The sequence below is a fragment of the Enterobacter cloacae complex sp. IR5459 genome, from assembly GCF_049238005.1.
In the GTDB taxonomy this organism is placed as follows: Bacteria; Pseudomonadota; Gammaproteobacteria; order Enterobacterales; family Enterobacteriaceae; genus Enterobacter; species Enterobacter hormaechei_C.
On record NZ_JBMKIG010000006.1, the window covers coordinates 112,560 to 227,902 of the forward strand.

Consider the following 115,343-nt stretch of genomic DNA (forward strand, 5'->3'; position numbering starts at 1 on the left):
TCCCCGTATTCCTCGGCCATGGCCGAACAGCGTCATCAGGAGTGGCTTCGTTTTGTGGAGTTGCTCCGCCAGTCTTACGACAAAGATCTGCACTTACCGTTGCTACAGCTGATGCTGACGCCCGATGAACGCGAAGCGCTGGGCACGCGGGTACGCATTATTGAGGAACTGCTGCGCGGCGAAATGAGCCAGCGCGAGCTGAAAAACGAGCTGGGCGCGGGCATCGCGACCATTACCCGTGGTTCAAACAGCCTGAAGTCGGCGCCGGTTGAACTGCGTCAGTGGCTGGAAGCGGTATTGCTGAAAAACGCCGGATGACGGCTTCGCCTTATCCGGCCTACAGACTTAACGATAAATCGCGTTATGGAACGGACTTAACGCCAGAATAACGGCCTGGTGGTAAACGCTCGAACGGGTGAGCTTGCCTGCGGTAAAGACGCCAATCGCCCCCTCTTTACGACCAATCTCATCAATGCCGGTGTAGTGCGACATTACCGGACCCAGCGCCTCACCCGCGCGGACTTTCTCCAGTATGACCTCCGGCAGCGGCAGCGTGGCAGAACGCGCTTCGCCGCGCTGCTCGCGGCTTTCGATGACAACCCAGCTGAAGGTCGCTCCTTCGTCGATACCAGCTTCAATCGCGACCCAGAAGTCAGCGTCTGGCGCGGCGGCTTTTGCATTCGCCACGCGATTTCGTGCGCCAGCGCGTGTTTCCTCGCTGCCAAACGGCTGTTCCGGCACACCGCTCTCGACGCCGACGGCGTCAATATGGCAGGATCCTTCGCCAAAGATCTCTTCAAATGCCCTTAGAATTGCCTGAATTTTGGCAGGATTGGTGGTAGCAGAGACAACATGGTGCATAATTAAGCTCGATTTAAAAAATTCATCGCAGTATAACGGAAAAAAAGCATGTTACAGGTATACCTTGTTCGCCACGGTGAAACGCAGTGGAACGCCGAGCGACGTATTCAAGGCCAGTCAGACAGTCCTCTCACCGACAAAGGTGTGCAGCAAGCGTGGCAGGTGGCGGAGCGCGCCAGAACGCTGGGCATCACTCACGTCATCTCCAGTGATTTAGGCCGCACACAGCAGACGGCACGCATCATCGCCGATGCCTGTGGCTGCGACGTGACCCTCGAACCGCGTCTGCGCGAGCTGGATATGGGCGTGCTGGAAAAACGTCCTATCGATACGCTGACGGAAACCGAAGAAGGCTGGCGCCGCACGCTGGTGAACGGCACTGAAGATGGTCGCATCCCTGAGGGTGAATCCATGCAGGAGCTGAGCGTGCGCATGCATGCCGCGCTGGCCGAGTGCCTGAAACTCCCGGCAGGTAGCCGACCGCTGCTGGTGAGCCACGGTATCGCGCTGGGTTGTCTGGTGAGCACCATTCTGGGACTGCCGGCTTACGCCGAACGCCGTTTGCGTCTGCGCAACTGCTCCATTTCCCGTATCGACTATCAGGAAAGTGCCTGGCTGGCATCGGGGTGGGTGGTTGAGATGGCAGGGGACATTTCGCATCTTGATGCCCCTGCACTGGACGAATTGCAGCGTTAACGACGTACCGGAATCAGGAATTCCATACGCAGATTGATAGGGCCTTCTTCCGGTTTAGCATCTTGCGCCGGATAGTAGCGCTCAATGTCCTGACCTTTACGGCGATTCAGATTCAGCATCGGCATGCAGGTCCCGTAAACGGTCAGGATGAACTCCTGAACGCCCGTTCCTAAACCTTCGTATGAGAACATCACATACTCGCCGCCTTCCAGCACGACAGGTTTCGAGCCATGAATGTAACCGTTCGCCATGTCAGGCGTCAGCGCCGTGGTATAGAACACCTCCTGCTCGTCATCTTTTTCCTGGCTTGGATGCGTTTCGTTCAAACCATACAGAATCGGCGGGATCGCCGGAGCGTGGCTTAAAAATTCGCGCCAGAACTGAACGCGCATCTGATGGCGGAACTCGGAGATCTGCTCAAGGGAACAGGAGTAGCTCTGCGTGGTGCCGACCAGGTGCGTTTCTGGCAGGGTGATGATTTCATATTTTGGCATCGCAAACTCGCCCAGACGCAGCGGCGGACGCATACCAAAGGAGCTCCAGTCCGGCGAGCGGCGATAAAGCGCTGGCGTTAACGAGAACTGCTTTTTAAAGGCGCGGGTGAAAGTTTGCTGTGAATCGAAACGATATTGCAGGGCAATATCAAGGATTGGTCGCGCGGTCAGGCGCAACGCAACAGCAGACTTTGATAAACGACGTGCGCGAATATAGGCACCGATAGCATGACCGGTGACATCCTTGAACATCCTTTGCAGATGCCACTTGGAATAGCCTGCTTTTGCCGCCACATTATCCAGTGACAATGGCTGGTCGAGATGACCTTCCAGCCAGGTGAGCAGGTCGCGAATAATTCCAGCCTGATCCATATACTATCCTCATCCTTAAAACTGCCGCAGGTGCCTGTTTACAGGTTAGCGGATAATAGCATTTTTTGACGTTTTAGCATTCAGTGTTTTTTTTGCGCATAAATGCTTTTTATGGTGATTTATGTGCGGATATATTCTAATCCTGTGATCTTGCTACATTTTTATCTAACCTGTTGAATAATCGCTCAGCGTAATTTTTTATGAATGGTAACAATATGAAATACAAGGTTTTAGTCTTTGCAGCACTGGCGCTGATGGCAGGGCGCCTGGCGCAGGCGGAGCAAATTGGCTCCGTGGATACCGTGTTTAAAATGTTTGGGCCGGACCACAAAATTGTGGTGGAGGCGTTTGACGATCCGGACGTTAAAAACGTCACCTGCTATGTCAGCCGGGCGAAGACCGGCGGGATTAAAGGCGGCCTGGGGCTGGCTGAAGACACGTCTGACGCGGCCATCTCCTGCCAGCAGGTTGGACCGGTGGAATTGAGTGACAAAATTAAAAACGGCAAAGCGCAGGGCGACGTTGTATTCCAGAAACGGACCTCGCTGGTGTTCAAAAAGCTACAGGTGGTCCGTTTTTATGATGCGAAGCGTAACACCCTGGCTTATCTGGCCTACTCGGACAAAGTCGTGGAAGGCTCACCGAAAAACGCGGTTAGCGCGGTGCCGATTATGCCGTGGCATTGATAAAAAAAACGGCGCAAATGCGCCGTTTTTTACTGCGTGACGTGAGGATTACTCCTGGAGGTCACCGCAGAAACGATAGCCTTCACCATGGATCGTGGCGATGATTTCCGGCGTATCAGGCGTAGATTCGAAATGTTTACGAATACGACGGATGGTTACGTCAACGGTACGATCGTGTGGCTTCAACTCACGACCGGTCATTTTCTTCAGCAGTTCTGCACGAGACTGAATCTTGCCCGGGTTTTCGCAGAAGTGCAGCATCGCGCGGAATTCACTGCGCGGCAGTTTGTACTGCTCACCGTTCGGGCTAATCAGCGAACGGCTATTGATATCAAGTTCCCAGCCGTTGAATTTGTAGCTGTCGACGCTACGACGCTCTTCACTGACCGTACCCAGATTCATGGTGCGGGACAGCAGGTTGCGTGCACGAATGGTTAACTCGCGAGGGTTGAACGGCTTGGTGATGTAGTCATCCGCGCCGATTTCCAGACCAAGAATTTTATCAACCTCGTTGTCACGGCCTGTCAGGAACATCAACGCGACGTTCGCCTGTTCACGCAGTTCGCGCGCCAGAAGAAGCCCGTTTTTGCCCGGCAGGTTGATATCCATAATCACCAGGTTGATATCATTTTCAGAAAGGATCTGATGCATCTCTGCGCCATCGGTCGCTTCAAAGACATCGTAGCCTTCTGCTTCGAAAATGCTCTTTAACGTGTTGCGTGTTACCAACTCGTCTTCAACGATAAGAATGTGCGGGGTCTGCATGTTTGCTACCTAAATTGCCAACTAAATCGAAACAGGAAGTACAAAAGTCCCTGACCTGCCTGATGCATGTCGCAAATTAACATGATCGGCTTAACGTGACTAAAGTACGTAATTGCGTTCTTGATGCACTTTCCATCAACGTCAACAACATCATTAGCTTGGTCGTGGGTACTTTCCCTTTGGACCCGACAGTGTCAAAAACGGCTGTCATCCTAACCATTTTAACAGCAACATAACAGGCTAAGTGACACCGGACACCCAATAAAACTACGCTTCGTTGACATATATCAAGTTCAATTGTAGCACGTTAACAGTTTGATGAAATCATCGTAGCTGAATGCTAGCCTTTGTCACAATTTTTCAATAAACCAACTAGTTGCGGACATTGATTGATAAACGGTACGAATCCAATCACAAAAGAGTATTCATATGGTCATTATCATTACAAAACATAAGGATAATGGTCTTCTGTTAACATTCTAACTGATTGTTCAGCCACAAAATAGTTTAGCTTTTTTTAATTGTTATGAAACGCTATTTCGGTGATTTGTGTTGCAAAAATGTAAATTCGTGCTGCGTAATATGTTGAACTGAATCACATTTTTACCTGCTAACTGATTAAAAAGAGAGCGTAAATGCATCTGTCGATTGTGCTGGTGGCACCAGCAAGAGCTGAAAATATTGGCGCTGCGGCGCGTGCCATGAAGACTATGGGTTTTACCGATTTGCGTATTGTGGACAGCACGGCGCATCTGGAGCCTGCTGCGCGCTGGGTGGCGCACGGTTCGGGTGATATTCTCGATAATATAACCACTTACGCTACGCTTGCCGACGCACTCCACGATATTTCATTTACCGTCGCGACGACCGCGCGCAGCCGGGCGAAGTTTCACTATTACGCCACGCCTGCTGAACTGGTGCCGATGCTGGAAGAGAAAAGCCAGTGGCTGGAGAAAGCCGCGCTGGTGTTTGGGCGAGAAGATTCCGGGCTGACTAACGAAGAGCTGGCGCTGGCTGACGTGCTGACGGGCGCGCCGATGGTGGCGGATTATCCGTCACTCAATCTGGGGCAGGCGGTGATGGTCTATTGCTATCAATTAGCATCCTTAATACAAATTTCTCAGCCACCGGTGACAGTTTCGGATGAAAACCAGCTGGCGGCACTGCGTGTTCGTGCAGATAAGCTTCTTGCGCAGTTGGGCGTCGCTGACGATCAAAAAATGGTGGACTGGTTACAGCAGCGCCTGGGGCGTCTTGAACAGCGTGACACGGCAATGCTGCACCGATTGCTTCATGATATTGAAAAAAAATTAGCGGAGTAAAATAGTGCCATAGGTTTTTATTATGGCCGATCCTGCTGATGTCTGGGGTTGCAACTGGGGTATTCCGATGAAAATAAATCTGCCCGCAGCGGGACGTGAGAATGTCCCGAATTGTGATCGAATTAAAAATTCATTGACTTAAGGGGCTCGATCCTTTAACCCTAAAAGAATAGAGCACAGACAGATAATAATGACAGAGTACACAACATCCATGAAACGCATCAGCATCACCACCATTACTACAACCATCATCATTACCACAGGTAACGATGCGGGCTGACGCGTACAGGAAAAACAGAAAAAAGCCCGCACCTGAACAGTGCGGGCTTTTTTTTCGGCTAAAGGAAATGAGGTAGAACCATGCGAGTGTTGAAGTTCGGCGGTACGTCAGTGGCAAATGCAGAACGTTTTCTGCGTGTTGCCGATATCCTGGAAAGCAACGCCAGGCAGGGGCAGGTTGCCACCGTGCTCTCTGCCCCGGCCAAAATCACGAACCACCTGGTGGCGATGATTGAAAAAACCATCGGTGGTCAGGATGCACTGCCGAACATCAGCGACGCCGAGCGTATCTTCGCCGATCTGCTTCAGGGGCTGGCCGACGCCCAGCCTGGTTTCCCGCTGGCGCAGCTGAAAAGCACCGTTGAACTTGAATTTGCCCAGATTAAACACGTTCTTCACGGTATCAGCCTGCTTGGCCAGTGCCCGGACAGCATCAACGCGGCGCTGATTTGCCGGGGTGAAAAACTCTCTATCGCCATCATGGCAGGCGTGCTGGAAGCGCGCGGTCACCACGTGACGGTCATCGATCCGGTTGAAAAACTGCTGGCTGTGGGCCACTACCTCGAATCCACCGTCGACATTGCCGAGTCGACACGCCGTATTGCGGCGAGCAAAATCCCGTCTGACCATATGATCCTGATGGCAGGCTTTACCGCCGGTAACGAGAAGGGCGAACTGGTGGTGCTGGGGCGTAACGGCTCTGACTACTCCGCTGCGGTGCTGGCGGCCTGTTTACGCGCAGACTGTTGTGAGATCTGGACTGATGTCGACGGCGTTTATACCTGCGATCCGCGCCAGGTGCCGGATGCCAGGCTGCTGAAGTCGATGTCGTACCAGGAAGCAATGGAGCTTTCCTACTTCGGCGCTAAAGTTCTTCACCCGCGTACCATCTCCCCGATTGCCCAGTTCCAGATCCCTTGCCTGATTAAGAATACCGGTAATCCGCAGGCGCCGGGTACGCTGATTGGCGCCAGCGCGGATGAAGATGACCTGCCGGTGAAAGGCATTTCTAACCTCAATAACATGGCGATGTTCAGCGTCTCCGGCCCGGGGATGAAGGGCATGGTCGGCATGGCGGCACGCGTCTTTGCCGCTATGTCCCGCAACGGGATCTCCGTGGTGCTGATCACGCAGTCTTCTTCCGAATACAGCATCAGCTTCTGCGTTCCGCAGGGCGATTGCCTGCGCGCCCGTCGCGCGCTGGAAGAAGAGTTCTATCTGGAGCTGAAAGAAGAGCTGCTGGAGCCGCTTTCCATTCAGGAGCGTCTGGCGATTATCTCGGTGGTCGGCGACGGTATGCGCACCCTGCGCGGTATCTCCGCCAAATTCTTTGCCGCGCTGGCGCGGGCCAATATCAATATCGTGGCGATTGCCCAGGGCTCATCCGAGCGTTCCATTTCCGTTGTCGTGGATAACGATGACGCCACTACCGGCGTGCGCGTGGTGCATCAGATGCTGTTCAACACCGACCAGGTGATTGAGCTGTTCCTGGTGGGCGTCGGCGGCGTCGGCGGCGCGCTGCTGGAGCAGGTAAAGCGTCAGCAGGAGTGGCTTAAGAAGAAACATATCGATCTGCGCGTCTGCGGCATTGCGAACTCGAAAGCGTTGCTGACTAACGTCCACGGTCTGAACCTGGAAAACTGGCAGGCGGAGCTGGAAGAGGCGAAAGAGCCGTTTAACCTGGGCCGCCTGATCCGTCTGGTGAAAGAATATCACCTGCTTAACCCGGTGATCGTTGACTGTACCTCCAGCCAGGCGGTGGCCGATCAGTACGCGGATTTCCTGCGCGAAGGTTTCCACGTGGTGACGCCGAACAAAAAGGCCAACACCTCGTCGATGGATTACTATCACCAGCTGCGTCTGGCGGCGAGTAAGTCGCGCCGCAAGTTTCTGTATGACACCAACGTGGGCGCGGGCCTGCCGGTCATCGAGAACCTGCAAAACCTGCTGAACGCGGGCGACGAACTACAGCGTTTCTCCGGCATCCTCTCCGGCTCCCTGTCGTTTATCTTCGGCAAGCTGGACGAAGGGATGAGCCTGTCGGAAGCCACCCGCGCCGCGCGCGAGCTGGGTTACACCGAGCCGGATCCGCGGGACGACCTCTCCGGTATGGACGTGGCGCGTAAGCTGCTGATCCTGGTGCGCGAGACCGGCCGCGAGCTGGAGCTTTCGGATATCGTGATTGAGCCGGTGCTGCCAGCAGAATTTGATGACAGCGGTGACGTCAGCGCCTTTATGGCGAATTTACCTCAGCTTGACGATGCCTTTGCCGCACGCGTTGCGAAAGCCCGTGATGAAGGTAAGGTATTGCGCTATGTTGGCAACATTGAAGAAGACGGCGTCTGCCGGGTGAAGATTGCCGAAGTGGATGGCAACGATCCGCTGTACAAGGTGAAAAACGGCGAGAACGCTCTGGCGTTCTACAGCCATTATTATCAGCCACTGCCGCTGGTGCTTCGCGGCTATGGCGCAGGGAATGATGTGACGGCGGCAGGCGTGTTTGCCGATCTGCTGCGTACCCTGTCATGGAAGTTAGGAGTTTAAGATGGTTAAAGTATATGCCCCGGCTTCCAGCGCTAATATGAGCGTCGGATTTGACGTGCTGGGCGCGGCGGTAACGCCGGTGGACGGTTCGCTGCTGGGCGATACGGTTACGGTTGAGGCGGCAGAGCGCTTCAGCCTGAATAACATCGGCCGTTTCGCCAGTAAGCTGCCGTCTGAACCGCGCGAGAATATTGTTTATCAGTGCTGGGAACGCTTCTGTCAGGAGATTGGCAAAAACGTGCCGGTCGCCATGACGCTGGAAAAGAGCATGCCGATTGGTTCGGGGCTGGGCTCGAGCGCCTGCTCGGTGGTCGCCGCGCTGGTGGCGATGAATGAGCACTGCGGCAAGCCGCTGAACAACAGCCGTCTGCTGGCGCTGATGGGCGAGCTGGAAGGGCGCATCTCCGGCAGCATTCATTATGATAACGTGGCGCCGTGCTTCCTTGGCGGCATGCAACTGATGATTGAAGAAAATGGCATCATCAGCCAGCAGGTGCCAGGGTTTGATGAGTGGCTGTGGGTGCTGGCCTATCCGGGCATTAAAGTGTCTACTGCCGAAGCGCGTGCGATCCTGCCGGCGCAGTATCGTCGTCAGGACTGTATCGCCCACGGGCGTCATCTGGCGGGCTTTATTCATGCCTGCTACACCCGACAGCCGCAGCTGGCGGCGAAACTGATGAAAGACGTTATTGCCGAGCCGTATCGCACGAAGCTGCTGCCGGGCTTTAACGAAGCGCGACAGGCATCCATGGATATCGGCGCACAGGCGTGCGGCATCTCCGGCTCCGGCCCGACGCTGTTCGCCTTATGCGACAAGCCAGACACCGCGCAGCGCGTGGCGGACTGGCTCTCTAAACACTACCTGCAAAATCAGGAAGGCTTTGTTCATATTTGCCGTCTGGACACGGCTGGCGCACGAGTACTGGGATAACGAATGAAACTCTACAACCTTAAAGATCATAACGAGCAGGTCAGCTTTGCGCAGGCGGTAACGCAGGGGCTGGGCAAAAATCAGGGGCTGTTCTTCCCCCACGACCTGCCGGAATTTCAGCTGACCGAAATCGATGAACTGCTGAAGCAGGACTTTGTCACCCGCAGCACCAAAATTCTGTCTGCGTTTATCGGCGACGAAATCCCACAGGAGCTGCTGGAAGAGCGCGTGCGTGCGGCGTTTGCTTTCCCGGCGCCGGTGAAGCAGGTGGAGCCTGACGTTGGCTGTCTGGAGCTGTTCCACGGCCCGACGCTGGCGTTCAAAGATTTCGGCGGTCGCTTTATGGCGCAGATGCTGACCCACATCAGCGGCGACAAACCGGTGACCATTCTGACCGCGACTTCAGGCGATACCGGTGCGGCGGTGGCCCATGCGTTCTACGGCCTGAAAAACGTCCGCGTGGTGATCCTCTATCCGAAAGGCAAAATCAGCCCGCTTCAGGAAAAACTGTTCTGCACCCTTGGGGGCAACATTGAAACCGTGGCGATCGACGGCGATTTCGATGCCTGTCAGGCGCTGGTGAAGCAAGCCTTCGATGACGAAGAGCTGAAGGCGGCGCTGGGGCTGAACTCTGCCAACTCCATCAACATCAGCCGTCTGCTGGCGCAGATCTGCTACTACTTCGAAGCGGTGGCGCAGTTGCCGCAGGACGCGCGCAATCAGCTGGTGGTTTCCGTGCCAAGCGGGAACTTCGGCGACCTGACGGCAGGCCTGCTGGCGAAATCACTCGGCCTGCCGGTGAAGCGCTTTATCGCCGCCACCAACGCCAACGACACCGTGCCGCGTTTCCTGAAGGACGGAAAATGGGCGCCGAACGCGACTCAGGCCACGCTCTCCAATGCGATGGATGTGTCACAGCCTAACAACTGGCCGCGTGTGGAAGAGCTGTTCCGCCGTAAGGTCTGGCGTCTGGGCGATCTGGGTTACGCAGCGGTGACGGACGAAACCACGAAAGCCACCATGCGCGAGCTGAAAGCGGTGGGCTATACCTCTGAGCCGCACGCGGCGATTGCCTATCGTGCCCTGCGCGATCAGCTTCAACCGGGTGAGTATGGCCTGTTCCTCGGCACCGCCCATCCGGCCAAGTTCAAAGAGAGCGTGGAAGCGATCCTGGGGGAAACGCTGCCGCTGCCAAAAGAGCTGGCCGAGCGCGCCGACCTGCCGCTGCTGTCTCATGAGCTGCCCGCAGACTTTGCCGCGCTGCGTAAGCTGATGATGACCCGAGCGTGATTTTTGTCGGGTGGCGGGGGGGGGGGGGCCCCCCCCCCCCCGCCACCCGGCTTTTTTATGGAGAAATTAAGGAGAAATACAGCAGGAAAAAAGCAGAAATTCCCAATAAATGCGGTCACTTAGCGTTTAGGATTGCAGAGAATAACATCCCCCGTTCCCATCACGTACTCTCCTTACATCGGCCCACGTTGGGCAAGAAGAATAAGGAGTCACCTATGTCTACACTGAAACCTGCACTTATCGCGCTTTCACTGATGCTGGTCGCTCCGATGGCGGTGCAGGCAGCTGAAATCACCCTCGTGCCCGCGGTAAAACTGCAAATTGGCGATCGGGATAATAATGGGCACTACTGGGATGGCGGCCGCTGGCGCGACCATGACTGGTGGAAAGCGCACTATGACTGGCGCGATAACCACTGGCGTCCGCACGATGAACATCGCGATCGTGACGATCACCACCGTCATGACGATCGTCGCCCGGACCGGAAGCACCATTAACACAAACCCCGCCAGCTGGCGGGGTTGTCTTTTATTGCTCGTGACGCTTAAACACCAGCTCGTTTTTTCCTGACGATGCCTCGTCGAAGAAATACCCTTCACTGTTAAAGCCGGTGAGCTGCTCTGGCTTCGTCAGGCGGTTTTGAATGATGAAGCGGCTCATCAGACCGCGCGCTTTTTTGGCGTAGAAGCTGATTACTTTAAATTTGCCGTTTTTCTCGTCGAGGAATACCGGCTTGATAATGTCCGCATCCAGCTTTTTCGGTTTCACCGATTTGAAGTACTCATCGGAGGCCAGGTTGATCACCACGTTGTCCCCCTGGGCTTGCAGCGCCGCGTTAAGCTTGTCGGTAATGACATCGCCCCAGAACTGGTACAGATCTTTACCTTTAGCGTTTTCCAGGCGGATACCCATCTCCAGACGATACGGCTGCATCAGATCCAGCGGGCGCAGCACCCCGTACAGGCCGGATAACATGCGCAGATGCTGCTGGGCAAAATCGAAATCGGCTTCGCTAAACGTTTCTGCTTGCAGGCCAGTGTAGACGTCACCTTTGAAGGCCAACAGCGCCTGGCGGGCGTTGGCGGGCGTGAAGTCAGGCTGCCACTCATGAAAACGGGTGGCGTTCAGGTCGGCGAGTTTATCGCTGATGCTCATCAGCGAAGCGATTTGCGGAGCCGAAAGCTTACGTGCCTCGTGGATCAACTGTTGCGAGTAGTCCAGCAATTCCGGCTGGGTATAACGCTCAGTGGCGAGCGGGCTCTGGTAGTCGAGCGTTTTGGCAGGTGAAATCAGAATCAGCATATCCAGTCCTTGCAGGAAATTTAGAGCGACTTTAACAAAAAATCGCCCTGAATTGATCGATAGCTGTTATTGCCGCGGCAAATCATCCCAGGTGCCAGGGGCAATTTGTGACTCGATTTCGGGATAGCGTGAAGCGTCAAAGACGGGCTGTACGCCGAGCTTGCGCTGACGCAGATAATCGCGCGCGATCAGCGCTACAACCGGTGAAAGCAGCAAAATGGCCGTCAGGTTCGTGATGGCCATCAGCGCCATAATGACGTCCGCTATTTGCCAGACCAACGGCATGCTGAGCAGGGAGCCGACGAAAACCATTCCCAGCACACCCGCGCGAAGGACGTTGCGGGTCAGACGCGAATTGACTTTCAGGAAGATAAGGTTGTTTTCGGCATAGATATAGTTCACCGCAATGGAACTAAAGGCAAAAAGTCCCACGACAAGTGCGACAAGGCCCGCGCCCCAGCCGCCGACGAGGGAGACCAGCGCCTGTTGTACCCAATGAATGCCTGCCGTACTACCGGACGGTTGCTCAGCGGCACCGGCCAGCAGCATGATCATCGCGCTGGCGGAGCAGATAACAATAGTGTCTGTGAAGACGCCAATCATCTGTACAATGCCCTGCGCGGCGGGATGCGGGGGCCAGGATGCGGCCGCTGCGGCGGCATTCGGCGTGGAGCCCATTCCCGCTTCGTTGGAGAACATGCCTCGCTGAAAACCCGCAGTGAGAGCCTGGCTAAGGGTGTAACCCAACGCGCCTGAAGCCGCTTCGCGCCAGCCGAACGCGCTTTGGAAAATGGTGACGATGACGTTCGGCACCTCGTCAATATGTATCGCGCATACCATCAGGCTGGTTGACACCCACAGCAGCGCCATCAGCGGAACCAGCCACTGCATCAGGCGGGCAACCCCTTTTAGCCCGGTCACAATGGTCAGCAGGGTGAGAAGGGCAAGCGCGCCGCCCGTCAGCCACTCCGGACAATTAAAGGCAAAGCGCAGCGCGTGGGCGACGGAATTTGCCTGAACGGTATTGAAAATAAGGCCATAGGCAATCAGCAAAAAGATCGAGAACAGAACGCCCATCCAGCGCATTCCCAGTCCGCGAGCCATATACCAGGCGGGACCGCCGCGGAACTGACCTTTGCCGTCTTTTTCTTTGTAGAGCTGTGCAAGCGAGCATTCAGCAAAGGAGGTGGCCATACCGATAATCGCCGTCACCCACATCCAGAATACCGCGCCCGGACCGCCCGCGCCGATCGCCAGCGCGACACCGGCCAGGTTACCGCTGCCGACGCGCGCGGCAAGGCTAGTACAGAGCGCCTGAAACGAGGTCAGGCCGCCCGGCTGTGGGGTGACGCTGTTTTTCAGACTTCTGCCAAATTTGCGGATATAGCGAAACTGAATCAGACCGCTGCGCCACGTAAACCAGATACCTGCTCCTGAAAGCAGGTATATCATGATCGAACCCCAGAGGACTTCGTTAATAAAGAAAAAGAAATCAGGCACTAACGTCCCTCTTGTTGATGCCAAAGTGAATATGTAAGCGCTACCACTGAGTGTGCATGCTGTTACTTAGCAGCCTGTTAATATTCTGAGTTTATCATACTCTGCCTAAGCGCACTGTCTGCGGTTGCGCTGCCTCTCACTCGTGTTATCATCAGGGCAGACCGGTTACATCCCCCTAACAAGTAAACCTGTCATTTTTCCGCTGCTGGCAAGCTGTCGGTAGTGTGAATTATCCAGGGCACGTTAAAAGAGAAACACTATCATGACGGATAAATTGACCTCCCTTCGTCAGTTCACCACTGTCGTCGCTGACACCGGAGATATCGCGGCAATGAAGCTGTACCAGCCGCAGGATGCCACAACCAACCCTTCTCTGATCCTTAACGCCGCGCAGATCCCTGAGTATCGCAAACTTATCGACGAGGCGGTGACCTGGGCAAAAGCACAGAGCAATGACCGCGCGCAGCAGGTTGTGGATGCCACTGACAAACTGGCAGTGAACATCGGTCTGGAAATCCTGAAGCTCGTTCCTGGCCGTATCTCTACCGAAGTTGATGCTCGCCTGTCCTACGACACCGAAGCCTCTATCGCCAAAGCAAAACGCCTGATCAAACTGTACAACGATGCGGGCATCAGCAACGACCGTATCCTGATCAAATTGGCCTCTACCTGGCAGGGCATCCGCGCTGCTGAGCAGCTGGAAAAAGAAGGGATCAACTGTAACCTGACTCTGCTGTTCTCCTTCGCGCAGGCGCGTGCATGTGCCGAAGCTGGCGTATACCTGATTTCTCCGTTCGTGGGCCGTATTCTGGACTGGTACAAAGCCAACACCGACAAGAAAGAGTACGCGGCGTCTGAAGACCCAGGCGTGATTTCTGTGACTGAAATCTACGAATACTACAAACAGCACGGCTATGAGACCGTTGTTATGGGCGCAAGCTTCCGTAACGTCGGCGAAATCATCGAGCTGGCTGGCTGTGACCGCCTGACCATCGCCCCTGCGCTGCTGAAAGAGCTGGCAGAAAGCGAAGGTGCTATCGAGCGTAAACTGTCTTACACCGGCGAAGTGAAAGCGCGCCCTGAGCGTATCACCGAGTCCGAGTTCCTGTGGCAGCACAACCAGGATCCAATGGCCGTAGATAAACTGGCGGACGGTATCCGTAAGTTTGCTATTGACCAGGAAAAACTGGAAAAAATGATCGGCGACCTGCTGTAATCATTCTGCGTGACCGGGCTCCCGGTCACGCCTCTTTCCCCCGCCTCTGTCTGAATTTTCTCTCTGCGTGTATCATTCCCTTTAATCAGTACTTTTTGAATGGAATGGATATGAATACCTTACGCATCGGCTTAGTGTCGATTTCTGACCGCGCCTCCAGCGGTGTTTATCAGGATAAAGGCATCCCTGCTCTGGAAGCGTGGCTGGGCAGCGCGCTCACTACCCCGTTTGAGATCCAGACTCGCCTGATTCCGGACGAGCAGCCGATCATCGAGCAAACCCTGTGTGAGCTGGTGGATGAGATGAGCTGCCACCTTGTGCTGACGACGGGCGGCACCGGCCCCGCGCGCCGCGATGTGACACCGGACGCGACGCTGGCTATCGCCGATCGTGAAATGCCGGGCTTCGGTGAACAGATGCGCCAGATCAGTCTACACTTTGTCCCGACGGCCATTCTTTCCCGTCAGGTCGGGGTGATCCGCAAACAGGCGCTGATCCTGAACCTGCCGGGGCAGCCGAAGTCGATAAAAGAGACGCTGGAAGGGGTAAAAGCCGAGGACGGCAGCGTTATCGTCCACGGTATCTTTGCAAGTGTACCGTATTGTATACAACTGCTTGACGGTCCGTACGTGGAAACTGACGGCAACGTGGTAGCAGCATTTCGCCCTAAAAGCGCTCGCCGCGAAACAATCTCCTGAAAATGATTAAAATGTGACATAAGCGCCAGCCGCAGTAGCGTGTAAATGGATTTACGATATAGTAATTTTTTCTTTACGATTGCTGTAAAAAATAATCCACAACACATGCACAATGGTTCGCTATGTCACATAATACCCGACCTCTGAATCGACAGGACTACAAAACCCTCACGCTCGCTGCCCTGGGCGGCGCGCTGGAGTTTTACGATTTCATCATCTTTGTCTTCTTCGCCGCCGTTGTGGGGGCGCTGTTTTTCCCGGCGGATATACCGGAATGGCTGCGTCAGGTGCAAACCTTCGGCATTTTCGCTGCCGGGTATCTGGCGCGTCCGCTGGGCGGCATTGTCATGGCGCACTTTGGCGATCTGGTTGGGCGCAAGAAGATGTTTACCCTCAGCATCCTGCTAATGGCCGTGCCGACGCTGGCGATTGGCCTTTTGCCTACCTATGAGTCGATGGGCATTATCGCCCCGTTATTGCTGCTGCTGATGCGTATTCTCCAGGGTGCGGCCATCGGCGGGGAAGTGCCTGGCGCCTGGGTGTTTGTCGCTGAGCATGTCCCGGTGCGCCGCATCGGCATTGCGTGCGGAACGCTGACCGCAGGGCTGACGATCGGGATCCTGCTTGGCTCCGTGGTTGCAACCATCATCAATACCAGCATGACGCAACAGGCCGTTCATGACTGGGGCTGGCGTATCCCGTTCCTGCTGGGCGGGGCGTTCGGGCTGGTGGCAATGTACCTGCGACGCTGGTTGCAGGAGACGCCAATATTTCTGGAAATGCAGCAGCGGAAGGCGCTGGCGCAAGAACTGCCGGTGAAAACCGTGGTGGTGCGGCATAAAAAAGCGGTAGTCGTGTCGATGCTTCTGACCTGGCTGCTGTCTGCGGGTATCGTGGTGGTCATTTTGATGTCGCCGGTCTGGCTGCAAAAACAGTACGGTTTTGCGCCTGCCGTGACGTTACAGGCGAACAGTATCGCGACAATTATGCTCTGCTTTGGCTGTCTGGCCGCCGGGCTGGCGGCGGATCGTTTCGGCGCCAGCGTGACCTTTATTGTCGGCAGCCTGCTGCTGGCCGCGTCGAGCTGGGCATTCTATCATCTTGCGGGCACCCATCCTGAACAGCTGTTCCTGCTGTACGGTGTCGTCGGGCTGTGTGTGGGCGTCGTTGGCGCCGTACCGTACGTGATGGTCCGCGCCTTTCCGCCGGAGGTACGCTTCACCGGAATCTCTTTCTCTTATAACGTCTCGTATGCCATTTTCGGCGGGCTGACCCCGATTGTGGTGACGGTGTTGATGGGGCTGTCGCCCCTTGCACCTGCGTGGTACGTGCTGGCGTTATCGCTGATGGGGCTGGTATTGGGGATGTGGCTTCGCCAGTCAGAGGGGCGTCGTGCCCGCGACGCGGGCACGACAGAGGGATCAGTGTTTTTCACTAATCGGTAGAATGGTGCGGTCGAACTGCTCGTTCAGCACTTCACCCATGGCCAGGTAGATTGCGCTTGCGCCGCAAACCAGACCGACCCAGCCGGCAACGTGAACGATGCCTTCGTTATCCGCCAGGTGACCGATGGCCAGCAGGGCGAACAGGACGGTCAGGCTCAGGAAGACGAATTGCAGCGCGCGGTTCGCCTTGAGGGTGCCAAAGAACATGAACAGGGTGAACACGCCCCACAGTCCCAGGTACACGCCCAGGAAATGGGCGTTTGCCGCCTCCGCCAGGCCCATTTTAGGCATCAGCAGAATCGCGACCAGAGTCAGCCAGAAAGAACCGTAAGAGGTAAAGGCGGTTAAGCCGAAGGTGTTGCCTTTCTTATATTCCAGCAGGCCCGCAAAGATTTGTGCGATACCGCCGTAAAAAATGCCCATCGCCAGGATAATGCCGTCCATCGGGAACATCCCGATATTGTGCAGGTTCAGCAGAATGGTGGTCATGCCAAAACCCATCAGGCCCAGCGGAGCCGGATTAGCCAACTTAGTGTTGCCCATAAGTCCTCAAAAAATCATCATTAATATGGTGAAATGGTTAAACCCGCGCCAGTTCTCCCTGACGGGGCGCGGCATCATAATGGGCGGCATCGACGCCGTCTATGATCTCATCGGGGTGAAATTAAAAAATTTTTTATCCTTCCCCCTTGATGGATGCCGTTGTGACCCCATCTTGTAAGCAACCGCAGTGTGTGGACCTGAAAAAAATCAAATCTGGGCAGTTGAAAAAGCACGTTCTGCCCTTATTACAGGTACACAACCACATGTTGACTGAATTTTTAGTGGAGACGTTTAGATGGGTAAAATTATTGGTATCGACCTGGGTACTACCAACTCTTGTGTAGCGATTATGGATGGCACTACTGCACGTGTGCTGGAGAACGCCGAGGGCGATCGCACCACGCCTTCTATCATTGCTTATACCCAGGATGGTGAAACTCTGGTTGGTCAGCCGGCTAAACGTCAGGCAGTGACAAACCCGCAAAACACCCTGTTTGCGATCAAACGCCTGATTGGCCGCCGCTTCCAGGACGAAGAAGTTCAGCGTGACGTTTCCATCATGCCTTACAAAATCATCGCAGCCGATAACGGCGATGCATGGCTTGATGTGAAAGGCACCAAAACTGCACCTCCGCAGATCTCTGCTGAAGTGCTGAAGAAAATGAAGAAAACTGCGGAAGATTACCTGGGTGAACCGGTAACTGAAGCTGTTATCACCGTACCTGCTTACTTCAACGATGCTCAGCGTCAGGCAACCAAAGATGCTGGCCGTATCGCAGGCCTGGAAGTAAAACGTATCATCAACGAACCAACCGCAGCAGCACTGGCTTACGGTCTGGATAAAGAAGTTGGCAACCGTACTATCGCGGTTTACGACCTGGGTGGTGGTACCTTCGATATTTCTATTATCGAAATCGACGATGTTGACGGCGAAAAAACCTTCGAAGTTCTGGCAACCAACGGTGATACCCACCTGGGTGGTGAAGACTTCGATACCCGTCTGATCAACTACCTCGTTGACGAGTTCAAGAAAGATCAGGGCATTGACCTGCGTAACGACCCGCTGGCTATGCAGCGCCTGAAAGAAGCCGCTGAGAAAGCGAAGATCGAGCTGTCTTCCGCTCAGCAGACCGACGTGAACCTGCCTTACATCACTGCAGACGCGACCGGTCCAAAACACATGAACATCAAAGTGACCCGTGCGAAACTGGAAAGCCTGGTAGAAGACCTGGTGAACCGTTCTATCGAGCCACTGAAAGTTGCATTGCAGGACGCTGGCCTGTCCGTGTCTGACATTCAGGACGTTATCCTGGTAGGTGGTCAGACTCGTATGCCGATGGTTCAGAAGAAAGTGGCTGAATTCTTTGGTAAAGAGCCACGTAAAGACGTGAACCCGGACGAAGCGGTTGCTATCGGTGCTGCGGTTCAGGGTGGTGTACTGACCGGTGAAGTGAAAGACGTACTGCTGCTGGACGTTACCCCGCTGTCTCTGGGTATCGAAACCATGGGTGGCGTGATGACTCCGCTCATCAACAAAAACACCACTATCCCGACGAAACACAGCCAGGTGTTCTCTACCGCTGAAGACAACCAGTCTGCGGTAACCATCCATGTGATTCAGGGTGAGCGTAAGCGCGCGGCGGATAACAAATCTCTTGGTCAGTTCAACCTGGACGGTATTAACCCGGCACCACGCGGCATGCCACAGATCGAAGTCACCTTCGACATCGATGCTGACGGTATCCTGCACGTGTCTGCGAAAGACAAAAACAGCGGTAAAGAGCAGAAGATTACCATCAAGGCATCTTCTGGCCTGAACGAAGCGGAAATCGAAAAAATGGTTCGTGATGCCGAAGCTAACGCGGAATCCGACCGTAAGTTTGAAGAGCTGGTTCAGACCCGTAACCAGGGTGACCATCTGCTGCACAGCACCCGTAAGCAGGTTGAAGAAGCGGGCGATAAACTGCCAGCGGAAGACAAAACTGCAATCGAAACTGCACTGAGCGCGCTGGAAACGTCTCTAAAAGGCGAAGACAAAGCGGACATCGAAGCGAAGATGCAGGAGCTGGCACAGGTTTCTCAGAAGCTGATGGAAATCGCTCAGCAGCAGCACGCACAGCAGCAGGCGGGCGCTGATGCTTCGGCGAACAACGCGAAAGACGACGATGTTGTCGACGCTGAGTTCGAAGAAGTGAAAGACAAAAAATAATCGCCCTGATGCAGGGTAAGTAATCGGCACGGGCGTAGGAGAATTATTCTCCACGCCCGTGCTCGCATGTTAAGGGGCTTAAAAAAACCAATGGCAAAGCAAGACTATTACGAGATTTTAGGCGTTCCGAAAACTGCGGAAGAGCGTGAAATCAAAAAGGCGTATAAGCGCCTGGCCATGAAATTCCACCCTGACCGTAATCAGGGTGACAAAGAGGCTGAAGCCAAATTTAAAGAGATTAAAGAAGCCTACGAAGTCCTGACCGATGCACAAAAACGTGCGGCCTATGATCAGTACGGACACGCGGCCTTTGAACAGGGCGGCATGGGCGGCGGTGGATTTGGTGGCGGCGGCTTCGGCGGCGGCGCTGATTTCAGCGATATCTTTGGTGATGTATTTGGCGATATCTTCGGTGGCGGGCGTGGCCGTCAGCGCGCGGCGCGCGGCGCAGACCTGCGCTACAACATGGACCTGACGCTGGAAGAAGCGGTTCGCGGCGTCACCAAAGAGATCCGTATTCCGACGCTGGAAGAGTGTGACGTTTGCCACGGCAGCGGTGCGAAAGCGGGGACTCAGCCACAGACCTGCCCAACCTGTCACGGTTCCGGTCAGGTGCAGATGCGCCAGGGCTTCTTCGCGGTGCAGCAGGCCTGTCCGCACTGTCATGGTCGCGGTACGCTGATTAAAGATCCGTGCACCAAATGTCATGGTCACGGTCGCGTGGAGAAAACCAAAACGCTGTCCGTTAAGATCCCGGCAGGCGTCGATACGGGCGACCGCATCCGTCTGGCAGGTGAGGGTGAAGCCGGCGAGCACGGCGCACCGGCAGGCGATCTGTACGTTCAGGTTCAGGTGAAGCAGCACGCCATCTTCGAGCGTGAAGGTAACAACCTGTACTGTGAAGTGCCGATCAACTTTGCGATGGCGGCGCTGGGCGGCGAAATCGAAGTGCCGACGCTGGACGGTCGCGTTAACCTGAAAATCCCTGGCGAAACCCAGACCGGGAAACTGTTCCGCATGCGCGGCAAAGGCGTTAAATCCGTTCGCGGTGGCGCGCAGGGTGACCTGTTATGCCGCGTGGTCGTAGAAACGCCGGTCGGCCTGAACGATAAGCAGAAACAGCTGCTGAAAGAGCTTCAGGAAAGCTTTGGTGGCCCGACAGGTGAGAAAAACAGCCCGCGCTCCAAAAGCTTCTTCGATGGCGTCAAAAAATTCTTCGACGATTTAACCCGCTAACCCGCCAGCTGGTTACTATCATTTAAAGCCCGGAAGCGATTCCGGGCTTTTTGCTTTATAGCGTTATACCTCGGTTAAACTGAATCTATAACCAATATTAATCTGTTTTTACCGATCTGTTTGCGCTGATATTATGGTTTTACCGAGGTATTGTTGTAAAAGAGAGTTTAAACGTGAAATTACTACACCGTTTCTTTAGCAGTGAGGCATCCGGCGGCGTCATCCTGATTATTGCTGCAGCGGCTGCCATGCTGCTCGCCAATATGGGCATGACACGCGATCTCTATCACGCATTTCTGGAAACGCCCGTCGAGCTGAAGGTCGGGGCGCTGGAAATTAATAAGAACATGCTGCTGTGGATCAACGATGCGCTGATGGCGGTGTTCTTCCTGCTGGTGGGCCTGGAAGTTAAACGTGAGCTGGTGAGCGGTTCGCTTGCCAGCCGTCAGCGTGCGGCGTTTCCGGTGATCGCGGCTATTGGCGGGATGATCGTTCCGGCGTTGCTCTTTCTCGCATTTGCGTGGCAGGATCCGGTTGCTCGTGACGGCTGGGCGATCCCGGCCGCAACGGATATCGCGTTTGCGCTCGGGGTCTTAGCCTTGCTCGGTAGCCGCGTCCCGGTAGCACTGAAAATTTTCCTGATGGCGCTGGCGATTATCGATGATCTTGGCGCTATCGTGATTATCGCGCTGTTCTACACCAGCGATCTGTCCGTTCTGTCGCTGAGCGTGGCGGCCGTGGCTATTGCGGTGCTGGCGTTGCTGAACGTCTTCAACGTTCGACGCACGGGGATTTATATTCTGGTGGGGATGGTGCTGTGGACGGCGGTGCTGAAGTCTGGCGTGCATGCCACGCTGGCGGGCGTCATCGTTGGCTTCTTTATTCCGCTGAAGGAACAGGACGGCAAATCGCCTGCCAGACAGCTGGAGCATGTGCTTCATCCGTGGGTGGGTTTTATGATCCTGCCGCTGTTTGCGTTTGCCAACGCGGGTGTTTCCCTGGCCGGGGTTACCCTGGACGGACTCACCTCTGTGCTGCCGCTGGGTATCATCGCCGGTCTGTTTATTGGTAAGCCGCTGGGCATCAGCCTGTTCTGCTGGCTGGCGCTGAAGCTGAAGCTGGCGTCATTGCCAAACGGAACCACCTTTAGCCAGATTATGGCCGTTGGCGTGCTGTGCGGTATTGGATTCACCATGTCGATCTTTATCTCGACGCTGGCGTTTGGCGCAAGCGCGCCTGAGCTTATCGTCTGGGCGAAACTCGGCATTCTTATCGGGTCGTTCCTGGCCGCGGTTATGGGTTACACCTTGTTGAAGGTGAAGTTGTCCGGACAGGCTGTCCAGGCATAACAGGAAACCGGGAGAAGGGAAACCTTCTCCCGATAAACTATCAGGGAGTGAAAACGTGATGTCTCATTTGAACTATAACCATCTCTATTACTTCTGGCATGTCTACAAGCAGGGCTCGGTCGTGGGTGCCGCAGAGGCGCTCTACCTGACGCCACAGACTATCACCGGGCAAATCAAAGCCCTGGAAGAGCGCTTGCAGGGAAAGCTTTTTAAGCGGAAAGGGCGTGGCATTGAGCCGAGCGAGCTGGGTGAACTGGTATTCCGCTATGCGGACAAGATGTTCACCCTGAGCCAGGAGATGCTGGATATCGTTAACTATCGCAAAGAGTCGAACCTGCTCTTTGACGTGGGCGTGGCGGATGCGTTGTCCAAACGGCTGGTAAGCGGTGTGCTGGATGCGGCGGTGGTGGAAGATGAACAGATACATTTACGCTGCTTTGAGTCCACTCACGAGATGCTGCTGGAACAGCTGAGCCAGCATAAGCTGGATATGATTATTTCGGATTGTCCTATCGATTCCACGCAGCAGGAAGGCTTGTTCTCGGTGAAAATTGGCGAATGCGGTGTCAGTTTCTGGTGCATCAATCCACCGCCGGAAAAACCGTTTCCGGCTTGCCTGGAAGAGCGCCGCTTGCTGGTTCCGGGGAGGCGGTCCATGCTCGGACGTAAGCTGCTGAACTGGTTTAACTCGCAGGGGCTAAACGTAGAAATTCTCGGTGAGTTCGACGATGCGGCGCTGATGAAAGCCTTTGGCGAGGCGCACAACGCTATCTTCGTTGCCCCGACGCTGTATGCGCACGATCTCTATTCAGACGACAAGATTACCGAGATTGGCAGGGTGGATAACGTGATGGAAGAGTATCACGCCATATTCGCCGAAAGGATGATTCAGCATCCGGCGGTGCAGCGAATCTGCAACCGGGACTACTCGGCGCTGTTTACGCCGCCGGCAATCTGAAGGCATAAAAAAACCCGCGTTAAGCGGGTTCTTTCAAACAAGCAACAACAAGTGGCGATTAAGCCAGTTTGTTGATCTGCGCGGTCAGGTTTGCTTTATGACGCGCTGCTTTGTTTTTGTGGATCAGACCTTTAGCAGCCTGACGATCCACGATTGGTTGCATTTCGTTAAATGCGTTCTGCGCTGCAGCTTTGTCGCCAGCTTCGATTGCTGCGTATACTTTCTTGATGAAAGTACGCATCATAGAGCGACGGCTTGCATTGTGCTTACGAGCCTTTTCAGACTGAACGGCACGTTTCTTAGCTGATTTGATATTAGCCAAGGTCCAACTCCCAAATATGATCTATGTGGACAATTCAAAGGCCGAGGAATATGCCCTCTATACCTTCTTTTGTCAATGGATTTGTGCAAATAAGCGCCGTTAATGTGGCGACGCTACGTTACGTAGTGATGGCGCAGGATTCTACCAGCTTGTCGTTCGTGAATACAGCTTTTCGGCGTAAAAATCGCAGTTGGCGGGCAGATTTTTTTGCTGTGAAAGGTCAGCGTGATGAAATCATACGGCTTTCTGTTTAGCGTGAACAATCGCCGGTTAACCTTAACCGCTGTACAAGGTATACTTTGGCGATTTTCACTGTTTTGAGCCAGTCATGAAGCTGATACGCGGCATACATAATCTCAGTCAAGCCCCGCACGGGTGCGTGCTGACCATTGGTAATTTCGACGGCGTGCATCGTGGGCATCAGGCGCTGTTGCAGGGATTGCGTAAAGAAGGCGAGGCGCGAGGCCTGCCCGTCGTGGTGATGATTTTCGAGCCTCAGCCGCTGGAGCTGTTTGCAGGCGAGAAATCCCCCGCGCGGCTGACGCGTCTGCGTGAGAAGTTACGCTACCTGGCGGAGTCAGGGGTGGACTACGTCCTGTGTGTACGGTTCGACCGTCGTTTTGCCGCGCTGACCGCACAAAATTTTGTCAGCGACCTGTTGGTCAGGCAGCTTGGCGTGCAGTTTCTCGCCGTGGGCGATGATTTCCGCTTTGGCGCTGGTCGTCAGGGCGATTTCTTGTTATTACAGAAGGCTGGCCTGGAGTACGGGTTTGACGTCACCAGTACAATGACCTTCTGCGAGGGCGGCGTGCGCGTCAGCAGCACGGCGGTACGTCAGGCGCTGGCGAACGATGAACTGGACACGGCAGAAACGCTGCTGGGTCACCCGTTCACGATTTCAGGTCGCGTGGTCCATGGCGATGCGCTGGGCCGCACGATAGGTTTCCCGACGGCGAATATACCGCTGCGTCGTCAGGTCTCCCCGGTTAAAGGGGTCTATGCGGTGGAAGTGGCAGGACTGGGCGAGAAGCCTTTCTACGGCGTCGCCAACATTGGCACACGTCCAACGGTTGCCGGTGTGCGTCAACAGTTAGAAGTACACCTGCTGGACGTTGTAATGGACCTGTATGGTCGCCATATAGATGTGATACTGCGTAAAAAAATACGCAATGAACAGCGATTCGCTTCGCTGGATGAACTTAAGGCGCAAATCGCGCGAGATGAATTAACGGCCCGCGAGTTTTTTGGGCTTTAGAACCGGCTTAACTGCCTACGTGATAAATACGGAACCGAGAATCTGATGAGTGACTATAAATCAACCCTGAATTTGCCGGAAACAGGGTTCCCGATGCGCGGCGATCTCGCCAAGCGTGAACCGGGAATGCTGGCGCGTTGGACCGATGATGACCTGTACGGCATCATTCGTGCAGCCAAAAAAGGCAAAAAAACCTTCATTCTGCATGATGGCCCTCCATATGCGAATGGCAGCATTCATATTGGTCACTCTGTAAACAAGATTCTGAAAGACATTATCGTGAAGTCCAAAGGACTCGCGGGATATGACTCGCCTTACGTTCCGGGCTGGGACTGCCACGGCCTGCCAATCGAGCTGAAAGTTGAGCAGGAATTTGGCAAGCCTGGTGAAAAATTCACCGCCGCTGAGTTCCGTGCGAAGTGCCGCGAATACGCAGCCACCCAGGTTGACGGTCAGCGCGCTGACTTCATCCGTCTGGGCGTGCTGGGCGACTGGTCGCATCCGTACCTGACCATGGATTTCAAAACCGAAGCCAACATCATCCGTGCGCTGGGCAAAATCATCGGTAACGGCCACCTGCACAAAGGCGCGAAGCCGGTGCACTGGTGCGTGGACTGCCGTTCTGCGCTGGCCGAAGCGGAAGTAGAGTATTACGACAAAACCTCGCCTTCTATCGACGTGGCGTTCGAAGCGGTCGATCAGGATGCGATCAAAGCTAAATTTGGTCTGCCTGGGGTAAGCGGTCCAGTCTCGCTGGTTATCTGGACAACCACCCCGTGGACGCTGCCTGCTAACCGCGCGATCTCCCTCTCTGGCGAGTTTGAGTATGCGCTGGTGCAGATTGATGGCCGTGCGGTTATCCTGGCGAAAGACCTGGTCGAAAGCGTACTGAAACGCGCGAACATCACCGATTACACCGTGCTGGGCACCGTAAAAGGCGACGCGCTGGAACTGATGCGCTTCAAACACCCGTTCCTGGACTTCGACGTTCCGGCGATTCTGGGCGACCACGTAACGCTGGACGCGGGTACCGGTGCGGTACATACCGCCGGTGGCCACGGCCCTGACGACTACAACATCAGCCTGAAGTACGGTCTGGAAATCGCCAACCCGGTTGGGCCGGACGGCTCTTACCTGCCTGGCACCTACCCGGCGCTGGACGGCATCAACGTCTTCAAAGCGAACGACATTATTGTCGACATGCTGCGCACCAGCGGCGCGCTGCTGCACGTTGAAAAAATGCAGCACAGCTATCCGTGCTGCTGGCGTCACAAGACGCCAATCATCTTCCGTGCGACCCCGCAGTGGTTCGTCAGCATGGATCAGAAGGGCCTGCGCGAGCAGTCTCTGAAAGAGATCAAAGGCGTGCAGTGGATCCCGGACTGGGGCCAGGCGCGTATCGAATCCATGGTGGCTAACCGTCCTGACTGGTGTATCTCTCGTCAGCGTACCTGGGGCGTGCCGATGTCGCTGTTCGTGCATAAAGAGACGCATGAGCTGCACCCGAACACCCTGGAACTGATGGAAGAAGTGGCGAAGCGCGTCGAAGTTGACGGCATTCAGGCGTGGTGGGATCTCGACGCCCGCGACATCCTGGGCGCGGACGCGGACAACTATGAGAAAGTGCCAGACACCCTGGACGTGTGGTTCGACTCCGGATCTACTCACGCCTCCGTAGTTGACGTGCGCCCGGAGTTTGCCGGTCACGCTGCCGACATGTATCTGGAAGGTTCCGACCAACACCGCGGCTGGTTCATGTCATCCCTGATGATCTCCACCGCGATGAAAGGTAAAGCGCCTTACCGTCAGGTACTGACCCACGGCTTCACCGTGGATGGTCAGGGCCGTAAGATGTCTAAATCTATCGGCAACACCGTTTCGCCGCAGGACGTGATGAACAAGCTGGGCGCGGACATCCTGCGTCTGTGGGTAGCCTCAACCGACTACACTGGCGAAATGGCGGTGTCTGACGAGATCCTGAAGCGTGCTGCCGACAGCTATCGTCGTATCCGTAACACCGCGCGCTTCCTGCTGGCGAACCTGAACGGGTTCGATCCAGTGAAAGACATGGTGAAACCGGAAGAGATGGTCGTGCTGGACCGCTGGGCGGTAGGCTGCGCGAAAGCGGCGCAGGAAGATATCCTGAAAGCGTATGAGTCTTACGATTTCCACGAAGTGGTGCAGCGCCTGATGCGCTTCTGCTCCATCGAGATGGGCTCGTTCTACCTCGACATCATTAAAGACCGTCAGTACACCGCGAAAGCGGACAGCGTGGCGCGCCGCAGCTGTCAGTCTGCGCTGTACCACATCGCAGAAGCGCTGGTGCGCTGGATGGCGCCGATCATGTCCTTCACCGCGGATGAAATCTGGGGTTACCTGCCGGGCGACCGTGAGAAGTATGTCTTCACCGGCGAGTGGTATGAAGGTCTGTTCGATCTCTCCAGCACTGAAGCAATGAACGATGCCTATTGGGACGAGCTGCTGAAAGTGCGTGGCGAAGTGAACAAGGTTATCGAGCAGGCGCGCGCTGACAAGAAAGTCGGTGGCTCTCTGGAAGCGACGGTGACCGTGTACGCAGAGCCTGAGCTGGCCGCGAAGCTGACCGCGCTGGGCGATGAATTACGATTTGTCCTGTTGACCTCTGGTGCGAAAGTTGCGGATTATGCCGAGGCGTCTGCTGATGCTCAGCAGAGCGAACTGCTCAAAGGACTGAAGGTCGCGCTGAGCAAAGCCGACGGTGAAAAATGCCCGCGTTGCTGGCATTACACCACTGATGTCGGTCAGGTGGCGGAACACGCAGACATCTGCGGACGCTGTGTAAGCAACGTCGCCGGTGACGGCGAAAAACGTAAGTTTGCCTGATGAGTAAAACTCTCTGTTCAACAGGACTGCGCTGGCTGTGGCTGGTGGTGGTGGTGCTGATTATTGATTTGGGCAGCAAGTTCCTGATCCTCCAGAATTTCGCTCTGGGGGATACGGTCCCGCTGTTTCCGTCGCTTAACCTGCACTACGCCCGCAACTACGGTGCGGCGTTTAGTTTCCTTGCCGACAGCGGTGGCTGGCAGCGCTGGTTCTTCGCGGGTATCGCTATCGGTATCTGCGTCGTGCTGGCGGTGCTGATGTACCGCTCGAAGGCCACGCAAAAGCTGAATAACATCGCCTACGCGCTGATCATTGGCGGCGCGCTGGGTAACCTGTTTGACCGCCTGTGGCACGGCTTTGTGGTCGATATGATCGACTTCTACGTCGGCGACTGGCACTTCGCGACCTTTAACCTCGCCGATAGCGCAATATGCGTTGGTGCGGCGTTAATCGTGCTGGAAGGCTTCTTGCCTAAACCGGCTGCGAAAGAGCAGGCGTAACAAAACCAGCCGGGTGACGCGTAGCGATCCCGGCCTACAGAATTTGTGGCCCCCGTAGGCCCGGTAAGCGTAGCGCCACCGGGCAACAGGTGACCCAAAACAAGCGAGCAATTTGCATGTCTAAATCCGTACAGAGCAACAGCGCGGTTCTCGTTCACTTTACGCTGAAGCTGGATGACGGCTCTACGGCCGAATCCACCCGCAACAACGGCAAACCAGCCCTGTTTCGTCTTGGCGATACCTCCCTGTCTGAAGGTCTTGAGCAGCAGCTTCTCGGTCTGAAAGAGGGTGAGAAAAAAGCCTTTTCGCTGGAGCCGGATGCCGCGTTTGGCGTGCCAAGCCCGGATCTGATCCAGTACTTCTCCCGTCGTGAGTTTATGGACGCGGGTGAACCGGAGATCGGGGCAATTATGCTCTTTACCGCTATGGACGGCAGCGAAATGCCTGGCGTGATCCGCGAAATCAACGGCGACTCGATTACCGTTGACTTCAACCATCCGCTTGCCGGGCGCACTGTCCATTTTGATGTAGAAGTGCTGGAGATCGATCCGGCACTGGAGGCCTGAAATGCAGATCCTGTTGGCTAACCCGCGCGGTTTTTGCGCCGGTGTAGACCGCGCTATCAGCATTGTTGAAAACGCGCTGGAGATTTACGGCGCGCCGATTTACGTGCGTCACGAAGTGGTGCACAACCGCTACGTGGTCGACAGCCTGCGCGAGCGCGGTGCGATTTTTATCGAGCAGATTAGCGAAGTGCCGGACGGCGCAATTCTCATCTTCTCCGCGCATGGCGTCTCGCAGGCGGTACGCAACGAGGCGAAAAACCGCGATCTGACCGTTTTCGATGCCACCTGTCCGCTGGTGACCAAAGTGCATATGGAAGTGGCGCGCGCCAGCCGTCGCGGTGAAGAGTCAATTCTGATTGGTCACGCCGGTCACCCGGAAGTGGAAGGCACCATGGGCCAGTACAGCAACCCGGAAGGGGGCATGTATCTGGTTGAGTCACCGGAAGACGTCTTTACGCTGAATGTGAAAAACGAAGCCCGACTGTCGTTTATGACCCAGACGACGCTTTCCGTGGACGACACCTCAGACGTGATTGACGCCCTGCGCCAGCGCTTCCCGAAAATCGTCGGGCCGCGCAAAGATGATATCTGCTACGCAACCACCAACCGTCAGGAAGCCGTGCGCGCGCTGGCTGAACAGGCGGACGTGGTGCTGGTGGTCGGCTCGAAAAACTCCTCTAACTCTAACCGTCTGGCCGAACTGGCGCAGCGTATGGGGAAAGCGGCGTTTTTAATCGACGACGCAACGGACATTCAGGAAGCGTGGGTGAAAAACGCGGTCTGCGTCGGTGTTACCGCAGGCGCTTCAGCGCCGGATATTCTGGTGCAGAACGTCATTGCCCGCCTGCAAGAGCTGGGCGGTGGCGAAGCGGTGCCGCTGGAAGGCCGCGAAGAGAACATTGTCTTTGAAGTGCCGAAAGAGTTGCGTATTGACGCGCGAGAAGTGGAATAGTTCTTTATCTGATGAAAGGCCAGCACCTCCTGTGCTGGCCTTTTTTTTGCCCCAAACTTTATCGTGACGACAAAATCATGTCTTTTACTGATATTTAAGTCGGTTTCACGTTAAATTCTAATTATCGGTGTTTTCAGTTGGCAGGCTTTGCCAAGGCTGGTTAATCTGAAAACGGTTTACATCATTTTAACGTAAGAGAATAACTATGCATGATGCACAGATCCGCGTTGCTATTGCGGGCGCGGGTGGACGTATGGGTCGCCAGCTGATTCAGGCGGCACTACAGATGGATGGCGTGGCACTCGGCGCGGCGCTGGAGCGTGAGGGTTCATCCCTGCTGGGAGCCGATGCAGGCGAACTGGCGGGCGCGGGCAAGACAGGCGTAACCGTACAGAGCAGCCTTGAGGCAGTGAAAGAAGACTTTGATGTGTTCATCGACTTTACCCGTCCGGAAGGCACGCTGGCTCATCTGGCGTTTTGCCGTCAGCACGGTAAAGGGATGGTGATTGGTACCACTGGTTTCAATGATGCCGGTAAACAGGCCATTCAGGACGCAGCCACCGACATTGCGATTGTCTTCGCTGCGAACTTTAGCGTCGGCGTTAACGTCATGCTGAAACTGCTGGAAAAGGCAGCGAAGGTAATGGGCAATTATACCGACATTGAGATTGTTGAAGCACACCACCGCTATAAAGTTGATGCTCCATCAGGCACGGCGCTGGCGATGGGCGAAGCGATTGCTCATGCACTTGATAAAGATTTAAAAGAGTGCGCGGTCTATACCCGTGAAGGACATACCGGCGAACGCGTGCCCGGGACAATTGGTTTCGCAACCGTTCGTGCAGGCGATATCGTCGGTGAACATACGGCGATGTTCGCCGATATTGGCGAACGTGTTGAGATTACCCACAAAGCGTCAAGCCGCATGACGTTTGCGAATGGTGCAGTTCGCGCCGCTTTGTGGCTTAACGCGAAGGAAAAGGGTCTTTTTGATATGCGAGATGTGCTTGATCTCAATAATTTGTAAGCGATATTACCCATCGTGATGTGGTTATTGCAGTCGTAATTACTTGATTGCATGGGGCAATAATTTATTGCCCTCTTATTTTATCCGTTTTAGATTAAAAATAACGCTTAGGCGGTATAAAGCTTATTGATATGCCATTTTTCTGTGAAATATATGTAAATTTTGACCATATGGTCCACTTTTTGTCATCCACCTCCCTAAAATTCTAACAAACCTGCCGCGCAAGCGTTTTCCGGAATGATTTACCTGATCTTTTTGCCCATTAAATCCCATTCCAGATGCCAGGCTTGCAAAAGAATAAACAAAACTCCCGTTTTAAGTTGACTTTTACATGGCAAATCCCCAGAATGCCGCCGTTTGCCAAAAATCCGCTGGCAACACATTTGCATTGATCCATGACATGGTTATGAATTAATATGCAAATAAAGTGAGTGAATATTCTCTGGAGGGTGTTTTGATTAAGTCAGCGCTATTGGTTCTGGAAGACGGAACCCAGTTTATCGGTCGGGCCATAGGGGCAACGGGTTCGGCGGTTGGGGAAGTCGTTTTCAATACTTCAATGACCGGTTATCAAGAAATCCTCACTGATCCTTCCTATTCTCGCCAAATCGTTACTCTTACTTATCCTCATATCGGCAATGTCGGCACCAATGCGGCTGACGAAGAATCCTCTCAGGTACATGCGCAAGGCCTGGTCATTCGCGACCTGCCGCTGATTGCCAGCAACTTCCGCAACACCGAAGACCTCTCTTCTTACCTGAAGCGCCATAACATTGTGGCGATTGCCGATATCGATACCCGTAAGCTGACGCGTCTGCTGCGCGAGAAGGGCGCACAAAACGGTTGTATCATCGCAGGGGATAACCTCGATGCGACGCTGGCGCTGGAAAAAGCGAAAGCCTTCCCGGGTCTGAACGGTATGGACCTGGCGAAAGAAGTGACCACGGCGGAAGCCTACAGCTGGACGCAGGGTAGCTGGACGCTGGAAGGCGACCTGCCGGAAGCGAAACCGGAAAGCGAGCTGCCGTTCCACGTGGTGGCCTACGATTTTGGCGCCAAGCGCAACATCCTGCGTATGCTGGTTGACCGTGGCTGCCGCCTGACGGTCGTCCCGGCACAAACGTCTGCGGAAGATGTTCTGAAGATGAACCCGGACGGCATCTTCCTCTCTAACGGTCCTGGCGACCCGGCGCCGTGCGACTACGCTATCGACGCCATCAAGTCCTTCCTTGAAACCGATATCCCGGTATTCGGCATCTGTCTCGGCCATCAGCTGCTGGCGCTGGCGAGCGGAGCGAACACCGTCAAGATGAAGTTCGGCCACCACGGTGGTAACCACCCGGTGAAAGATATCGACAACAACACGGTGATGATCACCGCGCAGAACCACGGCTTCGCTGTGGATGAAGCGACGATGCCGGCTAACCTGCGCGTGACGCACAAATCACTGTTCGATGGTACCTTGCAGGGTATCCATCGTACCGATAAGCCTGCGTTCAGCTTCCAGGGCCACCCTGAAGCCAGCCCGGGCCCACACGATGCCGCACCGCTGTTCGATCACTTCATCGAACTTATTGAGCAATACCGTAAGATCGCTAAATAATCAGGAGCTGAGAAGACCATGCCAAAACGTACAGACATAAAAAGCATCCTGATCCTTGGCGCTGGCCCGATTGTCATCGGCCAGGCCTGTGAATTTGACTACTCTGGCGCGCAGGCGTGTAAAGCCCTGCGTGAAGAGGGTTACCGCGTCATTCTGGTGAACTCTAACCCGGCCACCATCATGACCGACCCGGAAATGGCGGATGCGACCTACATCGAGCCAATTCACTGGGAAGTGGTACGCAAAATTATCGAGAAAGAGCGTCCGGACGCGGTGCTGCCGACCATGGGCGGCCAGACGGCGCTGAACTGTGCGCTGGAGCTGGAGCGTCAGGGCGTGCTGGAAGAGTTCGGCGTGACCATGATCGGTGCGACCGCCGACGCGATTGATAAAGCAGAAGACCGTCGCCGCTTCGACGTGGCAATGAAAAAAATTGGCCTTGATACCGCGCGTTCCGGTATCGCGCACAATATGGAAGAAGCGCTGGCCGTTGCGGCTGAAGTGGGCTATCCGTGCATCATCCGTCCATCGTTCACCATGGGCGGCACCGGCGGCGGCATTGCCTACAACCGCGAAGAGTTTGAAGAGATTTGTGAGCGCGGCCTGGATCTCTCCCCAACCAAAGAGCTGCTGATTGATGAATCGCTGATTGGCTGGAAAGAGTACGAGATGGAAGTGGTGCGTGATAAAAACGACAACTGCATCATCGTCTGCTCCATCGAAAACTTTGACGCGATGGGGATCCACACCGGCGACTCTATCACCGTTGCGCCAGCTCAGACGCTGACCGACAAAGAGTACCAAATCATGCGTAACGCCTCGATGGCGGTACTGCGTGAAATCGGCGTGGAAACCGGCGGCTCTAACGTGCAGTTCTCGGTGAACCCGAAAACCGGCCGTCTGATTGTTATCGAAATGAACCCGCGCGTGTCCCGTTCCTCCGCGCTGGCCTCCAAAGCCACCGGCTTCCCGATTGCGAAGGTGGCGGCGAAACTGGCGGTGGGTTACACCCTTGACGAGCTGATGAACGACATCACCGGTGGCCGCACCCCTGCGTCCTTCGAACCGTCCATCGACTACGTTGTGACTAAAATTCCTCGCTTTAACTTCGAGAAATTCGCCGGCGCCAACGACCGTCTGACCACCCAGATGAAATCCGTCGGTGAAGTGATGGCGATTGGCCGCACGCAGCAGGAATCCCTGCAGAAAGCGCTGCGCGGCCTCGAAGTGGGCGCGACCGGCTTTGACCCGAAAGTGAGCCTGGACGACCCTGAAGCGCTGACCAAAATCCGCCGCGAGCTGAAAGACGCGGGTGCGGAGCGCATCTGGTACATCGCCGACGCCTTCCGTGCCGGCCTGTCCGTCGACGGCGTGTTCAACCTGACCAACATCGACCGCTGGTTCCTGGTACAGATTGAAGAGCTGGTGCGTCTGGAAGAGAAAGTGGCGGAGCTGGGCATCAACGGCCTGGACGCTGACTTCCTGCGTATGCTGAAGCGTAAAGGCTTCGCCGATGCGCGTCTGGCTAAACTGGCGGGCGTGCGCGAAGCGGAGATCCGCAAGCTGCGCGACCAGTATGACCTGCATCCGGTTTACAAGCGCGTGGACACCTGTGCGGCAGAGTTCTCGACCGATACCGCGTACATGTACTCCACCTATGAAGACGAGTGCGAAGCGAATCCGTCAGTTGACCGCGACAAGATTATGGTGCTGGGCGGCGGTCCAAACCGTATCGGCCAGGGCATCGAGTTCGACTACTGCTGCGTACACGCCTCGCTGGCGCTGCGTGAAGACGGTTACGAGACCATCATGGTCAACTGTAACCCGGAAACCGTCTCCACCGACTACGACACCTCTGACCGCCTCTACTTCGAGCCGGTGACGCTGGAAGATGTGCTGGAAATCGTGCGCATCGAGAAGCCAAAAGGCGTGATCGTGCAGTACGGCGGCCAGACTCCGCTGAAGCTGGCGCGCGCGCTGGAAGCAGCAGGTGTACCGGTTATCGGCACCAGCCCGGATGCGATTGACCGTGCGGAAGACCGCGAGCGTTTCCAGCAGGCGGTTGACCGTCTCAAGCTGAAACAGCCGGCGAACGCCACCGTGACCGCGATTGAAATGGCCGTTGAGAAAGCGAAAGAGATCGGCTACCCGCTGGTGGTGCGTCCATCCTACGTACTGGGCGGCCGCGCGATGGAAATCGTCTACGACGAAGCGGACCTGCGTCGCTACTTCCAGACGGCGGTGAGCGTTTCCAACGATGCGCCAGTGCTGCTCGACCGCTTCCTCGACGACGCGGTTGAAGTCGACGTGGATGCCATCTGCGACGGCGAAATGGTGCTGATTGGCGGCATCATGGAGCACATCGAGCAGGCGGGCGTGCACTCGGGTGACTCCGCCTGTTCTCTGCCAGCGTATACCCTGAGCCAGGAGATTCAGGACGTGATGCGCCAGCAGGTGCAGAAGCTGGCCTTCGAGCTTCAGGTTCGCGGCCTGATGAACGTTCAGTTCGCGGTAAAAGACAACGAAGTCTATCTGATTGAAGTCAACCCGCGTGCGGCGCGTACCGTACCGTTTGTCTCTAAAGCGACCGGTATTCCGCTGGCGAAAGTGGCGGCGCGCGTGATGGCTGGCCAGACGCTGGCTCAGCAGGGCGTCACGAAAGAAATCATCCCGCCGTACTACTCGGTGAAAGAGGTAGTGCTGCCGTTCAACAAATTCCCGGGCGTTGACCCGCTGTTAGGGCCAGAGATGCGCTCTACCGGGGAAGTAATGGGCGTAGGCCGCACCTTCGCAGAAGCGTTTGCCAAGGCGCAGCTGGGCAGCAGCTCTACCATGAGAAAATCTGGCCGTGCGCTGCTCTCCGTTCGCGAAGGCGATAAAGAGCGCGTGGTTGACCTGGCCGCCAAGCTGCTGAAACAGGGCTTCGAGCTGGACGCCACTCACGGTACGGCGATTGTGTTGGGTGAAGCGGGTATCAACCCGCGTCTGGTGAACAAAGTGCATGAAGGTCGTCCGCACATTCAGGATCGTATCAAGAATGGCGAATATACCTACATCATCAACACCACCGCAGGACGCCAGGCGATTGAAGACTCCAAGCTGATTCGCCGCAGCGCGCTGCAATACAAAGTGCACTACGACACCACCCTGAACGGCGGTTTCGCAACAGCGATGGCGCTGAATGCGGATGCCACCGAGAAGGTGATTTCGGTGCAGGAAATGCACGCGCAGATTAGCAAGTAACCCCCATTGCCCGGTACCGTTCGGTTACCGGGCAATTTTCCCATCTTAAGAACCTTCTGGTTTTTCATCCGCTTTCAGTCAGTTAGCCTAAAATAGTTAGGTCGATAACGAAAATTCAACTGAGAGCAGGGGAAAACACCATGCAAAATAAACTACTGATCGCTTCCGTTCTGGCTGCCACCGCAATGTTCACCGTGGCGGGCTGTTCGTCCAATCAGGCCGTAAAAACCACCGATGGCAAAACGATTGTTACTGACGGGAAACCGCAGGTGGATGACGATACCGGTCTGGTATCGTACAAAAACGCCGAAACCGGTCAAACTGAACAGATTAACCGTGACCAGGTTAAATCAATGGGTGAGCTGGATAACTAAAAAAAAGCAGTGGCACATGCCACTGCTTTTTTGCTTCAGAATGATCGATTACCAGCGATGGTTTAGCAAAATATGACCGCCGTATGCGGCATAGCTGTTTTCACCCCATTCGCCGCTGGCTCGCAGGGAGATTGTCGTGGTTTCGTTCAGGTTGCCGGTTACGCCCAGCTCTAACTGACCACGATCTTCCGGCGTATCGTTGCTGACGGTCTCGTCGTTGAATGCCAGATCGTTTTGACCAGCACCTTTCAACCAGTTGACCGCGACGTACGGCTGCCAGGCCTTGACGTCCTTCTGCTGGAAGTAGCTTGCTTTAACGCCGAGACGACCAAAGACGCTGTCGTTGTCCAGGGTAGTGACGCGTACGCCGTCGCGATCGGTATGATTTTCCTGATCGAGATAGCTGTATATCACCTGCGCCTGCGGCTCGATCTTCCAGGTACGTTCATTTTCTGACTGGATAACCCACGCGTGGCCGACTTCAACAGACGCGGCGAAACCTTCGCTATCGTAGTCTTCGTCGTTGCGGTTGCTGGTGACTTTGTTGTTGTACCAGCTGTATGCGGCCCAGGTATCAACGTAGCTGCCCAGACGTAATTTCTGATCTTCCTGCCAGGTGGCGTAAAGCCCAACATTGAAACCATCAACCTTACCCTGTGCGTCACGCACGTTGTGCTTCGCATCAGAGTGGGTCTTCGCCTGACCAGCACCGAACATCCCGCCAGCACGCAGGATACCGTTATCCATTGGTTTGCTCATGAAATCGCTGCCGACTTGCAGTACGGTCGTGGTGGTGTCATAGCTGACTTTATCGCCACCCGCATCGTTCTCGTGATAGCGACCCTTAACGTACATCCAGGTGTTCAGGTCGTCTTCATTGCGGAAGGTGATCTGGTCGCGATCGTCACGTTTATGCAGGAACATGCCCTGTGCGGCAAGGTAGTTGCCTAAGTAAGCACCCACTTCAGGCGCCATGACTTCCGGCGCATTGTTACCGCCGTTGTCAGTGCTACCGCCGTTGTCGGTGTTGCCGCCGTTGTCAGTGTTGCCGCCGTTGTCAGTGTTACCGCCGTTATCGGTGTTGCCGCCGTTGTCAGTGTTACCGCCGTTGTCGGTGTTACTGCCGTTATCGGTGTTACCGCCGTTATCGGTGTTGCCGTCGTTATCGGTGTTGCCGCCATCATCGGTATTTCCACCGTCATCGGTGTCGTCAGAAGGATCATCAGAAGGCGTCGCCTTTGATTCCAGATACCAGTTGCCGTCACTGTGCTGGTAGAGGTTATATTCCCAGGCGCCTGCGACGACCGGTTTTGCCAGCGTCAGTTGGGCTTCGGAACTGCCGCCGATGCTGACAATTTCCATACCGTTAATGGTTTGCGCGCCTGCGCCGCCAATGTTGGTAATGCTGACGCCGGACTGACCGAAGCTGCTGCCCGTAATAGTGAGGTGGTCAGTTGGTGAATTATCTTCACCCAGGGTGCTGTTCATCACAATCTGGCTACCGTCAGAGCCGGTGTAGTCGCCATTAATCGTAAAATTATTGCCAACGCTATTATCAGCCGCACTGAGTAACAGCGTACCACCATTAGTCACGTTGCCGTTGATGGTATCGACGCCGGAAGCGCTGAGCGTGGAGTTACCCTGGACGGCATTCCATGCCGCCAGCGTACCGCCGCTAAGAACCGCGATGTTGTTGTTCACTTCGCCTGCGGTGGCAAAGGTCGCGCCATTTTTAACGGTAACGGTGGCATTACTGCCCTTGACGCCGAGCGTTGCGCCGGTGGAGACCAGCGTGGTGCCGCCGTGCAGAACCGTATCCCCTGTGTAGCTATTTTTGCCCGTCAGGGTCAGGGTATTGGAGTCTACTTTTTCGACGTTACCGCTACCGGTCATGTCGGTGGCGAAAGTGAAATCGCTACCCTGATTAAAAATGACGGTACCGTTGTTAGTGAGCCCACCGCTGAGCGTCGCAGTTTTTTCGCCATCGCCCAGTTGCAGAGAGGCGTCTTTGGCCACCCGTGTATTACCGGTGTTGGATACGTCGCCCGCCAGGGTTAACGCGCCAGTCTCTACCAGCAAGGAGTCGCCAGAGCCAATAATGTCAATATCGCCCGACAGTGCCCAGCTTTCGCCGTTCATTGTGACGCTGGCAAAACCGTCCCCTTCATTCAGGCCGATAAAGTTACTGTCTTCCGTGCCCGTGCCGATCAGTGTCAGGGTGTTTCCCTTGGAATTTGTTGAAAAAACGTCGCCGATGAGGGTGGAACCAGTGTCGAGCATTAGCGTGTTATTTTTATCGCTGGCAAACATAATAGCGTTTGTTTCACCACTAATCGTTCCGCTATTTTTGATATCTAATTTTGCTGTATCTTTTGCACTGATACCGTACTGGGTTCCCTGCACATTGCCACTGTTAGAAATCTTAGTGTTGCCATAATCTGCCGTAATAGCATCACCGTTTGTACCGATAATTTCGCCACTGTTATTAATGCCAATGCCAACGTGAGTACTAAGACCTGTTTTTCCTTTTATCGTTCCGGTGCTGGTATTGATAATACTTACTGCGGAGGAGTTTTCACTGACAAAAATGCCATTTTCCGAGCCAGTAATGTTTCCACTGTTATTAAAATCACCGAATACTGATTGAATATTCACCGCATTCGCGGTGGTGGAGGAAATGGTTGCGCCGAGGTCGTTATTAATTACTATACGCTGTACACCAGTATTAATATCCAGGCCATTTCGCACGCCAGAAATATTGCCATAATTAGTGGCGTTAGTGGTAGTAGATCCAGTGATAGATACCGCCGCTTCACTATCTTCAGAAGATATCGTCACGTCTTTATTAATAACATATTCAGCATCGGCTGAAAAATCTTGAGGGACAGAGGTTGATTGAGCAATGATTGCAGAAAACGCAACCGCTGGGGTGCATATTAACAAAGCAGGAAATATCTTCCCCAGAGTTTTGGTTGTATTATTTAATTTGAAGAATTTTTTGCTCATGTACACATCCATTTGAGTGAGAAGGAACATCAGATAACGTGTGTCAAACGTATATTGACTATCTTTAAGGTTGAGCTCAAAACAAAAAAGCATAAAATTATTATTTTTTCAATGAGTTATGTACAGGTTGATTTATTAAAATATGACTTAAGATAATCTAAAAATATTCGTTAAAAATATGAGTCTGCATAATCATTTTGCAGGGTTAATTCGTCGCTAGCGTGGTGCTCCTTCTTTCGCGTCAGTCGCGTTTGTATGGCGACAAAGGTTGCCAATCCTTGCGATTTACTTTGAAGCGGTCGTTAGCCTCTTTCAGTTGGGGGGGGAACTGTCTACACTCATTGCTACAAGAAAAGCAGAAGACAGGCATATTCATGGTTCTGATAATTTATGCGCACCCCTATCCGCAGCATTCGCATGCGAATAAGCGGATGCTTGAGCAGGCAAGGACGCTCGAAAACGTAGAGATACGTTCCCTCTATCAACTCTATCCTGATTTTAATATCGATGTCGCCGCCGAACAGGAGGCGCTCTCTCGTGCCGATTTGATCGTCTGGCAGCATCCGATGCAGTGGTACAGCACCCCTCCGCTGCTGAAATTGTGGATCGACAAAGTTTTCTCCCACGGTTGGGCATACGGACACAACGGCAACGCGCTTCATGGCAAAAGCCTGATGTGGGCTGTTACCACCGGCGGGGGGGAAAGCCATTTTGAGATTGGCGCCTTCCCCGGATTTGACGTGCTGGCGCAGCCGCTCCAGGCTACTGCCCTTTACTGCGGTCTGAACTGGCTTCCGCCTTTTGCGATGCACTGTACCTTTGTCTGCGACGATGAAACCTTGCAGGCGCAGGCTCGTCACTACAAACAACGCTTACTTGAGTGGCAGGAGACGCACAATGGATAGCCATACGCTGATACAGGCGCTGATTTATCTTGGCGCGGCGGCATTAATTGTGCCCGTGGCGGTTCGTCTGGGGCTGGGCTCGGTGCTCGGCTATCTGATTGCCGGGTGTGTAATTGGCCCCTGGGGTTTTCGGCTGGTGACGGATGCCGAGTCGATCCTGCATTTTGCGGAGATCGGCGTGGTGCTTATGCTGTTCGTGATTGGCCTGGAGCTGGATCCGCAGCGGCTGTGGAAACTGCGCGCCTCGGTGTTTGGCGGAGGCGCTCTGCAAATGCTGGCCTGCGGTCTGCTGTTGGGCGGGTTCTGCATTCTGCTCGGGATGGAGTGGAAAGTCGCGGAGTTGATCGGCATGACGCTGGCGCTCTCCTCGACGGCTATTGCCATGCAGGCTATGAACGAGCGTAACCTGACGGTGTCGCAAATGGGGCGCAGTACCTTCTCCGTACTGTTGTTCCAGGATATTGCTGCCATCCCGCTGGTGGCGATGATCCCGCTGCTGGCAACCAGCGGCGCATCAACGACGCTGGGGGCATTTGCCTTATCAGCGCTGAAGGTTGTTGGTGCGCTGGCGCTGGTTGTTCTGCTTGGTCGCTACGTAACGCGTCCGCTGCTGCGCTTTGTTGCTCGCTCTGGCCTGCGCGAAGTATTCAGCGCCGTTGCGTTATTCCTGGTGTTTGGTTTTGGATTGCTGCTTGAAGAGGCCGGGCTGTCGATGGCAATGGGCGCCTTCCTCGCGGGGGTCTTACTGGCTAGCTCCGAATACCGTCACGCGCTGGAAAGCGATATCGAGCCGTTTAAAGGATTGCTGCTGGGGCTGTTTTTCATCGGCGTCGGGATGTCTATCGACTTCGGGACGCTGGTGACCCATCCGCTGCGCATCATCATTCTGCTGGTGGGTTTCCTGGTCATTAAAATGGCGATGCTGTGGCTGATCGCCCGCCCGTTAAACGTGCCAAAACCGCAGCGCCGCTGGTTTGCCGTGCTGCTGGGGCAGGGGAGTGAGTTTGCTTTCGTGGTCTTTGGCGCAGCGCAGATGGCAAATGTACTCGATCCGGAATGGGCAAAAGCGCTGACGCTGGCGGTTGCGCTGTCGATGGCCGCAACGCCGATCCTGCTGGTGTTGCTGACGCGTCTGGAAAAAACGGGAAGCGAACAGGAACGAGAAGCCGATGAGATCGACGAGGAGCAGCCGCGGGTGATCATCGCCGGATTTGGCCGCTTCGGGCAGATTACCGGCCGTTTACTGCTCTCCAGCGGAGTCAAGATGGTTATCCTCGATCACGATCCTGACCATGTGGATACGCTGCGTAAATTCGATATGAAAGTATTTTACGGTGATGCGACCCGGGTTGATCTGCTGGAATCCGCCGGCGCGGCGAAGGCCGAGGTACTGATTAACGCCATCGACGATCCAGAGACCAGTATGCAGATGGTTGAGCTGGTCAAAGAGCATTTTCCGCATCTGACCATTATCTCTCGTGCGCGCGATGTGGATCATTACATCCAGCTCCGTCAGGCGGGTGTGGCAGCCCCTGAACGTGAAACCTTCGAAGGGGCGCTCAAATCTGGCCGCATGGCGCTGGAAAGCCTGGGACTTGGCGCGTATGAAGCGCGTGAGCGTGCCGATTTATTCCGCCGTTTTAACCATGAGATGGTGGAAGAGATGGTGGCGATGGCGAGCAGTACGGCAACCGAACGCGCTGCGGTGTTTAAACGCACCAGCACCATGCTGACGGAGATCATCAACGAGGATCGTAATCACCTGTCGCTGGTTCAGCGCCACGGCTGGCAAGGAACGGAAGAGGGCAAGCATACCGGTGATCCTGAGGATGAACCGGAGAGTAAACCCTCTGCGTGAAGTGGAGTTGCCAGCAATATTAAAAAATTTCTAATTCTTTACCCTGCCGCCAGTCGACGAAAGATTAAGCTTTCCGTATAGTGGCGGCAATTTTTTGCATCCGGGAAATTTTCAATGATCAGTCTGATTGCAGCGCTGGCGGTAGACCGCGTTATCGGCATGGAAAACGCCATGCCGTGGAACCTGCCTGCCGATCTCGCATGGTTTAAACGTACTACGTTAAACAAGCCGGTAGTGATGGGCCGCCTGACCTGGGAGTCGATTGGTCGTCCATTGCCGGGTCGTAAGAATATTGTGATCAGTAGCCAGCCGGGCACTGACGATCGCGTGCAGTGGGTTAAGTCCGTTGATGAAGCCATTGCCGCCTGCGGCGATGCCGAAGAGATCATGGTGATCGGCGGCGGGCGTGTGTATGAGCAGTTCCTGCCAAAAGCGCAGAAACTGTATCTGACGCACATTGATGCGGAAGTGGAAGGGGATACCCATTTCCCGGATTACGATCCGGACGAGTGGGAGTCTGTATTCAGTGAGTTTCACGATGCGGATGCGCAAAACTCGCACAGCTACTGCTTCGAAATTCTGGAACGTCGTTAACGGTTTTATCCTCTCCTCGAAGGGAGAGGATAAACATCTTCAGGAGGCGACCGCCTCACCTTCGCCTAAGTCCAGCTGTCGGTTGGATGGCTGCACAAAGTAAGTTTTATCTTCCCAGCGTAAGCAGGTTAAATCCCCGCCCCAGCAGCATCCGGTATCCAGCGCGTAGATATTTTCCGGGGTGCCTTTTCCTTCCAGCGATGCCCAGTGCCCAAATACCACGCTGTATTCGTTTGTCACGGGGCCCGGAATGGCAAACCACGGCTTAAGCGGCGCAGGCGCATTTTCCGGCGTATCTTTGCAATACATATCCAGCTGCCCGTTCGGGAAGCAGTAGCGCATGCGCGTAAAGGCATTGGTGATAAAACGCAGTCGCGCCAGGCCGCTGAGATCATCACTCCAGTTATTTGGCATGTCGCCGTACATCGCATCAAGGAAGAACGGGTAGGAGTCGCTCGCCAGCACCGCTTCGGCGTCGCGCGCGCAGGTTTTTGCCGTCTCAAGATCCCACTGAGGCGTGATGCCGGCATGCGCCATCACCAGTTTTTTCTCTTCGTCAATCTGTAGCAGCGGCTGGCGACGCAGCCAGTTGAGCAACTCATCGGCATCCGGCGCTTCCAGCAGGGGGGTAATGCGATCTTTCGGCTTATTACGGCTGATCCCGGCGTATACGGCCAGCAGATGCAGATCGTGGTTGCCCAGCACCATGCGCACGCTGTCGCCCAGCGATTTGACATAGCGGAGGACGTCCAGAGAACCGGGACCGCGCGCCACTAAGTCGCCCGTCAGCCAGAGCGTATCCTGCCCGGGGGTGAAGTCGACCTGTTTTAATAATGCGATCAGTTCATCGTAGCAACCGTGAACGTCGCCAATCAGATATGTAGACATTAGATTAATGAATAAGTGTAGGTACGGCGAGACGGAATACGGGAATAGCAATGCGGAAAGCATTACCGTCGGCATCGACCATTTCGTAATGGCCCTGCATGGTACCCAGCGGCGTTTCAATTACCGCGCCGCTGGTGTACTGATACTCTTCGCCAGGGGCGATATGGGGTTGTTCACCGACCACACCTTCGCCCTGGACTTCAATTTCACGGCCATTGCCGTTGGTGATAAGCCAGTAGCGCCCGAGCAGTTGCACAGGCATCCGCCCCAGATTGCGAATGGTTACGGTATAAGCAAAGACAAAACGTTCTTCATCCGGTGTGGATTGGGACTCAATGTAGACGCTTTGAACCTGAACACAGACGCGGGGCGAATCAATCATGGCTTAGCTCTCCTTCGGCGGCGCATTGTCGCTGATGTAATTAGCCAGCTTGCAGTACTGCTCTACGGAAATATTTTCCGCACGCATTGCCGGGTCGATGCCCAACTCAGCTAATACGTCAACGGTAAACAGATTGCCAAGGCTGTTACGAATCGTTTTACGGCGCTGGTTAAAGGCTTCTGTCGTGATACGGCTCAGCACGCGCAGGTCTTTGACCGGGTACGGCATCGTTTTATGTGGCACCAGGCGCACAACCGCAGAATCTACCTTTGGCGGTGGCGTGAATGCGGAAGGCGGTACTTCTAATACCGGGATCACGTTGCAGTAATATTGCGCCATCACGCTTAAACGACCATACGCTTTACTGTTCGGCCCTGCAACCAGACGGTTAACGACCTCTTTTTGCAACATGAAGTGCATGTCGGCAATGGCATCAGTATAGCTAAACAGATGGAACATCAGCGGGGTGGAGATGTTGTACGGCAGGTTACCGAACACGCGCAGCGGCTGTCCCATTTTTTCTGACAGTTCGCCAAAGTTCATGGTCATCGCATCCTGCTGATAAATCGTCAGCTTCGGCCCGAGGAACGGGTGCGTTTGCAGACGCGCGGCCAGATCGCGGTCGAGTTCGATAACGGTCAGTTCGTCGAGGCGTTCGCCTACCGGCTCGGTCAGCGCGGCAAGTCCCGGGCCGATTTCGACCATGGCCTGACCTTTCTGCGGATTAATGGCAGAAACGATACTGTCGATCACAAACTGATCGTTGAGGAAGTTTTGCCCGAAGCGTTTACGGGCTAAGTGGCCCTGATGGACTCGATTAGTCATTGAGTATTAACAATCATTTTGATGGCGAGATTAAGCGCCGTAATAAAACTGCCGACATCCGCTTTTCCCTGGCCTGCCAGATCCAGCGCAGTACCGTGGTCAACGGACGTTCGAATAAAGGGTAAACCGAGGGTGATATTCACCCCGCGGCCAAAGCCCTGGTATTTTAGCACGGGCAGACCCTGATCGTGGTACATCGCGAGTACGGCGTCGGCATTATCCAGGTATTTGGGCTGGAAAAGGGTGTCGGCAGGCAGAGGCCCGCTGAGGTTCATCCCCTTCGCCCGCATCTCCTCAAGCACCGGAATGATGGTGTCGATCTCTTCGGTGCCCATATGTCCGCCCTCACCCGCGTGCGGATTCAGGCCGCAAACCAGCACATGCGGCTGCGGAATGCCGAATTTGGTTTGCAGATCGTGATGCAAAATGCCAATGATCTCACGCAGGAGTTCAGGCGTAATGGCATCCGGAATGGCTTTGATCGGCAGGTGCGTTGTTACCAGCGCAACGCGCATTGCTTCGGTTGCCAGCATCATCACCACTTTCGGGCTGTGCGAACGCTCTTCGAAAAATTCGGTATGCCCGGTAAACGGAATGCCCGCGTCATTGATCACGCCTTTATGCACCGGACCGGTGATCAGGGCGGCAAATTCGCCCTGAAGGCAACCGTCACAGGCGCGCGCCAGCGTCTCGACAACGTAGTGGCCGTTTTCGGTGTGTAACTCGCCGGGGACAACAGGCGCACGGAGCGGAACAGAAAGCAGGGTGAGAGTACCAGACTGCTGCGGTGCGGGCTGTTGGCCTTCAACGTAAGGGAGGAGCGTTAAAGGCAGACCGAGCAAAGCTGCCCGGTCTTGTAACAGTGTTGCATCTGCACAGACAACCAACTCTACCGGCCAGCTGCGCTGGGCGAGCTGAACCACCAGGTCAGGCCCAATCCCGGCGGGTTCGCCGGGGGTGATCACAACACGATGCGGTTTCATCAGTTGCTCAACACTTTCACGTAAGCGCTGGCGCGTTGTTCCTGCATCCAGGTTGCGGCTTCTTCAGAGAACTTACGGTTAAACAGCATGCGATACGCGCGGTCTTTCTGCGCCGCGTCGGTTTTATCCACGTTGCGCGTGTCCATCAGCTGGATCAGATGCCAGCCGAAGGAAGAGTGTACCGGCGCGCTCATCTGGCCTTTATTCAGCTTCATTAACGCATCGCGGAAAGCCGGATCGTAAATATCAGCGGCCGCCCAACCCAGGTCACCGCCCTGGTTTGCAGAGCCAGGATCCTGAGAGAACTCTTTTGCTGCTTTATCGAAGGTGGTTTTACCGCTCTTGATGTCTGCGGCGATCTGTTCCAGCTTCGCACGGGCCTGATCGTCAGTCATGATCGGAGACGGCTTAAGCAGGATATGACGCGCGTGAACTTCAGTAACCGAAATGTTCTGGCTCTGGCCGCGCAGGTCGTTCACTTTCAGAATGTGGAAGCCCACACCGGAACGGATTGGACCGACGATATCGCCTTTCTTCGCGGTGCTCAGCGCCTGGGCAAACAGGGATGGCAGCTCCTGAATACGCCCCCAGCCCATCTGGCCGCCTTTCAGCGCCTGCTGGTCAGCGGAATAGGTGATCGCCAGCTTGCCGAAGTCATCGCCATTACGCGCCTGCTCAACGATAGCGCGCGCCTGGCTTTCCGCCTCTGCCGCCTGATCGGAGGTTGGGTTTTCCGGCAGTGGGATCAGGATGTGGCTCAGGTTAAGCTCTGTGCTGGCATCATTCTGATTCCCCACCTGTTTTGCCAGGGCATCCACTTCCTGCGGCAGGATGGTGACGCGGCGACGGACTTCATTATTACGCACTTCTGAAATCAGCATCTCTTTACGGATCTGATTGCGGTAGGTGGCGTAGCTGATGCCGTCATAGGCGAGGCGGCTACGCATCTGGTCCGGGGTAATGTTGTTCTGCTTTGCAATGTTGGCGATCGCCTGATCGAGCTGCTCGTCAGAGATCTTCACACCCATTTTCTGGCCCATTTGCAGGACAATCTGATCCATGATCAGACGTTCCAGGATCTGGTGGCGCAGCGTAGCGTCATCCGGAAGTTGTTGACCTGCCTGGCCCGAGTTGAGCTTTACAGATTTCATCAAACCGTCAACGTCACTTTCAAGCACGACGCCGTTGTTAACCACAGCCGCGACTTTATCGACAACCTGTGGGGCCGCGAAGCTGGTATTCGCAACCATAGCGACACCGAGTAGCAGCGTTTTCCAGTTCTTCATACTTTTTCCATTTCAATTAACCGCAAAGCGGATTACGTTGTAAATCAAGCATATTACAATGAACTACGATACGGCAGAATGTTCGAGCGCAGCATCTGCTGCGTGCCCAGACCGTAGTTAGAACTCAGGCCGCGCAACTCGATATTAAAGCCAATCACGTTATCGTATTTACCCTGACTGTTTTGCGTATCCCAACCGTTAAGTTTGCGTTCGTAACCGACACGTATTGCGTAACAGCAGGAGTTATATTGCAGACCCAGCATCTGGTCAGCAGGTTTTTGGGCATTCGTGTCATAGTAGTAGGCCCCGACGACTGACCAACGATCGGCAATCGGCCAGCTCGCGGCGGTACCCACCTGTGAAATACCGTCTTTGTATTGGTCTGTATTCGCATAGTTTGGCAGTGTCGCCTGGATATACTCCGGGCTGGCGTAACGGTACGTTAACTGCAACATGCGGTCTTCATCACGACGATATTCGATGGCAGCGCTGCCCGTCGCGATATTGTCCAGTCGTGTATCGTATTGAACACCACCGCGCAGACCCCAACGATCCGTCATGCGCCAGTAGGTGTCGCCTGCCCATACCAGTGAGCCCGTTTTGTTGTCTTTCTCCCAGTTAATGTCGTCATCACCGGTGCGAGACTCGGTGAAATAGTAGATTTGACCAACAGAAACGTTAAAACGTTCAACGGCAGCATCATCATATACGCGCGTTGTGACGCCGGTCGTTAACTGGTTAGCAGAAGCAATACGGTCAAGGCCGCCGTAGGTACGGTCACGGAACAGGCCGCTGTAGTCTGATTGCAGGAAGGACGAGTCATAGTTTTGAATTTTGCTCTGATCGCGATAAGGCACATAAAGATACTGCATACGTGGCTCAAGCGTCTGAGTGTATCCATCGGCGAGAAGGCCCATATCACGTTCGAAGATCAGCTTCCCGTCCATTTTGAATTGCGGAAGCGTACGGTTTACCGATTCTTCAAGATCGGTGCCATAACGTTTGTTATACCAGTCCAGATTCTTCTGTTGGTAGTGGGTGGCCATCACTTTGGCTTCGGTATTCAGACTCGCCCAGTCGTTTGACCACGGCAGGTTGATCGTCGGCTCGATATGCAGACGCGTTGATTCCGGCATATCCGAGTTGGTGTTGACGAAATGGACCGCCTGAGCGTAAACGCGCGTGTCGAAAGGACCAACATCGTTCTGATACCAGTTCACGTCCAGCTGCGGCTCGGCACCATAGGTACTACGCGATTGCGTATCAAACACCTGGAACTGTTTGGTCGACACCGTCGCGTCAAAGTTCTCAATGGCGTAGCCCACGCTGAATTTCTGCGTGGCGTAACCGTCGGTACTGGAGCCGTATTTAGAATCAAAGTCGTTGAAGTAATACGGATCGCTGACTTTGGTGTAGTCGATGTTGAAGCGCCACACCTGATCCAATACCCCGGCGTGCTTCCAGTAGTACATCCAGCGGTGCTTATCACCTTCGCTTGGATGTTCGTCCTGGAAGACCTTATCTGATGGCAGATAATCAAATTCCATCAGACCCGCGCCCGCCTTGGTCAGATAGCGGAATTCGTTCTCCCACATGATGTTGCCGCGCTTATGGATATAGTGCGGCGTGATCGTGGCGTCCATGTTGGGCGCAATGTTCCAGTAGTACGGCAGGTAGAACTCAAAGTAGTTCGATGTGCTGTACTTGGCGTTCGGGATCAGGAAACCTGAACGACGTTTGTCACCCACGGGCAGTTGCAGGTAAGGACTATAGAAAATGGGCACCGGGCCGAGTTTAAAACGAGCGTTCCAGATCTCTGCAACCTGTTCTTCACGGTCGTGGATCACTTCACTGCCCACAACGCTCCAGGTATTTGACCCTGGCAAACAGGAGGTAAACGTGCCGTTTTCGAGAATGGTGTAGCGGTTTTCGCCGCGCTGCTTCATCAGGTCCGCGGTACCGCGCCCCTGACGACCGACCATCTGGTAATCACCTTCCCAGACGTTGGTGTCTTTGGTATTCAGATTCGACCAGGCTTTCGGACCTTTCAGGATGACCTGATTGTCGTCATAGTGCACATTACCCAGCGCATCCACCGTACGGACAGGCGCCTGAGCACCTTCCGGTTGCTTCTGGTGCAATTGCACTTCGTCAGCAAGCAGGCGACTATTGCCCTGGTTAATATCGACATTGCCCGTAAAGGTTGCATTGTCAGGATAATTACCTTTTGCGCTGTCGGCATTAATGGTGACGGGTAAGTCATTCGTATCGCCTTTCACCAGTGGGCGATTGTAACTTGGGACGCCAAGCATACACTGCGAGGCGAGATCGGCTGCGAGCCCCTGTTGGCTATACAGGGCGGTGCCAATCATTGTGGCCAGAAGGGTGGGGATACGTTTTTTCATACGTTGTATTTTATTGTTCCGTCATCAGTGGCTACGGCTTACAAACGCTCAGAGACTATCTTACTCATCAGCGCAGTACCAGCGTTAATCCTGCCCGTTTGCGCGCCAGAGTGTTAGGCTCGCTATCGAATGACGAGTATGATAATGCAAATTATAGGCGATGTCCCTCAATTGACCGTGGCGCGACCACTGTAATGATGGCGTTGCGTCGGCCAGGAACATGACCATTCGGGGAGTATATGCAGTATTGGGGTAAAATAATCGGCGTTGCGTTCGCAATTATTATGGGTGCCGGATTCTGGGGTGTCGTTCTTGGCCTCATTATCGGCCATATGTTTGATAAAGCACGCAGCCGCAAAATGGCCTGGTTTGCCAATCAGCGCGAGCGCCAGTCACTCTTCTTCTCCACCACCTTCGAGGTGATGGGGCACTTAACCAAATCAAAAGGGCGCGTAACGGAAGCCGATATTCAGGTGGCCAGCGTCTTTATGGATCGCATGAATCTGCACGGCGAATCCCGCATCGCGGCGCAGAATGCGTTCCGGATTGGTAAATCAGATAACTACCCGCTGCGTGAAAAAATGCGGCAGTTCCGTAGCATCTGTTTCGGGCGTTTTGATTTAATTCGGATGTTTCTGGAAATTCAAATCCAGGCCGCCTTCGCGGATGGTTCTCTGCATCCGAATGAACGGGACGTTTTATATGTGATTGCCGAAGAGCTGGGCATTTCCCGCATGCAGTTCGACCAGTTCCTGCGTATGATGCAGGGCGGCGCGCAGTTTGGCGGTGGTTATCAGCAACAGCACTCCTCCGGCGGCTGGCAGCAGGCGCAGCGTGGCCCTACGCTTGAAGATGCCTGCAACGTCCTCGGCGTGAAGCCGTCTGACGATGTCACGACCATCAAACGCGCCTATCGTAAGCTGATGAGCGAGCACCATCCGGATAAGCTGGTGGCGAAAGGCCTGCCGCCAGAGATGATGGAGATGGCGAAGCAAAAAGCGCAGGAAATTCAGAAAGCCTACGAGCTGATTAAAGAGCAGAAAGGTTTTAAATAAAAAATGGCCCGACAGTGTCGGGCCATTTTTTCAGAAGTCCACCGGGGCTTTGAACGTCATGGCGTTGCCGAAAGCAGGGTGGGTAAGGGTGAGCGTCTGCGCATGCAGTTGCAGGCGCGGCGCTAAGGCCAGCGCTTCTGGCGGCGCATAGAATCTGTCCCCCAGAATCGGGTGACCCATCGCAAGCATATGCACACGCAGCTGGTGGGAGCGCCCGGTAATCGGCTTTAGCAGGACGCGCGCGGTGTTATCAGGCGCGTACTCCAGCACTTCATACTCGGTTTGCGCGGCCTTGCCGGTTTCATAACACACCTTCTGCTTTGGCCGGTTCGGCCAGTCGCAAATCAGCGGTAAATCCACCAGCCCTTCCGCCTGCGCCGGATGACCCCAGACGCGCGCGACATACTGCTTCTTCGGCTCGCGCTCGCGGAACTGACGCTTCAGCTCGCGTTCTGCCGCTTTATTCAGAGCCACCACAATCACGCCGCTGGTCGCCATATCCAGACGATGGACAGACTCGGCCTGGGGATAATCACGCTGGATACGCGTCATCACGCTGTCTTTATGCTCTTCCAGACGCCCCGGCACGGATAACAAGCCGCTCGGCTTGTTAACCACCATAATGTGCTCATCCTGATACAGAATGACCAGCCACGGATCCATCGGGGGATTGTAGGGCTCCATTACCATCTTGCGCTCCGCTTACTGATGCGTCACAACGATAAGACGCAGGGCGTCGAGACGCCACCCCGCCTGATTCAGGCTTTCCAGCACCTGCTGGCGATTGCTCTCAATAGCGGCCAGCTCATCGTCACGAATGTTCGGGTTCACCGCTTTCAACGCTTCCAGGCGCGACAGCTCGGCAGAAAGCTTCTCATCGGCTTCGCTACGCGCCGCATCGATCAGTTCTCTGGCCGCTTTTTCGGCCTGGGCTTCACCCAGTTGCAGAATGGCATGCACGTCCTGCTGCACCGCATTCACCAGCTTGCTGCCGGTATGGCGGTTCACCGCGCTCAGCTGACGGTTGAAGCTTTCAAACTCCACCTGACCGGCCAGGTTCGTACCGTTTTTATCCAGCAGCAGACGCACCGGGGTTGGCGGCAGGAAGCGGTTAAGCTGAAGCTGTTTCGGCGCCTGCGCTTCCACAACGTAGATCAGCTCCACCAGCAACGTGCCCACAGGTAAGGCTTTGTTCTTCAACAGGGAGATGGTGCTGCTGCCGGTATCGCCTGAGAGGATCAGATCCAGGCCATTGCGGATGAGCGGGTGCTCCCAGGTGATGAACTGTGCATCTTCGCGGGACAGCGCCACATCACGCTCAAAGGTGATGGTGCAGCCGTCTTCCGGCAGGCCCGGGAAATCCGGCACCAGCATATGATCGGACGGGGTCAGCACGATCATGTTCTCGCCGCGATCGTCCTGGTTAATGCCGACGATGTCGAACAGGTTCATGGAGAAGCTAATCAGGCTGGTGTCATCGTCCTGTTCTTCAATACTTTCGGCCAGCTGCTGCGCTTTTTCACCGCCGTTGGAGTGGATCTCCAGCAGGCGATCGCGCCCCTGCTCCAGCTGGGCTTTCAGCGCGTCGTGCTTCTCTCGACAGGATTTGATCAGCTCATCAAAGCCCTCGGTGTTTTCCGGCGCCGCAAGGTAACCGATCAGGTCTGCATGCACCTGATCGTAAATGGTGCGGCCGGTCGGGCAGGTATGTTCAAACGCATCCAGGCCTTCGTGGTACCAGCGAACCAGAACGGACTGGGCGGTTTTCTCCAGATACGGAACGTGGATCTGGATATCGTGCGCCTGACCGATACGATCCAGACGGCCGATACGCTGCTCAAGCAGATCTGGGTTAAACGGCAGATCGAACATCACCAGATTGCTGGCGAACTGGAAGTTACGGCCTTCAGAACCGATTTCGGAGCACAGCAGAACCTGCGCGCCGCTGTCCTCTTCACTAAACCACGCCGCAGCGCGGTCGCGCTCGATAATAGACATGCCTTCATGGAACACGGCGGCGCGAATACCTTCGCGCTCGCGCAGCACTTGTTCAAGTTGCAGGGCGGTGGCTGCCTTGGCGCAGATCACCAGCACCTTCCGGGAACGGTGCGCGGTCAGATAACCCATCAACCACTCCACGCGCGGATCGAAGTTCCACCAGGTGCCAGTGTCGCCTTCAAATTCCTGATAAATCTGCTCCGGATAGAGCATGTCGCGCGCGCGATCTTCCGCAGATTTACGGGTGCCCATAATGCCGGAGACTTTGATCGCCGTCTGGTACTGGGTCGGCAGCGGCAATTTGATGGTGTGCAGTTCGCGTTTCGGGAAGCCTTTTACACCGTTACGGGTGTTACGGAACAGCACGCGGCTGGTGCCGTGGCGGTCCATCAGCATGTCGATCAGCTCTTTACGCGCAGATCCCGCATTATCGCTGTCGCTGTTCGCGGCCTGAAGCAGAGGCTCAATATCCTGCTCGCCGATAAGATCGCTGAGGGTGTTAAGTTCATCATTAGAGAGACGATTACCGGCCAGCAGCAGCGCGACGGCGTCCGCCACCGGACGATAGTTTTTCTGCTCTTCAACAAACTGCTCAAAATCGTGGAAACGGTTCGGATCGAGCAGGCGCAGACGGGCGAAGTGGCTCTCAAGACCCAGCTGCTCCGGGGTGGCGGTCAGAAGCAGAACGCCTGGTACGCGCTCGGCAAGCTGCTCAATCGCCATGTATTCGCGGCTTGGCGCGTCCTCGCTCCAGACGAGGTGGTGTGCTTCGTCGACGACCATCAGATCCCATTCAGCGTCGCACAGATGCTCCAGGCGTTGCTTGCTGCGGCGCACGAAGTCCAGGGAACAAATGACCAACTGTTCGGTTTCAAACGGGTTGTCCGCGTCGTGCTGGGCTTCGGCATAGCGCTCGTCGTCGAACAGGGAGAAGCGCAGGTTAAAGCGGCGCAGCATCTCGACCAGCCACTGGTGTTGCAGCGTTTCCGGCACCACAATCAGCACGCGCTCGGCAGCGCCAGAGAGCAGCTGCTGGTGCAGGATCATGCCTGCTTCGATGGTTTTACCCAGGCCCACTTCGTCAGCCAGCAGCACGCGAGGCGCATGGCGACGGCCCACGTCATGGGCGATATTCAGCTGATGGGGAATAAGGCTGGTACGCTGACCGCGCAGGCCGCTCCACGGCATGCGGTACTGTTCACTCTGGAACTTACACGCGCGGTAGCGCAGAGAGAAGCGATCCATTCGGTCGATTTGCCCGGCAAACAGACGGTCCTGCGGCTTGCTGAAAACCAGTTTGCTGTCGAGCAGCACTTCACGCAGGATAACATTCGTCTCGTCGGTATCAAGACGCGTACCGATGTAGGCGAGCAGTCCATTCTCTTCTTTTACGTCTTCAACCTTCAGCTGCCAGCCTTCGTGGCTGGTCACGGTGTCGCCCGGATTGAACATTACGCGGGTAACAGGGGAGTCATTGCGAGCGTACAGGCGGTTTTCACCGGTAGCAGGGAAAAGGAGGGTAACCATGCGCGCATCGACGGCAACGACGGTTCCTAATCCAAGTTCGCTTTCTGTATCGCTGATCCAGCGTTGACCAAGTGTAAAAGGCATAGTTGTTCGGCTCTAATCTTTAATTGCAGGCAATAGTTCGACCCCGTCAAAAAAGACGGTCATCGAAAAATGGGTCCGGGAATGGAAAGGGCGCTATGGTACTGGATGGCAACGGTTTCGTCACGCGTCAAAATAGCCCAAGTTGTCCTGTCACTAGTGTAGCAAAGTCGTCATTGATGAACGGTAAAATTCCCTCCGCAACCGGCTGAAGCTGGCGGGTCAGGTAGTGATCGTAATCAAGCGGAGACTGCTGGTAATCAACGGGTTCCGGGCCGTTAGTGGTCCAGACGTATTTGATCGTTCCCCGGTTCTGATACTGCGGCGCACGGCCCCGGCGAACGTTCTCTTCATCCGCCAGCCGCGCGGCGCGTACGTGGGGAGGAACGTTACGTTGATATTCGGCCAGCGGGCGGCGCAGGCGCTTGCGATACACCAGCTGGTCATCCAGTTCACCCGCCATCAGGCTGGCGATGGTGTCGCGCACATAATCCTGATAAGGCTCATTGCGGAACACCCGCAGGTAGAGCGTCTGCTGGAACTGCTGTGCCAGCGGCGTCCAGTCGGTGCGCACTGTCTCCAGCCCTTTAAACACCATCCGCTGCGTGTCACCTTCCTGAATCAGCCCGGCGTAGCGCTTCTTGCTGCCCTGGTCGGTTCCGCGAATGGTCGGCATTAAAAAGCGGGCAAAATGGGTTTCAAACTCCAGCTCTAACGCGCTGGTTAACCGCTCTTTTTGCAAACTTTCGCGCCACCAGTCGTTCACAAAGGCGACCAGATCTTTGCCGATTTGTGCGGCGTCGTCTTCCGAATGGGCGGCTTTCAGCCAGACAAAGGTGGAGTCTGTATCGCCATAAATCACATCATAGCCCCGGGATTCAATCAGCGCTTTGGTCTGGCGCATAATCTCGTGCCCGCGCATGGTGATGGACGACGCCAGACGGGGATCAAAGAAGCGGCAGGCACTGGTACCCAGCACGCCGTAAAAGGCGTTCATAATGATTTTCAGCGCCTGTGAGAGCGGCTTGTTGCCGTGGCGCTTGGCCTCATCGCGGCCGTGCCAGATGTTTCCCACAATTTCGGGCAGGCAGTGTTTTTCCCGCGAGAAGCGTGCTCCAAGAAAACCTTCGGTGCTGTGCGCATCGTCTGGCTGCGCCATCCCCTCCACCAGCCCCACCGGATCAATCAGAAACGTGCGGATAATGGACGGATACAGGCTTTTAAAATCCAGCACCAGCACCGAGTCATACAGCCCGGGCCGTGAATCCATCACGTAACCGCCGGGGCTGGCCTGCGGCGGCACGTCGCCGAGGTTAGGGGCGACATAGCCCGCCCGGTGCATCCGCGGGAAATAGAGGTGGCTGAAGGCCGCTACCGAGCCGCCGTGCCTGTCGACCGCAAGGCCGTTCACCGTCGCCCGCTCCAGCAGGAAGGGCATGATCTCGGTTTTGTGGAAGATCTGCGTCACCAGCTCGCAATCTTTCAGGTTATAGGTGGCGAGCGCGGGTTTATCTTCATTAAAGCGCCGGTCGATCTCGTCCATTCGGTCCCAGGGATTGTCGATGGATTTACCTTCGCCGAGCAGTTCCTGGGCGACCGCTTCCAGCGAGAAGGAAGAGAAGTTCCAGAAGGCGGATTTCAGCGCCTCGATGCCGTCGATAATCAGGCGACCGTTAGCCTGCGCGAAGAAAACACCGTTCTTAAAACCATGCTCACGCCACTCCAGCTCGCTGTTGCCGCGCCCCAGAATCAGCGGGATACGGTAACGCTCGGCATGTTTTTGCAGCACGCGCAGGTCAAACTGCACTACGTTCCAGCCGATCAGAACATCCGGATCGTGCTCGGCAAACCACTGGTTAAGCTTCTCCAGCAGTTGCGGGCGGCTGTTGACGTACTCCAGATTAAAATCCAGCGCGGACGCATCGCCGTTTGGCGGCCCGAGCATATAGACAACCCGCTGCCCACAGCCTTCCAGACCAATGCAGTACAGTTCGCCGTGGCGGGTGGTTTCGATATCCAGCGAGACCCACTTGAGCGGGGGGCGATAATTCGGGCTAGGCTTGAGGCGCGCGTTAACGATCCTGCCATTTTGCGCGGTGCCATCTACCCAGACGGGGGCGGTGATAAACCGCTCCATCAGAAAGCGTTCAGGCGGGCGAATGTCGGCCTCGTAAAGCGTCACGCCCGCTTCACGGAGCAGTTTTTCATAGCGCATTAACTGGCGATGGGCGCGGCAATAGAGGCCGTAAACCGGCTGGCGGTGGAAATCTTTCAGTTCAAGCGGGGTTATGCGCCAGCCGTTTTCGCCGCGCAGCATTTGTTTCACTTTCTCGACGTGAGCTTCAGGAATAAAGGCCACGGACTCCTGCGGCGGGAGCGTAACGTTTAGCGGGCCGTTGTCCGTTGCCAGCCAGAATTCAACCTCAGTACCCTGAGGGGTATCCCGCCAGTGTCTGGTCAGTAAAAAGCCTTCTTGCGCCTGCGTCACGGCGTTATCCCATAAAACAAAACCAGGCCTGATTATAGCCTGGTTGAGGGGTGTTTGCTGGGGTTTTATACAGTGCCTGTTCAGTCGGATGGCGCTGCGCTTATCCGGCCTAGAGGTTCCGCACTCACGGTAAGCGCAGCGCCACCGGGCAAAGGTTTACTGCCCGTAGTAGGCTTTCGCACCGTGCTTACGCAGGTAATGCTTATCCAGCAGGGTTTGCTGCATGTCCGGCAGCTGCGGTGCCATCTGGCGGCAGAAGATCCCCATATAGGCGACTTCCTCCAGCACGATCGCGTTGTGCACCGCGTCCTCCGCGTTTTTACCCCAGGCAAACGGGCCGTGGGAGTGCACCAGCACGCCGGGCATTTGCGCCGCGTCGATTCCCTGTTTTTCGAAGGTTTCGACGATCACGTTCCCGGTTTCCCATTCGTACTCACCGTTGATCTCCGCATCGGTCATCAGACGCGTGCAGGGAATGGTGCCGTAAAAGTAGTCCGCGTGGGTGGTGCCGGTCGCCGGAATAGGCTGGCCCGCCTGCGCCCAGATGGTCGCGTGACGCGAATGGGTATGCACAATCCCACCGATGGTCGGGAAGGCCTGATACAGCAGGCGGTGAGTGGGCGTATCGGAGGAGGGCTTTTTATTGCCTTCAACCACTTCACCCGTTTCGATGCTGACCACCACCATGTCTTCTGCGGTCATTACCGTGTAATCCACGCCGGAAGGCTTGATCACGAACACCCCTTTTTCCCGGTCAACGGCGCTGACGTTGCCCCAGGTCAGGGTCACCAGGTTATGTTTTGGCAGCGCCAGGTTGGCTTCGAGTACCTGACGTTTGAGATCTTCTAACATTGTCGTCTCCTGCCGGATGGCGCTTCGCTTATCCGGCCTACAGAACCGTAGGCCCGGTAAACGAAGTGCCACCGGGCATTCAGGGCTTAGCGTTTTGAACCGTAATAGACTTCGTTCCAGCGCAGCGCGTCTTTAAAGGCTGGCAGACGGGTATCGTTATCAATCACGGTCAGTTCGATGTCGTGCAGCTCGGCAAACTGACGCATATCGTTCAGGTCAAGCGCGTGGCTGAATACGGTGTGGTGCGCGCCGCCGGCCAGGATCCAGGCTTCCGAGGCGGTTGGCAGGTCAGGCTGTGCTTTCCACAAAGCGTTGGCGACCGGCAGTTTCGGCAGAGAATGCGGAGTTTCCACCGCATCGACGCAGTTCACCAGCAGGCGGAAACGGTCGCCGAGGTCGATCAGGCTGGCGTTAATGGCCGGGCCGGTACGGGTGTTGAAGATCAGACGGGCCGGATCCGCTTTGCCGCCAATGCCGAGGTACTGCACGTCGAGGATCGGTTTCTCTTCAACCGCGATGGATGGACACACTTCCAGCATGTGCGAGCCGAGCACCAGATCGTTGCCGTTCTCGAAGTGGTAGGTGTAGTCCTCCATAAAAGAGGTGCCGCCCTGTAGACCGGTTGACATCACCTTCATGATGCGAAGCAGAGCGGCAGTTTTCCAGTCGCCTTCGCCCGCAAAGCCGTAGCCCTGCTGCATCAGACGTTGTACCGCCAGACCCGGGAGCTGTTTCAGGCCGTGGAGATCTTCAAAGGTGGTGGTAAAAGCGTGGAAGCCGCCCTGTTCCAGGAAGCGCTTCATGCCCAGCTCGATGCGCGCCGCGTCCATCACATTCTGGCGCTTGTCGCCGTTGACCTGTGCCGCAGGCGTCAGACGGTAGCTGCTTTCGTACTCGTCCACCAGCGCGTTAACGTCGCCATCGCTGATGTCATTCACCACCTGCACCAGGTCGCCCACCGCCCAGGTGTTGACGGAAAAGCCAAATTTAATCTGCGCGGCCACTTTATCACCGTCGGTGACCGCCACTTCGCGCATGTTGTCGCCGAAACGCACCACCTTCAGGTGACGGGTATCCTGCTTAGATACCGCCTGACGCATCCAGGAGCCAATGCGTTTTTGTGCCTGGCCATCCTGCCAGTGGCCGGTCACCACGGCATGCTGTTGACGCATGCGCGCGCCGATGAAGCCGAACTCGCGGCCGCCGTGCGCGGTCTGGTTCAGGTTCATGAAGTCCATGTCGATGCTGTCCCACGGCAGGGAGGCGTTGAACTGCGTGTGGAATTGCAACAGCGGTTTGTTGAGGATAGCCAGGCCGTTGATCCACATTTTGGCTGGCGAGAAGGTGTGCAGCCACACCACCAGGCCAGCGCATTTGTCATCGTAATTGGCATCGCGGCAAATGTTGGTGATTTCGTCCGGGGTAGTCCCCAGCGGCTTCAGCACCAGTTTGCACGGCAGTTTGGCTTCCGCGTTCAGCGCATTCACAACGTGCTCCGCGTGTTTCGTCACCTGCTGCAACGCTTCCGGTCCGTACAAATGCTGGCTGCCAATCACAAACCACACTTCATAATTATTAAAAATGGTCATTATCGTGTCCTTAATGTGTCAGGGTTGCCGTAGTGTCCGCGGTGCTTTTGGCCGGGGCGGCGACAGGGAGATAGTGAAGTTCGGCGCTTTTTGCCCATTGCTGGTAGCGCTGATAAAGCTGTTCGAAGCGTTGTGCCTGCTGAGTCTGCGGATGGAGCGTATTTTCGACGGCGCTCGCCATATGCTGTTGCGCGGTCGGGATATCCGCATGGACGCCTGCGGCCACGGCAGCGAAAATCGCGGCACCCAGCGCACAGCACTGATCGGAGGCCACAATTTGCAGCGGCCGGTTCAGCACGTCGCAGCAGGCCTGCATAATCACCGGATTTTTACGGGCGATCCCGCCCAGCGCCATCACGTTGTTCACGTCAATGCCCTGGTCGATGAAGCACTCCATGATGGCGCGCGCGCCGAACGCGGTGGCGGCGATCAGGCCGCCAAACAGCGCGGGCGCGTCGGTCGCGAGGTTGAGATCGGTAATCACTCCTTTCAGACGCTGGTTGGCAAACGGCGTACGACGGCCGTTGAACCAGTCCAGCACCACCGGCAGGTGGTCGAGAGACGGATTTTTTGCCCAGGCGTCGGTGAGCTGCGGCAGGAGCTGTTTTTTGCTCGCCGTAATCTGCGTTTTCAGTTCAGGATGGGCGGCAGCCAGCTGATCCAGCGGCCAGCCGAGCACGCGGCCAAACCAGGCATAGATATCACCGAAGGCGGACTGGCCCGCTTCAAGGCCGATAAAATCAGGCACCACGCTGCCGTCAACCTGGCCGCAGATGCCTTTCACCGCGCGGTCGCCGACGCTGGCTTTATCTGCCGTCAGAATGTCACAGGTGGAGGTGCCGATAACTTTCACCAGCGTGTTGGGCTGCGCACCCGCGCCCACGGCCCCCATATGGCAGTCGAACGCGCCGCCGGAAATGGTCACGTTTTGCGGCAGACCGAGGCGTTTCGCCCACTCTTCGCAGAGCGTGCCGACCGGAATATCGGCGGTGAAGGTGTCGGTGAACAGCGGGTATGTCAGGTTTTTGTTGATGATCGGGTCGAGTTCATCGAAGAACGCTGCCGGAGGCAGACCACCCCAGCTGTCATGCCACAGCGATTTATGCCCGGCGCTGCAACGGCCGCGGCGAATATCCTGCGGACGCGTGGTGCCGGAGAGCAGGGCGGGAACCCAGTCGCACAGCTCAATCCATGACGCCGCTGCCTGTGCGACCGACGCGTCCGCGCGGGTAACGTGCAGGATCTTGGCCCAGAACCACTCGCTGGAGTAAATCCCGCCGATGTAGCGGGAGTAGTCAGTTTTGCCCGGCTGATGGCATAAGCGGGTGATGGCTTCCGCCTCTTCCACGGCGGTATGGTCTTTCCACAGCACAAACATGGCGTTCGGGTTGTCGGCAAACTCCGGTCGCAGCGCCAGTACGCGGCCTTCGGCATCGACAGGGGCAGGCGTTGAGCCGGTGCTGTCGACGCCAATCCCCACGACATCGGCCCGCTGGGCGTCGGTCAACTCCGCCAGAACGGTTTTGATCGCCGCTTCCATCGACTCGATGTAGTCCCGCGGGTGGTGACGGAACTGGTTGTTTGGCGCATCGCAGTAGCGCCCCTCTTGCCAGCGCGGATACCACTCAACGCTGGTTGCTATCTCCTGGCCAGTCGTACAGTCCACTGCCAGCGCGCGAACTGAGTCGCTGCCAAAATCGAGGCCAATTGCAATTGCCATGGTGTTGCTCCATCCAAAAAACAGGTATGGAAGAACATTAGAGACTAGGGACAAAAATCGTCAGGCAGGATCCGCTAATCTTATGGACTAAATTGCTGTAGCCACGCAAAGTGTGACGCCGTGCAAATATTCTATGTGGACATTTCTGCCGCACTTATAGACACTTTTGTTACTGCTTATCCGCCCGTGCTGGCGGAGAAATCAGGGGGAAAGGCTGAAACATGGCGGACGTAAAAGAGGCGTGATGCTTTTTGGATCTTTTCGCGGGCCATTTTTATACTGCTTTTATCGATATGGACAATTGGTTTCCTTCAGGACCCTTGGGAGAACTGAATCTATGGCCGAACCGCAAAACGATCCCTTACTGCCGGGCTACTCATTTAACGCCCATCTGGTGGCGGGACTGACGCCAATTGAGGCCGAGGGATATCTCGATTTTTACGTCGATCGCCCTCTTGGCATGAAGGGATATATCCTGAACCTGACCGTACGCGGAGAAGGCGTCGTCAAAAATGGGGATCAACAGTTTATCTGCCGCCCCGGTGATATGCTGCTGTTCCCGCCGGGGGAGATCCATCACTACGGGCGCCACCCGGATGCCAAAGAGTGGTATCACCAGTGGGTCTATTTCCGTCCGCGCGCCTACTGGCAGGAGTGGCTCTCGTGGCCGGCCATTTTCGCCCATACCGGTTTATATCGCCCGGATGAGGCGCATCTGGCGCAGTTCCGTGAGCTGTTCGCACAGATTATTGAGGCAGGGCAGGCGGGCGGGCGCTACGCCGAACTGCTGGCCATCAACCTGCTTGAACAGGTGCTGCTGCGCCGCATGGAGGCCATCAACGAGTCGCTTAATCCGCCGCTGGACAACCGCGTCCGCGACGCCTGCCAGTACATCAGCGACCACCTTGCCGACAGCCAGTTTGATATTGCCAGCGTCGCCCAGCATGTGTGCCTGTCGCCGTCACGGCTGTCGCATCTGTTCCGCCAGCAGCTTGGCGTGAGCGTACTCAGCTGGCGCGAGGATCAGCGCATCAGCCAGGCGAAACTGCTGCTCAGCACCACCCGAATGCCTATCGCCACCGTCGGGCGTAACGTCGGCTTTGAAGATCAGCTCTATTTCTCTCGCGTGTTTAAGAAGTGCACCGGTGCCAGCCCGAGCGAATTCCGTGCGGGATGTGAATAATCGGTAAACATTCAGGTGAACTTCAGGCGCATCTTGTAAACTATTCAGACAATTGATGCCTTGACGCGGTGCAGGGCGCTAAGCAGAATCGCTGATTCGTTTTCTGACCGGAATAGTTATGCAGGCATTGCTGGAACATTTTATTACCCAGTCCGTTATGTATTCGCTCATCGCCGTGGCGCTGGTGGCGTTTCTGGAGTCGCTGGCGCTGGTCGGGCTGATCCTGCCCGGCACCGTGATGATGGCGGGGCTTGGGGCGCTTATCGGCAGCGGCGAGGTCAATTTCTGGCAGGCGTGGATGGCCGGTATTATCGGCTGTTTGCTGGGGGACTGGATCTCCTTCTGGCTGGGCTGGCGCTTTAAGAAGCCGCTGCACCGCTGGTCGTTCATGAAAAAAAACAAAGCGCTGCTGGATAAAACCGAGCATGCGCTGCACCAGCACAGCATGTTCACCATCCTCGTGGGGCGCTTCGTTGGCCCAACGCGTCCGCTGGTGCCGATGGTGGCCGGGATGCTGGATCTGCCCGTCGCGAAGTTTGTGGTGCCGAATATCATCGGCTGCGTCTTCTGGCCGCCGTTCTACTTCCTGCCGGGTATCCTGGCGGGCGCGGCGATTGATATTCCTGACGGTATGCAAAGCGGTGAGTTTAAATGGCTGCTGCTGGGCACGGCGGTGCTGCTGTGGCTGGCGGTCTGGCTCTGCTGGCGCCTGTGGCGCAGCGCGAAAGCCAGTGTTGATCGTCTGACGCGCTATCTTCCGCGCACTCGCCTGCTCTGGCTGGCCCCGCTGACGCTGGGGGTGGCCGTGGTGGCGCTGATCGCGCTGATCCGCCACCCGCTGATGCCGGTGTACGGCGAGATCCTGTTAAAGGTGGTGAGCCGTTAAGGTGTTTTCCCTCTCCCTGTGGGCTGAGGGTTCCCCACAAAATAATGCCTGCACAGACGGCCCCCTCTCCCTTGAGGGAGAGGGCTGGGGTGAGGGGGAACATACGGCTCTGGTGGTCATTCCGTTCACTATATGTTCCTTGCTACTCTGTCACGACATGGCCGGTGAACGTGCCAGGGTGGCTCAGTCGCCACCACCCTGGCGACCCGGGCTCCCGGCGGAAAATCGCCGCTTCGCGGTACCTTCGGCTTATTCCTTCAGGCTATCGGGTCGGGCATGAGCCTGCATCCATGCAGGCCACGCCCTCTCGACGCATCCCTGCGCCTCGCCCCGGCCTACAGGAAACGCCTCAGCGATTTACAGCCGGACCAGGGCATCGCTGTAAGCCCTCAGTTATTCTGAAGGCAACGTTATCGCTTTTGCTTTCAAATTACTGGGGATCCCTCTCCCCTGTGGGAGAGGGCAAGGGTGAGGGCATCAGACCTCACGAATACCTAAAAGTGAAGATGCCCCCGCCTTACCACTCAGAAGTTCTTCTGTTTCCCCATCCCACAAAATACGTCCCTCCGCGATCACCACCGATCGCGGCGCGATGCGTGCGGCATCTTCGATGCTATGCGAAACCATCAGCATCGTCAGTTGTTCGCGCTCGCAAACCTCCTCAACCAGCGAGAGCATTTCCTGACGCAGAGCGGGGTCGAGCGCCGAAAAGGGTTCATCGAGCAGCAGCAGCGGCTGCTTGCGCACCAGGCAGCGCGCCAGCGCCACGCGCTGGCGCTGGCCGCCGGAAAGCTCACCCGGTAGTCTGTTGATAAACGCAGCCAGGCCCATTTGTTCGGCGATCGCCTCCAGCGTCTGACGCTGCGCAACATTGAGCTTCAACCCCGGATCCATACCCAGCGCGATGTTCTGCCACACCGTAAGATGATTGAACAGATTGTTTTCCTGGAACAGCATCGACACCGGGCGCTTAGCCGGCGGAGCGTAGGTATACTCGCCATTATCAATGACGATCGACCCGCTGGCAGGCTGTAAAAAACCGGCAATCAGATTGAGCAGGGTACTTTTTCCGGCCCCGCTGGGGCCAAGCACTGCGATTCGCTCTCCCTGACGAACGGAGAGGGTAAAACGCATTGGCAGGTGCTCATAAAGCCAGGTTACATCAGTCAGTTTTAACATCACGCCCCGGAAGTTTTTCGATAACGGTAAATAACGCAAAGCACAGCAGCAACAGGAGTAGCGCCGTGACGGCGCCGTCCTGGCTACGATAGGAGCCAATTTGCTGATAAAGCCAGAACGGCAGCGTGCGGAAATCCTCGTTGCCGAAGAGGGCCACAACGCCAAAATCGCCAATCGACAGCACGCAGGCAAACGCCAGCGCCTGGGCCAGCGGACGCTTTAGCGCGCGCAGTTCGACCACCTTCAGACGCTGCCAGCCCTGCATGCCCAGCGACTGACACAGCAAACTGTAGCGGCTGTTGACGTCGCGCATCGGGTTTTCCAGCACCTTGAGCGCGTAAGGGATGGCCATCAGTGCGTTGGTAAAAATGACGATGCCGTCGGCGCTTTCCGGCAGGCCGATGGTGCTGTTGAACAGTAAAAAGAATCCGGTCGCCAGCACAATGCCCGGCATCGCCAGGATCAGCATACCCGTCAGCTCCAGCGCGTGTGCGGCTTTACGGGCATGACGCGCGTACAGCTCGCGGCTGCTCCAGAGCAGCATCATGGTCAGGATCACGCACAGGATCCCGGCTGCCAGCGCGATGCGCAATGAGGTCCACGTCGCCTGCCACAGGACAGGCTGTTGCAGTACCGACAACACATTGCGATTCAGGCCACCAACAATAACGGCCAGCAGCGGGGGCAGCAGAAGCAGGAGTGCCAATGCGATTAGCATAAAATCCGCGACGCGGCTGTGCAGGCTGTCCTGCGGATCGCGCCAGCCTGTCAGGTTATTGCTACCTGTGGGGATCGCTTTACTTAGCCGCTGGCTGAGTAACACCAGCGCCAGGCAGCAGACCATCTGCACGATCGCCAGCAGCGCGGCGCGGCCCGGATCGTAGTCGTAACTTAAGGCCTGATAGATCGCCAGCTCAATGGTGGTGGCCTGCGGCCCGCCGCCGAGAGAAAGTACGGTCGCGAAGCTGGCGAAGCAGAGCATAAAGATTAGCGCGGCAACCGGAGCAATCTGGCGTCGCAGCCACGGCCATTCGACAAAGCGGAAGAACGACCAGCCGCGCATGCCAAGCTGGGCGGCAATCTGACGCTGCTCACCGGGAATGTTTTCCAGCGCCTGTAAAAAGAGGCGCGTCGCCATCGGCATATTGAAAAAAATATGCGCCAGCAGAATGCCTTTCAGGCCGTAAGGGGAGAAGGTCCATTCCAGACCAAGCAGGTTGAAGAGGGATGCCAGCCAGCCCTGCCGACCGTAGACGCTCAGAATGCCGAACACCGCCACCAGCACGGGCAGGATCAGCGTCATCGCGCACAGCCGCAGCAGGGCAAGCCTGCCGGGGAAACGTCTGCGATAGAGGGCGCGTGCAAGGAAAATGGCCGGGATCGCCGACAGCAGCGCGGAGAGAAACGCCTGCCAGAAGGAGAAGCGGATGACGTGCCAGAGATAGCTGTCGTGCCAGAGGGCGAGCAGATCGCTCTCTGGCGCGTTAAACCACAGCGCAAGGAATGCACCCAGGCTGACGACGACCATCAGTACGGCGGCGAGCAGCCCGGGAACTAACCAGCCGGGGATCAGCGGCTGACGGCGCGTTGCCATTCACTAATCCATGCGGCGCGCTGGGCGGCAACCTGCTGCGGCGTAAATTCCAGTGAGGTTTGCGGCTTGTTTAGCTGCTCAAAGCCTGCCGGCAGCGCAACGTCAGTGACCGGGTACATCCAGTTGCCGGTCGGAATAGCGTTCTGAAATGCCGGGGAGATCATAAATTTCAGGAATTTTTCGGCAAGCTCCGGCTGTTTGCTCGCGGCGGTGCGGGCGGCCACTTCCACCTGCAAATAATGCCCTTCAGCAAAGTTCGCGGCGGCGTAGTTGTCTTTCTTCTCGGCGATAATGTGGTAGGCCGGAGAGGTAGTGTAGCTCAGCACCAGGTCGCTTTCGCCTTTCAGGAACAGGCCATAGGCTTCGCTCCAGCCTTTGGTGACGGTAACGGTTTTCGCGGCCAGCTTCTGCCACGCTTCCGGCGTTTTATCCCCGTAAACTTTTTGCATCCACAGCAGCAGCCCCAGACCCGGCGTGCTGGTACGCGGATCTTCGTAAATCACGCGCCATTTCTGGTCACTTTCGACCAGCTCTTTCAGGCTTTTGGGCGGATTCTTCAGCTTGTTTTTATCGTAGACAAACGCAAAGTAACCGTAATCAAAGGGAACGAAGGTGTCGTTTTTCCAGCCGCCCGGTACGTTAACGGCATCTGCCGCCACGCCGCTTTTGGCGAACAGTCTGGTTTGGGTGGCGGCTTCCAGCAGGTTGTTATCCAGCCCGAGCACCACGTCGGCTTTGCTGTTTTTGCCTTCCATGCGCAGCCGGTTAAGCAGCGAGACGCCATCTTCCAGCGCCACGAATTTCAGCTCGCAGTTGCAGTCCGCTTCAAAGGCTTTTTTTACCACCGGGCCAGGGCCCCAGTCGGCGGAGAAGGAGTCGTAGGTGTAGACCGTCAGAACAGGCTTAGCAAAAACAGGCAGCGCAAACAGCGCCAGCAGAGGAAGAACGTTTTTTAACACTTTGCACCTCAGGGTTGAGTGGCAAAGGATTTTGAGAGACAGCCTCAAATCCCTTCGCCGGCGTTATCCGGATCAGGTTCGACGGGTATTATCTCAGCGCACATCAGTGATGCAGCACCCCGTTGAGAACGGCGCTATTGTAATGATTTGGTGAATATTACGAAAGCGTTATGGCTCCGGCGGCGCAAACCAGGCGGATTTAAAATCAAACCAGCCCAGGGTGTTCATCCGCAGGCCGCGCATGCTGCGCTGGCCCTGGATCAGCAGCCAGTGGTGAATCAACGGTACGATCGTCTGCCCGGCCAGTAATTCCTGACACCAGGCGGCCAGATCCATTTCTCCTGCCCGCCACCGTGCGGCGTCCTGCTGCCAGTCCCGGTTGATACAGTGCTGAATCAGGGGCACTTCGTACAGGTGAGAAAAGAGCGAGAAATCAAGCGGCAGCGTAAAGTTTGCGCTGTTGAGCCAGATATCGCTGATGACGTCTCCGCGATGCCATTCATCATAATCGACTTCCTGTATCGCCAGCGTCACGCCTTCGGCTGCCAGCAGCGTGCTCATGATCCTTGCGATAAACCTGTGCTCAATGTGATCGCGATAGTAGCTGAGGGTGATGGTCTCCAGTCCGGCAGGTTTTTCACTGCGCACTGGCTGCGCATGGTGCCAGCGCGGAAGCAGGCCATAGGCCGGGAACCACCAGGTCTGGTATTGCTCCTCTGCGTGATAAATCAGGTTAGCAGGGGCAAGAATATGGCTGATCCACCTGCGTACGTCGTGGTTTGCCCCGCGATGGCTGCGGCTATCAAAGAGCAGGTAGTAGCATCCCTCCTCCAGGCGGCTTTCGAACGCCTTTTCACCGGCTGTTGGCCCTTCCAGGGTCAGGCCTGCGCTCAGCTCTTCGTTGAGATCCGGTAACACCCAGACGTTCACTTCGTCGATCAACGCCCTGTAGCCAAAGTAATCATCAAAGGCGCGGATCTTCAGCTGATTACTGTTGTTTCGTGTAACGGAGTAGGGGCCCGTACCAATCGGCTGGCTGGAAAAATTGTTCAGGGAGCGCCACTCGGCAGGCAGGATCATTGAGGGGACGTAGCCCAGAAGCCACGGAAGCCATTTGTCCGGCTGCGATAGCTCAATATCCAGCGTCCAGGCCGTTGGGGAGTGGATCCGCGCGATATGCGAATAGAGCGGCAGCGTGCGGGCGCGCTCTAAGGAATCGATAACGTCGCGCATCTCCAGCTCGCGTCCATGGTGGAAATGAATGCCGGGGCGTAAGAAAAAGCGCCAGTGGCGCGGGGAAAGCTGTTGCCAGTGGTGCGCGATATCCGCCTCCAGTTCCCCGTTTTCCTCATTTATCCGCGTCAGGCCGCTGAATATCTGCCGGGCCATGTGGGTTTCAGAACGCCGTAACGCCGTGCCGGGCAACAGATTTTTCATCGGACGGTAGTAGAGCACCCGCAGAATGTGGCGTCCCTGACGAAAGCTGCGTCCCAGATGCGAGACCAGCATCTGGCGCACGGCGGCTTTGTCGCCCACCAGCTGGACCAGCTGATCGATGCGGTCCTGCTCCAGCAGATCCTCCGCCCGCTGTTGCTGTAGCGCCAGGCCGGTATAAAGGAAAGTCAGGCGCGAGCGCTTGCCGCGTCCGGCTTCAGCCTCCCAGTTTAGCCAGCCCTGCTGCTGCATGGTGTTGAGGAGGGTACGCATATGACGCCGGGAGCAGTTGAGGAGTTCAGCCAGCTCGTTCAGCGTGGTCTCCTGCGATTGCCCCTCGCAGCACTGCCAGAGGCGGATAAATTGTTGTTGCAGACGACCAGAAGGCATAAAAGGGGAACTCCTGACAAAAAATCAGCAATTTATTAATCCCTATATTAAGCCAATAATCCTTATCGATGAAGCGAGGAGGTAAATTATGAAGAGGTCTACCGCACGTCAGTTTTATCAGCACTATTTTTCAGCGACAAAGGGAGTGTCCTGGCTGGCCCGCCAGTGCGCAGAGCAGCGGCTGAGAATACTGGAAGATCTGATGCAGTGGGACGTTACGAAACCGACCTCTTCTCGCTAACTCGCCTCGATCATGTGTGACTGAGTATTGGTGCTAATCACCCGCCAGCAAAATGTTTTTTGCTGGCTTTTTTCGTTTACTATTTCACCCAATTTCGATTCGCTTTCATAAGGACTTGCGCATGCTCTGGTTGATGACGATGGGGCGACGCCTGAATGGCGTGTACGCCGCTTTTATGCTGGTGGCCTTCATGATGGGCGTAGCCGGCGCGCTACAGGCGCCGACGCTGAGCCTGTTTCTCAGCCGCGAGGTGGGGGCGCAGCCGTTTTGGGTGGGCCTGTTCTACACCGTCAACGCCATTGCCGGGATCCTCGTCAGCCTGTGGCTGGCGAAACGGTCCGACAGCCAGGGCGATCGCCGCAAGCTGATCCTCTTTTGTTGCGCAATGGCCGTGGGCAACGCGCTGCTGTTTGCCTTCAACCGCCATTACCTGACGCTCATTACCTGCGGCGTGCTGCTGGCCTCTCTGGCGAACACCGCCATGCCGCAGCTCTTCGCCCTGGCCCGGGAGTACGCCGACAACTCGGCGAGGGAAGTGGTGATGTTCAGCTCGGTGATGCGTGCGCAGCTCTCTCTCGCGTGGGTCATCGGTCCCCCGCTGGCGTTCATGCTGGCGCTGAACTACGGCTTCACCACCATGTTTTCCATCGCGGCGGGGATTTTTGTCATCAGCCTGGCGCTGATAGCCTTTGCGCTGCCATCGGTGGCGCGCGTAGAGCAGGTGACGGACAAGCCCATCACGCAGGTGAGCGGCTGGCAGGATAAAAACGTCCGCATGTTGTTTATCGCCTCCACGCTGATGTGGACCTGTAACACCATGTACATCATCGATATGCCGCTGTGGATCAGCAGCGATCTGGGCTTACCGGACAAGCTTGCGGGGATCTTAATGGGCACCGCTGCCGGGCTGGAAATTCCGGCGATGATTCTGGCGGGTTACTATATAAAACGTTTCGGTAAACGGAAAATGATGGTGGTTGCGGTTGCAGCCGGGGTGTTGTTTTATCTTGGGCTGATCTTATTCCATTCGCGCGAAGCGCTGCTGGCGCTTCAGCTGTTTAATGCTGTGTTTATTGGCATCGTTGCCGGGATCGGCATGCTCTGGTTCCAGGATTTAATGCCGCGCCGCGCCGGGTCGGCGACCACGCTTTTTACCAACAGCATTTCGACCGGAGTGATCCTGGCGGGGGTGATTCAGGGGGCGCTGGCGCAAAGTTACGGGCATGGCTCAGTTTACTGGGTGATTGCCGCGATTTCGGTGGTTACGCTTGGGCTGACTTGCCGGGTTAAGGATGTCTGATTCTGGAAGGCGGCTTTACGAAACAAATCAATGGCCCGCTTTTTGCGGGCCATTGTCTTTAGCCCATAAACGCAGGCTGTTTTTTCTCGTACGCGGAGATGGCGTCTTCGTGCTGGAGAGTTAAACCAATGCTGTCCAGACCGTTCAGCATGCAGTGGCGACGGAACGCATCAATGCTGAAGCTGTAGGTTTTATCCCCGGCTTTCACCACTTCCGCTTCCAGATCCACTTCAAACGAAATCCCCGGGTTTGCCTGCACCAGCGCAAACAGTTCATCGACCTGTTCGTCACTCAGCGTCACCGGCAGCAGCTGGTTGTTGAAGCTGTTGCCGTAGAAGATATCCGCGAAGCTTGGGGCGATAACCACCTTAAAGCCGTAGTCGGTCAATGCCCATGGCGCATGTTCACGCGACGATCCGCAGCCAAAGTTTTCCCGCGCCAGCAAAATGGAGGCGCCTTTGTATTCCGGAAAGTTCAGGACGAATTCCGGGTTTGGCACTTCGCCTTTATCGTCGAGGAAGCGCCAGTCGTTGAACAGATGCGCACCAAAACCCGTGCGCGTCACTTTCTGCAAAAACTGCTTAGGAATGATCGCGTCAGTATCGACGTTAGCGGCATCCAGCGGGACAACACGGCCCGTATGTTGGGTAAATTTCTCTGCCATGATTGTCTCCTTATTTCAGGCTGCGAATATCGGCGAAATGACCGGTGACTGCCGCAGCGGCGGCCATTGCCGGGCTGACCAGGTGGGTGCGCCCACCGCGGCCCTGACGGCCTTCAAAGTTACGGTTGCTGGTGGAGGCACATCGCTCGCCCGGATTCAGGCGGTCGTTGTTCATCGCCAGACACATGGAGCAGCCGGGCAGGCGCCATTCGAAGCCTGCTTCGATAAAGATCTTATCCAGACCCTCCGCTTCCGCCTGGGCTTTCACCGGACCGGAGCCCGGCACAACCAGCGCCTGCACGCCCGGCGCCACTTTGCGGCCTTTAGCAATTTCTGCCGCAGCGCGTAAATCTTCAATACGGGAGTTGGTACAGGAGCCGATGAACACTTTATCAATGCTCACGTCGGTCAGCGGTACGCCGGGTTTCAGCCCCATATAGGCCAGCGCCTTTTCTGCACTGGCGCGCTCGACCGGATCGGCGAAGGAAGCCGGGTCAGGAATGCTGTCGTTGACAGAAATCACCTGGCCCGGGTTGGTGCCCCAGGTGACCTGCGGGGCGATCTCTTCCGCCTGTAACGTCACAACGGTATCAAAAATTGCCCCCTCGTCCGTTTTCAGGGTTTTCCAGTACGCTACCGCGTCGTCAAAATTATGACCTTTCGGCGCATGCAGACGCCCCTTCACATAGTTGAAGGTGGTTTCGTCTGGGGCCACCAGTCCTGCTTTGGCGCCCATCTCAATGGCCATGTTGCACAGGGTCATACGACCTTCCATGCTCAGCGCCTGGATAGCATCTCCGCAGAACTCAACGACGTGACCGGTGCCGCCTGCACTGCCGGTTTTGCCGATAATCGCCAGCACGATATCTTTCGCGGTGATACCCGGCGCGGCTTTCCCCTTCACTTCAATCTTCATGGTTTTGGCGCGGCCCTGCTTCAGGGTCTGCGTCGCCAGAACGTGTTCAACTTCAGAGGTCCCAATCCCGAACGCCAGCGCGCCAAATGCGCCGTGGGTTGCGGTATGGGAGTCGCCGCAGACGATGGTCATGCCTGGCAGGGTAATCCCCTGCTCAGGCCCCATTACGTGGACGATACCCTGATAGGGGTGGTTCAGATCGTACAGCTCCACGCCAAACTCGTTACAGTTCTTAATCAGCTCCTGCATCTGGATACGCGCCATCTCGCCAGAAGCATTGATGTCTTTGGTCTGGGTGGAAACGTTGTGATCCATCGTGGCAAAGGTTTTACCCGGCTGACGCACCGGGCGCTTGTGCGCGCGCAGGCCGTCAAATGCCTGAGGAGAGGTCACTTCATGTACCAGATGACGGTCGATGTACAACAGTGGGGTTTCGTTTGGTGCTTCGTAGACCACGTGCGCATCAAACAACTTCTCATATAACGTCTTAGCCATGATTACACCCCTTCAGCGACATAGCGGGCAATGATGTCGCCCATTTCATCGGTACTGACTGCCGCCGTGCCGCGTGCTAAATCACCGGTACGGACACCTTCTTCTAACGCCCGGTTAATGGCGTTTTCAATTGCGGTTGCTGCATCGCCTGCATCCAGGCTATAGCGCAGCAGCAGAGCCAGGGAGAGGATCTGCGCAATCGGGTTGGCGATATTTTTGCCTGCGATATCCGGCGCGGAGCCGCCCGCCGGTTCGTACAGGCCAAAGCCTTCTTCGTTCAGGCTGGCCGAGGGCAGCATACCCATGGAGCCGGTGATCATGGCGCATTCATCCGAGAGAATATCGCCGAACAGGTTGGAGCACAGCAGCACGTCAAACTGAGACGGATCTTTGATCAGTTGCATCGTTGCGTTGTCGATATACATATGCGACAGCGCAACGTCCGGGTACTGCTTAGCGACTTCACTGACGATTTCGCGCCACAAAATAGACGACTGGAGCACGTTTGCTTTATCAATAGAGGTCACTTTACGGCGGCGTTTGCGCGCTGACTCAAACGCGATATGGGCGATACGTTCGATTTCAAAACGGTGATAGACCTCGGTATCAAACGCTTTCTCATGCTGACCGCTGCCTTCGCGACCTTTTGGCTGACCGAAGTAGATGCCGCCGGTCAACTCACGCACGCACAGGATGTCGAAACCGTTGGCCGCGATATCCGCGCGCAGCGGGCAAAACTCTTCCAGCCCCGGGTACAGTTTCGCCGGACGCAGGTTGCTAAACAGTTTGAAGTGCTTACGCAACGGCAGCAGCGCACCGCGCTCTGGCTGCTCTGCTGGCGGCAGGTGTTCCCATTTTGGGCCGCCCACGGAGCCAAAAAGAACGGCATCGGCATTTTCGCAGCCTTCTACAGTCCCTTTCGGCAGGGGAGTACCGTTATTATCAATCGCAATACCGCCCACGTCGTAGTGGCTGGTGGTAATTTTCATCGCAAAACGCGAACGAACAGCTTCCAGTACTTTCAGCGCCTGTGCCATCACTTCCGGGCCAATACCGTCACCCGGCAACACAGCAATATGGTAATTCTTCGACATCACACGGTTTCCTTGTTGTTCTCTTTATTCTGAGCTTTGCGTTGCAACTCTTTTTCGACTTCGGCGGCGCGCCAGATGTTGTTCAGGACATGCACCATCGCTTTCGCGGAGGATTCGACGATATCTGTCGCCAGACCCACACCGTGGAAGCGGCGACCGTTGTAGTTGACGACGATATCAACCTGGCCCAGGGCGTCTTTACCGTGCCCTTTTGCCGTCAGGTCGTATTTCACCAGCTCTACGTCGTACTCAGTGACGCGGTTAATCGCCTGGTAAATGGCATCCACAGGGCCGTTACCGTTGGCGGCTTCCGCTTTAATTTCATCGCCGCAGGCCAGCTTGACGGAGGCGGTAGCGATATCGCTTGAGCCTGACTGAACGGTGAAGTAGTCCAGACGGAAGTGTTCTGGCTCTTCCTGCTGTTTATTGATGAATGCCAGTGCTTCCAGGTCGTAATCGAAGACCTGGCCTTTCTTGTCAGCCAGCTTCAGGAATGCGTCGTACAGCTGATCCATGTTGTAATCGCTGTCCTTATAACCCATCTCTTCCATACGGTGTTTTACCGCCGCGCGGCCAGAGCGCGAGGTCAGGTTCAACTGAACCTGGTTCAGACCGATGGATTCCGGAGTCATGATTTCGTAGTTTTCACGGTTCTTCAGCACGCCATCCTGGTGAATACCGGAGGAGTGCGCGAAGGCACCCGTGCCGACGATCGCTTTGTTGGCCGGAATCGGCATGTTGCAAATCTGGCTGACGGTCTGGCTGGTGCGCCAGATCTCGTTGTGATTGATGCGGGTGTGCACATCCATGATGTCTTTGCGCACCTTGATCGCCATGATCACTTCTTCCAGCGAGCAGTTGCCCGCGCGTTCACCGATACCGTTCATCGCGCCTTCTACCTGACGCGCGCCGGCGTGGACGGCTGCGATGGCATTGCCCACGGCCAGACCCAAATCATCGTGGGTGTGGACGGAGATAATCGCTTTATCAATATTCGGTACGCGGTCATACAGGCCGGTGATGATATTGGCGAACTCAAACGGCATGGTGTAGCCGACGGTATCAGGGATGTTGATGGTTTTGGCGCCGGCATTGATGGCGGCTTCCACCACACGGGCCAAATCGTCAATCGGCGTGCGGCCTGCATCTTCACAGGAGAATTCGACGTCATCAGTGTAGTTACGCGCGCGTTTGACCATATACACCGCACGTTCAATCACTTCATCCAGCGTACTGCGCAGCTTGGTCGCAATGTGCATGGGGGAGGTGGCAATGAATGTATGGATACGGAAGGCTTCTGCAACTTTCAGGGATTCCGCGGCCACATCAATATCTTTCTCTACGCAGCGAGCCAGACCGCACACGCGGCTGTTTTTGATGGTGCGGGCGATGGTCTGCACTGACTCGAAATCACCTGGCGAGGAGACGGGAAAGCCGACTTCCATTACGTCTACACCCATGCGTTCGAGGGCCAGAGCAATTTGCAGTTTTTCTTTAACACTCAGGCTCGCCTGTAATGCCTGTTCACCGTCACGTAAAGTAGTATCGAAAATAACGACTTGCTGGCTCATGGGTTAGGTCCTTGTCAGTCTTAGGGCGCCTTGCTACGAGCATAAAAAAACCCGCGCAGTGGCGCGGGTTTTTAGTTTTACTGAAGACGATTCAACGCTGAATTTCGCCCGCCAGTCTACCGCGCACAGTGGATGCGTTTAGTAGTAGTAGACCGGTGAAACGAAGGGTGCGAATCATGAATCGTGCTCCAGGTGAATGCGATATGCTTTTAGTGGTACTGGATACGCCAACTCATGTCAACCCCTCTCAGGCAAAACGGCCACTTAGCACAGGATAAACACATTAGCTAATTGTGCTGGTTTTTGCATGTCTAACCGATTTTATTGTCTATTATTGGACTGGCGATTCATCTCTGGAATAATTTGAATATAATTGGTAGCAATTGAACATACTATTTTTACCAATGTGCTGTGAAATGGAAACTGTTTCATATCATTGATTTATAAATTACATGAATGATTTGCGGGTGAGTAAGTTATCAAAATTGATATCATTTTGTTAATGAAAATGCGATGTATGCCATTAATAGTTTAATAACACTTAAGTCATTATTAATGAGTGCGTTGATTGTGCATTTGTCTGATTTATGGTTTCATGCCCACATTAAAGTTTGAGATATCTTTTGAACGATTTTTAGCTCTTCATTTATGGGATGCGTAAAGTCGCTCGTTGAATGGGATTTCTTTATATATTCCGAATTTTAAATAATTTCCTTTCGCTTGTTGTATATGCATGGTAAATCATATTTTTCGAAGTTATTACTGTACCTTGGCAAAGGGAATTTAGCGTGACGGTGGAGTCAGAAATGCCAGAAAATAATATTAACCAACCACAGACTTATGATGGGGTTAAGCCTCAGTTGCGCACAGTGGATCTCAATCTGTTAACTGTATTTGATGCAGTTATGCAGGAGCAGAATATTACGCGAGCAGCGCAATCTCTGGGAATGTCTCAACCTGCCGTGAGTAATGCCGTAGCCAGACTTAAGGTGATGTTTAACGACGAGTTATTCGTCCGCTATGGAAGAGGTATCCAGCCCACGGCGCGTGCATTCCAGCTATTCGGTTCGATTCGTCAGGCGCTACAGCTGGTACAAAATGAGCTTCCCGGCTCGGGTTTTGAACCCTTAAGCAGTGAACGGGTTTTCCATCTCTGTGTTTGCAGTCCGTTAGACAATTATTTGACGTCTGTTATATATAATAAAGTTGAACAGATTGCTCCTAATATTCATCTCGTTTTTAAATCATCATTAAATCAAAATACTGAGCACCAGCTTCGTTATCAGGAAACGGAGTTCGTTCTGGGCTATGAAGAGTTTCGCCGTCCAGAGTTTGCCTGTGTTCCATTGTTTAAAGATGAAATGGTGTTAGTCGCCAGCAAAAAACATCCCCGTATGAATTCTCCGCTGCGTGAAAGCGATGTTTACAGCGAGCAGCATGCCGTGGTTGCTCTGGACAGATATGCCTCATTTAGCCTGCCGTGGTATGACACTGCCGATAAACAAGCCAGCGTGGCCTATCAGGGAATGGCGATGGTCAGCGTATTGAATGTCGTTTCTCAGACGCAGCTAGTCGCTATTGCACCGCGCTGGCTTGCTGAAGAGTTCTCCGATTCGCTGAGCCTGCAAATTTTACCTCTGCCGCTCAAGCTGAATAGCCGTACCTGTTATCTTTCCTGGCATGAAGCGGCGGGGCGGGATAAAGGGCATCAATGGATGGAAGAGCTGCTGGTCAATATTTGTCGTCGATAAGACAGGATGAATAAACCGCATGGTGCCATGCGGTTTATTCTGTGGTTTTTTATGCAAGCAATATTTTGTTCTGTGCGCATTTTTTCAGACACTCAGGGAGGCTTAAAAATAGATGATTTCCTGATCCATCCTCTTTTTAAGAGATGAATTATTAGCGTCTCCCCTCATAGCAGATGAATTCACCATATTCGTGTCTGACAGCTGTTTTTTCTGCTTTTATTGCCCATTCCCGCATTCCGTTTGCTAATTGCCTGGCTCATAACGAGCGGTTAAGGTATCCATCACTCTGCACTTTATAAGATGGGTTTACCCTGTCAGAAGACGGCGCGGAAATGAATTCTGTTGACCGTCTATAACAAAAGCCTGGAGGCAAAGCATGGAGATGTTGTCTGGCGCGGAAATGGTCGTCCGATCACTTATCGATCAGGGCGTGAAGCAAGTGTTCGGCTATCCCGGAGGCGCGGTTCTTGATATTTATGACGCGCTGCACACGGTAGGCGGTATTGATCATGTTCTGGTTCGTCATGAACAGGCTGCTGTGCATATGGCAGACGGCCTGGCCCGCGCCACGGGCGAGGTGGGTGTTGTGCTCGTCACTTCCGGACCGGGGGCGACCAATGCCATTACCGGCATTGCGACTGCGTATATGGACTCCATTCCCCTGGTCATTCTCTCCGGACAGGTGGCGACGTCACTGATTGGCTATGATGCGTTTCAGGAATGCGACATGGTGGGGATCTCACGCCCCGTGGTGAAGCACAGCTTTCTGGTTAAACAAACGGAAGACATCCCGGGCGTACTGAAAAAAGCCTTCTGGCTGGCCGCCAGCGGTCGTCCTGGGCCAGTGGTTGTCGATCTGCCAAAAGATATTCTCAATCCCGCGAATAAACTGCCTTACCTGTGGCCTGAGTCGGTGAGCATGCGTTCATATAATCCGACGACGCAGGGGCACAAAGGCCAGATTAAGCGTGCGCTGCAAACGCTGCTGGCTGCGAAAAAGCCCGTAGTCTATGTGGGGGGCGGCGCCGTCAATGCAGCCTGTGAAACGCAACTACGCGAACTGATTGAGAAGCTGAATCTTCCTGTCGCGTCATCGCTGATGGGGCTGGGGGCATTCCCGGCTACCCACCGTCAGGCGCTGGGCATGCTGGGTATGCACGGCACCTATGAAGCCAATATGACGATGCACCATTCTGATGTGATTTTTGCCGTCGGCGTGCGTTTTGACGATCGCACCACCAATAATCTGGCGAAATACTGTCCGCATGCGACGGTGCTGCACATTGATATCGATCCGACTTCAATCTCTAAAACGGTGCCGGCGGATGTGCCGATCGTGGGGGACGCACGACAGGTGCTGGATCAAATGTTGGATCTGCTGGCGCAGGAGACCGCGTCTCAACCGCTGGACGAGATCCGCGACTGGTGGCAGCAAATCGAACAGTGGCGTGGCCGTCAGTGCCTTAAGTACGACACACAGAGTGAGAACATCAAGCCGCAGGCGGTGATCGAGACGATCTGGCGTCTGACCAATGGCGATGCGTATGTCACTTCTGACGTGGGCCAACATCAGATGTTCGCTGCGCTGTATTACCCGTTTGATAAACCGCGTCGCTGGATCAACTCTGGCGGGCTCGGCACGATGGGCTTTGGTCTGCCCGCCGCGCTGGGGGTGAAGCTGGCGTTGCCAAACGAAACGGTGATCTGCGTGACGGGTGATGGCAGCATACAGATGAATATTCAGGAGCTTTCTACTGCGCTGCAATATGAGTTGCCAGTGCTGGTGCTGAACCTGAATAACGGTTACCTCGGTATGGTAAAGCAGTGGCAGGATATGATTTATTCTGGCCGTCACTCTCAGTCTTATATGAAGTCACTTCCGGACTTTGTCCGCCTGGCTGAAGCCTATGGTCATATTGGCATGCGGGTAACCGATCCGTCAGAGCTGGAAGCGAAGCTCGGCGAAGCGCTTGAGCACGTTAAAAACAATCGCCTCGTCTTCATGGACGTCATCGTCGACGGCACAGAGCACGTTTATCCGATGCATATCCGTGGCGGCGGTATGGATGAAATGTGGTTAAGCAAAACGGAGAGAACCTGATATGCGCCGGATATTATCTGTATTACTGGAAAATGAGTCGGGTGCACTGTCACGCGTCATTGGGCTTTTTGCGCAGCGCGGCTATAACATTGAAAGCCTGACCGTTGCGCCGACCGATGACCCGACGCTCTCCCGCATGACGATCCAGACTGTCGGCGATGCGAAAGTGCTTGAGCAGATCGAAAAACAGTTGCACAAACTGGTGGACGTACTGCGCGTCAGCGAGCTGGGGCAGGGGGCTTACGTCGAACGTGAAGTGATGCTGGTGAAAATTCAGGCCAGCGGTTACGGTCGTGAAGAGGTCAAGCGCAACACGGATATCTTCCGTGGGCAGATCATCGACGTCACGCCTTCTATATATACTGTGCAGCTTGCCGGAACGAGCGATAAGCTGGATGCGTTCCTGGCCTCCGTCAGGGATGTAGCAAAAATTGTTGAAGTTGCGCGCTCTGGCGTTGTTGGCCTCTCGCGCGGCGATAAAATCATGCGTTAGTTGCGCAAAAGGTTCGCCTCTTTCAGCCCGGTAGCCAAAGCCGGGCTTTTTTTTGCGTAATCCACCGACAACGCGGACAAAAGCGGTTGCCGTGAAAGCTATTCTGCGTTTAGATGTTAAAATATTTAACCATAACCTTGACAGGGCCATGGACTTTTTTCTTTTTTTGAGGGGCAATTGTGAAACTGGATGAAATCGCCCGGCTCGCCGGCGTGTCGAGAACCACGGCCAGCTATGTGATTAACGGTAAAGCAAAGCAGTATCGTGTCAGCGATAAGACCGTTGAGAAAGTGATGGCAGTCGTTCGTGAGCATAATTACCATCCGAATGCTGTCGCCGCAGGTTTACGTGCCGGGCGCACCCGCTCGATTGGCCTGGTGATCCCGGACCTGGAAAATACCAGCTATACCCGCATCGCCAACTATCTGGAACGTCAGGCTCGTCAGCGGGGCTATCAGCTGTTGATTGCCTGCTCCGAGGATCAGCCTGACAACGAGATGCGCTGCATTGAGCATCTGCTGCAACGTCAGGTTGACGCCATCATCGTGTCGACCTCTTTACCACCAGAGCATCCTTTCTATCAGCGCTGGGCAAACGATCCGTTCCCGATTGTGGCGCTGGATCGTGCGCTGGATCGTGAACATTTCACCAGTGTCGTAGGTGCCGATCAGGACGATGCAGAAATGCTGGCTGCCGAGCTGCGTACCTTCCCGGCTGAAACGGTGCTGTATCTTGGCGCTTTGCCTGAACTTTCCGTAAGCTTCCTGCGTGAACAAGGGTTCCGTACGGCATGGAAAGACGATCCGCGTGACGTTCATTATCTGTATGCCAACAGCTATGAGCGTGAAGCGGCTGCCCAGCTGTTCGAGAAATGGCTGGAAACGCACCCGATGCCGCAGGCGTTGTTTACCACCTCGTTTGCCCTGTTGCAGGGGGTGATGGATGTGACGTTACGTCGCGATGGCAAACTGCCATCCGATCTGGCGATTGCGACCTTCGGCGATAACGAACTGCTCGACTTCCTGCAATGTCCGGTGCTGGCCGTGGCCCAGCGTCACCGCGACGTCGCCGAGCGCGTGCTTGAGATTGTTCTGGCAAGCCTGGATGAACCCCGCAAACCGAAACCCGGGCTTACGCGTATCAAACGTAATCTCTATCGGCGCGGAATTTTGAGCCGCCATTAATATTTCCACAGGGGCGGTAAAACTGCCCCTTTTGAAGCGCATTTATTGCGGGAAATAATTCCCGGATAAAAATTAGGATTTATCTCTAAGATTCATAGCCTGCTATTATTCTGAATCCATTTTGACGTTAAAAAGTGCAATTATAATTTCTAACGGGCATTTCTTTGTATTGTTTTGTTACAAACAGGTGCCAGCCGATGAATATTCAGCCATTTTTTACTCCCCCCTTCAGACCTCAACGCACACGAACGAATCCATCTGGCTTTGAGGTTAATCTGGCGCTGTTATCCCCCGGCGATATGCCTTAAAATGCTGCCCGCGTCGCAAACTGACACTTTATATTTCCCTGCGATGATATTGAGTGAGTCTTAACGCTCGTGTGCATATTCTGTTTTTTTCTTACAAATATTCATAACGTTAATTTTGCCTCGCCAGTTGTGTAGTAATTAGCCAGGTCACGCTTGCTCTGTAAATACGGTGCTTTCGCGCCGGTATAGAGAGAGTCCTGGCTTGACAAGCTTTTCCCTCGCTCCGTAAACTCCTTCAGGTGGGAATTTGTGGGTTAAAGTGGTGAGGAGGGGTGAGACTGGCATGTTCCGTGGAGCAACGTTAGTCAATCTCGACAGCAAAGGGCGTTTATCGGTACCAACCCGATACCGCGACCAGCTGATTGAGAACGCTTCGGGTCAACTGGTTTGCACCATTGACATCAACTCCCCATGCCTGCTGCTTTACCCTTTGCCTGAATGGGAAATCATTGAGCAAAAGCTGTCGCGACTGTCGAGCATGAACCCGCAGGAACGCCGCGTACAGCGGCTGTTATTGGGACATGCCAGTGAATGTCAGATGGATAGCGCCGGGCGATTATTGATTGCGCCTGTGTTGCGGCAACATGCCGGTCTGACTAAAGAAGTGATGCTGGTCGGACAGTTCAACAAGTTTGAACTGTGGGACGAAACGACCTGGTATCAACAGGTCAAGGAAGATATCGACGCTGAGCAGTCTGATTCCGAAACATTATCGGAACGGCTGCGGGACTTGTCTCTATAAATATGATGGAAAATTATAAACATACAACGGTGCTGCTGGATGAGGCCGTTAACGGCCTGAATATTCGTCCAGACGGCATCTATATTGATGGCACTTTTGGTCGCGGTGGTCACTCGCGTTTGATCCTCTCTCAGCTTGGAGCGGAAGGACGCCTGCTGGCAATTGACCGCGATCCGCAGGCGATTGCCGTTGCGCAAACCATCGATGATCCTCGCTTTTCCATCGTGCATGGACCTTTCTCTGCGCTTGCGGATTATGTCGCTGAGCGCGGCCTGACCGGCAAGATCGACGGGATTCTCCTCGATCTTGGCGTCTCTTCACCACAGCTTGATGATGCAGAACGCGGTTTTTCCTTTATGCGTGATGGACCGCTGGATATGCGTATGGACCCTACTCGCGGCCAATCTGCCGCTGAATGGTTACAAACTGCTGACGAAGCGGATATTGCCTGGGTAATCAAAACCTTCGGCGAAGAACGCTTTGGCAAACGTATTGCCCGCGCCATCGTGGAGCGCAACCGCGTTGAGCCAATGACCCGTACCAAAGAACTGGCAGAAGTCATCGCGGCGGCAACGCCGGTGAAGGACAAGCACAAACATCCTGCGACCCGTACCTTCCAGGCGGTTCGTATCTGGGTAAACAGTGAACTGGAGGAAATAGAGCTGGCGCTAAAAAGCTCGCTCGACGTGCTGGCCCCGGGTGGGCGGTTATCCATCATCAGTTTCCATTCGCTGGAAGATCGCATCGTAAAACGCTTCATGCGTGAACAGAGCCGCGGTCCTCAGGTTCCGGCGGGGCTGCCGATGACGGAAGAACAACTCAGAAAGCTGGGCGGCCGTCAGTTGCGAGCATTAGGCAAGTTGATGCCGGGCGAAGAAGAGGTGGCAGAGAATCCACGTGCCCGTAGTTCAGTGCTGCGTATTGCAGAGAGGACGAACGCATGATCAGCAGAGTGACAGAGACCCTAAGCAAAGTTAAGGGATCGTTAGGAAGCAACGAGCGCCATGCCTTGCCTGGCGTGATCGGCGACGATCTTTTGCGGTTTGGGAAGCTGCCACTCTGCTTGTTCATTTGCATCATTGTGACGGCAGTCATGGTGGTCACCACCGCTCACCATACCCGTTTATTAACTGCGCAGCGCGAACAGATGGTACTGGAACGCGATGCGCTGGATATTGAATGGCGAAATCTGATCCTTGAAGAAAACGCGCTCGGCGATCACAGCCGGGTTGAACGGATCGCAACGGAAAAACTGCAATTACAGCATGTTGATCCTTCGCAGGAAAATATCGTAGTACAAAAATAAGGGAAAACGCGACGCATGAAAGCAGCGGCAAAAACGCTAAAACCAAAACGCCAGGAAGAACAGGCCAACTTTGTCAGTTGGCGTTTTGCGTTGCTTTGCGGCTGCATTTTACTGGCGCTGGGTTTCCTGCTGGGACGCGTGGCGTGGCTACAAATCATCGCGCCTGACATGCTGGTGCGCCAGGGTGATATGCGTTCTCTGCGCGTGCAGGAAGTTTCTACCTCTCGTGGGATGATCACCGACCGCTCCGGCCGCCCGCTGGCGGTGAGCGTGCCGGTGAAGGCGATCTGGGCCGATCCGAAAGAGCTGCACGACGCAGGCGGGATCACCCTTGATAACCGCTGGAAGGCGCTCTCAGACGCGTTGAAAATGCCGCTGGATCAGCTGGCGTCACGCGTTAACGCCAACCCGAAAGGGCGCTTCATCTATCTTGCTCGTCAGGTGAACCCTGACATGGCTGACTACATTAAGAAACTGAAGCTGCCGGGCATTCATCTGCGGGAAGAATCCCGCCGTTACTATCCTTCCGGCGAAGTCACCGCGCACCTGATTGGCTTTACCAACGTGGATAGCCAGGGGATTGAGGGCGTTGAAAAAAGCTTCGACAAGTGGCTTACCGGCCAGCCTGGCGAGCGAATCGTGCGTAAAGACCGCTATGGTCGCGTCATTGAAGACATTTCCTCGACAGACAGCCAGGCCGCGCACAACCTGGCCCTGAGTATTGATGAACGCTTGCAGGCGCTGGTCTATCGTGAGCTGAACAACGCCGTCGCGTTTAACAAGGCGGAATCGGGCAGCGCCGTGCTGGTGGATGTGGCGACAGGTGAAGTGCTGGCGATGGCCAGTAGCCCCTCATACAACCCGAATAATTTTGCCGGTACAGCAAAAGATGCAATGCGTAACCGCTCCATCACCGATGTGTTTGAACCCGGTTCGACCGTAAAACCCATGGTGGTGATGACGGCTCTACAGCGAGGCATCGTCAACGAAAATACCGTTCTGAATACGATCCCTTATCGAATTAACGGTCACGAAATCAAAGACGTGGCACGTTACAGCGAACTGACCCTGACCGGGGTCTTACAGAAGTCGAGTAACGTCGGTGTGTCAAAACTGGCGTTAGCGATGCCGTCCTCAGCGTTAGTAGATACTTACTCACGTTTTGGGCTGGGAAAGGCGACCAATTTGGGGTTGGTCGGAGAACGCAGTGGCTTATATCCTCAAAAACAACGGTGGTCTGACATAGAGAGGGCCACCTTCTCTTTCGGCTACGGGCTAATGGTAACTCCCTTACAGTTAGCGCGAGTCTACGCAACGATTGGCAGCTATGGCATTTATCGTCCGCTGTCGATCACCAAAGTTGATCCACCGGTTCCGGGGGAACGTGTTTTCCCGGAATCTATCGTTCGTACCGTCGTGCATATGATGGAAAGCGTCGCGTTACCTGGCGGTGGCGGCGTGAAGGCCGCAATTAAGGGCTATCGTATCGCCATTAAAACCGGTACAGCGAAAAAAGTGGGGCCGGACGGCCGCTATATCAACAAATACATTGCCTATACCGCAGGCGTAGCGCCTGCAAGCAATCCGCGTTTTGCACTGGTGGTCGTCATCAACGATCCGCAGGCGGGTAAATACTACGGCGGCGCCGTCTCCGCGCCTGTGTTCGGGGCTATTATGGGCGGCGTGTTGCGCACCATGAACATTGAACCGGATGCGCTGGCGACGGGCGAAAAAAGTGAATTTGTAATTAATCAAGGCGAGGGAACAGGTGGCAGATCGTAATTTGCGCGACCTTCTTGCTCCGTGGGTGCCTATGCTACCTGCGCGAGCACTGCGAGAGATGGTACTGGACAGCCGCGTAGCGGCTTCTGGCGATCTTTTTGTGGCAGTGGTGGGTCATCAGGCGGACGGGCGTCGTTATATCCCGCAGGCGATTGCGCAAGGTGTTGCTGCCATTATTGCTGAGGCCAAAGATGAGGCAACAGACGGTGAGATCCGTGAAATGCACGGCGTGCCGGTCATCTATCTCAGCCAGCTGAATGAGCGTCTCTCCGCGCTGGCAGGACGTTTTTACAACGAACCTTCCGACCAGTTACAGCTGGTTGGCGTGACAGGAACCAACGGAAAAACCACCACCACTCAGCTGATGGCGCAGTGGGCGCAGCTGCTGGGCGAAACCGGTGCCGTCATGGGCACGGTGGGGAACGGTCTTCTGGGCAAAGTAAGCCCGACGGAAAACACTACAGGCTCGGCGGTTGACGTGCAGCGTGTGCTGGCGGGCCTCGCTGAGCAGGGGGCGACCTTCGCTGCGATGGAAGTCTCTTCCCATGGTCTGGTACAACATCGCGTGGCGGCCCTGAAATTTGCTGCCTCTGTCTTTACTAACCTGAGCCGCGATCACCTTGATTATCATGGTGATATGGAGCACTACGAAGCGGCGAAATGGCTGCTTTATTCCACTCACCACCACGGGCAGGCGATCATTAACGCCGACGACGAAGTCGGTCGCCGCTGGCTGGAAAAACTGCCAGATGCGGTGGCGGTGTCGATGGAAGATCGCATTAATCCGAACTGCCGCGGCCGCTGGCTGAAGGCGGTCGAGGTGAACTACCACGATAGTGGGGCGACGATCCGCTTCGCTTCCATCTGGGGCGAAGGTGAAATTGAAAGCCGCCTGATGGGGGCCTTTAACGTCAGTAACCTGCTGCTGGCGCTGGCGACGCTGCTGGCGCTGGGTTACCCGATGGCGGATCTGCTGAAAACGGCTGAGCGTTTGCAACCGGTCTGTGGCCGCATGGAAGTGTTTAGCGCGCCGGGCAAGCCGACGGTGGTTGTGGATTACGCCCACACGCCGGATGCGCTGGAAAAAGCGCTGGAAGCGGCGCGTCTGCACTGCGCTGGCAAGCTCTGGTGCGTGTTTGGCTGCGGTGGCGATCGCGACAAGGGCAAACGTCCGCTGATGGGCGCCATCGCTGAGCAGTTCGCGGATATTCCCGTGGTAACCGATGACAACCCGCGTACCGAAGAGCCGCGGGCCATTATCAACGACATTCTGGCGGGCATGCTGGATGCGGGACGTGCGCGCGTGGTCGAAGGCCGTGCGGAGGCCGTGACTAACGCCATTATGCAGGCGCAGGAGAACGATGTGGTTCTGCTGGCCGGTAAAGGTCATGAAGATTATCAGATTGTCGGCAATCGTCGTCTGGATTACTCCGACCGCGTGACGGCAGCGCGTCTGCTGGGAGTGGTGGCATGATTAGCATTACGTTAAGCCAGGCCGCTGCGGTATTGCAGGGGATGCTGCATGGTCAGGATCTGACCATCGAGGCTGTAACCACCGACACCCGTAAGGTGACGGCGGGCTGCCTGTTTGTGGCGCTGAAGGGTGAACGTTTTGACGCCCACGATTTTGCGCAACAGGCTAAAGATAACGGCGCGGGCGCGCTGCTGGTCAGTCGTAAGCTCGATATCGATTTGCCGCAGATTGTGGTGAAAGATACGCGCCTGGCGTTTGGCGAGCTGGCGGCATGGGTTCGCCAGCAGGTGCCAACACGCGTCGTGGCACTGACGGGCTCGTCGGGCAAAACCTCCGTTAAAGAGATGACGGCGGCGATCCTTAGCCAGTGCGGTAACACGCTTTATACGGCGGGCAACCTTAATAATGACATCGGTGTGCCGATGACGCTGCTGCGCCTGACCCACGAGCATGAATATGCGGTGATTGAGTTAGGGGCTAACCATCAGGGCGAAATCGCCTGGACCGTGAGCCTGACCCGTCCGGAAGCGGCGCTGGTGAATAACCTGGCGGCGGCACATCTTGAAGGTTTTGGTTCTCTGGCCGGTGTGGCGAAAGCGAAAGGTGAAATTTATACCGGCCTGCCGGATGACGGCATCGCCATTATGAATGCCGATAACAACGACTGGCTGAACTGGCAGAGCATCATTGGTTCACGTAAAACCTGGCGCTTCTCACCGAATGCGGCAAACAGTGATTTTTCGGCGACCAACATTCATGTGACGTCACACGGTACCGAGTTCACCCTCACAACCCCAACGGGCGACATCGACGTGCTGCTGCCCCTGCCGGGTCGTCATAACATCGCCAATGCGCTTGCTGCGGCAGCGCTCTCAATGGCGGTAGGTGCCTCACACGCGGCGATTAAAGCAGGTCTGGCAAATTTAAAAGCCGTGCCGGGGCGTCTGTTCCCGATCCAGCTGGCTGAAAACAAGCTCCTGCTGGATGACTCCTACAACGCTAACGTTGGCTCAATGACGGCGGCCGTGCAGGTCTTGTCTGAAATGCCGGGCTATCGCGTGATGGTTGTGGGCGATATGGCCGAGCTGGGTGATGAAAGCGAAGCCTGCCATATTCAGGTGGGTGAAGCGGCGAAAGCCGCCGGGCTTGACCGCGTATTGAGCGCAGGCCCGCTGAGCAAGGCCATTTCCGATGCCAGTGAAGTTGGCGAACATTTTGCCGATAAATCTGCACTGATCGAACGCCTGAAGGCATTGATTACAGAAAAACAGATTGTGACTGTTTTAGTTAAAGGTTCACGTAGTGCCGCCATGGAAGAGGTTGTGCACGCATTACAGGAGAACGGGACATGTTAGTTTGGCTGGCCGAACATTTGGTCAAATATTACTCAGGCTTTAACGTCTTTTCCTATCTGACGTTTCGTGCCATCGTCAGCCTGCTGACTGCGCTGTTCATCTCGCTGTGGATGGGCCCGCGCATGATTGCCCGTCTGCAAAGACTCTCTTTCGGCCAGGTTGTGCGCAACGACGGTCCGGAATCGCACTTCAGCAAGCGGGGTACGCCGACCATGGGCGGGATCATGATCCTGACCGCGATTGTGGTGTCCGTGCTGCTGTGGGCGTATCCGTCTAACCCCTACGTCTGGTGCGTGCTGACCGTTCTGGTTGGCTACGGGATCATCGGTTTTGTTGATGACTACCGCAAAGTCGTACGCAAAGACACCAAAGGTTTGATCGCCCGCTGGAAGTATTTCTGGATGTCGGTGATTGCGCTGGGCGTGGCCTTTGCCCTTTACCTGGCAGGAAAAGACACCCCGGCTACCGAGCTGGTGGTGCCGTTCTTCAAAGACGTGATGCCGCAGCTGGGGCTGTTCTACATTTTGCTGGCTTACTTTGTGATCGTCGGTACCGGCAACGCCGTCAACCTGACCGATGGTCTGGATGGCCTGGCCATCATGCCAACCGTGTTTGTCGCGGGCGGTTTTGCGCTGGTAGCCTGGGCGACCGGTAACATGAACTTTGCAAATTACCTGCACATTCCGTACCTGCGACACGCGGGGGAACTGGTGATCGTCTGTACGGCGATTGTCGGGGCGGGGCTGGGCTTCCTGTGGTTCAACACCTATCCGGCGCAGGTCTTTATGGGCGACGTCGGTTCACTGGCGCTGGGCGGCGCACTGGGTATTATCGCCGTGCTGCTGCGTCAGGAGTTCCTGCTGGTAATCATGGGCGGTGTGTTTGTGGTTGAGACGCTGTCGGTGATTTTGCAGGTCGGTTCCTTCAAGCTGCGCGGTCAGCGCATCTTCCGTATGGCACCGATTCACCACCACTATGAACTGAAAGGCTGGCCGGAGCCGCGCGTCATTGTGCGCTTCTGGATTATTTCGCTGATGCTGGTGCTGATTGGCCTGGCAACGCTGAAGGTACGTTAATCATGGCAGATTACCAGGGCAAAAAAGTCGTTATCATCGGGTTGGGCCTCACCGGCCTCTCCTGCGTGGACTTTTTCCTTGCGCGTGGCGTGACGCCGCGCGTGATGGATACGCGCGTCTCTCCGCCGGGTCTGGACAAGCTGCCGGAGCAGGTTGAACGCCACCTGGGTGGTCTGAATGATGAGTGGCTGCTGGCCGCCGATCTGATTGTTGCCAGCCCCGGTATGGCGCTGGCGCATCCTTCCCTGAGCGCCGCCGCGGATGCAGGCGTTGAGATTGTCGGCGATATCGAACTGTTCTGCCGGGAGGCGCAGGCGCCGATCGTCGCCATTACCGGTTCGAACGGTAAAAGCACCGTCACCACGCTGGTGGGGGAAATGGCGAAGGCGGCGGGCAAAAATGTCGGCGTGGGCGGTAACATTGGTCTGCCCGCTCTGATGTTGCTTGATAAAGGGTGCGAGCTGTTCGTCCTTGAGCTTTCCAGCTTCCAGCTGGAAACCACTTCAAGCCTGCATGCGGCGGCGGCGACGATCTTAAACGTCACCGAAGATCATATGGACAGATACCCGTTCGGCTTGCAGCAATACCGTGCGGCCAAACTGCGCGTTTATGAAAATGCCAAAGTTTGCGTGGTGAATGCCGATGATGCACTCACCATGCCGGTGCGCGGCGCAGACGATCGCTGCATTAGCTTTGGTATTAATATGGGTGACTATCACCTTAACCGTCAGCAGGGCGAAACCTGGCTGCGGGTGAAAGGTGAGAAGGTGCTGAACGTGAAAGAGATGATGCTCTCCGGCCAGCATAACTACACCAATGCCCTGGCGGCGCTGGCGCTGGCGGATGCCGTTGGCCTGCCGCGATCTTCAAGCCTGAAGGCGCTGACCACCTTTACCGGCCTGGCGCACCGGTTCCAGCTTGCGCTGGAGCACAACGGCGTACGCTGGATTAACGATTCCAAAGCGACCAACGTGGGTAGCACCGAGGCGGCACTGAACGGTCTGCACGTTGATGGCACGCTGCACCTGCTGCTGGGCGGCGACGGTAAATCGGCTGACTTCTCCTCGCTGAAGCAGTACCTCAACGGTGATAACGTGCGCCTGTATTGCTTTGGCCGCGATGGTAGCGAGCTGGCGGCGTTGCGTCCTGAGGTCGCCGAGCAAACCGAGACCATGGAGCAGGCGATGCGTCTTATCGCCCCACGCGTGAAGCCCGGCGATATGGTGCTGCTCTCACCAGCCTGTGCCAGCCTCGATCAATTCAAGAATTTCGAACAGCGGGGTGATGTCTTTACCCGCCTGGCGAAGGAGTTAGGCTGATGCGTTTATCTCTCCCTCGCCTGAAAATGCCGCGCCTGCCAGGATTTGGTATCCTGGTATGGCTGTTTACGGCGCTGAAAGGCTGGGTGATGGCTTCACGGGATAAAGATTCCGACAGCCTGATCATGTACGACCGCACGCTGTTCTGGCTCACGCTGGGGCTGGCGGCGATCGGCTTTATTATGGTCACCTCGGCGTCAATGCCTGTCGGACAGCGTCTGGCAAACGACCCGTTCCTGTTTGCCAAGCGTGACGGGCTTTACATCATTCTCGCGTTCTGCCTGGCGCTGATCACCTTACGCCTGCCAATGTCGTTCTGGCAGCGGCACAGTACGGCCATGCTCATCGCCTCAATCATCATGCTGTTGATCGTTCTGGTTGTCGGGAGCTCCGTTAACGGGGCATCACGCTGGATTGCCTTTGGGCCACTGCGTATTCAGCCCGCGGAGTTCACCAAACTGTCGTTGTTCTGCTACCTGGCTAACTACCTGGTGCGTAAAGTTGACGAAGTTCGTAACAACCTTCGTGGCTTCTTAAAACCGATGGGCGTGATTCTGGTCCTCGCGATCCTGCTGCTGGCGCAGCCCGACCTCGGTACGGTAGTCGTACTGTTTGTCACTACGCTGGCGATGCTGTTCCTGGCGGGCGCAAAACTGTGGCAGTTCATTGCCATCATCGGGATGGGGATTTCGGCGGTGGTGCTGCTGATCCTCGCCGAACCCTACCGTATCCGCCGTGTGACCTCGTTCTGGAACCCATGGGAAGATCCGTTCGGCAGCGGTTACCAGCTGACGCAGTCGCTGATGGCGTTTGGCCGCGGCGAAGTCTGGGGCCAAGGCCTGGGCAACTCGGTGCAAAAACTGGAGTATTTACCGGAGGCGCACACCGACTTCATCTTCTCCATTATTGGGGAAGAACTGGGTTATATCGGTGTGGTATTGGCGCTATTAATGGTATTCTTCGTCGCTTTCCGCGCCATGTCGATTGGCCGGAAAGCGCTGGAGATCGATCACCGCTTCTCCGGTTTCCTGGCCTGCTCTATTGGTATCTGGTTTAGCTTCCAGGCACTGGTAAACGTTGGGGCGGCAGCGGGTATGTTGCCGACTAAAGGTCTGACGTTACCGTTGATCAGTTATGGTGGTTCGAGTCTGTTGATCATGTCGACGGCCATCATGTTTTTGTTACGCATAGATTATGAAACGCGTCTGGAGAAAGCTCAGGCGTTTACACGAGGTTCACGATGAATCAACCGAAGCGGTTAATGGTGATGGCAGGCGGTACCGGTGGACACGTGTTCCCGGGGCTGGCGGTTGCGCACCATTTAATGGAACAGGGCTGGCAGGTACGCTGGCTGGGAACCGCAGACCGCATGGAAGCCGACCTGGTACCTAAGCACGGTATCGAGATCGACTTTATTCGTATTTCCGGCCTTCGTGGCAAAGGGATCAAGGCGCTGCTGCTGGCGCCGGTGCGCATTTTCAATGCCTGGCGTCAGGCGCGCGCCATCATGAAGCGCTTTAAGCCTGACGTCGTTCTGGGCATGGGCGGTTACGTTTCCGGCCCTGGCGGACTGGCGGCGTGGTCATTAGGGATCCCCGTTGTTCTGCATGAGCAGAACGGTATTGCCGGTTTGACCAACAAATGGCTGGCAAAAATCGCCACCAAAGTTATGCAGGCCTTCCCCGGGGCATTCCCGAAAGCGGATGTCGTAGGGAATCCGGTACGTGTGGACGTGCTGGCGCTGCCGCTGCCAGATACGCGTCTGGCGGGTCGTGAAGGGCCGGTGCGGGTGCTGGTCGTCGGCGGTTCCCAGGGCGCGCGTATTTTAAACCAGACGATGCCGCAGGTTGCGGCAAAACTGGGTGATGCAGTGACCATCTGGCACCAGAGCGGGAAGGGCGCTCAGCAGACCGTTGAGCAGGCCTACGCGCAGGAAGGTCAGCCGCAGCATAAAGTAACTGAATTTATTGATGATATGGCCGCAGCCTATGCATGGGCCGATGTCGTGGTCTGTCGCTCGGGCGCGCTGACGGTGAGCGAAATCGCCGCCGCCGGTTTACCGGCGCTGTTTGTGCCGTTCCAGCACAAAGACCGACAGCAGTACTGGAATGCACTGCCGCTTGAAAAAGCGGGTGCCGCGAAGATTTTTGAGCAGCCACAATTTACCGCTGATGCGGTCGCCACTACCCTGGCGGGCTGGAACCGGGATGTATTACTGGAGATGGCGCAACGCGCACGCGCGACCGCTATCCCGGATGCAACGGAACGGGTGGCAAAAGAAGTGAGCCTGGCAGCCCAGGCATAATTCTCGCAGCGCGTGTTGCGCTGCACGATTTTTTTGAAGTAGTCGATGGCGTTTAGAGAATGAATACACAACAACTGGCAAAACTGCGTTCTATCGTGCCCGAGATGCGTCGCGTCCGGCACATTCACTTTGTCGGCATCGGTGGTGCTGGCATGGGCGGTATTGCCGAAGTGTTAGCTAACGAAGGCTATCAGATCAGCGGGTCTGACCTGGCGCCAAACCCTGTTACGCAGCAGCTGGCGTCGCTGGGGGCGACTATCTATTTCAATCATCGCCCGGAAAACGTGAGCGATGCGAGCGTGGTTGTGGTGTCCAGCGCTATCTCCGCGGATAACCCGGAAATCGTTGCGGCGCATGAGGCGCGCATTCCGGTGATCCGTCGCGCGGAAATGCTGGCGGAACTGATGCGTTTCCGTCACGGCATTGCGGTGGCCGGCACGCACGGTAAAACCACCACAACAGCGATGGTCTCCAGCATTTATGCGGAAGCGGGTCTCGACCCGACGTTCGTTAACGGTGGTCTGGTGAAAGCCGCTGGCGTGCATGCGCGTCTGGGCCATAGCCGTTATCTGATTGCGGAAGCGGATGAGAGCGACGCGTCGTTCCTGCATCTACAGCCGATGGTGGCGATCGTCACCAACATCGAAGCTGACCATATGGACACTTACCAGGGTGACTTCGAGAACTTAAAGCAGACCTTTATTAACTTCCTGCACAACCTGCCGTTCTATGGCCGTGCGGTGATGTGCGTGGACGATCCGGTTATTCGCGAACTGCTGCCGCGCGTCGGGCGTCAAATTACGACCTACGGCTTCAGCGAAGACGCGGATGTACGCGTAGAAGATTACAAGCAGATCGGTGCGCAGGGGCATTTCACCCTCGCGCGTCAGGATAAAGACCTGCTGCATGTCACCCTGAACGCGCCGGGACGTCACAACGCCCTGAATGCGGCGGCGGCGGTGGCTGTTGCGACAGAAGAAGGCATTGACGATGAAGCGATCCTGCGTGCACTGGAGAGCTTCCAGGGGACGGGCCGTCGTTTCGACTTCCTCGGTGAATTCCCACTGGAGCCGGTAAACGGTAAGCCAGGGTCTGCGATGCTGGTGGATGACTACGGTCACCATCCGACGGAAGTGGACGCAACCATCAAAGCGGCACGTGCGGGTTGGCCGGAAAAGAATCTGGTCATGATCTTCCAGCCGCACCGTTACACGCGTACCCGCGATCTGTATGACGATTTTGCCAACGTCCTTTCTCAGGTTGATACCCTGCTGATGCTGGATGTTTATGCTGCGGGTGAAACGCCGATTCCGGGTGCGGACAGTCGTTCTTTATGTCGTACCATCCGTGGACGCGGTAAAGTGGATCCTATTCTGGTTCCCGACCCGGCGCAGGTGGCTGAAATGCTTGCCCCGGTCCTGACGGGTAACGATCTGATCCTGATTCAGGGCGCGGGAAATATCGGCAAAATCGCCCGTACCTTAGCTGAAATCAAACTGAAGCCGCAAACTCAGGAGGACGAGCGTCATGGCTGATAAGATTGCTGTCCTGTTTGGCGGCACTTCCGCCGAACGCGAGGTTTCTCTGAATTCGGGCGCTGCCGTGCTGGCGGGCCTGCGTGAAGGTGGCGTGGACGCGCATCCGGTTGATCCGAAAGAGGTGGACGTCACGCAGCTGAAAGCGATGGGCTTCGATAAAGCCTTCATCGCGTTGCACGGCCGCGGTGGTGAAGACGGCACGTTGCAGGGGCTGCTGGAGCTGATCGGTATACCGTACACCGGCAGCGGCGTGATGGCATCCGCCATCTCCATGGATAAACTGCGCAGCAAACTGCTGTGGCAGGGCGCGGGCCTGCCCGTTGCGCCATGGGTTGCACTGACGCGTCGTGAATATGAATTGGGTCTGTCGGACAGCGTTAATACACGCATTGCGGCACTGGGCTTACCGGTTATTGTTAAGCCGAGCCGTGAAGGGTCGAGCGTGGGAATGTCCAAAGTTGATAAAGCTGTAGATTTGGCTGACGCTTTAGCACTGGCATTTCAACATGATGAAGAAGTTCTGATTGAAAAATGGCTTAGCGGGCCGGAATTTACCGTCGCGATGCTTGGCGAAGAAATTTTACCGTCAATTCGCATCCAACCCGCCGGAGTCTTCTATGATTATGAGGCGAAGTATCTCTCTGATGAGACGCAATATTTCTGCCCAGCGGGTCTTGAAGCAGAGCGTGAAGCCGAATTACAGTCTCTGGTGCTTAAAGCGTGGAATGTTCTGGGATGTCGTGGCTGGGGACGCATTGACGTAATGCTTGACGGTGACGGGCAATTTTATCTGCTGGAAGCAAACACGTCTCCGGGTATGACCAGCCATAGCCTTGTGCCGATGGCGGCGCGTCAGGCGGGAATGAGCTTCTCGCAATTAGTTGTACGTATTTTGGACCAGGCGGGCTGATATGTCTCAGGCTGCATTGAACACGCGCAACCGCGATGACGAAGAAGAATATTCCTCTTCGCGCCGGAGTAATGGAACGCGTCTTGCAGGGATCATCTTCCTGCTCGGGGTGCTGTGCACCGTGTTTATCAGCGGCTGGATGGTGCTGGGCTGGATGGAAGATGCGCAGCGGTTGCCGCTTTCAAAGCTGGTGGTGACCGGGGAGCGACACTACACGCGTAACGATGATATTCGCCAGTCGATTCTGGCGCTTGGGTCGCCTGGCACCTTTATGACGCAGGACGTCAACATTATTCAGAGTCAGATTGAACGTCTGCCGTGGATAAAACAGGCAAGTGTCAGAAAGCAATGGCCTGATGAATTGAAGATTCATCTGGTTGAATATGTGCCGATTGCGCGTTGGAATGATCAGCATATGGTTGATGTAGACGGAAATTCGTTCAGCGTCCCGAGCGATCGTGTCAACAAGCAGAATTTACCGATGTTGTATGGGCCGGAAGGCAGCGAAAACGAAGTATTGCAGGGTTTTCGTGAGATGGGGCAGGTGCTGGCTAAGGATCGCTTTACGTTAAAAGATGCTGCGATGACGGCGCGCCGTTCCTGGCAGTTGACCTTAACGAATGGCATCAAGCTCAACCTTGGCCGCGGCGATACAATGAAACGTCTGGCGCGTTTTGTAGAACTTTACCCGGTTTTACAGCAGCAGGCGCAGACGGATGGCAAACGGATAAGCTACGTTGATTTGCGCTATGACTCAGGCGCAGCAGTCGGTTGGGAGCCGGCTCCGGTCGAGGAACCTAATCAGCAACAAAATCAGGCACAGGTACAGGCAGAACAACAATGATCAAGTCGACGGACAGAAAATTGGTAGTAGGACTGGAGATTGGCACCGCGAAGGTTGCCGCTTTGGTAGGGGAAGTTCTGCCCGACGGTATGGTCAATATCATTGGCGTGGGCAGCTGCCCCTCCCGTGGTATGGATAAAGGTGGGGTAAACGACCTTGAGTCGGTGGTGAAATGCGTTCAGCGCGCCATCGACCAGGCTGAATTGATGGCAGATTGCCAAATTTCCTCTGTCTATCTGGCCCTTTCTGGTAAGCATATCAGCTGCCAGAATGAAATCGGTATGGTGCCGATTTCCGAAGAAGAAGTGACGCAGGAAGACGTTGAGAACGTTGTCCACACGGCGAAATCCGTGCGTGTTCGCGACGAGCACCGTGTGCTGCATGTGATCCCGCAGGAATACGCGATCGACTACCAGGAAGGCATCAAGAATCCGGTCGGTCTGTCGGGCGTGCGTATGCAGGCAAAAGTGCACCTGATCACATGTCACAACGATATGGCGAAGAACATTGTAAAAGCCGTTGAACGTTGTGGCCTGAAAGTTGACCAACTCATTTTCGCCGGACTTGCCGCGAGCTATTCCGTGCTGACCGAAGACGAACGTGAACTGGGCGTCTGTGTGGTCGATATTGGTGGTGGTACAATGGACATGGCTGTCTATACCGGCGGTGCGTTACGCCACACTAAAGTGATCCCGTACGCCGGGAATGTGGTTACCAGCGATATCGCTTACGCCTTTGGTACGCCACCGAGCGATGCAGAGGCGATTAAAGTGCGCCATGGTTGCGCGCTGGGCTCTATCGTCGGCAAAGACGAGAGCGTTGAAGTGCCGAGCGTAGGCGGTCGACCGCCGCGCAGCCTGCAACGCCAGACGCTGGCAGAGGTAATTGAGCCGCGTTATACCGAGCTGCTCAACCTGGTCAACGAAGAGATTTTGCAGTTACAGGAACAGCTTCGCCAGCAGGGTGTGAAACATCATCTCGCGGCGGGGATTGTATTAACCGGCGGGGCAGCGCAAATTGAAGGTCTTGCGGCCTGCGCTCAGCGCGTGTTCCATACGCAGGTGCGTATTGGTGCGCCGCTGAATATCACCGGTTTAACGGATTATGCCCAGGAGCCGTACTATTCAACGGCGGTGGGCCTGCTGCACTACGGGAAAGAGTCCCATTTAAGTGGTGAGGCAGAGGTGGAAAAACGCGTCTCGGTGGGGTCGTGGGTCAAACGACTTAACACCTGGCTGCGAAAAGAATTTTAATTTTTTTAAGAGACCGGAGAGAATTAGCGGTCTCGGGCGACAGGCACAACGGAGAGAGAGATTATGTTTGAACCTATGGAATTAACCAACGACGCGGTGATTAAAGTCATCGGCGTCGGTGGCGGCGGCGGTAACGCCGTAGAGCACATGGTGCGCGAGCGCATCGAAGGTGTTGAATTCTTCGCGGTGAACACCGATGCGCAGGCGCTGCGTAAAACGGCTGTTGGCCAGACGATTCAGATCGGTGGTGGCATCACCAAAGGTCTGGGAGCAGGGGCTAACCCGGAAGTGGGCCGCAACGCGGCTGAAGAAGATCGTGAAGCGCTGCGCGCTGCACTGGACGGTGCAGACATGGTCTTCATCGCAGCGGGTATGGGCGGCGGTACAGGTACCGGTGCAGCACCCGTTGTGGCGGAAGTCGCTAAAGATTTAGGTATTCTGACCGTTGCTGTCGTGACCAAGCCTTTCAACTTTGAAGGTAAGAAGCGTATGGCTTTCGCGGAGCAGGGTATCACCGAGCTGTCCAAGCACGTGGACTCTCTGATTACCATTCCGAACGACAAGCTGCTGAAAGTGCTGGGTCGCGGTATCTCTCTGCTGGACGCCTTTGGCGCGGCAAACGACGTGCTGAAAGGCGCGGTTCAGGGTATTGCTGAACTGATTACCCGTCCTGGCCTGATGAACGTCGACTTTGCAGACGTTCGTACCGTGATGTCCGAGATGGGCTACGCGATGATGGGCTCTGGCGTGGCGAGCGGCGAAGACCGTGCGGAAGAAGCTGCTGAAATGGCGATCTCCTCTCCACTGCTGGAAGATATCGATCTGTCTGGCGCGCGCGGCGTGCTGGTCAACATTACCGCTGGCTTTGACCTGCGTCTGGATGAGTTCGAAACTGTGGGTAACACCATCCGTGCATTCGCCTCTGACAACGCGACCGTCGTTATCGGTACCTCCCTTGATCCGGAAATGAACGACGAACTGCGTGTGACCGTTGTGGCCACCGGTATCGGTATGGACAAGCGTCCTGAGATCACCCTGGTGACTAACAAACAGACTCAGCAGCCGGTTATGGATCGTTACCAGCAGCACGGTATGGCGCCTCTGACTCAGGAGCAAAAACCCGCTGCGAAAGTGGTGAACGACCCGACTCCACAAACGGCAAAAGAGCCAGATTATCTGGATATCCCGGCGTTCCTGCGTAAGCAAGCTGACTAAGAATTGGCTGGAATTTGGGGATTTGCGCTCTTTGTGCTAAACTGGCCCACCGTTAGTGATATACACTCTCGGTTGGATAGTTAATTTGGCGAGATTATACGATGATCAAACAAAGGACACTTAAACGTATCGTTCAGGCGACGGGTGTCGGTTTACATACCGGCAAGAAAGTCACACTGACGTTACGCCCTGCGCCGGCCAATACCGGGGTCATCTATCGTCGCACCGACTTGAATCCACCGGTAGATTTTCCGGCCGATGCCAAATCTGTGCGTGATACTATGCTCTGTACTTGTCTGGTGAACGAGCATGACGTGCGGATTTCTACCGTAGAGCACCTGAACGCCGCCCTGGCGGGTCTGGGTATCGACAACATTATGGTTGAAGTCGATGCGCCAGAAATCCCGATCATGGACGGGAGTGCTGCTCCGTTCGTTTATTTGTTGCTGGATGCCGGCATCGAAGAACTGAACTGCGCGAAGAAATTTGTTCGCATTAAAGAGACCGTTCGCGTCGAAGATGGCGACAAATGGGCTGAATTCAAACCGTACAATGGTTTTTCGTTGGACTTCACCATCGATTTTAACCATCCGGCGATTGACTCCAGCACCCAGCGCTATGCGATGAACTTCTCTGCGGATGCGTTCATGCGCCAGATCAGCCGAGCACGTACCTTCGGCTTTATGCGTGATATCGAATATCTGCAATCCCGCGGCCTGTGCCTGGGCGGCAGCTTCGATTGTGCCATCGTTGTTGACGATTATCGCGTACTGAACGAAGACGGCCTGCGTTTTGAAGATGAATTTGTTCGTCACAAAATGCTGGACGCGATCGGCGACCTCTTCATGTGTGGTCACAACATCATTGGTGCCTTTACCGCGTTTAAATCCGGTCATGCACTGAACAACAAACTGTTGCAGGCCGTCCTGGCAAAACAGGAAGCCTGGGAATATGTGACCTTCGAAGACGAAGCTGAACTGCCGCTGGCGTTCAAAGCACCGACTATGGTCCTGGCGTAACGGTTAAACCCGTTTCGTAAGAAAAGCGACTGGTTCACCTGGTACTCTCTCCGACCAGGGAAGCCAGTCGTTTTTATTTCTGCCCTTCTTTAATTTGTCCCTTTCACCCCTGGCCTGTGTCGGGTGCCGAATAACGGTGTGTTCGCTGCATTATTGACCGTTTTTACCTGCTGCAAGGTGTCATTCCTGCTGCCGTGTATTGGCTTTAGTGGTAATATCTGGGCGCTAAAAAAGAATAACTAAACTCAGCCTGCACTGGCGGGCGAACGTGGTGGAGCAAGTGAGCGGAATACTGACGCGCTGGCGACAATTTGGCAGACGTTACTTCTGGCCGCATCTCTTATTGGGGATGGTCGCGGCGAGTCTCGGCTTGCCTGTGCTCAGCAACAGCGCAGACGCGGCAACGCCAGCACGTTCCACGACGACCAAACACGATCTCACCACACGGGTTAACTTCACTAATCTCGCATGGCTTGAAGCCAGCCGTCGTCCCAATTTCTCCGTTGATTACTGGCAGCAGCACGCGATTCGCACGGTTATCCGCCATCTGTCGTTCGCGATGGCGCCGCAGACGATGCCTGTTGCGGAAGAAACGCTGCCGGTCCAGGCTCAGCATCTTGCCCTGCTCGATACGCTTAATGCGCTTCTGACGCAGGACAACCAGCCGCCAGTGACCGTGAATCAGACGGCGAAAACGGATTTTGTTTCCCCTGCATCCTTCTCTGTTTCGACATGGATTAGCCAGGTTCACGGCATCCGTGCCGGGCCTCAACGCCTCAGCTAAATTAACCTTTTTCAATACCTTAATTTATCTGCCCGACTGGGGCGTTTGAGAATTTATTATGCTAATCAAATTGTTAACCAAAGTTTTTGGTAGTCGTAACGATCGTACCCTGCGCCGCATGCGCAAAGCTGTGAACGTCATCAACGGTATGGAACCGGCGATGGAGAAGCTCTCTGATGATGAGCTGAAAGCGAAAACCGCGGAGTTCCGTGCGCGTCTGGAGAAAGGCGAAACCTTAGAAAGCCTGATCCCGGAAGCCTTTGCCGTAGTACGTGAGGCCAGTAAACGCGTGTTCGGCATGCGTCACTTCGACGTGCAGCTGCTGGGCGGGATGGTGCTCAACGAGCGCTGCATCGCGGAAATGCGTACCGGTGAAGGTAAAACCCTGACCGCAACGCTGCCGGCTTACCTGAATGCGCTGACGGGTAAGGGTGTTCACGTTGTTACCGTCAACGACTATCTGGCGCAGCGCGACGCCGAAAACAACCGTCCACTGTTCGAATTCCTCGGCATGACCGTGGGCATTAACATGTCCGGCCTGCCGGCACCTGCCAAGCGTGAAGCCTACAACGCGGACATCACTTACGGCACCAACAACGAATACGGCTTCGACTACCTGCGTGACAACATGGCGTTCAGCCCGGAAGAGCGCGTCCAGCGTAAACTGCACTATGCGCTGGTGGATGAGGTTGACTCCATTCTGATCGATGAAGCGCGTACCCCGCTGATCATCTCCGGCCCTGCCGAAGACAGCTCCGAGATGTACCGTAAAGTCGACAAAATCATTCCTCACCTGCTGCGTCAGGAGAAAGAAGACTCCGATACCTTCCAGGGTGAAGGTCACTTCTCCGTGGATGAAAAAGCGCGTCAGGTCAACCTGACCGAACGCGGCCTGGTGAAAATCGAAGAGCTGCTGGTTGCTGAAGGCATTATGGAAGAGGGCGAGTCTCTGTACTCCCCGAGCAACATCATGCTGATGCACCACGTAACGGCTGCACTGCGCGCGCACGCGCTGTTCACCCGCGACGTTGACTACATCGTTAAAGACGGGGAAGTCATCATCGTCGATGAACACACCGGCCGTACCATGCAGGGACGTCGCTGGTCCGATGGCCTGCACCAGGCCGTGGAAGCCAAAGAAGGCGTGGATATTCAGAACGAAAACCAGACGCTGGCATCCATCACCTTCCAGAACTACTTCCGTCTGTACGAGAAGCTGGCGGGGATGACCGGTACCGCAGATACCGAAGCGTTTGAGTTTAGCTCCATCTATAAGCTGGATACCGTGGTAGTACCTACCAACCGTCCGATGATCCGTAAGGATATGCCGGACCTGGTATACATGACTGAAGCGGAAAAAATTCAGGCGATCATCGAAGATATTCGCGAACGTACCGCGAAGGGCCAGCCGGTACTGGTGGGGACCATCTCCATCGAGAAGTCCGAAGTGGTGTCTAACGAGCTGACTAAAGCAGGCATCAAACACAACGTTCTGAACGCCAAGTTCCACGCTAAAGAAGCAGATATCGTTGCGCAGGCGGGTTACCCGGCAGCCGTAACCATCGCCACCAACATGGCGGGTCGTGGTACCGATATTATGCTCGGCGGTAGCTGGCAGGCCGAAGTGGCGGAGCTGGAAAACCCAACCCCAGAGCAAATCGCGCAGATCAAAGCCGACTGGCAAGTGCGTCACGACGCGGTGCTGGCATCCGGTGGTCTGCACATCATTGGTACCGAGCGTCACGAATCTCGTCGTATCGATAACCAGCTGCGCGGTCGTGCGGGTCGTCAGGGTGATGCCGGTTCTTCCCGCTTCTATCTGTCTATGGAAGATGCGCTGATGCGTATTTTCGCCTCTGACCGTGTGTCCGGCATGATGCGTAAACTGGGCATGAAACCTGGCGAAGCGATCGAGCACCCGTGGGTTACCAAAGCGATTGCCAACGCCCAGCGTAAAGTGGAAAGCCGCAACTTCGATATTCGTAAGCAGCTGCTGGAATATGATGACGTTGCCAACGACCAGCGTCGTGCGATCTACACCCAGCGTAACGAACTGCTGGACGTGTCCGACGTGAGCGAAACCATCAACAGCATTCGCGAAGATGTGTTTAAAGCCACTATCGACGCCCATATTCCACCGCAGTCTCTGGAAGAAATGTGGGATATCGAAGGCTTGCAGGAACGTCTGAAAAACGACTTCGATCTCGAACTGCCAATCAAAGAGTGGCTGGACAAAGAGCCTGAGCTGCACGAAGAGACCCTGCGCGAGCGTATCTACGAAACCGCGCTGGACGTCTACAAGCGTAAGGAAGAAGTGGTTGGCGCAGAGATGATGCGTCACTTCGAGAAAGGCGTAATGTTGCAGACCCTGGACTCCCTGTGGAAAGAGCACCTGGCGGCAATGGACTACCTGCGTCAGGGTATCCACCTGCGAGGTTATGCGCAGAAAGATCCGAAGCAGGAGTACAAGCGTGAATCCTTCTCCATGTTTGCCGCCATGCTGGAGTCGCTGAAGTATGAAGTTATCAGCACCCTGAGCAAAGTTCAGGTGCGTATGCCGGAAGAAGTGGAAGCGATGGAGCAGCAGCGTCGTGAAGAAGCTGAGCGTCTGGCACAGATGCAGCAGTTGAGCCATCAGACCGATGAGAGCGAAGCCGCAGCAGCAATCGCAGCGCAGACGGGCGATCGTAAAGTTGGTCGTAACGATCCGTGCCCATGCGGTTCCGGCAAAAAATACAAGGCGTGCCACGGCCGTCTGAGCTAAGAACATAACAAACTGAAAAGGCGCAGATATCTGCGCCTTTTTTATGGAAGTGACATGATGAAAACACTGCAAATTGCTGTCGGGATCATTCGCAACCCGCAAAACCAGATCTTCATTACCCAACGTGCCGCCGATGCGCACATGGCCAACAAATGGGAATTCCCCGGCGGGAAAATCGAATCAGGTGAAACGCCGGAGCAGGCGCTGGTGCGTGAGCTTCAGGAAGAGGTGGGGATCACCCCGCTTGGCGCAACGCTGTTCGATAAGCTGGAGTACCAGTTTCCGGATCGTCACATCACGCTGTGGTTCTGGCTGGTGGAAAGCTGGGAAGGTGAACCGTGGGGTAAAGAGGGGCAGCCGGGTAACTGGATTGAGCTTCAGGCCAGCGATGCGGAAAAATTCCCGCCCGCCAATGAGCCTGTGATCCTCCGGCTGGTTGCACAACCGTAGGCCTGCTAAGCGAAGCGCCAGCAGGCTTTGAACGTTACTGCTGGTTTTCGCTCCAGTCATCGCTATCCGAGAGATCGCCTTCGCTCGGAATGCGTTTCTCTTCCGCCGCCCATTCGCCCAGGTCTATAAGCTGACAGCGCTTGCAGCAGAATGGGCGAAATGGACTCACTTCTCCCCAGACGACAGTTTTCCCACAGGTTGGGCAGTTTACGGTGGTTACGTCAGACATCGGCACTCCTTAACAACAGGCCAGTTCAAAATCGAGGCGTTCCGGCACGGTGCCATGTTCACTGTCCAGCGGCATAAAGCGGATCGCGAAACGGCTTTTATGTCCGGAAATTTGCGGGTAAAGCTGCTCGCTAAGAGACAGATTCAGGCGCAGAAGATCGGCGTCGTCGCCGTTATCCTGATAGAAACCGTTGAGACTGGTTTGTTTGCGGAACGGGGCAGAGTTACGCACAAGATCGAGGATCAAGGATAACGTCTGATTCATCGGCTCCAGGCTGCCCAGCCAGCTGTTCACCTGGCGATCGCGCTGTTCCTGCGGCATGTGCAACCACATATGCAGCGTTGGCAGGTCAAAGCTACAGCAACCGCCCGGTATGCTCAGGCGCTGGCGCACCAGCGCAATCAGACGATCCTCTCGTAAAAACTGGCCAACGCGCGGCGCGGCCATCAGCGTCGTGCTGCTGTTTTTCAGCTGCTGGCGTAAAGCGTCAATTCGACTTTGATCCACGCCCGGTACTTCGGCCCAGGCCTGTAATTTACGCTGCTGGCGCTCCAGCTCTTTCAACAGCTCAGTGCGGACGTCACCGCGTTCAATCACATCCAGCAGATCGCCCACGTTGCGGAAAAAATGCAGCGCGGTGGCGTGATCGTCGACAGGCAGATGTTGTGAAAGCTGTTGAATAAGAAATTCTATGCGTAGCCAGGTACGCATTTTTTCGTTAAGCGGGTGCTCAAAAAGGATATGAGTCGACATTATGGTTTTTCCTGTGCAACGGCCTGCGCGGCGAAGGTCAGATACTGCGCGTGCAGACGAGCAACATCCGATGCAATGGCATCTGGTGCGCCGTTATTATCAATAACATCATCCGCAACGGCGAGGCGCGCTTCGCGCGTGGCCTGTGCGGCAAGAATTTGTTCAGCATGTTCGCGTGAAACATGGTCACGCGCCATGGTTCTCTGGATTTGCGTTTCGCGGGAAACGTCAATCACCAGCGTTCTGTCTGCTTTATTCTGAAGCTGATTTTCCACCAGTAACGGGACGACCCACAACACATAGGGCGAACGGGCTGCGGCAATTTGACGCTGAGTTTCCTGGTGGATAATGGGGTGGAGCAGGGCATTAAGCCAGGCTTTTTCCGCTGGATCGGAAAATATGCACTCACGCAGCTGCCGACGATTCAGGGTGCCGTCAGCCTGTATCACACGGCGACCAAAATGCGCTTCGATGACGTTTAAGGCGGGTGTATTGGGTTCTACCACATGACGGGCAATGATATCGGCGTCGATAATCGTGATGCCGAGACGAGCAAACGCGTGCGCAACGGTGCTTTTACCACTACCGATGCCGCCGGTTAATGCGACGATATACCCCATTAAATCAGATCCTGGGAATTATTCAGTTTTAAAATCAGTTGCTTAAAATTCAAACTTACAACAGCCAATGTTTAGCTCTCTTTACCCGCTTTTTACCAGGTAAATTTATAGGATTGTAGCGTAAAAAAAGAGAATTTCGCAGTCTTGCGGAGCAGGTATTAGTGCGTATGATAGCGTCACTGGAGTTGTGCTTTTAATATATTTGCCTCTAACCCCAGGAATCCGCACATGCGTATCGAAGAAGATCTGAAGTTAGGTTTCAAAGACGTTCTTATCCGCCCTAAACGCTCTACACTGAAAAGTCGCTCAGACGTTGAACTCGAACGTCAATTCACCTTTAAGCATTCCGGTCAGACGTGGTCTGGCGTGCCGATTATCGCGGCCAACATGGACACCGTCGGGACCTTCGAGATGGCGACCGCACTGGCGCAATTCGACATCCTTACTGCGGTACACAAACACTACAGCGCTGAAGAGTGGGATGCGTTTGTCGCCTCCGCCTCGGCTGAAGTGGTGAAGCATGTGATGGTCTCGACCGGTACGTCTGATGCAGATTTCGAGAAAACCAAACAGATCCTGAACGCCAATCCGGCGCTGAATTTTGTCTGCATTGACGTGGCAAATGGTTATTCCGAACATTTCGTCCAGTTCGTCAGCAAGGCGCGTGAAGCCTGGCCAACCAAAACCATCATCGCGGGCAATGTGGTGACCGGTGAAATGTGTGAAGAGCTGATCCTCTCCGGAGCCGACATTGTGAAAGTAGGCATTGGCCCGGGCTCCGTTTGCACCACGCGCGTGAAAACCGGTGTGGGTTATCCGCAGCTGTCTGCGGTAATTGAATGCGCTGACGCTGCGCACGGTCTGGGCGGCCAGATCATCAGCGACGGTGGCTGCACCATGCCAGGCGATGTCGCGAAAGCCTTCGGCGGCGGCGCGGATTTCGTGATGCTCGGCGGCATGCTGGCAGGCCACGAAGAGAGCGGCGGTACCGTGGTGGAAGAGAACGGCGAGAAATTCATGCTATTCTACGGAATGAGCTCTGAATCCGCGATGACCCGTCACGTGGGTGGTGTCGCGAAATACCGTGCGGCGGAAGGCAAAACCGTTAAGCTACCACTGCGTGGTCCGGTCGAAAACACGGCGCGCGATATCCTCGGCGGACTGCGTTCTGCCTGCACCTACGTTGGGGCTTCCCGCCTGAAAGAGCTGACTAAACGCACGACGTTTATCCGCGTTCAGGAGCAGGAAAACCGCGTTTTCAATAGCCTCTGACGGCTACGGCTGGCGCGCGTCCGTGCGCCAGCGTTACCCCGCGCTCATTGCATCCCCCAGATGGAAAATCGGCAGATACATTGCCACCACCAGCGTGCCAATAATCAGACCTGTCACGACCAGTAGCAAAGGCTCAAGAAGCGCCGCCAGATTGTCTGCCTGCTGAAATGTCTGTTCCGTATGATGGCGGGCCAGATTCATCAGCATGACATCCAGTGAACCCGACACTTCTCCGGTGCGAATGAGCTGAATACACATTGGCGTAAAAACAGAGGCCTTCTGGAAGGAGCACCACACGGGCATCCCCTGTTCGATATCGCTGCGTATCTCACGGAGTTTCTCCTGCCAGTAGCCACACTCAACGGTCTCCTCCACACTCTCCAGTCCTTGTAAAAAGGCAATTCCGGCCTGCTGGGTTAATGACAGCACGGTAAAAATTTGCCCCAGTTTTTGCCCGCGCATCAGCGTGCCCATCACCGGTACATGTAACAGGACGTACTGCCAGCGCGGATGCCGCCGCAGCTTACAGGCGATGACAACCATTGCCACGAGCAGGGCCAAAAGGGTGAGGATATGCGCCTGAACCAAGGCCGCCAGCCCCATGACTGCCTGCGTGAGCAAAGGGAGCGGGGTGTTGAACGTTTTGTAGATTGCAGCAAACTCAGGCAAAACCAGCGTGACCATCGCCAGCACCACGAAAACGGCCAGCGTCAGGATGATCAGCGGATAGCGCAGCGCTTTCTTCACCTTTGCACTGAGCTGCTGCTGGGATTTTTGTTGCTGCGCAAGCTGACGGCAGCAGGCTTCGAGCTTACCCGTCAGTTCACCCGTCTTCACCATCGAGACATAAAGGGGGCTAAACACCTCTGGCCATTTCTTCATGGCCTCTGACAGAGCGAAACCTTCGCTCAGGTCATCAGCAAGACTGTGCAGCAGCGCCTGCCAGTGCTGCAAAGGATGCTGTTCCGCCAGCATGTGCAGGCTTTGGGACAGCGTGAGTCCGGCCTGTAGCAGCGTGGCGAGCTGGCGAAAAATATCGTAGCAGTGCTGCACCTGCCATCGGTGGCGCTGCTGGCAGCGTTTTAGCGCCAGCGGGTGCAGCTGTTTAAGCACCAGAGCCGTGTAAGCTGCGTTACGGTCGATGGCCCAGAGGGTGCCGGTTTGCACCTCCCCCTCGGTGGTCAGGGCACGCCAGCGCCAGAGCGAATTAGCAGCCATCTGGCATTCCCAGGACGCGCAACAACTCTTCGAGCGTAGTCAGCCCTTGCTCTACGGCCATGCAGCCATGCTCAAACAAAGAGGTCATTCCCGCCTGACGAGCGCTGGACCCAATCACCTCCGTGCTTGCTCCGCTGGCGATGGCCTGCCGCAGCGTGTCGTCGATGACGAGCACTTCAAAAATGGCTACGCGACCATAAAAACCGTGGTAGCAGCGATCGCAGCCGGTGGGTTGCCAGCGAGGAAGCGGCCGGGGCCACAGCGTGCGGGGTAATTCGGTGTGGCGGCTGGCTTCCTGTCGGCAGTACGGGCATAAACGGCGCACCAGCCGCTGGGCAATCACCATCGAGAGCGCCGAAGAGATCATCCAGCGCGCGACACCCATCTGTTGCAGCCGTACCAGCGTTTCAGTCGTCGAATTAGTATGGAGGGTGGACAGCACCAGATGCCCGGTTTGTGCCGCCTTAATGGCAATTTCTGCCGTTTCGCCGTCACGAATTTCACCTACCATAATGATGTCAGGATCCTGCCTGAGCAGGGCGCGCAGCACGCTCTGGAAGGTCAGCCCCGCACGCGGATTAATCTGCGTCTGGTTTAAGCCTGCAAGCGGGATTTCAACGGGATCTTCCACGCTGCAAATATTAACGTCAGGTGTATTTCGCGCCTGTAACGCGCTGTACAGCGTCACTGTTTTCCCGCTACCGGTCGGGCCGGTGACCAGAATCAACCCCTGAGGGCTGTTAAGCGCCTCGGCAAAACGGGCCTGCTGGTCTGCGCTCATCCCCAGCTGTTCAAGCTCCAGAGCCTGCTGTACCTGGTGAAGCAGACGAAGCACGATTTTTTCTCCACCGCTACAGGGAAGGGTTGCGATACGAAAAGAGACGGGGACGCTTGCCAGCTCCACCGTAAACTGACCGTCCTGCGGCAGGCGGCGCTCCGCAATATCCAGTTGACCCAGCACCTTCAGGCGTGCGGCAAGCGTCGTCCCGAGGGCGGCAGAGATCGACGGTTGCGGGTAGAGAACACCGTCGATTCGCAAACGGATCTGGTAGCCGTGCTCCGTCGGTTCAATATGGATGTCAGAAGCCCGCTGGTTTACTGCCTGCTGCAAGGTTGTACTGAGCACGTCAGCGGCTGAGTTTGGCGCGATGCCCGGCAGGTGTGATGATGAGAGGGACTGAAGCCTTTTTTCCATCCGTTCAGCCGTCCAGCACTCAATATCAATACGTTTCTGCGTGGCGAAGCGTAACGCTTCCATCAGCTCAGAGGCAGGATTACCCACCACCGCAATGCTGATCATCTCGGTGTCGCTTGCGAGTAGCAGTGCGTGATGGCGCTGACAGAGCGTCATAAGCTGCTCGGTATTCATTGTCCACTCCTGTCAGTTGTTGTCGAAGCGGAAAACATCTTCACAGGCTTGTCTGAGCGCCGTGTCGGACGCAATTTTGCAGTCACGCGTCCAGCCCGTCATACCGTTACCGTCGCTCCAGATCGGTGTCACGAGCACTTCAAGTCCGTTAAGGCTTTCCTGCCCTGTTAACGATACGATCCCCTTCGCCACGCTCATCGCTGAAACGTAACGTGTGGTTGTCGGGGAGGGGATGCCATTGGTGCCTGCGTCGCAGCGATCCACACCACCACGATCCAGGGCGCAAAGCTCAATGGCGGTGCGGTAGGGGATGAACGTTTGCAGCATATCGGTGAGCGCCGCTTTTCGCAGGTAGTTCTGATAGGCCGGGACGCCAATCGCGCTCAGGATGGCAATAATGCCAATGACCACCATTAGCTCAATCAGGGTAAATCCTTGTTGTCTGTTCATGTCTGCTCCTTATGTTAAGTGGCGCTACTGTGGCAGTGACTGCGCGCAGAAACGAGGGGCAAAAGCGTGAACGTGAAGGGGCTTTCAGGGAAATGATTCAGTGTTGCAGAGAAGGACAGCGTAATTGCGAGCGGTTTCGTATTTCCCCTCTCCGGGCGGAGAGGGGGGATAATTTATTTGAAGCGCATCGAGAGGTCGAGGGCGCGGACGTGCTTGGTCAGGGCGCCTACGGAGATGTAATCGACGCCGGTTTCAGCAAATTCGCGGATGGTGTCGAACGTCACGTTGCCGGACACCTCAAGCTGCGCCTGGCCGTTTGTGCGTTTGACCGCTTCACGCATCTGCTCCGTGTCGAAGTTATCGAGCATGATGATGTCAGCCCCCGCTTTAATGGCCTCGTCCAGCTCCTCCAGCGTTTCCACTTCCACTTCGACGGGCACATCCGGATGCAGCCAGAAGGCTTTTTCCACGGCCTGACGCACCGAGCCAGAGGCAATAATGTGGTTTTCTTTGATCAGGAAGGCATCGGATAGCCCCAGACGATGGTTGGCGCCGCCACCGCAGAGTACCGCGTATTTCAGCGCGGTGCGCAGGCCCGGCAGGGTTTTACGGGTATCCAGCAGCTGCGTGCGGGTGCCTGCCAGCAGGTCAACGTAGCGGCGTACTTCACTGGCAACGCCAGAGAGCGTTTGCACAAAATTGAGCGCGGTGCGTTCACCAGTCAGCAAGACGCGGGACGGGCCGTCCAGTTCGAACAGTGGCTGATTCGCCGTGACCGCATCGCCGTCCTCCACGTGCCATGTTACCTGCACCTCGTCGCCCGCCAGCTGGGTAAAGACCTCCTCAACCCAGCGTTTGCCGCAGAAAACCCCTGCTTCACGGGTGATAACCACCGCATGCGAGCGTGTCTCTTTTGGCAACAATTGGGCGGTAATATCGTTATCGGCGCTGACGTCACCGCCGAGGTCTTCTCTCAGGGCATGGGCAACGCTTGCCGGGATATCACTATTAATACGTTCCAGAAGCGCGTCACGTCGGTGGTCGGGGTTATAGCGGCGAGGCGGCATGATAAAACTCCAAATTGGTAACGAATCATAATATTGAAACATGCTACTCTGAACCGAGTAACAGCACCATAGATAAGGAGTTCCAGCATGTTGTTAGAAAACGGATGGCTGGTGGACGCGCGGCATGTACCGTCGCCGCACCACGACTGCCGCCCGGAGGATGAAAAGCCCACACTGCTGGTGGTTCACAATATTAGTCTCCCGCCGGGTGAGTTTGGCGGTCCGTGGATCGATGCGTTATTCACTGGAACGATAGATCCCGATGCCCACCCCTTCTTTGCTGAGATTGCGCATCTGCGCGTATCGGCGCACTGTCTGATCCGTCGTGATGGCGAAGTGGTTCAGTATGTTCCTTTTGATAAGCGTGCCTGGCATGCCGGCGTGTCGAAGTATCAGGGGCGCGAGCGGTGCAATGATTTCTCCATTGGAATTGAACTGGAAGGAACGGACACCACGCCTTACACCGATGCGCAATATGAGAAACTGGTTGCTGTAACGCAAACGTTAATCGGGCGCTATCCCGCCATTGCTGACAATATTACAGGGCACAGCGACATCGCCCCCGAAAGAAAAACCGCCCCCGGCCCGGCGTTTGACTGGTCCCGGTTTCACGCCATGCTTACCACGTCGTCAGATAAGGAGATAACATGACGTTGTTTACCATGCTGCTGGTTATGATCGCTGAACGCCTGTTTAAGCTCGGCGAGCACTGGCATCTGGATCATCGGCTGGAGGTGTTATTCCGCCGCATCAGGCATTTTTCCATGCTGCGCACGCTGCTGATGGCGGCAGGCGTGATGGTGATTACGTTCCTGTTGCTGCGCTCGCTTTACGGCCTCTTTTTCAACGTGCCGCTGCTGGTGATGTGGATCCTGCTCGGCGTGCTGTGTATTGGCGCGGGCAAGGTGCGTTTGCACTATCACGCGTATCTGAAAGCCGCTTCCCGGGATGATGCCCACGCGCGCGGCGCGATGGCGAGCGAGCTGACGATGATCCACGGCGTACCGCCGGACTGCGATGAACGCGAGTTTCTGCGGGAGCTGCAAAACGCGCTGCTGTGGATTAACTTCCGTTACTACCTGGCGCCGCTGTTCTGGTTCGTGGTGGGCGGACCCTGGGGGCCGGTATTGCTGATGGGTTACGCGTTCCTGCGCGCCTGGCAGACCTGGCTTGCCCGCTATCTTACGCCGCATGAACGTCTACAGTCCGGCATTGATGCCATCCTGCACGTGCTCGACTGGCTTCCGGTGCGTCTGGTAGGCGTGGTCTATGCCCTCATCGGTCACGGTGAAAAGGCGCTGCCCGCGTGGTTTGTCTCCCTTGCAGACCGCCATACCTCGCAGTATCAGGTTTTAACCCGACTGGCACAGTTCTCGCTGGCGCGTGAGCCGCACACGGACAAAGTCGCAACGCCAAAGGCTGCCGTCTCGATGGCGAAGAAAACGTCGTTTGTGGTGGTGGTGATTGTGGCGCTGCTGACGATTTACGGCACGCTGGTTTAAGCCAGCGCGCCGAAGCCGTTACGGTGTATCTGCGGGCGGGATGCCGAATTCAGGCATCCCGTTTTCGTTCCAGCGGATGAGTTTCAGGCGAGTATGGCGATTGGGATCGTAAAGCGGATCGCCTTCAATTTCAGTGTAGTTTCGCGCGTGGTAGACCAGCACATCTTCGCCTTCCGGCGTCTGCGTAAAGCTGTTATGGCCTGGCCCATACTGACGGTTTTCGTAGCTGGTGACGAACACCGGGCGCGGGGATTTATGCCAGTTAGCCGGGTTTTGCGGATCGGCATTCAGGTCTGCCCACAGTAATCCCATGCAGTAGTTCTCGTCGGTGGCGCTGGCGGAATAGCTGATAAACAGCTTATCGCCATGGAACAGCACCGCCGGGCCTTCATTGACCCAGAACCCGCGGCACTCCCAGTCATATTCCGGTTTACTGAGCATCACCGGCTCGCCTTTCAGCGTCCACGGATTTTCCATTTCACACAGGTAAAGATTCGAGTTACCGGAAATATCCGGGGCTTTTTGCGCCCACAAATACCAGCGTTTACCCTGATGAACAAAGGTGGTGGCATCCAGCGCGAAGGTGTCAAACGGGGTTTTGATTTGCCCTTTTTCCACCCACGTACCGGTGAGCGGATCGCGATCTGCGCATTCAATGGCAAACATGCGATGCTGGAACATCCCGAGCTGATCGAGCGCCTGGGTATGCGTGGCGGCAAAATAGATGTACCAACTGCCGTCGATATGATGCAGTTCCGGTGCCCAGATCAGCTGGCTCATCGGGCCGGTGTCGGGCTTGCGCCAGACAACCACCTCTTCGGCATCGCGTAAACCTTCCAGCGAGTCCGCGCGGCGGATCGCCAGCCGATCGTACTCCGGTACGGAGGCGATAAAGTAATATTGCCCATCGTGACGCAGGATATACGGGTCGGCGCGTTGTTCAATAAACGGGTTTGGCCAGGTTTGCATTCGGCTTTCCTTATTTAGTCTCAGCGGCTTTGAGTTCCTGATAATCGTTCAGCTCGCGATAGTTGGTGCGACGCTTTTCCAGATCGGACTGGATCTGCTTCATGGTCTCACGGTCCACTTTCAGCAGACGTACTACGCCCGCGGTAATTAAGTATCCAATGCCAGGAATGACGGTAAAGAGCAGCACGATCCCGTTGATGGCATCCGCGCTCTGCGCTTTTGCGCCCGCATCGTAGCCGTACCAGGAGAGCAGGAAACCGACCATTGCCCCGGCAATCGCCAGACCCAGTTTCAGGAAGAAGATGTTGCCGGAGAAGCTGATCCCGGTGATACGTTTCCCGGTTTTCCATTCACCGTAGTCGTCCACGTCGGCCATCAGGGACCAGTGCAGCGGGGATGGGATCTGGTGCAGGATGTTCAGCAGGACGTAAAGCACGACAATGGTGGTCGTCGCTTTCGGGTCGAAGAAGTAGAAGGCGCAGGAGAAAATCGCCAGCACGATGTTGGTCCAGAAGAAGACCTTCAGCTTACACCAGCGGTCGGTCAGCACTTTCGCCAGCATACTGCCGAACATCATGCCGATCACGCCCAGGCTGATAAACAGCGTGGCGAAATGGGTGCTTTGCCCCATGACCCAGGTAACGTAATACATGGTGGCCGCCATGCGGATAAAGCCTGGGCAGACGTTGCACAGGGTTAACAGCAGGATCCGCACCCACTGGTCGTTCTTCCACACGTCTTTCAGGTCGTTTTTCAGTTCGTCATGGGTTTGCACCGCCGGACGCACGCGCTCGCGCACCGTGGCGAAGCAGAACAGGAACATGCAGGTACCAATCAGCGCCAGCACGGTCATCGCCATCTGGTAGCCTTTGGCTTTGTTATCCCCACCGAACCAGTCGGCCATTGGCAGGAGCGTTAGCGACAGCAGCAGCGTGGCGATACCAACCATAACAAAACGGTAGGACTGGCAGGCAACGCGCTCTTTCGGGTCGTTGGTGATCACGCCGCCGAGTGAGCAGTACGGAATATTGATGGCGGTATAGGTCAGCGACAGCAGGAAGTAGGTGACAAAGGCATAGATAACTTTGCTGTTATAGCTCCACTCTGGCGTGGTGAACATCAGAATGCTGAACAGCGCATAGGGGAAGGCAATCCACAGCAGCCATGGACGAAACCGGCCATATTTGCTGCGGGTACGGTCAGCAATCGCGCCCATGATCGGGTCCGTTACGGCATCAATGACGCGCACGGACAGGAGTAAAACGCCAACCAGTGCAGGAGCCAGACCAAAAATATCCGTATAAAAATAGTTAACAAATAACATGATGGCGCCAAAGATAATGTTGCATCCGGCGTCACCCATGCCATAGCCGATCTTTTCTTTTACTGACAGTTTGTTGTTATTCATCGACAGCTCTCCGGGTTTCGGTATGGAGAGAATTATTCGCTGGCAAACGAATATATGCGTTGCAATATAAAGGCGGTGATATGGAGGATTTTGCTGTTGGCGCGAATTTGTGAGGAAGGTAACAAGACGCTGTACCCGCAACCGCGAGTACAGCGAGAAAACATTTAGTGCGCTTTCACCGTTTTGGCATTTTTCTGTTTCACCATATAACCCACGCCGAGGATCGCAATCCAGACCGGGATCAGGTAGACGGAAATCGCCATGCCTGGGGTGATGAGCATGATGACCAGTACAGCTGCCATGAACAGCAGGCAAACCCAGTTCCCCAGCGGATAGAGCAGGGCAGGGAAGCGCGTGGTTACGCCCTGCTGCTGCTTGGCGCGGCGGAACTTGATGTGCGCGAGGCTAATCATTGCCCAGTTAATCACCAGGGCGGAAACCACCAGCGCCATCAGCAGACCGAAGGCTGATTCCGGGGCCAGGTAGTTAATCAGCACGCACAGCGCCGTCACGACCGCCGACACGATGATGGTATTAACCGGTACGCCACGCTTATCAACGGTGAGCAGCGCTTTCGGTGCGTTGCCCTGTTGCGCCAGGCCGAACAGCATACGGCTGTTGCAGTAAACGCAGCTGTTATAAACGGAGAGCGCAGCGGTCAGCACCACGACGTTGAGCGCGTTCGCCACGAAGGTATCGCCCAGCTCGTGGAAGATGAGCACAAAGGGGCTGGTATCCGCCGTAACGCGCGTCCATGGCAGCAGCGAGAGCAGCACCGCCAGTGAGCCCACATAGAAGATCAGGATGCGGTAGATAACCTGATTTGTGGCTTTCGGGATGCTCTGTTCCGGGTTGTCGGCTTCCGCGGCGGTGATGCCCACCAGCTCCAGACCGCCGAAGGAGAACATAATGATCGCCATCATCATCACCAGGCCGGTCATGCCGTGAGGCAAGAACCCGCCTTGCTCCCAAAGGTTGCGCACGGTGGCCTGCGGGCCGCCGTTGCCGCTGAACAGCAGCCAGCCGCCGAAGATGATCATCGCTACAACGGCAATCACTTTGATGATGGCAAACCAGAACTCCATCTCACCGAACACTTTTACGTTGGTGAGGTTAATGGCGTTAATCAGGACGAAGAAGGCCGCCGCAGACGCCCAGGTGGGGATCTCCGGGTACCAGAACTGAATGTATTTCCCGACGGCGGTCAGCTCGGCCATGGCAACCAGAACGTACAGAACCCAGTAGTTCCAGCCCGAGGCGAAACCTGCGAAGCTGCCCCAGTATTTATAGGCGAAGTGGCTGAATGAGCCTGCGACCGGCTCCTCAACAACCATTTCCCCTAACTGACGCATAATCAGAAATGCAATGAAACCCGCTATCGCGTACCCCAAAATAATGCCCGGACCGGCCGACTGGATAACCGATGCACTGCCCAGAAACAGGCCAGTACCAATAGCACCGCCCAGGGCGATGAGCTGTATATGGCGGTTTTTAAGGCCGCGCTTTAGCTGATCGCCATGCTGTTGAGCTTCCATTTGAAACCTCGTGTGTGGTTGTTATGTTCACGCTGTGCGTGTGTAATTATGAAAGTCCATATTCTGTATTTATTTCTTTACGGTTAACGATACCGAAAAAAGCGGAGATGGCTTCCGTTAGCGCCAGAATAGTGGTAAGCGCCAGCGAATGCACCTGCTTTATGAAGGGGCGATGACGACTTGAATAAAAAGAAACCAATTGTAAATCGGTACGTTAACCCCTCATACCCCAACCTATAGAATAGAAATGCGTCAGAAGAGGGCGAATTTTCATTTTTTGCCTTGTTGAATCGCTTCAGATTGCAAAAACCCTCGTTTCATTATGGTTAAAACTGCCTCTTTGGTAGTAACCATTTCATTTGTGCAAAGTTACATTCCTGAAACGTTAGTTCTGTAAGGTTGTTAAAATGTGCCGGGTTTACTGATTTCAATCAAAACCAATATGGACAGAAGGTGAATACTTTGTTACTTTAGCGATACGAACATGAAATTGGTAAGACCAATTGACTCCGGGCAAAAAGGCGTAAGACAGGGAATATGGCCTACAGCAAAATTCGCCAACCAAAACTTTCCGATGTGATTGAGCAGCAGCTGGAGTTTTTAATTCTCGAAGGGACACTGCGCCCGGGTGAGAAGCTCCCGCCAGAACGCGAGCTGGCAAAACAGTTCGACGTTTCACGTCCCTCTCTGCGTGAGGCGATTCAACGTCTCGAAGCAAAGGGCCTGTTGCTCCGTCGCCAGGGTGGCGGAACCTTTGTGCAAAACAGCCTGTGGCAGAGCTTCAGCGACCCGCTGGTAGAACTTCTCTCTGACCACCCAGAATCCCAGTTTGATCTGCTTGAGACCCGTCACGCGCTGGAAGGTATCGCGGCCTATTACGCCGCCCTTCGCAGCACTGATGAAGACCGCATACGTATTCGCGAGCTGCATCAGGCCATTGAACGGGCACAGCAGTCCGGCGATTTAGACGCCGAGTCCAGCGCCGTCGTCCAGTATCAAATTGCCGTCACCGAAGCGGCGCACAACGTGGTGCTCCTCCATCTGCTACGCTGCATGGAGCCGATGCTGGCCCAGAACGTTCGTCAGAATTTTGAATTGTTGTATGCCCGTCGGGAGATGCTCCCGCTGGTAAGCAACCATCGCACCCGAGTATTCGAGGCGATAATGGCCGGGGAACCGGAGCAGGCGCGCGAAGCGTCGCACCGCCATCTGGCTTTCATTGAGGAAATC

100 protein-coding genes, 1 pseudogene, 1 riboswitch and 1 other annotated feature (2 of these 103 cut by a window edge) are annotated in these 115,343 nt (G+C 55.5%); of the genes and pseudogenes, 62 read left to right on the forward strand and 39 right to left on the reverse strand.

The window, feature by feature from the left end:
- On the forward strand, positions 1 to 318 hold the 3' portion of the coding sequence (gene trpR / locus ACOTX4_RS14305) for a trp operon repressor (protein ID WP_003856511.1). 12 nt of this gene lie to the left of the window's left edge; the window shows 318 of its 330 coding nt (coding positions 13-330); its start codon lies beyond the left edge, outside the window; the stop codon is at positions 316 to 318.
- A 27-nt stretch (positions 319 to 345) separates the two neighbouring features.
- Here the strand turns inward: trpR and yjjX are convergent, their stop codons facing one another.
- Positions 346 to 861 (reverse strand): inosine/xanthosine triphosphatase, encoded by a 516-nt coding sequence (yjjX, locus tag ACOTX4_RS14310; RefSeq protein ID WP_022646994.1) that lies wholly within the window; start codon positions 859 to 861, stop codon positions 346 to 348.
- Positions 862 to 909: 48 nt separating this feature from the next.
- On the opposite strand from yjjX, the gene gpmB reads away from it, so the two are divergent.
- Positions 910 to 1,557, forward strand: a complete 648-nt coding sequence (gene gpmB, locus ACOTX4_RS14315) for a 2,3-diphosphoglycerate-dependent phosphoglycerate mutase GpmB (RefSeq protein WP_006810187.1) — start codon at positions 910 to 912, stop codon at positions 1,555 to 1,557.
- Here the strand turns inward: gpmB and robA are convergent.
- On the reverse strand, positions 1,554 to 2,423 hold the full coding sequence (gene robA / locus ACOTX4_RS14320) for an MDR efflux pump AcrAB transcriptional activator RobA (RefSeq protein WP_003856504.1): 870 nt from the start codon (positions 2,421 to 2,423) through the stop codon (positions 1,554 to 1,556). The genes gpmB and robA overlap by 4 nt on opposite strands.
- A 215-nt stretch (positions 2,424 to 2,638) precedes the next feature.
- Between robA and creA the strand changes: the two genes are divergently transcribed.
- Positions 2,639 to 3,109: a protein CreA gene (gene creA, locus ACOTX4_RS14325; RefSeq protein ID WP_045332538.1), complete on the forward strand. Its 471-nt coding sequence runs from the start codon at positions 2,639 to 2,641 to the stop codon at positions 3,107 to 3,109.
- Positions 3,110 to 3,157: 48 nt separating this feature from the next.
- Here creA and arcA read toward each other — a convergent pair whose 3' ends face one another.
- A complete protein-coding gene (gene arcA / locus ACOTX4_RS14330) occupies positions 3,158 to 3,874 on the reverse strand; it encodes a two-component system response regulator ArcA (protein ID WP_003856501.1) in 717 nt (238 codons plus the stop codon).
- 95 nt (positions 3,875 to 3,969) lie between these two features.
- Here arcA and yjjY point away from each other — a divergent pair, with 95 nt between their 5' ends.
- The 7 genes from yjjY to ACOTX4_RS14365 all read left to right on the forward strand — a co-directional run bounded on the left by yjjY (position 3,970) and on the right by ACOTX4_RS14365 (position 10,737).
- Positions 3,970 to 4,110, forward strand: coding sequence for a protein YjjY (yjjY, locus tag ACOTX4_RS14335; protein ID WP_001541509.1), 141 nt, complete (start codon positions 3,970 to 3,972; stop codon positions 4,108 to 4,110).
- Positions 4,111 to 4,509: 399 nt separating this feature from the next.
- Positions 4,510 to 5,196, forward strand: coding sequence for a tRNA/rRNA methyltransferase (locus ACOTX4_RS14340; RefSeq protein ID WP_003856496.1), 687 nt, complete (start codon positions 4,510 to 4,512; stop codon positions 5,194 to 5,196).
- Between the two features lie 211 nt (positions 5,197 to 5,407).
- The gene (gene thrL / locus ACOTX4_RS14345) at positions 5,408 to 5,476 is read left to right on the forward strand and encodes a thr operon leader peptide (protein ID WP_015572623.1); all 69 of its coding nucleotides are present in this window, start codon (positions 5,408 to 5,410) and stop codon (positions 5,474 to 5,476) included.
- Positions 5,415 to 5,532 (forward strand) — a sequence feature (Thr leader region). It overlaps the preceding gene by 62 nt.
- Positions 5,533 to 5,556: 24 nt before the next feature.
- The gene (gene thrA / locus ACOTX4_RS14350) at positions 5,557 to 8,019 is read left to right on the forward strand and encodes a bifunctional aspartate kinase/homoserine dehydrogenase I (protein WP_003856494.1); all 2,463 of its coding nucleotides are present in this window, start codon (positions 5,557 to 5,559) and stop codon (positions 8,017 to 8,019) included.
- Position 8,020: 1 nt separating this feature from the next.
- The gene (gene thrB, locus ACOTX4_RS14355; RefSeq protein ID WP_022650380.1) at positions 8,021 to 8,950 is read left to right on the forward strand and encodes a homoserine kinase; all 930 of its coding nucleotides are present in this window, start codon (positions 8,021 to 8,023) and stop codon (positions 8,948 to 8,950) included.
- A 3-nt stretch (positions 8,951 to 8,953) separates the two neighbouring features.
- Entirely contained in the window at positions 8,954 to 10,240 is a 1,287-nt protein-coding gene (thrC, locus tag ACOTX4_RS14360) for a threonine synthase (RefSeq protein ID WP_003856490.1), read from the forward strand.
- A gap of 215 nt (positions 10,241 to 10,455) precedes the next feature.
- Positions 10,456 to 10,737: a DUF2502 domain-containing protein gene (locus tag ACOTX4_RS14365; protein ID WP_032608469.1), complete on the forward strand. Its 282-nt coding sequence runs from the start codon at positions 10,456 to 10,458 to the stop codon at positions 10,735 to 10,737.
- Positions 10,738 to 10,768: 31 nt separating this feature from the next.
- Here the strand turns inward: ACOTX4_RS14365 and yaaA are convergent, their stop codons facing one another.
- Together yaaA and ACOTX4_RS14375 are read right to left on the reverse strand one after the other, a co-directional pair.
- Positions 10,769 to 11,542, reverse strand: a complete 774-nt coding sequence (gene yaaA / locus ACOTX4_RS14370) for a peroxide stress protein YaaA (RefSeq protein WP_022650381.1) — start codon at positions 11,540 to 11,542, stop codon at positions 10,769 to 10,771.
- Positions 11,543 to 11,608: 66 nt separating this feature from the next.
- Complete coding sequence (locus ACOTX4_RS14375; RefSeq protein WP_023315364.1) at positions 11,609 to 13,042, reverse strand: alanine/glycine:cation symporter family protein; 1,434 nt, start codon at positions 13,040 to 13,042, stop codon at positions 11,609 to 11,611.
- 262 nt (positions 13,043 to 13,304) lie between these two features.
- On the opposite strand from ACOTX4_RS14375, the gene tal reads away from it, so the two are divergent.
- The 3 genes from tal (at position 13,305) to ACOTX4_RS14390 (ending at position 16,401) form a co-directional block, all read left to right on the forward strand.
- Positions 13,305 to 14,258, forward strand: a complete 954-nt coding sequence (gene tal / locus ACOTX4_RS14380; protein ID WP_003856481.1) for a transaldolase — start codon at positions 13,305 to 13,307, stop codon at positions 14,256 to 14,258.
- A 110-nt stretch (positions 14,259 to 14,368) separates the two neighbouring features.
- Positions 14,369 to 14,956, forward strand: coding sequence for a molybdopterin adenylyltransferase (gene mog / locus ACOTX4_RS14385; RefSeq protein ID WP_003856479.1), 588 nt, complete (start codon positions 14,369 to 14,371; stop codon positions 14,954 to 14,956).
- A gap of 122 nt (positions 14,957 to 15,078) precedes the next feature.
- On the forward strand, positions 15,079 to 16,401 hold the full coding sequence (locus ACOTX4_RS14390) for an MFS transporter (RefSeq protein WP_003856476.1): 1,323 nt from the start codon (positions 15,079 to 15,081) through the stop codon (positions 16,399 to 16,401).
- On the opposite strand, the gene satP is transcribed toward ACOTX4_RS14390, so the two are convergent.
- A complete protein-coding gene (satP, locus tag ACOTX4_RS14395) occupies positions 16,378 to 16,944 on the reverse strand; it encodes an acetate uptake transporter (protein ID WP_063937936.1) in 567 nt (188 codons plus the stop codon). The two genes, ACOTX4_RS14390 and satP, sit on opposite strands and share 24 nt — an antisense overlap.
- 295 nt (positions 16,945 to 17,239) lie before the next feature.
- On the opposite strand from satP, the gene dnaK reads away from it, so the two are divergent.
- The 4 genes from dnaK to nhaR all read left to right on the forward strand — a co-directional run bounded on the left by dnaK (position 17,240) and on the right by nhaR (position 22,696).
- The gene (gene dnaK / locus ACOTX4_RS14400) at positions 17,240 to 19,153 is read left to right on the forward strand and encodes a molecular chaperone DnaK (RefSeq protein WP_003856470.1); all 1,914 of its coding nucleotides are present in this window, start codon (positions 17,240 to 17,242) and stop codon (positions 19,151 to 19,153) included.
- A gap of 90 nt (positions 19,154 to 19,243) precedes the next feature.
- On the forward strand, positions 19,244 to 20,389 hold the full coding sequence (gene dnaJ, locus ACOTX4_RS14405; RefSeq protein WP_008502040.1) for a molecular chaperone DnaJ: 1,146 nt from the start codon (positions 19,244 to 19,246) through the stop codon (positions 20,387 to 20,389).
- Between the two features lie 173 nt (positions 20,390 to 20,562).
- On the forward strand, positions 20,563 to 21,738 hold the full coding sequence (gene nhaA, locus ACOTX4_RS14410; RefSeq protein WP_022650383.1) for a Na+/H+ antiporter NhaA: 1,176 nt from the start codon (positions 20,563 to 20,565) through the stop codon (positions 21,736 to 21,738).
- Between the two features lie 58 nt (positions 21,739 to 21,796).
- A complete protein-coding gene (gene nhaR / locus ACOTX4_RS14415; protein WP_003856462.1) occupies positions 21,797 to 22,696 on the forward strand; it encodes a transcriptional activator NhaR in 900 nt (299 codons plus the stop codon).
- 58 nt (positions 22,697 to 22,754) lie between these two features.
- On the opposite strand, the gene rpsT is transcribed toward nhaR, so the two are convergent.
- Positions 22,755 to 23,018, reverse strand: a complete 264-nt coding sequence (gene rpsT / locus ACOTX4_RS14420) for a 30S ribosomal protein S20 (protein ID WP_003856458.1) — start codon at positions 23,016 to 23,018, stop codon at positions 22,755 to 22,757.
- A gap of 115 nt (positions 23,019 to 23,133) precedes the next feature.
- Between rpsT and ACOTX4_RS14425 the strand changes: the two are divergent.
- The 10 genes and pseudogenes from ACOTX4_RS14425 to ACOTX4_RS14470 form a co-directional block, all read left to right on the forward strand.
- Positions 23,134 to 23,339, forward strand: a pseudogene (locus ACOTX4_RS14425) (DUF2575 domain-containing protein); the annotation flags it as partial.
- A gap of 7 nt (positions 23,340 to 23,346) precedes the next feature.
- Positions 23,347 to 24,273 (forward strand): bifunctional riboflavin kinase/FAD synthetase, encoded by a 927-nt coding sequence (gene ribF, locus ACOTX4_RS14430; protein ID WP_003856456.1) that lies wholly within the window; start codon positions 23,347 to 23,349, stop codon positions 24,271 to 24,273.
- A gap of 45 nt (positions 24,274 to 24,318) precedes the next feature.
- On the forward strand, positions 24,319 to 27,135 hold the full coding sequence (gene ileS / locus ACOTX4_RS14435; RefSeq protein WP_045330912.1) for an isoleucine--tRNA ligase: 2,817 nt from the start codon (positions 24,319 to 24,321) through the stop codon (positions 27,133 to 27,135).
- Positions 27,135 to 27,635 (forward strand): signal peptidase II, encoded by a 501-nt coding sequence (gene lspA / locus ACOTX4_RS14440; protein WP_003856452.1) that lies wholly within the window; start codon positions 27,135 to 27,137, stop codon positions 27,633 to 27,635. Before ileS ends, lspA begins: the two co-directional genes overlap by 1 nt.
- Before the next feature lie 116 nt (positions 27,636 to 27,751).
- Positions 27,752 to 28,201 carry an FKBP-type peptidyl-prolyl cis-trans isomerase gene (gene fkpB / locus ACOTX4_RS14445; RefSeq protein ID WP_003856450.1) on the forward strand — a complete coding sequence of 150 codons (450 nt, stop codon included), beginning with the start codon at positions 27,752 to 27,754 and terminating at the stop codon, positions 28,199 to 28,201.
- A gap of 1 nt (position 28,202) precedes the next feature.
- Complete coding sequence (gene ispH, locus ACOTX4_RS14450) at positions 28,203 to 29,153, forward strand: 4-hydroxy-3-methylbut-2-enyl diphosphate reductase (RefSeq protein ID WP_003856448.1); 951 nt, start codon at positions 28,203 to 28,205, stop codon at positions 29,151 to 29,153.
- Between the two features lie 205 nt (positions 29,154 to 29,358).
- Complete coding sequence (gene dapB, locus ACOTX4_RS14455; RefSeq protein WP_045330914.1) at positions 29,359 to 30,180, forward strand: 4-hydroxy-tetrahydrodipicolinate reductase; 822 nt, start codon at positions 29,359 to 29,361, stop codon at positions 30,178 to 30,180.
- A 454-nt stretch (positions 30,181 to 30,634) separates the two neighbouring features.
- Positions 30,635 to 31,783: a glutamine-hydrolyzing carbamoyl-phosphate synthase small subunit gene (carA, locus tag ACOTX4_RS14460; protein ID WP_032608475.1), complete on the forward strand. Its 1,149-nt coding sequence runs from the start codon at positions 30,635 to 30,637 to the stop codon at positions 31,781 to 31,783.
- An 18-nt stretch (positions 31,784 to 31,801) separates the two neighbouring features.
- Positions 31,802 to 35,026, forward strand: a complete 3,225-nt coding sequence (carB, locus tag ACOTX4_RS14465; RefSeq protein WP_023315370.1) for a carbamoyl-phosphate synthase large subunit — start codon at positions 31,802 to 31,804, stop codon at positions 35,024 to 35,026.
- A 140-nt stretch (positions 35,027 to 35,166) separates the two neighbouring features.
- On the forward strand, positions 35,167 to 35,400 hold the full coding sequence (locus ACOTX4_RS14470; RefSeq protein WP_003856439.1) for a YgdI/YgdR family lipoprotein: 234 nt from the start codon (positions 35,167 to 35,169) through the stop codon (positions 35,398 to 35,400).
- A gap of 48 nt (positions 35,401 to 35,448) precedes the next feature.
- On the opposite strand, the gene ACOTX4_RS14475 is transcribed toward ACOTX4_RS14470, so the two are convergent.
- Positions 35,449 to 38,406 (reverse strand): autotransporter outer membrane beta-barrel domain-containing protein, encoded by a 2,958-nt coding sequence (locus tag ACOTX4_RS14475; protein ID WP_045330916.1) that lies wholly within the window; start codon positions 38,404 to 38,406, stop codon positions 35,449 to 35,451.
- Positions 38,407 to 38,780: 374 nt separating this feature from the next.
- On the opposite strand from ACOTX4_RS14475, the gene kefF reads away from it, so the two are divergent.
- The 3 genes from kefF (at position 38,781) to folA (ending at position 41,763) form a co-directional block, all read left to right on the forward strand.
- On the forward strand, positions 38,781 to 39,311 hold the full coding sequence (gene kefF, locus ACOTX4_RS14480) for a glutathione-regulated potassium-efflux system oxidoreductase KefF (RefSeq protein ID WP_003856435.1): 531 nt from the start codon (positions 38,781 to 38,783) through the stop codon (positions 39,309 to 39,311).
- Positions 39,304 to 41,169 carry a glutathione-regulated potassium-efflux system protein KefC gene (gene kefC / locus ACOTX4_RS14485; protein ID WP_003856433.1) on the forward strand — a complete coding sequence of 622 codons (1,866 nt, stop codon included), beginning with the start codon at positions 39,304 to 39,306 and terminating at the stop codon, positions 41,167 to 41,169. The genes kefF and kefC overlap by 8 nt, the downstream gene beginning before the upstream one ends.
- Before the next feature lie 114 nt (positions 41,170 to 41,283).
- Positions 41,284 to 41,763 (forward strand): type 3 dihydrofolate reductase, encoded by a 480-nt coding sequence (folA, locus tag ACOTX4_RS14490; RefSeq protein ID WP_003856431.1) that lies wholly within the window; start codon positions 41,284 to 41,286, stop codon positions 41,761 to 41,763.
- Positions 41,764 to 41,802: 39 nt separating this feature from the next.
- On the opposite strand, the gene apaH is transcribed toward folA, so the two are convergent.
- From apaH to lptD, 6 genes are read right to left on the reverse strand one after another with little or no spacing between them, the layout of a single operon-like run.
- Positions 41,803 to 42,651 (reverse strand): bis(5'-nucleosyl)-tetraphosphatase (symmetrical) ApaH, encoded by an 849-nt coding sequence (gene apaH, locus ACOTX4_RS14495; RefSeq protein ID WP_015572649.1) that lies wholly within the window; start codon positions 42,649 to 42,651, stop codon positions 41,803 to 41,805.
- 4 nt (positions 42,652 to 42,655) lie between these two features.
- On the reverse strand, positions 42,656 to 43,033 hold the full coding sequence (apaG, locus tag ACOTX4_RS14500; protein ID WP_003856425.1) for a Co2+/Mg2+ efflux protein ApaG: 378 nt from the start codon (positions 43,031 to 43,033) through the stop codon (positions 42,656 to 42,658).
- A 3-nt stretch (positions 43,034 to 43,036) separates the two neighbouring features.
- The gene (rsmA, locus tag ACOTX4_RS14505; protein WP_003856423.1) at positions 43,037 to 43,858 is read right to left on the reverse strand and encodes a 16S rRNA (adenine(1518)-N(6)/adenine(1519)-N(6))-dimethyltransferase RsmA; all 822 of its coding nucleotides are present in this window, start codon (positions 43,856 to 43,858) and stop codon (positions 43,037 to 43,039) included.
- On the reverse strand, positions 43,855 to 44,841 hold the full coding sequence (gene pdxA / locus ACOTX4_RS14510) for a 4-hydroxythreonine-4-phosphate dehydrogenase PdxA (RefSeq protein ID WP_003856419.1): 987 nt from the start codon (positions 44,839 to 44,841) through the stop codon (positions 43,855 to 43,857). The genes rsmA and pdxA overlap by 4 nt, the downstream gene beginning before the upstream one ends.
- The gene (gene surA / locus ACOTX4_RS14515; RefSeq protein WP_003856417.1) at positions 44,841 to 46,127 is read right to left on the reverse strand and encodes a peptidylprolyl isomerase SurA; all 1,287 of its coding nucleotides are present in this window, start codon (positions 46,125 to 46,127) and stop codon (positions 44,841 to 44,843) included. The genes pdxA and surA overlap by 1 nt, the downstream gene beginning before the upstream one ends.
- A 53-nt stretch (positions 46,128 to 46,180) precedes the next feature.
- Entirely contained in the window at positions 46,181 to 48,532 is a 2,352-nt protein-coding gene (gene lptD / locus ACOTX4_RS14520) for an LPS assembly protein LptD (protein ID WP_045330920.1), read from the reverse strand.
- A gap of 239 nt (positions 48,533 to 48,771) precedes the next feature.
- Between lptD and djlA the strand changes: the two genes are divergently transcribed.
- The gene (gene djlA, locus ACOTX4_RS14525) at positions 48,772 to 49,587 is read left to right on the forward strand and encodes a co-chaperone DjlA (protein ID WP_023315375.1); all 816 of its coding nucleotides are present in this window, start codon (positions 48,772 to 48,774) and stop codon (positions 49,585 to 49,587) included.
- A gap of 30 nt (positions 49,588 to 49,617) precedes the next feature.
- Here the strand turns inward: djlA and rluA are convergent, their stop codons facing one another.
- The 6 genes from rluA to araB form a co-directional block, all read right to left on the reverse strand.
- Positions 49,618 to 50,277: a bifunctional tRNA pseudouridine(32) synthase/23S rRNA pseudouridine(746) synthase RluA gene (gene rluA, locus ACOTX4_RS14530; RefSeq protein WP_045330923.1), complete on the reverse strand. Its 660-nt coding sequence runs from the start codon at positions 50,275 to 50,277 to the stop codon at positions 49,618 to 49,620.
- 12 nt (positions 50,278 to 50,289) lie between these two features.
- A complete protein-coding gene (rapA, locus tag ACOTX4_RS14535; protein ID WP_421635394.1) occupies positions 50,290 to 53,196 on the reverse strand; it encodes an RNA polymerase-associated protein RapA in 2,907 nt (968 codons plus the stop codon).
- A 127-nt stretch (positions 53,197 to 53,323) separates the two neighbouring features.
- Positions 53,324 to 55,681, reverse strand: a complete 2,358-nt coding sequence (gene polB / locus ACOTX4_RS14540) for a DNA polymerase II (RefSeq protein WP_045330927.1) — start codon at positions 55,679 to 55,681, stop codon at positions 53,324 to 53,326.
- Between the two features lie 156 nt (positions 55,682 to 55,837).
- Positions 55,838 to 56,533 (reverse strand): L-ribulose-5-phosphate 4-epimerase, encoded by a 696-nt coding sequence (gene araD / locus ACOTX4_RS14545; RefSeq protein ID WP_045330930.1) that lies wholly within the window; start codon positions 56,531 to 56,533, stop codon positions 55,838 to 55,840.
- Positions 56,534 to 56,619: 86 nt separating this feature from the next.
- On the reverse strand, positions 56,620 to 58,122 hold the full coding sequence (araA, locus tag ACOTX4_RS14550; protein WP_045330932.1) for an L-arabinose isomerase: 1,503 nt from the start codon (positions 58,120 to 58,122) through the stop codon (positions 56,620 to 56,622).
- Between the two features lie 10 nt (positions 58,123 to 58,132).
- Positions 58,133 to 59,842, reverse strand: a complete 1,710-nt coding sequence (araB, locus tag ACOTX4_RS14555; protein ID WP_023315377.1) for a ribulokinase — start codon at positions 59,840 to 59,842, stop codon at positions 58,133 to 58,135.
- A gap of 337 nt (positions 59,843 to 60,179) precedes the next feature.
- Here araB and araC point away from each other — a divergent pair, with 337 nt between their 5' ends.
- Positions 60,180 to 61,025, forward strand: a complete 846-nt coding sequence (gene araC, locus ACOTX4_RS14560; protein WP_003856402.1) for an arabinose operon transcriptional regulator AraC — start codon at positions 60,180 to 60,182, stop codon at positions 61,023 to 61,025.
- A gap of 118 nt (positions 61,026 to 61,143) precedes the next feature.
- Positions 61,144 to 61,911: a DedA family protein gene (locus ACOTX4_RS14565; protein ID WP_023324146.1), complete on the forward strand. Its 768-nt coding sequence runs from the start codon at positions 61,144 to 61,146 to the stop codon at positions 61,909 to 61,911.
- 477 nt (positions 61,912 to 62,388) lie between these two features.
- On the opposite strand, the gene thiQ is transcribed toward ACOTX4_RS14565, so the two are convergent.
- The 4 genes from thiQ to sgrR all read right to left on the reverse strand — a co-directional run bounded on the left by thiQ (position 62,389) and on the right by sgrR (position 67,467).
- Complete coding sequence (gene thiQ, locus ACOTX4_RS14570) at positions 62,389 to 63,090, reverse strand: thiamine ABC transporter ATP-binding protein ThiQ (protein WP_032608486.1); 702 nt, start codon at positions 63,088 to 63,090, stop codon at positions 62,389 to 62,391.
- Positions 63,074 to 64,684 carry a thiamine/thiamine pyrophosphate ABC transporter permease ThiP gene (gene thiP / locus ACOTX4_RS14575; RefSeq protein WP_045330934.1) on the reverse strand — a complete coding sequence of 537 codons (1,611 nt, stop codon included), beginning with the start codon at positions 64,682 to 64,684 and terminating at the stop codon, positions 63,074 to 63,076. The genes thiQ and thiP overlap by 17 nt, the downstream gene beginning before the upstream one ends.
- The gene (gene thiB, locus ACOTX4_RS14580; protein ID WP_003856391.1) at positions 64,660 to 65,643 is read right to left on the reverse strand and encodes a thiamine ABC transporter substrate binding subunit; all 984 of its coding nucleotides are present in this window, start codon (positions 65,641 to 65,643) and stop codon (positions 64,660 to 64,662) included. The genes thiP and thiB overlap by 25 nt, the downstream gene beginning before the upstream one ends.
- 31 nt (positions 65,644 to 65,674) lie before the next feature.
- Positions 65,675 to 65,775: riboswitch (TPP riboswitch) on the reverse strand.
- Between the two features lie 36 nt (positions 65,776 to 65,811).
- Entirely contained in the window at positions 65,812 to 67,467 is a 1,656-nt protein-coding gene (gene sgrR, locus ACOTX4_RS14585) for an HTH-type transcriptional regulator SgrR (protein ID WP_023324147.1), read from the reverse strand.
- An 88-nt stretch (positions 67,468 to 67,555) separates the two neighbouring features.
- On the opposite strand from sgrR, the gene sgrT reads away from it, so the two are divergent.
- Entirely contained in the window at positions 67,556 to 67,708 is a 153-nt protein-coding gene (sgrT, locus tag ACOTX4_RS14590) for a glucose uptake inhibitor SgrT (protein ID WP_003856388.1), read from the forward strand.
- 121 nt (positions 67,709 to 67,829) lie between these two features.
- Entirely contained in the window at positions 67,830 to 69,008 is a 1,179-nt protein-coding gene (locus ACOTX4_RS14595; RefSeq protein ID WP_421635395.1) for a sugar efflux transporter, read from the forward strand.
- 58 nt (positions 69,009 to 69,066) lie between these two features.
- Here the strand turns inward: ACOTX4_RS14595 and leuD are convergent, their stop codons facing one another.
- From leuD to leuL, 5 genes are all read right to left on the reverse strand, one after another.
- Positions 69,067 to 69,672, reverse strand: coding sequence for a 3-isopropylmalate dehydratase small subunit (leuD, locus tag ACOTX4_RS14600; protein WP_003856384.1), 606 nt, complete (start codon positions 69,670 to 69,672; stop codon positions 69,067 to 69,069).
- Positions 69,673 to 69,682: 10 nt separating this feature from the next.
- Positions 69,683 to 71,083 carry a 3-isopropylmalate dehydratase large subunit gene (gene leuC / locus ACOTX4_RS14605; protein ID WP_045330941.1) on the reverse strand — a complete coding sequence of 467 codons (1,401 nt, stop codon included), beginning with the start codon at positions 71,081 to 71,083 and terminating at the stop codon, positions 69,683 to 69,685.
- Positions 71,084 to 71,085: 2 nt separating this feature from the next.
- A complete protein-coding gene (gene leuB, locus ACOTX4_RS14610; RefSeq protein WP_045330944.1) occupies positions 71,086 to 72,177 on the reverse strand; it encodes a 3-isopropylmalate dehydrogenase in 1,092 nt (363 codons plus the stop codon).
- A complete protein-coding gene (leuA, locus tag ACOTX4_RS14615; RefSeq protein WP_032608494.1) occupies positions 72,177 to 73,748 on the reverse strand; it encodes a 2-isopropylmalate synthase in 1,572 nt (523 codons plus the stop codon). The genes leuB and leuA overlap by 1 nt, the downstream gene beginning before the upstream one ends.
- 91 nt (positions 73,749 to 73,839) lie before the next feature.
- The gene (leuL, locus tag ACOTX4_RS14620) at positions 73,840 to 73,926 is read right to left on the reverse strand and encodes a leu operon leader peptide (RefSeq protein ID WP_057979999.1); all 87 of its coding nucleotides are present in this window, start codon (positions 73,924 to 73,926) and stop codon (positions 73,840 to 73,842) included.
- A gap of 628 nt (positions 73,927 to 74,554) precedes the next feature.
- Here leuL and leuO point away from each other — a divergent pair.
- From leuO to mutT, 23 genes are all read left to right on the forward strand, one after another.
- Positions 74,555 to 75,499 carry a transcriptional regulator LeuO gene (gene leuO / locus ACOTX4_RS14625; RefSeq protein WP_023324151.1) on the forward strand — a complete coding sequence of 315 codons (945 nt, stop codon included), beginning with the start codon at positions 74,555 to 74,557 and terminating at the stop codon, positions 75,497 to 75,499.
- A gap of 376 nt (positions 75,500 to 75,875) precedes the next feature.
- On the forward strand, positions 75,876 to 77,600 hold the full coding sequence (gene ilvI, locus ACOTX4_RS14630; protein WP_003856373.1) for an acetolactate synthase 3 large subunit: 1,725 nt from the start codon (positions 75,876 to 75,878) through the stop codon (positions 77,598 to 77,600).
- A gap of 1 nt (position 77,601) precedes the next feature.
- On the forward strand, positions 77,602 to 78,093 hold the full coding sequence (ilvN, locus tag ACOTX4_RS14635) for an acetolactate synthase small subunit (protein WP_003856371.1): 492 nt from the start codon (positions 77,602 to 77,604) through the stop codon (positions 78,091 to 78,093).
- 179 nt (positions 78,094 to 78,272) lie between these two features.
- Positions 78,273 to 79,277, forward strand: coding sequence for a catabolite repressor/activator (cra, locus tag ACOTX4_RS14640; RefSeq protein WP_003856369.1), 1,005 nt, complete (start codon positions 78,273 to 78,275; stop codon positions 79,275 to 79,277).
- A 591-nt stretch (positions 79,278 to 79,868) separates the two neighbouring features.
- Positions 79,869 to 80,327, forward strand: a complete 459-nt coding sequence (gene mraZ / locus ACOTX4_RS14645) for a division/cell wall cluster transcriptional repressor MraZ (RefSeq protein WP_003856368.1) — start codon at positions 79,869 to 79,871, stop codon at positions 80,325 to 80,327.
- A 2-nt stretch (positions 80,328 to 80,329) separates the two neighbouring features.
- A complete protein-coding gene (rsmH, locus tag ACOTX4_RS14650) occupies positions 80,330 to 81,271 on the forward strand; it encodes a 16S rRNA (cytosine(1402)-N(4))-methyltransferase RsmH (protein WP_003856366.1) in 942 nt (313 codons plus the stop codon).
- The gene (gene ftsL / locus ACOTX4_RS14655) at positions 81,268 to 81,633 is read left to right on the forward strand and encodes a cell division protein FtsL (RefSeq protein ID WP_003856363.1); all 366 of its coding nucleotides are present in this window, start codon (positions 81,268 to 81,270) and stop codon (positions 81,631 to 81,633) included. The genes rsmH and ftsL overlap by 4 nt, the downstream gene beginning before the upstream one ends.
- A 15-nt stretch (positions 81,634 to 81,648) precedes the next feature.
- Positions 81,649 to 83,415, forward strand: a complete 1,767-nt coding sequence (gene ftsI, locus ACOTX4_RS14660) for a peptidoglycan glycosyltransferase FtsI (RefSeq protein WP_003856361.1) — start codon at positions 81,649 to 81,651, stop codon at positions 83,413 to 83,415.
- A complete protein-coding gene (murE, locus tag ACOTX4_RS14665) occupies positions 83,402 to 84,889 on the forward strand; it encodes a UDP-N-acetylmuramoyl-L-alanyl-D-glutamate--2,6-diaminopimelate ligase (RefSeq protein ID WP_003856358.1) in 1,488 nt (495 codons plus the stop codon). Before ftsI ends, murE begins: the two co-directional genes overlap by 14 nt.
- Complete coding sequence (murF, locus tag ACOTX4_RS14670; RefSeq protein WP_045330949.1) at positions 84,886 to 86,244, forward strand: UDP-N-acetylmuramoyl-tripeptide--D-alanyl-D-alanine ligase; 1,359 nt, start codon at positions 84,886 to 84,888, stop codon at positions 86,242 to 86,244. Before murE ends, murF begins: the two co-directional genes overlap by 4 nt.
- On the forward strand, positions 86,238 to 87,320 hold the full coding sequence (gene mraY / locus ACOTX4_RS14675; protein WP_045330952.1) for a phospho-N-acetylmuramoyl-pentapeptide-transferase: 1,083 nt from the start codon (positions 86,238 to 86,240) through the stop codon (positions 87,318 to 87,320). Before murF ends, mraY begins: the two co-directional genes overlap by 7 nt.
- Before the next feature lie 2 nt (positions 87,321 to 87,322).
- Positions 87,323 to 88,639, forward strand: a complete 1,317-nt coding sequence (gene murD, locus ACOTX4_RS14680) for a UDP-N-acetylmuramoyl-L-alanine--D-glutamate ligase (protein WP_023315390.1) — start codon at positions 87,323 to 87,325, stop codon at positions 88,637 to 88,639.
- Positions 88,639 to 89,883 carry a cell division protein FtsW gene (ftsW, locus tag ACOTX4_RS14685; RefSeq protein WP_003856348.1) on the forward strand — a complete coding sequence of 415 codons (1,245 nt, stop codon included), beginning with the start codon at positions 88,639 to 88,641 and terminating at the stop codon, positions 89,881 to 89,883. Before murD ends, ftsW begins: the two co-directional genes overlap by 1 nt.
- Positions 89,880 to 90,944 carry an undecaprenyldiphospho-muramoylpentapeptide beta-N-acetylglucosaminyltransferase gene (murG, locus tag ACOTX4_RS14690; protein ID WP_022650395.1) on the forward strand — a complete coding sequence of 355 codons (1,065 nt, stop codon included), beginning with the start codon at positions 89,880 to 89,882 and terminating at the stop codon, positions 90,942 to 90,944. Before ftsW ends, murG begins: the two co-directional genes overlap by 4 nt.
- 59 nt (positions 90,945 to 91,003) lie before the next feature.
- Positions 91,004 to 92,479: a UDP-N-acetylmuramate--L-alanine ligase gene (gene murC / locus ACOTX4_RS14695; RefSeq protein WP_003856345.1), complete on the forward strand. Its 1,476-nt coding sequence runs from the start codon at positions 91,004 to 91,006 to the stop codon at positions 92,477 to 92,479.
- Positions 92,472 to 93,392, forward strand: coding sequence for a D-alanine--D-alanine ligase (locus ACOTX4_RS14700; RefSeq protein ID WP_003856344.1), 921 nt, complete (start codon positions 92,472 to 92,474; stop codon positions 93,390 to 93,392). The genes murC and ACOTX4_RS14700 overlap by 8 nt, the downstream gene beginning before the upstream one ends.
- 1 nt (position 93,393) lies before the next feature.
- Entirely contained in the window at positions 93,394 to 94,236 is an 843-nt protein-coding gene (ftsQ, locus tag ACOTX4_RS14705; protein WP_003856342.1) for a cell division protein FtsQ, read from the forward strand.
- Complete coding sequence (gene ftsA, locus ACOTX4_RS14710) at positions 94,233 to 95,489, forward strand: cell division protein FtsA (RefSeq protein WP_003856340.1); 1,257 nt, start codon at positions 94,233 to 94,235, stop codon at positions 95,487 to 95,489. Before ftsQ ends, ftsA begins: the two co-directional genes overlap by 4 nt.
- Positions 95,490 to 95,552: 63 nt before the next feature.
- Entirely contained in the window at positions 95,553 to 96,704 is a 1,152-nt protein-coding gene (ftsZ, locus tag ACOTX4_RS14715) for a cell division protein FtsZ (protein ID WP_003856338.1), read from the forward strand.
- A 101-nt stretch (positions 96,705 to 96,805) separates the two neighbouring features.
- Positions 96,806 to 97,723 (forward strand): UDP-3-O-acyl-N-acetylglucosamine deacetylase, encoded by a 918-nt coding sequence (gene lpxC, locus ACOTX4_RS14720; RefSeq protein WP_003856337.1) that lies wholly within the window; start codon positions 96,806 to 96,808, stop codon positions 97,721 to 97,723.
- A 280-nt stretch (positions 97,724 to 98,003) separates the two neighbouring features.
- Entirely contained in the window at positions 98,004 to 98,507 is a 504-nt protein-coding gene (secM, locus tag ACOTX4_RS14725; RefSeq protein WP_032628081.1) for a secA translation cis-regulator SecM, read from the forward strand.
- A 58-nt stretch (positions 98,508 to 98,565) separates the two neighbouring features.
- Positions 98,566 to 101,271, forward strand: coding sequence for a preprotein translocase subunit SecA (gene secA, locus ACOTX4_RS14730; protein ID WP_003856335.1), 2,706 nt, complete (start codon positions 98,566 to 98,568; stop codon positions 101,269 to 101,271).
- A 57-nt stretch (positions 101,272 to 101,328) separates the two neighbouring features.
- On the forward strand, positions 101,329 to 101,721 hold the full coding sequence (gene mutT, locus ACOTX4_RS14735; protein WP_003856333.1) for an 8-oxo-dGTP diphosphatase MutT: 393 nt from the start codon (positions 101,329 to 101,331) through the stop codon (positions 101,719 to 101,721).
- 34 nt (positions 101,722 to 101,755) lie between these two features.
- Here mutT and yacG read toward each other — a convergent pair whose 3' ends face one another.
- From yacG to coaE, 3 genes are read right to left on the reverse strand one after another with little or no spacing between them, the layout of a single operon-like run.
- Positions 101,756 to 101,950: a DNA gyrase inhibitor YacG gene (yacG, locus tag ACOTX4_RS14740; RefSeq protein ID WP_003856332.1), complete on the reverse strand. Its 195-nt coding sequence runs from the start codon at positions 101,948 to 101,950 to the stop codon at positions 101,756 to 101,758.
- 9 nt (positions 101,951 to 101,959) lie between these two features.
- Positions 101,960 to 102,703: a cell division protein ZapD gene (gene zapD, locus ACOTX4_RS14745; RefSeq protein ID WP_045342610.1), complete on the reverse strand. Its 744-nt coding sequence runs from the start codon at positions 102,701 to 102,703 to the stop codon at positions 101,960 to 101,962.
- Positions 102,703 to 103,323, reverse strand: coding sequence for a dephospho-CoA kinase (gene coaE / locus ACOTX4_RS14750; protein WP_048243504.1), 621 nt, complete (start codon positions 103,321 to 103,323; stop codon positions 102,703 to 102,705). Before coaE ends, zapD begins: the two co-directional genes overlap by 1 nt.
- A 228-nt stretch (positions 103,324 to 103,551) precedes the next feature.
- Here coaE and ACOTX4_RS14755 point away from each other — a divergent pair, with 228 nt between their 5' ends.
- Complete coding sequence (locus tag ACOTX4_RS14755) at positions 103,552 to 104,595, forward strand: GMP reductase (protein ID WP_003856327.1); 1,044 nt, start codon at positions 103,552 to 103,554, stop codon at positions 104,593 to 104,595.
- A 33-nt stretch (positions 104,596 to 104,628) separates the two neighbouring features.
- Here the strand turns inward: ACOTX4_RS14755 and hofC are convergent, their stop codons facing one another.
- From hofC to nadC, 4 genes are all read right to left on the reverse strand, one after another.
- Positions 104,629 to 105,813 carry a protein transport protein HofC gene (gene hofC, locus ACOTX4_RS14760; RefSeq protein ID WP_048243505.1) on the reverse strand — a complete coding sequence of 395 codons (1,185 nt, stop codon included), beginning with the start codon at positions 105,811 to 105,813 and terminating at the stop codon, positions 104,629 to 104,631.
- Positions 105,803 to 107,182 carry a type II secretion system protein GspE gene (gene gspE, locus ACOTX4_RS14765; RefSeq protein ID WP_045342614.1) on the reverse strand — a complete coding sequence of 460 codons (1,380 nt, stop codon included), beginning with the start codon at positions 107,180 to 107,182 and terminating at the stop codon, positions 105,803 to 105,805. Before gspE ends, hofC begins: the two co-directional genes overlap by 11 nt.
- A 12-nt stretch (positions 107,183 to 107,194) precedes the next feature.
- Complete coding sequence (gene ppdD / locus ACOTX4_RS14770) at positions 107,195 to 107,632, reverse strand: prepilin peptidase-dependent pilin (protein WP_003856324.1); 438 nt, start codon at positions 107,630 to 107,632, stop codon at positions 107,195 to 107,197.
- Positions 107,633 to 107,805: 173 nt separating this feature from the next.
- Positions 107,806 to 108,699, reverse strand: a complete 894-nt coding sequence (gene nadC / locus ACOTX4_RS14775) for a carboxylating nicotinate-nucleotide diphosphorylase (RefSeq protein ID WP_032608506.1) — start codon at positions 108,697 to 108,699, stop codon at positions 107,806 to 107,808.
- A gap of 87 nt (positions 108,700 to 108,786) precedes the next feature.
- Between nadC and ampD the strand changes: the two genes are divergently transcribed.
- Positions 108,787 to 109,350: a 1,6-anhydro-N-acetylmuramyl-L-alanine amidase AmpD gene (gene ampD / locus ACOTX4_RS14780; protein ID WP_353433578.1), complete on the forward strand. Its 564-nt coding sequence runs from the start codon at positions 108,787 to 108,789 to the stop codon at positions 109,348 to 109,350.
- Positions 109,347 to 110,201, forward strand: coding sequence for a beta-lactamase regulator AmpE (ampE, locus tag ACOTX4_RS14785; RefSeq protein ID WP_022650402.1), 855 nt, complete (start codon positions 109,347 to 109,349; stop codon positions 110,199 to 110,201). Before ampD ends, ampE begins: the two co-directional genes overlap by 4 nt.
- A gap of 18 nt (positions 110,202 to 110,219) precedes the next feature.
- Here the strand turns inward: ampE and ACOTX4_RS14790 are convergent, their stop codons facing one another.
- From ACOTX4_RS14790 to aroP, 3 genes are all read right to left on the reverse strand, one after another.
- Positions 110,220 to 111,170 (reverse strand): family 43 glycosylhydrolase, encoded by a 951-nt coding sequence (locus ACOTX4_RS14790; RefSeq protein ID WP_045330958.1) that lies wholly within the window; start codon positions 111,168 to 111,170, stop codon positions 110,220 to 110,222.
- 10 nt (positions 111,171 to 111,180) lie between these two features.
- A complete protein-coding gene (locus tag ACOTX4_RS14795) occupies positions 111,181 to 112,578 on the reverse strand; it encodes a glycoside-pentoside-hexuronide (GPH):cation symporter (protein ID WP_045330961.1) in 1,398 nt (465 codons plus the stop codon).
- Between the two features lie 164 nt (positions 112,579 to 112,742).
- The gene (gene aroP, locus ACOTX4_RS14800) at positions 112,743 to 114,113 is read right to left on the reverse strand and encodes an aromatic amino acid transporter AroP (protein WP_003856317.1); all 1,371 of its coding nucleotides are present in this window, start codon (positions 114,111 to 114,113) and stop codon (positions 112,743 to 112,745) included.
- A gap of 537 nt (positions 114,114 to 114,650) precedes the next feature.
- Between aroP and pdhR the strand changes: the two genes are divergently transcribed.
- A protein-coding gene (gene pdhR, locus ACOTX4_RS14805; RefSeq protein WP_023315403.1) for a pyruvate dehydrogenase complex transcriptional repressor PdhR crosses the window boundary here: on the forward strand, positions 114,651 to 115,343 show its 5' portion. Its footprint extends 72 nt past the window's final position; the window shows 693 of its 765 coding nt (coding positions 1-693); the start codon lies at positions 114,651 to 114,653; its stop codon lies off the right edge, out of view.

Excerpts from the sequence above, each read along its gene's own strand:
- thrA (WP_003856494.1), top strand. The coding sequence starts at position 5,557 with ATGCGAGTGTTGAAGTTCGGCGGTACGTCAGTGGCAAATGCAGAACGT.
- mog (WP_003856479.1), top strand. The coding sequence starts at position 14,369 with ATGAATACCTTACGCATCGGCTTAGTGTCGATTTCTGACCGCGCCTCC.
- ftsL (WP_003856363.1), top strand. The coding sequence starts at position 81,268 with ATGATCAGCAGAGTGACAGAGACCCTAAGCAAAGTTAAGGGATCGTTA.
- leuO (WP_023324151.1), top strand. The coding sequence starts at position 74,555 with ATGCCAGAAAATAATATTAACCAACCACAGACTTATGATGGGGTTAAG.
- ppdD (WP_003856324.1), bottom strand. The coding sequence starts at position 107,632 with ATGAACAGACAACAAGGATTTACCCTGATTGAGCTAATGGTGGTCATT.
- satP (WP_063937936.1), bottom strand. The coding sequence starts at position 16,944 with ATGGGCAACACTAAGTTGGCTAATCCGGCTCCGCTGGGCCTGATGGGT.
- ilvI (WP_003856373.1), top strand. The coding sequence starts at position 75,876 with ATGGAGATGTTGTCTGGCGCGGAAATGGTCGTCCGATCACTTATCGAT.
- araA (WP_045330932.1), bottom strand. The coding sequence starts at position 58,122 with ATGACCATTTTTAATAATTATGAAGTGTGGTTTGTGATTGGCAGCCAG.
- ilvN (WP_003856371.1), top strand. The coding sequence starts at position 77,602 with ATGCGCCGGATATTATCTGTATTACTGGAAAATGAGTCGGGTGCACTG.
- zapD (WP_045342610.1), bottom strand. The coding sequence starts at position 102,703 with ATGTCGACTCATATCCTTTTTGAGCACCCGCTTAACGAAAAAATGCGT.
- lptD (WP_045330920.1), bottom strand. The coding sequence starts at position 48,532 with ATGAAAAAACGTATCCCCACCCTTCTGGCCACAATGATTGGCACCGCC.
- mraZ (WP_003856368.1), top strand. The coding sequence starts at position 79,869 with ATGTTCCGTGGAGCAACGTTAGTCAATCTCGACAGCAAAGGGCGTTTA.
- mutT (WP_003856333.1), top strand. The coding sequence starts at position 101,329 with ATGAAAACACTGCAAATTGCTGTCGGGATCATTCGCAACCCGCAAAAC.
- secA (WP_003856335.1), top strand. The coding sequence starts at position 98,566 with ATGCTAATCAAATTGTTAACCAAAGTTTTTGGTAGTCGTAACGATCGT.
- ACOTX4_RS14340 (WP_003856496.1), top strand. The coding sequence starts at position 4,510 with ATGCATCTGTCGATTGTGCTGGTGGCACCAGCAAGAGCTGAAAATATT.
- yaaA (WP_022650381.1), bottom strand. The coding sequence starts at position 11,542 with ATGCTGATTCTGATTTCACCTGCCAAAACGCTCGACTACCAGAGCCCG.
- thiQ (WP_032608486.1), bottom strand. The coding sequence starts at position 63,090 with ATGTTAAAACTGACTGATGTAACCTGGCTTTATGAGCACCTGCCAATG.
- thiP (WP_045330934.1), bottom strand. The coding sequence starts at position 64,684 with ATGGCAACGCGCCGTCAGCCGCTGATCCCCGGCTGGTTAGTTCCCGGG.
- ACOTX4_RS14390 (WP_003856476.1), top strand. The coding sequence starts at position 15,079 with ATGTCACATAATACCCGACCTCTGAATCGACAGGACTACAAAACCCTC.
- nadC (WP_032608506.1), bottom strand. The coding sequence starts at position 108,699 with ATGCCGCCTCGCCGCTATAACCCCGACCACCGACGTGACGCGCTTCTG.
- ribF (WP_003856456.1), top strand. The coding sequence starts at position 23,347 with ATGAAGCTGATACGCGGCATACATAATCTCAGTCAAGCCCCGCACGGG.
- rluA (WP_045330923.1), bottom strand. The coding sequence starts at position 50,277 with ATGGTAATGGAGCCCTACAATCCCCCGATGGATCCGTGGCTGGTCATT.
- tal (WP_003856481.1), top strand. The coding sequence starts at position 13,305 with ATGACGGATAAATTGACCTCCCTTCGTCAGTTCACCACTGTCGTCGCT.
- fkpB (WP_003856450.1), top strand. The coding sequence starts at position 27,752 with ATGTCTAAATCCGTACAGAGCAACAGCGCGGTTCTCGTTCACTTTACG.
- nhaR (WP_003856462.1), top strand. The coding sequence starts at position 21,797 with ATGTCTCATTTGAACTATAACCATCTCTATTACTTCTGGCATGTCTAC.
- kefF (WP_003856435.1), top strand. The coding sequence starts at position 38,781 with ATGGTTCTGATAATTTATGCGCACCCCTATCCGCAGCATTCGCATGCG.
- folA (WP_003856431.1), top strand. The coding sequence starts at position 41,284 with ATGATCAGTCTGATTGCAGCGCTGGCGGTAGACCGCGTTATCGGCATG.
- dapB (WP_045330914.1), top strand. The coding sequence starts at position 29,359 with ATGCATGATGCACAGATCCGCGTTGCTATTGCGGGCGCGGGTGGACGT.
- ileS (WP_045330912.1), top strand. The coding sequence starts at position 24,319 with ATGAGTGACTATAAATCAACCCTGAATTTGCCGGAAACAGGGTTCCCG.
- rapA (WP_421635394.1), bottom strand. The coding sequence starts at position 53,196 with ATGCCTTTTACACTTGGTCAACGCTGGATCAGCGATACAGAAAGCGAA.
- thrB (WP_022650380.1), top strand. The coding sequence starts at position 8,021 with ATGGTTAAAGTATATGCCCCGGCTTCCAGCGCTAATATGAGCGTCGGA.
- ACOTX4_RS14700 (WP_003856344.1), top strand. The coding sequence starts at position 92,472 with ATGGCTGATAAGATTGCTGTCCTGTTTGGCGGCACTTCCGCCGAACGC.
- yacG (WP_003856332.1), bottom strand. The coding sequence starts at position 101,950 with ATGTCTGACGTAACCACCGTAAACTGCCCAACCTGTGGGAAAACTGTC.
- lpxC (WP_003856337.1), top strand. The coding sequence starts at position 96,806 with ATGATCAAACAAAGGACACTTAAACGTATCGTTCAGGCGACGGGTGTC.
- kefC (WP_003856433.1), top strand. The coding sequence starts at position 39,304 with ATGGATAGCCATACGCTGATACAGGCGCTGATTTATCTTGGCGCGGCG.
- ACOTX4_RS14755 (WP_003856327.1), top strand. The coding sequence starts at position 103,552 with ATGCGTATCGAAGAAGATCTGAAGTTAGGTTTCAAAGACGTTCTTATC.
- ftsA (WP_003856340.1), top strand. The coding sequence starts at position 94,233 with ATGATCAAGTCGACGGACAGAAAATTGGTAGTAGGACTGGAGATTGGC.
- leuL (WP_057979999.1), bottom strand. The coding sequence starts at position 73,926 with ATGATTCGCACCCTTCGTTTCACCGGTCTACTACTACTAAACGCATCC.
- surA (WP_003856417.1), bottom strand. The coding sequence starts at position 46,127 with ATGAAGAACTGGAAAACGCTGCTACTCGGTGTCGCTATGGTTGCGAAT.
- gpmB (WP_006810187.1), top strand. The coding sequence starts at position 910 with ATGTTACAGGTATACCTTGTTCGCCACGGTGAAACGCAGTGGAACGCC.
- rsmA (WP_003856423.1), bottom strand. The coding sequence starts at position 43,858 with ATGACTAATCGAGTCCATCAGGGCCACTTAGCCCGTAAACGCTTCGGG.
- leuD (WP_003856384.1), bottom strand. The coding sequence starts at position 69,672 with ATGGCAGAGAAATTTACCCAACATACGGGCCGTGTTGTCCCGCTGGAT.
- pdxA (WP_003856419.1), bottom strand. The coding sequence starts at position 44,841 with ATGAAACCGCATCGTGTTGTGATCACCCCCGGCGAACCCGCCGGGATT.
- arcA (WP_003856501.1), bottom strand. The coding sequence starts at position 3,874 with ATGCAGACCCCGCACATTCTTATCGTTGAAGACGAGTTGGTAACACGC.
- lspA (WP_003856452.1), top strand. The coding sequence starts at position 27,135 with ATGAGTAAAACTCTCTGTTCAACAGGACTGCGCTGGCTGTGGCTGGTG.
- creA (WP_045332538.1), top strand. The coding sequence starts at position 2,639 with ATGAAATACAAGGTTTTAGTCTTTGCAGCACTGGCGCTGATGGCAGGG.
- gspE (WP_045342614.1), bottom strand. The coding sequence starts at position 107,182 with ATGAATACCGAGCAGCTTATGACGCTCTGTCAGCGCCATCACGCACTG.
- sgrT (WP_003856388.1), top strand. The coding sequence starts at position 67,556 with ATGAAGAGGTCTACCGCACGTCAGTTTTATCAGCACTATTTTTCAGCG.
- ACOTX4_RS14475 (WP_045330916.1), bottom strand. The coding sequence starts at position 38,406 with ATGAGCAAAAAATTCTTCAAATTAAATAATACAACCAAAACTCTGGGG.
- rsmH (WP_003856366.1), top strand. The coding sequence starts at position 80,330 with ATGATGGAAAATTATAAACATACAACGGTGCTGCTGGATGAGGCCGTT.
- coaE (WP_048243504.1), bottom strand. The coding sequence starts at position 103,323 with ATGGGGTATATCGTCGCATTAACCGGCGGCATCGGTAGTGGTAAAAGC.
- aroP (WP_003856317.1), bottom strand. The coding sequence starts at position 114,113 with ATGGAAGCTCAACAGCATGGCGATCAGCTAAAGCGCGGCCTTAAAAAC.
- ACOTX4_RS14365 (WP_032608469.1), top strand. The coding sequence starts at position 10,456 with ATGTCTACACTGAAACCTGCACTTATCGCGCTTTCACTGATGCTGGTC.
- araD (WP_045330930.1), bottom strand. The coding sequence starts at position 56,533 with ATGTTAGAAGATCTCAAACGTCAGGTACTCGAAGCCAACCTGGCGCTG.
- hofC (WP_048243505.1), bottom strand. The coding sequence starts at position 105,813 with ATGGCTGCTAATTCGCTCTGGCGCTGGCGTGCCCTGACCACCGAGGGG.
- ftsQ (WP_003856342.1), top strand. The coding sequence starts at position 93,394 with ATGTCTCAGGCTGCATTGAACACGCGCAACCGCGATGACGAAGAAGAA.
- leuA (WP_032608494.1), bottom strand. The coding sequence starts at position 73,748 with ATGAGCCAGCAAGTCGTTATTTTCGATACTACTTTACGTGACGGTGAA.
- djlA (WP_023315375.1), top strand. The coding sequence starts at position 48,772 with ATGCAGTATTGGGGTAAAATAATCGGCGTTGCGTTCGCAATTATTATG.
- araC (WP_003856402.1), top strand. The coding sequence starts at position 60,180 with ATGGCCGAACCGCAAAACGATCCCTTACTGCCGGGCTACTCATTTAAC.
- robA (WP_003856504.1), bottom strand. The coding sequence starts at position 2,423 with ATGGATCAGGCTGGAATTATTCGCGACCTGCTCACCTGGCTGGAAGGT.
- ACOTX4_RS14795 (WP_045330961.1), bottom strand. The coding sequence starts at position 112,578 with ATGAATAACAACAAACTGTCAGTAAAAGAAAAGATCGGCTATGGCATG.
- ftsW (WP_003856348.1), top strand. The coding sequence starts at position 88,639 with ATGCGTTTATCTCTCCCTCGCCTGAAAATGCCGCGCCTGCCAGGATTT.
- murD (WP_023315390.1), top strand. The coding sequence starts at position 87,323 with ATGGCAGATTACCAGGGCAAAAAAGTCGTTATCATCGGGTTGGGCCTC.
- leuC (WP_045330941.1), bottom strand. The coding sequence starts at position 71,083 with ATGGCTAAGACGTTATATGAGAAGTTGTTTGATGCGCACGTGGTCTAC.
- ftsZ (WP_003856338.1), top strand. The coding sequence starts at position 95,553 with ATGTTTGAACCTATGGAATTAACCAACGACGCGGTGATTAAAGTCATC.
- ftsI (WP_003856361.1), top strand. The coding sequence starts at position 81,649 with ATGAAAGCAGCGGCAAAAACGCTAAAACCAAAACGCCAGGAAGAACAG.
- ispH (WP_003856448.1), top strand. The coding sequence starts at position 28,203 with ATGCAGATCCTGTTGGCTAACCCGCGCGGTTTTTGCGCCGGTGTAGAC.
- mraY (WP_045330952.1), top strand. The coding sequence starts at position 86,238 with ATGTTAGTTTGGCTGGCCGAACATTTGGTCAAATATTACTCAGGCTTT.
- carB (WP_023315370.1), top strand. The coding sequence starts at position 31,802 with ATGCCAAAACGTACAGACATAAAAAGCATCCTGATCCTTGGCGCTGGC.
- ACOTX4_RS14595 (WP_421635395.1), top strand. The coding sequence starts at position 67,830 with ATGCTCTGGTTGATGACGATGGGGCGACGCCTGAATGGCGTGTACGCC.
- ampE (WP_022650402.1), top strand. The coding sequence starts at position 109,347 with ATGACGTTGTTTACCATGCTGCTGGTTATGATCGCTGAACGCCTGTTT.
- apaG (WP_003856425.1), bottom strand. The coding sequence starts at position 43,033 with ATGATTGATTCGCCCCGCGTCTGTGTTCAGGTTCAAAGCGTCTACATT.
- murC (WP_003856345.1), top strand. The coding sequence starts at position 91,004 with ATGAATACACAACAACTGGCAAAACTGCGTTCTATCGTGCCCGAGATG.
- dnaK (WP_003856470.1), top strand. The coding sequence starts at position 17,240 with ATGGGTAAAATTATTGGTATCGACCTGGGTACTACCAACTCTTGTGTA.
- sgrR (WP_023324147.1), bottom strand. The coding sequence starts at position 67,467 with ATGCCTTCTGGTCGTCTGCAACAACAATTTATCCGCCTCTGGCAGTGC.
- thrC (WP_003856490.1), top strand. The coding sequence starts at position 8,954 with ATGAAACTCTACAACCTTAAAGATCATAACGAGCAGGTCAGCTTTGCG.
- murF (WP_045330949.1), top strand. The coding sequence starts at position 84,886 with ATGATTAGCATTACGTTAAGCCAGGCCGCTGCGGTATTGCAGGGGATG.
- leuB (WP_045330944.1), bottom strand. The coding sequence starts at position 72,177 with ATGTCGAAGAATTACCATATTGCTGTGTTGCCGGGTGACGGTATTGGC.
- dnaJ (WP_008502040.1), top strand. The coding sequence starts at position 19,244 with ATGGCAAAGCAAGACTATTACGAGATTTTAGGCGTTCCGAAAACTGCG.
- ACOTX4_RS14565 (WP_023324146.1), top strand. The coding sequence starts at position 61,144 with ATGCAGGCATTGCTGGAACATTTTATTACCCAGTCCGTTATGTATTCG.
- murG (WP_022650395.1), top strand. The coding sequence starts at position 89,880 with ATGAATCAACCGAAGCGGTTAATGGTGATGGCAGGCGGTACCGGTGGA.
- apaH (WP_015572649.1), bottom strand. The coding sequence starts at position 42,651 with ATGTCTACATATCTGATTGGCGACGTTCACGGTTGCTACGATGAACTG.
- ACOTX4_RS14470 (WP_003856439.1), top strand. The coding sequence starts at position 35,167 with ATGCAAAATAAACTACTGATCGCTTCCGTTCTGGCTGCCACCGCAATG.
- yjjX (WP_022646994.1), bottom strand. The coding sequence starts at position 861 with ATGCACCATGTTGTCTCTGCTACCACCAATCCTGCCAAAATTCAGGCA.
- ampD (WP_353433578.1), top strand. The coding sequence starts at position 108,787 with ATGTTGTTAGAAAACGGATGGCTGGTGGACGCGCGGCATGTACCGTCG.
- araB (WP_023315377.1), bottom strand. The coding sequence starts at position 59,842 with ATGGCAATTGCAATTGGCCTCGATTTTGGCAGCGACTCAGTTCGCGCG.
- ACOTX4_RS14790 (WP_045330958.1), bottom strand. The coding sequence starts at position 111,170 with ATGCAAACCTGGCCAAACCCGTTTATTGAACAACGCGCCGACCCGTAT.